We start from the raw sequence: 112,962 nt of genomic DNA on the forward strand, positions 1-112,962 counted from the left end.
AAGTCAGAACCCCGAGGGACATGGTTACTGCAAAGCCCTTCACCGGGCCGGTGCCCATGGCGAAGAGGATGCCGCCGACCAGCAAGGTGGTCAGGTTGGCGTCGAGAATCGCAGTGAATGCCCGACCGAAGCCTTCGTTGATTGCACGCTGCACGGTCATGCCGGCGGCGATCTCTTCACGAATCCGCGAGAAGATCAGTACGTTGGCGTCGACCGCCATACCCATGGTCAACACGATACCGGCGATACCCGGCAAGGTCAGCGTGGCGCCCAGCAGCGACATCAGCGCCAGCAGCAGCACCATGTTCACCGCCAGAGCAACGGTGGCGATCAGGCCGAAGAAACGGTAGATGGCGATGATGAACAGCGAGACGAACAGCATGCCCCACAGCGATGCATCGATACCCTTGGTGATGTTGTCCGCACCCAGGCTCGGGCCGATGGTGCGTTCTTCAGCGAAGTACATCGGAGCAGCCAGACCACCGGCACGCAGCAGCAGCGCCAGTTCGGACGACTCGCCCTGGCCGTTCAGGCCGGTGATACGGAACTGCGCACCCAGCGGCGACTGAATGGTCGCCAGGCTGATGATCTTCTTCTCTTCCTTGAAGGTCTGCACCGCGACGTCTTTCTCGACGCCATCGACCACTTGCTTGGTGTAAGTGGTGACCGGGCGCTGCTCGATGAAGATCACCGCCATGCTGCGACCGACGTTGCTACGGGTTGCGCGGCTCATCAGCTCGCCACCGTGGCCATCCAGACGAATGTTCACTTCAGGCGTGCCGTGCTCGCCGAAACCGGCCTTGGCGTCAGTCACCTGGTCACCGGTGATGATCAGGCCACGCTCGATCTGGGCAGGAGGACGCTTGCCTTCGCGGAACTCGAAGGTTTCGGAAGTGGCTTTCGAGGCACCCGGCTCAGCAGCCAGACGGAACTCGAGGTTGGCCGTCTTGCCGAGGATACGCTTGGCTTCGGCAGTGTCCTGCACGCCCGGCAGCTCAACCACGATACGGTTGGCGCCCTGACGCTGGACGATCGGTTCGGCAACACCCAGCTCGTTGACGCGGTTACGTACCGTGGTCAAGTTCTGCTTGATGGAGTATTCACGGATTTCCGCCAGCTTGGCCGGGGTCATCGCCAGACGCAGCACCGGTTGACCGTTGAGGTCGGCCGGAACAATGTCGAAATCGTTGAAATTCTTGCGGATCAGCGCACGGGCCTGTTCGCGGGAATCAGCATCGCTGAAGCCCAGCTGAATGGCGCCATTGAGTTGCGGCAGGCTGCGATAACGCAGTTTCTCCTTGCGCAAAAGGCTCTTGACGTCGCCTTCGTAGACTTTCAGGCGGGCATCGAGAGCTTTGTCCATGTCCACTTCCAGCAGGAAGTGCACACCACCGGACAAGTCCAGACCCAGCTTCATCGGGTGCGCGGCCACGCTGCGCAACCATTGCGGGGTGGTTTGTGCCAGGTTCAGCGCGACGACGTAGTCATCACCCAATGCCTTGCGGACAACGTCCTTGGCCGGCAGCTGGTCTTCAGCCTTGGTCAGACGGATCAGACCGCCCTTGCCGTTCGCAGCCAGGCTCGAAGCCTTGACGTTGATCCCGGATTCCTTGAGCGCGGTGCTCACGCGATCCAGATCGGCCTGATTGACCTGCAGGGCCGTGCTGGCGCCGCTGATCTGAATGGCCGGGTCATCGGGGTATAGATTCGGAGCGGAATAAATCAGACCGATCGCCAGCACCGCCAGGATCAGAATGTATTTCCACAGAGGATATTTGTTCAGCATCACGCCGCCCGTTATGAACGCGGGGCGCCTTGCGCGCCCCGTCGATTGAGTAGAAGTTGGAACCTTAGATCGCTTTCAGCGTGCCTTTTGGCAGCGTGGCGGCGATGGCGCCCTTCTGGAACTTCATTTCCACGGTGTCGGAAACTTCCAGAACCACGAAGTCATCGGCCACTTTGGTGATCTTGCCGGCAATGCCGCCGGTGGTGACCACTTCGTCGCCCTTCTGCAGGCTGCTCAGCAGGTTCTTCTGCTCTTTGGCGCGCTTGGCCTGTGGACGCCAGATCATCAGGTAGAAGATGACCAGGAAGCCGACCAGGAAAATCCACTCGAAGCCGCCGCCCATAGGCGCTGCAGCCGGTGCAGCCGCGTCAGCCATGGCATTAGAGATAAAAAAGCTCATTTAGCACTCCAGTTGCAAATGTTGAATCTTGGGGTCAGAAAACTCAGTCCAAAGGCGGAACGGGAAGCCCGCGTTTGGCGTAGAAGGCATCGACAAAGGCGGCCAATGTACCCTGTTGAATAGCCTCGCGCAAACCAGCCATCAGCACCTGATAATGGCGCAAATTGTGGATGGTATTGAGCATGCTGCCGAGCATTTCGCCGCACTTGTCCAGATGATGCAGATAAGCGCGGGAGAAGTTCTGGCAGGTATAGCAATCGCAGGTCGGATCCAGCGGCGAATCATCATGGCGATGGAACGCGTTACGGATCTTCAGCACGCCTGTATCAATGAACAGATGCCCGTTGCGGGCATTACGGGTTGGCATCACGCAATCGAACATGTCCACACCGCGGCGCACACCCTCAACCAGATCTTCCGGTTTGCCAACGCCCATAAGGTAACGAGGTTTGTCAGCCGGCATCATGCCCGGCAGGTAGTCCAGCACCTTGATCATTTCATGCTTGGGCTCGCCCACCGACAGACCACCGATGGCCAGGCCGTCGAAACCGATCTTGTCCAGGCCTTCCAGCGAGCGCATGCGCAAGTCCTGGTGCATGCCGCCCTGAACGATGCCGAACAGCGCCGCCGTGTTGTCGCCATGGGCATTCTTCGAACGCTGGGCCCAGCGCAGCGACAGCTCCATGGACACACGGGCCACGTCTTCGTCAGCCGGGTAGGGGGTGCATTCGTCGAAGATCATCACGATGTCCGAGCCCAGATCACGCTGGACCTGCATCGACTCTTCCGGCCCCATAAACACTTTCGAGCCGTCGACCGGGGAGGCGAAGGTCACGCCCTCCTCCTTGATCTTGCGCATGGCGCCGAGGCTGAACACCTGGAAACCGCCGGAGTCGGTCAGGATCGGACCTTTCCACTGCATGAAATCGTGCAGGTCGCCGTGTTCCTTGATCACTTCGGTACCCGGGCGCAGCCACAGGTGGAAGGTGTTGCCCAGAATGATCTCCGCACCCGTGGCGACGATGTCACGCGGCAACATGCCCTTGACCGTGCCGTAGGTGCCCACCGGCATGAAGGCCGGGGTCTCGACGGTGCCACGAGGGAAGGTCAGACGACCACGACGAGCCTTGCCATCGGTGGCAAGCAACTCGAACGACATACGACAGGTGCGACTCATACTGTTTCCTCTGGGCCGCGCGGCGCGGGATTACGGGTGATGAACATCGCATCACCGTAGCTGAAAAAGCGGTATCCGTTATCGACCGCGGCTTTGTAGGCAGCCATGGTTTCCGGATAACCGGCGAATGCCGAAACCAGCATCAACAGCGTGGATTCGGGCAAATGGAAATTGGTGACCAGGGCATCGACCACGTGGAACGGCCGGCCCGGGAAGATAAAGATGTCGGTGTCGCCGCTGAACGGCTTGAGCACGCCATCGCGGGCGGCGCTTTCCAGCGAACGCACGCTGGTGGTGCCGACAGCGATGACTCGACCGCCGCGCTCACGGCAAGCGGCGACTGCATCGACCACGTCCTGACCGACTTCCAGCCACTCGGTGTGCATGTGGTGATCTTCGATCTTCTCGACGCGCACCGGCTGGAACGTGCCGGCGCCGACGTGCAGCGTGACGAACGCAGTCTCGACACCCTTGGCGGCGATCGCTTCCATCAGCGTCTGATCGAAATGCAGCCCGGCGGTCGGCGCCGCCACCGCGCCGAGTTTCTCGGCATACACGGTCTGATAGCGCTCGCGATCCGAACCTTCGTCCGGGCGGTCTATATAAGGAGGCAACGGCATGTGGCCGACGCGATCAAGCAGCGGCAGCACTTCTTCGGCAAACCCCAGCTCGAACAGCGCATCGTGACGCGCCAGCATCTCGGCTTCGCCGCCGCCGTCGATCAGGATCTTCGAACCCGGCTTCGGCGACTTGCTGGAACGCACATGGGCCAGCACGCGGTGGGTATCGAGCACGCGTTCGATGAGGATTTCCAGCTTGCCGCCGGACTCCTTCTGCCCGAACAGGCGCGCCGGAATCACCCGGGTATTGTTGAACACCATCAGATCGCCGGGGCGCAAATGCTCCAGCAGATCAGTGAATTGACGGTGTGCCAGGGCGCCGCTGACCCCATCCAGGGTCAACAGGCGACTACCGCGACGCTCGGCCAAAGGATGGCGGGCAATCAGCGAATCAGGAAGCTCGAAGGTAAAGTCAGCAACGCGCATGATGGGGTTCGTCTAGCAGGGCCGGAAAGTCTAGCGGAAATATCGAAAATTGACCATGAAACGTGATTGACCAACGGTAGGCACCTCTCTATACTTCGCCGCCATTGAGCCCTGATGGCGGAATTGGTAGACGCGGCGGATTCAAAATCCGTTTTCGAAAGGAGTGGGAGTTCGAGTCTCCCTCGGGGCACCAAAATTAAGAAAGGTCTTGCTTAGCAAGGCCTTTTTTTTCGTCTGTCGGAAAGTGCCGCTGGCCCTCCGGCGAGATCTCACACAGGTTCACCCCATGGAAACGTCACTGGAAACCGTCGCCCTGTTCTCCCTGAAACTCGCGTACGAGGAAGAAGGCTTGAGCCCGATTCTGCGAGATGACATGGTCATGGGCGACTATCAGAAAGACGTGTTCGAATTGCTGGTGCGCCGGGGTGATGTCGAGACGATCCAGTTCAAGATGAACGAGTGCCTGGCGCTGGCGATGGATGCGTTGGGTGGCGTCGAGAAACCGTTGGGGCGGGAACTGCACAAGTTGTCGACGGACTTCAGTCAGGCGCAGTCGCTTGAGCAGCTGGATCAGCCGCTCCTCGCGCTCAAGGGTTATTTGAAAGATATCCTTTAACGCCGTGCATTACGATCAGTCGCTTTTTATGAGTCCTCCACCGACGCGCCAATCAACCGGTTGACAAAAAAACGGAAAAGAACGCGTGACCGCTGAACCATTGAGTTCAACGTATTTCACTTGCAGAAAACAGTTTTCCTTCATATGAAGTCTGGCCCTGAGAACCTCATTGATTTCAGGTGGAATAACAGACGGAATTACACTTCCGTTAAAAGCCTTCACTACGTAAGCTTTTCCTGGGTTTATCAACTTACCTTTCAAGTCGTCATCCAGAATATGCCATGTGCTTAACCCTTCTTCGGTTGTGGTTTTTATTTCGACACCCGCAAGGCCAGCCGGCTTGGTCCCAACATTGGCGAGCATAAAAGTAGTGTTATAGGAATCACCCTTTAGAAACGACACCTTGATATCCGCGACTTGAGAATCGAACAAACGCTTAACGGGCTCAGCTGCCCAGATGGAAATCACCGTTAACAAAAGGCTTGAAATGACCACAGGGCCAGCAACCCAGCGTCGCCAGCCTTGCAGTGCACCACAGTGGTGACACTTGGTCGCATCCTTATTCACTACTTCTCTGCACGCCACACACCATTGTTTATCTTTATTCACTAAACACCTAAATTTACCCTCTTGCTCAATTTGCTCATCGCGGCATAACGATACATCCACCGTCTCTGTGGTGGCCAATATGGCAACCTAGGAGGAAAATCCTGCTGGTGCACACTCTTTTGCCACCTTGCCGCTCTCCGCTCAAGTGGTGAAAACGCCGAGAAGAATGGAATCTGTTTTCGCTAACCTTGCCGGGCCGGGTAGCAGCTTGATCGTCACATCGCACAGCAGTGGTGCTCGCCGACGTGTTCGACCTTAATAACCCGAAGAGCCTAGCGAACAGCATCATTGTGCTGATGGAAGCTTCAGAGACAGACCACATTTAGAAAAGGTGGTCTTTACCTTAACGACACGGAAGAACAACGTGCGGAAAAGGCGGTCCGAAAACTCTCAGAAGCGCTTGCAAAAGCAACCCGTGACAAGCTTGCAACTGCAACTGCAACTGCAACTGCAACGCAAGCTTTGGATGATGAAGTGAAGAAGCTTGAAGCAATGATTGCAGAGAGTAACCAGACCTTGAAAGATCTGCGACACCAGCAGCTACGTGCAGCACGGTTCATGTGGGCCGATCGCCTAGACAAGGCAGCTCAGGACTTCGCCGCCATCGCAGCACACCTGCACGCAACGGAAAAGGCGATGGGGCGTTCGAGCTCTCTAACTGACCTCTACGTACCACTGCATGTACCGTTCGGACCGAGGTAAATCAATGTAGATACGGTCACTGCGAAGGCAGGTGCAATCTCCATTGAGCAACTGATCGCCGCTTGATTGCCCGCGTCGCGACTATCAGTCGTGACGCTCCTCCCCCTAAACCGGAACATCACTCGCGGAACACCAAACGTGTTCCGCGTAACTGGTGTTCCGTTTATCGCATTTGGTGTTCCACCTCTGAAAGCCTTTATTTACTTGGCGTCTAGCGTTTCTGGAACACATGGAACACCGCGTTTTCGCTACCTATGGATTAGCCCCTCGCCCCTTTCCACGGCGTGAACCTTCAGCGCGAACGGACGCGACGGATCGCTCCAGATCCGCCGATCTGATGTGTCCGACTCCTCCCAGGCGAAGGAGTCGTACTGTCAGATTTTACGGGTCCTCCCTAAGGGGGGCCCCCTACACGGGTTATCAGACTCGCAGGTTTGCTCTAGCTGAAATTTTTCAAGGGATGTCCGTCTTTCTTACTGGCTGAACCAGTCAACCTGATTCATAGGTTAAAGAACATTCCCCCTGTAGGCAGACCCTTTTCGGTATCCGTTCCCTCATACCTGATACCGTTCTGTCAGCGCGAAAATCATGCTGAGAGCAATAAATCGTGGAAAGATTTTTTGTTCTAGCTAGCACGGATGCCTAGACTCAAGTGTGATTGAGCCGTGGAATAATTTGCTGGCATCGAAGGTCTGTGCATCTCACCCACATCCCCTATTGTTGACTGCGACACTATAGTAGTAGAGTTCTATAACTTCATCGGGAGTGCCAACAGAATGGATATCCAAGTAGACACTATTCGGATCAGTGGTTTTAGGGGACTTCAGAACATTGAAGTTCTACTTCCAAAAGTTGCCGTTTTGATTGGCACGAACAACTCGGGGAAGACGTCAATTATCAAGGCCTTCCAGCTAGCATTAGGCGATTATTCTCGATATGTCGCTGACGAAGACCTTTTTATCGCCAGAGACCAGACTAGAGCCAATTCCATCTTAGTAGATGTAAGAGTCATCGCTATAGATAAAGATGGTGATAGAGCCCAGAAATTCTCTAATGAGTGGGCTGAGCACCTAGGCGATAACATCCAGTCCGAAGCAGACGGAAAGCAATTTCTCGCTATAAGAACTAGGAGTAGCCCTAACGCTATTAAGGGCGGATTTGAGACTTTGAGAAGCACACTGGATCGTTGGCCAAACCTAGCTAACTGGACAACTGAAAAAGTTCGCGAATCAAGACTTGGCAATAAGAAATTCAATATACCATTAATCCCAATTGACGCTCAGCGTGACATCCACCTTGAGCTACGAGACAAATCCTCATTCATCGGCAAGGTATTATCGAATATCAGCTATGACGAAAAGGATATCGCAACTCTAGAGGGAATAATCAAAACAGCAAATGACGAAGCGGTTTCTAAAAGCCCAGAACTTCAAAACTTAAAAAAACATCTTGAAGGATTAAGCCAATCCTTCAGCAGCTCTGGAAGCGCAGAAATCACTCCTCTTCCCAAGAAAATACGGGATCTTTCCAAGCACTTCTCAATTCATTTTGGGGAGTCGGCCTCGAATTCGTTCTCCATGGAATACCATGGAATGGGAACGCGCAGCTGGGCTTCAATGTTGACTGTTAAATCCTTCTTAGACATGACAGCAGAGAAGCATATCAGCGAAGCAGAACCTTTCCTTCCAATACTGGCGGCAGAAGAGCCAGAGGCACACCTTCATCCTAATGCGCAAAAAACCCTTTACTCACAATTAGCAGACTCAAAGCGCCAAGTAATAGTCAGCACTCACTCGCCCTATCTTGCGGCCATGTGTAGCCAAGAGAATCTCAGACACATCAGGCGTGTCGGAGATGATGTTCACGTTGATATGCTGCGAGCAGACCTAGATGATGAAGGCAAAAGAAGGCTCCAAAGGGAAGTTATACATTCACGAGGAGAACTATTATTCTCTAACGCAATTATCTTATGTGAAGGAGAGACGGAAGAGCAGGCGCTTCCAATCTTGTTCAAAAAATATTTCAACTATGACCCGTTTGCTCTTGGCATAACGTTTATAGGGGTCGGTGGATCCGGAAAAAAATACCTACCTTTTTTGACATTCGCTAAAGACTTCTCGATTCCAGCTTTTATTTTTAGCGATGGAGAAGCAGCAGCCATTAAAAGCCTACAAAAACACTATTCAGACATTCACCCTGGAACGGACATCTGCAACAATGACAATATTACAGTACTCGATGGAACTGATTTTGAAGGCTACTTACTGAGCAACGGCTACCATGACTTGATTGAAAAAACCATTTTAGATGCAGATGGAGAAAACTTCATTGACGATTGGATTAAAACCAGAGATGGGGCATTGTTAGGCAGAAAGAAAACCAATCGACCTCCCTGTAAAGAATGTGGACAGCCTATATTTGAAGATCAATTAAGAGACTACAAAGCAGAGGGAGGCCTCACCCGTGCTATCCTTGAAATCTTGGATTCCAATAAAACAAGATATGCTCCGATGATCGCTCAGGCTTTATGTAAACTAGATAACAAAAATTTACCTCCAAAGGTCATCGATTTTTTTGAAAAGATTCAGAAAGGATGGGCCGTGCTATGAATCTCTCCTCGAGTCAATCGCAGATAATACTAGCTCCTCTAGATTGTGCTATTCAGGTGCTTGCCTCAGCAGGCTCAGGAAAGACCAGGGTACTCACGGAGCGCGTTAGGCATATCATAACCTCCACTAGAAAAGATCGAGTGATTGCACTGACCTTCACTAACAAGGCTGCGGAGGAGATGCTGCACCGTCTCTCAGATTTAGATGAATCTGAAGAAAGGTGCTGGATATCCACAATACACTCAGTGGCCCAAAGAGTAGTTAGCCAATATGGTCACACTATTGGTCTTCCAGTTGATCTTCAAATCTTCGAGCGCGACCAGGATAGAAAAGCGATATTTCTTCAATCCTTGCGCGATAGCGGGATTGATATCGACAGCTTTTTAGAAGTTGACGACGCAAACCTTAGAAAAAACAGATCGCAAATCATCCAAAATTATATGGATAGTTTTTCAATCATAAAAAGGGAATTATTAACTGAAGATGAAGTTAAATCTCGATACCCCGAAGAAGGATTCTGGGCGACCTTCAATGGCTACCAGCAAACCTTAATAGAAAGCGGTGGTATAGATTTTGATGATATTCTCGTATATGCCCACCGCATACTCATGGAACAGCCTTGGTGCGCAGAAATCTATAGAACACAATTCAAACACATACTTGTAGACGAAGCTCAAGATCTTAACACTGCTCAATATGAATTCATAAAAGCACTTTGTGGAGAAGGTATCAAAAGCGTCTTCATGGTAGGCGACCCTAATCAAATGATTTACGGATTCAACGGTTCGTCGCATAAATTTCTTTGCGATTTTTTTGTCCGCGACTTCTCCCCAAATTGTTACACACTTACTGAAAACTACAGAAGTTCTCAGGCGGTCGTTGCACTCGCAAATAAATTAAAACCAGGCTCTCAAGTGGTCACAAATTTCGCATTAAAGGGAGACCAAAAAATCGCGGCGCTTGAGGATGAGAACGCTGAAGCAGAATGGATTTGCCAAGGTATAAAAAATATCCTTGCGTTGGGCCAACACTCAGAAATCGAAGGACGAATAACATTAAGAAACATGGTCGTCATTGGCAGAAATCGGTTTGTTTTTTTGACACTTGAAGAGAAGCTGAAAGCCAACTCTATAGCTTATTCCTTAAAGAAAGGTGAGCGTAGCGCGGAGCCTAATTCTACATTCGGAAAAGTTTTAGATTTAGGACTACGCCTAAAGTTAAACCCCAAAGACTGGGTTGACGGAAAAAAGCTTTGTTCAGCGCTCAAAGTAGACCATCCGGCTACTTGGGGTGACGAAGACGTTCTGATTGAACTTTCCAGAAAGGCTCGTTCAGCCGAAATACCTTTTCCAGACCTGCAGGCAGATCTTCTGGAAGAAATCCACAAATTGAAACTTGACGACCCCAGCATTCCAAAACTTCATATTTCTTTCGAGAGAAAGCTAATAGAGCTCGGCAAACAAGACACTCCAGAAAGGGATGAGGAAGTAGAAATATCACTCCTCGAGATAAATGAATTCAGAGAATGTTGGACCGTCTTCAAGAAAAAAGGGCTTGGCGAGTCGTTGCTAGCCTTCAGAAACGCAATGGCCTTAGGGCAACTCGCCGGGGAGTATGACCCTAAGGGTTTGACTTTAAGCACGGTTCACACAATGAAAGGCTTAGAGAAGGATATCGTGTTTTTGATGGGCATGTGCGAAGGAGTGTTTCCGGATTATCGTGCAAAACTACCGCATGAGATTGATGAGGAGCGAAACAGTGCGTTCGTCGCAGTGACGAGATCCAGAAGATGGATATATATAACTTACCCACAGAAAAAGAAAATGCCGTGGGGTGATATAAAGGCTCAGCGAGTTTCCAGATTTGTAACCCAGATGATGAATTAGCCGCACCTAAAACAAGCGGCCCTAATTTAATTAGGGCCGCTTTTTTTCCAAAAACATCAACTTCAACACCCGATATAGTTTCCAACCCTGCAATTGAAACTTACCCCCCCAGCATGATTATCTAAGGCGTATACCCCCTCAAACTTGCAATACTTACTTAGACATGGGGGAAACATATGTCCGTGCAATCCAGCCATCAAACTTAACGCCACCATGACTATATCTTACATAAAGCCATTTCCTATCCGCTGAATCCAAAACCTCTACCGGAGTGTATTTAAGCAAGTCGATTATCACATTTGACTTCATACTAGGCTTCTCACGGAGAGCGACCCCATTGCCGGTAACTAATCGAAAATTACTTGCCAATTCTTGAGGACTTTCACACAGTAGTGACCGAACAGCTTTCCGAGCTTGAGATAATGATGCAACGCCATGGAGACGCTCCTGAATATCGCAAACACTTTCTCTAAAATCATGCCATTGAGCAACCATGACATACATCGAGTTTATGGAATGCAATAACAGTATTAGCAACCCAAGGGCGGGAAGAGTGAGCTTTGTACCTTCCTTAGCGGTTTGAAGTGCACGTATTAATTCTACATCGGCAACAGCACCTGCTTCGACTCCCTGAGATATTCTACCGCTATCTAATTTTCCGAAATCAGACTCACTCGACACATCTACTAAAGAGGTAATAACTTTAGGATCAGCCGAAGACAAAAGCTCAAACACTGGAAATCGTTGGAGCAACTCAACACTTCTCAACACAGACTTTCTAAAGCTATGAGGTTCCAGCAAGTTTTCGATGCTAGCCAGTATTGCTTTGCTGCTTTCTGACGCTCTTGCGAACTGTTCAATACTGGCCAACATCGCCTTGGTGCTTTCTGATGGCCGTGCGTACTGCTCAATATTGGCCAACATTGCCCTAGTGCTGTCTGACGGCCGTGCGTACTGCTCGATATTGGCCAACAGCGCCCTAGTGCTGTCCGACGGTCGTGAGTACTGCTCGATCTCGGCCAACAGCGCACTAGTGCTGTCCGATGGTCGTGCGTACTGCTCGATATTGGCCAACATCGTCCTAGTGCTGTCCGACGGTCGTGAGTATTGCTCGATATTGGCCAACAGCGCCTTAGTGCTGTCCGACGGTCTTGCGTACTGCTCGATATTGGCCAACATTGTCCTAGTGCATTCTGACGGTCGTGCGTACTGCTCGATACTGGCCAATATCGTCCTAGCGCGTTCTGACGGTAGAAGCATTCGATCCAGCTGCGAGGACCTCGCCAATGTCGCGGCTAATGGGTTCGCCAGCCTGTCTATGCGAGACAGCATTGACGTCACCGAATTTGCAGATTCTGTAGCTTTGTCGATAGTTAGCATTGCGTTGATGGCGCCGGATGACTTCATCTCCTGATTGATCACAGGAAACTCTGCCTTCATGGTGTCGAACAAGCTCCTAGCCTTATGCTCGGCTTCAAGCGAGTGTTCATCGCTAGCATCTTCATTTTTCATCGGACGCTCCAAGCTAGGTGTATGACCAGGCTCGGGGGAGCCAATACTCAAAAATGTCTAGTTTCAGTATATTCGAGGGCTAGGTGATAAAGGGAGATGGGGCAGCAACCGACAGTCTGTATCCCTTGATGTAAAATCAAGCTACAGACCACGACTTATATGGAACGCTCCAGTCTCCCTCGGGCACCAAAATTAGAAAAGGTCTTGCTTAGCAAGGCCTTTTTTTTCGTCTGCCGGAAAGTGCCGCTGACCCTCCGGCGAGATCTCACACAGGTTCACTCCATGGAAACGTCACTGGAAACCGTCGCCCTGTTCTCCCTCAAACTCGCGTATGAGGAGGAAGGCCTGAGCCCGATTCTGCGGGATGACATGGTCATGGGCGACTATCAGAAAGACGTGTTCGAACTGCTGGTGCGCCGGGGTGATGTCGAGACGATCCAGTTCAAGATGAACGAGTGCCTGGCGCTGGCGATGGATGCGTTGGGTGGCGTCGAGAAACCGTTGGGGCGGGAGCTGCACAAGTTGTCGACCGACTTCAGTCAGGCGCAGTCGCTGGAGCAGCTGGATCAGCCGCTCCTCGCGCTCAAGGGTTATTTGAAGGACATTCTTTAAGCTACGCAGATGAAGAAAGTGGCGCGCAGCTTCTATTTTGATATCTTGCCGTCCACTCGCCAGAGGCCTGTCAACCGCCTCTGTTATCGCGCACTCGGGAATGAACCAAAATGGATGCGGTGTTGTGCTTGCTGGTGATGGCTGGAACCTGGCTCTGGGTGGTGAAGCAACGGGGTGAGTGGAACCTGTTGCTGGCCAACCTTGCCGGCGCCGGAAGTGGCGTGGTTACCGGCATTGTGTTCACGCTGATTTACGACGCAGTCATCGGTACGTCGATGGCGACACCCAACCTGAATCGCAGTCTGGTGGTGTTCCTCACCAGCGCGGGCGTTCTGGCGGGGGTATGGCTGTGGATTGCCAATCGCCGTCAACCCGAACATCCGGTTGCACGCCAGTTGCTCGGCGCGGTATGTGGCTTGGTCGCCGGCATGGCGACCCTGCTGTTTCTGGCGGTGAATTATTTCCCCCAGACGTGACTGGACGGCGTGACTGTTTTGCGGTCAGCGCCGAGCCTTCAACACCCGAATCTCAGTAGGAAACCCATCCGCCCCCACCAGTTTCTTCCAGCCCACATACTGAAACTCGCCCCGCTCATCGATGTAATCACCCTTCTCCACCGACCTGCCGCCGACAATCGCCACGCGCTTTTCCTCACCACATCCGCCATCCGACGGCCGCACGGTGTAGATCACATACGGCTTCACATATTGCGTGGCACGAAAGTATTGGCCGCAGACTTCATCGACGGTAATCATCATGGTTTTCAGGCGCGCTTCGCCGTCCATGTCTTCGTGAAGTTTGAGGAAGGAGATTTCACCGACATCGCTGTAGCCGAGTGAACGGGCGCGTTGGTATTCGGGGGAGTTCTGGTGGGCGATGCGGCCTTGCTCCGCGGCCTGGTTCATTCTGTCGGCGAACTCGGCTTTGCCACGGGCAATCATCGCATCGGCCTCGGCCGCCACGTTTTCGCATTGAGCGAATTCCCCGGAGGCGAGGTATTGGGGAGGCAGGTTTGGGCGGTGCTCATTCATGCTCCCCTGGCTGTTCTCCAGATCGCCCATCACCTCAAAGGCGCCGGGCACGCGACCGCTCTGGACGTCGGCCATTTTTTCCTGCATGCGCTGACAATTGGCGAGGAAATACTTCCAGCTGTTTTCCGGGTGCTCTTTCCAGGCGGCGAATGCCGGGGTCATGGCGCTGGCGAAAGTGATTGCGCACAGCAGGCGTAGAGCAGGGGCGACTTTTGACATGAGTAGTCCATTACAGGAATCAGGAAAGTGGCGCGAAGCTACTATTTTGCTATCTTGCCGTCCAGTGTCGGCCCGGGAGCCATGGGCCTGACGAAACTGATTCAAAAGGAGGGGTGCGATGGATGCAGCGTTTTGTCTTTTAGCCTGGGTGACCATGTGGGTGTGGGTGGTCAAACATCGTGGCACCTGGAACCTGTTCCTCGCCAACCTGCTGGGCGCTGCCAGCGGCATGCTGGTAGGTCTGGTGGTCTCGGAGTTCTACATCGGTCTGTTCGGGTCGAGCCGTCCGCACGTAACCGGTCTGACGACCACATTGCTGGAAATGATGACGACCGCCGCGGCGCTGGTCGGCGTATGGATGCTGGTCGCCCGACGCTCGCAAGTCGAGCCCCTGATTGCGCGGCAGCTGCTGGCAGGCCTTTGCGGCACAGTGGCCGGCATTACCGCTCTGGCGTTTTTTGCGCTCAAGTGATCTGTATCGACACGGCGTGTGAAGGTTCTTGTGGCGCCAGAAATCTATTTTGATATCTTGCCGCCCATCTTTCAGTGCTCGTTATCGGAACGGCGCTGATATCCGGCTTCAGCAGGTTTAAGGAAAGGATCGAATGGAGTTTCTGCGTTTTCTGGCATTTGTCGCGGCCTGGGGTTTCATGTGGCGCTGGGTAGTGAAAAACCGCGGCAGCTGGAATCTGTTTTACGCCAACCTGGTCGGTGTCGCGGGCGGTTTCATTGTTTCGATGGTGGTGCTGGCGATCACTTTTTCATTGTTCCCGTCGGCGCATCGCTACGACGCCGCGCAGACTGAAAAGGTCGCGGCACAGCGGGAAGCCGAGCCGACCTCGCTGCTGCCGGAAGCCGAGGCGGTTGCAAGCCCTGCTTCACTGAAAGACGCGCCGGTGTTCGCCGCTATCGAGCCGGACAACACACCCTCTCCAGCGGACTCCGCGTTGCTGCCGAATTACGCCAGTCGCGCGCCGAAGACGATGTCGGTGCAAACCGTGATCGACCAGAGTGACGATGAGGGGCGTAAGGCCCTGACAGTGCTGAGCAAAAAATTGCGCGCCGACGCGCAGGGCGACAAGTCGATGCTCGCGTATGTCATGTGCAGCCCGTTCGTGACCAGCACCTTGCGCTTCCCCGCGTCTGCCCGGTTTGCCGACAGCAAAAGCCTGACGCCGCAACGCTTCAAGGATCAGGTCTACACCTTCAGCAACACCGTCACCGCGCGGAACATGAATGGAGACGACGTGACGTACCGCTTCGACTGCTCCGTACAGGAACAGCCGAGAGTCGACGCGACACCTGCCGAATGGCGCCTGTTGGCGCTGAAGCTGGAAAAAACAGGCTCTTAAGCCTGGTTTAAGGGTTCGAGGCGCCGGCTGCGCTATCATCGCCGGCCTGTGCGCCTTGAGCTTTTCCCCCGATGCCTCCGACACCTGATGACCTGAGCCCGTTGCCTGCTGTTCTGGCCGGGCCACTGCTGCGCCGACTGGAACCGACACGCTTAGTGTTTTGGCTGGTCGGCAGCCGCGAGCTGTCGTTGACCTTGCGCCTGCAAGGCGTAGGAGACATTCCACTGGATGCCGGGAAATGCACGGTCATTCCGGTAGGCAACCGGGCATTTGTTCACCTGATCGATGTCCCCCTCGAGACGGCCCTGCCCTGCGACACCCGCATCGACTACGACCTGTTGAACGATGGCCAGCAGCCCATCGCCGACTGGGCGCCACACCTGCTCTACGACAACGCCACCAGCCCGAACTTCGTCCTGCGTTCGCGCATCGACCAGTTGCTCCACGGTTCCTGCCGCAAGCCTCATCATCCGGCCGCCGACGGTCTGCTCTGCGTTGATCGGTTGCTGGCCGCCGAAACCGATCCGCAGCAACGTCCCGCCCTGTTGATGATGAGCGGCGATCAGGTTTACGCCGACGACGTGGCCGGTCCGATGTTGCGGGCGATTCATGCCCTGATCGATCGCCTCGGTCTGTTCGGTGAGCACCTCGAAGGCGCGGTGGTCAGCGACAGCGCCAAACTCTACGAACACCCGGCCAGCTACTACCACCGCGCGGATTTGCTGCCGGCACTGGAAAGCAACGAGACATTGCGCGAGCGCTTTTTCGGGGGGGCGCGCAAGCCGATTTTCACCAGCAGCAGCGCCGACAATCACCTCGTGACGCTTGCCGAAGTCATGGCGATGTATTTACTGGTGTGGTCGCCAACGCCCTGGACAATGGTCAATCCGCAGCCGCCGGCACTGACGCCGGAACGCCTCAAGCGCTATGCCCTCGAACAGACCCGCATCGACGGGTTCAAGGCCGGCCTCGGCCAGGTGGCCCGGGCACTGGCGCATCTGCCGAGCCTGATGATCTTCGATGACCACGACATCACCGACGACTGGAACCTGTCCGCGCAATGGGAGGAAACGGCCTACGGCCACCCGTTCTCCAAGCGCATCATCGGCAACGCGCTGATCGCCTACATGCTGTGTCAGGGCTGGGGCAACAATCCGGAAGCATTCGGCGCAGTGCTGGAGAAAACCCGCGGCCTGAGCGCCAGCGGTGACGACCGCTATCTTGACACTCCCGTGCAGGACGAACTGATTGAGGAACTTCTGCGCTTTCAGCAATGGCATTTCGTAATGCCAACCAGTCCGGCGCTGGTGGTACTCGACACCCGAACCCGACGCTGGCGCAGCGAGATGGCGCTCAAGCAACCGTCGGGCCTGCTGGACTGGGAAGCCTTGAGCGAACTGCAGCAGGAACTGCTCGACCACCCTTCGGCGATCATCGTTTCGCCGGCACCGATCTTCGGTGTGAAGCTGATCGAAACCGTGCAGCGAGTATTCAGCTGGTGCGGTTATCCACTGCTGGTGGACGCAGAAAACTGGATGGCCCATCGCGGCGCAGCCCAGGTGATCCTGAACATTTTCCGACACTCGCGTACACCGGGCAGCTACGTGGTGCTGTCAGGCGACGTGCATTATTCCTTCGTCTACGAAGTCCTGATCCGACACCGCAAGGCCGGCCCGCGCATCTGGCAGATCACCAGCAGCGGCATCAAAAACGAGTTCCCGCCCACCCTGCTGGAATGGTTCGACCGCCTAAATCGCTGGCTCTACTCACCGCGTTCGCCCCTCAACTGGCTCACCAAACGCCGCCGCATGCGCATCGTCCCGTACGTGCCGGAACACGCCGAAGCGGGTGAACGGCTGTGGAATTCGGCGGGGATTGGTCAGGTGTTTTTCAATCAACAGGGGCAGCCGAACGACATCATCCAGCACAACGCGAACGGCGCACCGAAGACCCGGATGCTGGCGCCGGATTTGTCGGATTATCCTGATTAAATAAAAATGGCTGCCGGTAAAACGGCAGCCATTTCAGACGCAACCGGGACAATCAGCTTTCGCCCAACGCCCGAGCCACCCCTCTGACAATCATCCCCACCTCCCGCTCATCAATCGTCAGCGGCGGCAGCAGCCGGATCGTCTTGCCGCGAGTGACGTTGATCAGCAGTCCATGATCCCGCGCGGCAATCAGTGTCAGGTCGCGGATCGGCTGTTTGAGTTCGATGCCGATCATCAGCCCTTGCCCGCGAATCGCCAGCACATTCGGATTGTCCGCCAGCTCTGCACGCAAGCGGGTCAGCAGGCGCTCACCTTGAACCCTGGCATTTTCCAGCAGACCCTGTTCCTCGATGATCTCGAGCACGGTGCAACCTACCCGACACGCCAGTGGATTGCCGCCGAAGGTGCTGCCATGGCTGCCGGGGGTGAACAGATCCGCCGCCCGGCCCCGTGCCAGGCAGGCGCCGATCGGCACGCCGTTGCCCAGGCCCTTGGCGAGGGTCATGACGTCGGGAACGATGCCTTCGTGCTGAAACGCGAACCAGCGGCCGGTACGGCCGATACCGGTCTGGATTTCGTCGAGCATCAGCAGCCAGGCGTGACGGTTGCACAATTCACGCAGGGCCTTGAAGTAGCCGGGCGGTGCCAGTTGCACGCCGCTTTCACCCTGGATCGGCTCGACCAGAATCGCCACGATACGCTGGCCATGCTTGCGCTGCACCTGCTCCAGCGCTTGAAGATCGCCGAACGGCACTTTGACGAAATCCCCGGGCAACTCATTGAAGCCCAGGCGCACCGCCGGGCCATCGCTGGCGGACAAGGTGCCGAGGGTACGGCCATGAAACGCGTTGGCCATCACCACCACCAGCGGCTGTTCGATGCCTTTGCGCCAGCCGTACAGACGCGCCAGTTTCAGCGCAGTTTCGTTGGCCTCGGCACCGGAGTTGTTGAAAAACGCCCGCTCCATCCCCGCCAGCCGCGTCAGCTTCTGCGCCAGCGACTGTTGCCAGTCGATGCTGTAGAGGTTGGAGGTGTGCAGCAGCAATCCCGCCTGCTCGCTGATCGCCGACACGATGCGCGGGTGCGAGTGACCGACATTGGTCACCGCCACGCCTGCCACTGCATCCAGATACTCGCGGCCCGCCTGATCCCAGAGTCGGGTGCCCAGGCCTTTGATGAAGCTCAAGTCCAGCGGTTGATAGGTGTTCATCAGGGCGGCGGTCATGTCGGCAAACTCCAGCGAGGTGAGGTGCTGGCAGTATGGTTATCCACCTGAACTGGATAAACTCGGCAAAACTTCAATCATTTAAAAGCCGGGCTTGATAATGGATCTGTTCCAGTCGATGAGCGTGTACGTCAAGGTTGTGGAGTCCGGCAGCATGACGGCGGCCGCGCTGCAGTGCGAAATGTCCACGACCATGGTGGGCAATCACCTGCGGGCGCTGGAGCAACGGCTCGGCGTGCAACTGTTGCAACGCACCACCCGTCGCCAGCGACTGACCGAGTTCGGCAGCGTCTACTATCAGCGCTGCTTGGAGGTGTTAGGTCTGGTCGCCGACTCCGAACGCCTCGCCGAGCAGACGCTTGATGAACCGCGCGGCATTCTGCGGGTTACTGCGCCGCTGACCTTTGGCGTTGAACGTCTGGCCCCTGCGCTCAGTGAGTTTTCCCTGCAATGTCCGCAGGTCAAACTCGACGTGATCCTGACCAACCGCCGTCCGGATTTGCTGGAAAGCGGTCTCGACGTGGCCTTCCGACTGGGCCACTTCGACCAGTCCAACCTGATCGCCCGCCCGCTGATCGACTACACCCTGACCGTCTGCGCCTCCCCGGAGTACGTGGCCCGACGCGGCATGCCGCTCACGCCTGAGGAACTGCGCCAGCACGACTGCCTGTCGTTCGCCTACCCTGCCGGTGACGACTGGCAATCGGTGGAAAAACAGTGGCGCCTCAGCGGCCCGGAGGGAGAAATCATGGTCGACGTCAAAGGCCCGATGCTGATCAACAGCTCCGCCGGCCTGCATCAGGCCGCGCGCACCGGCATGGGCATCGTGATGCTGCCGGACGCACTGGTGGAACAGGATCTGCGCGACGGCAAACTGGTCGTGGTGATGCCGGACTATCAGCCGCCGAACCGCCCGATGCATCTGCTTTACGCGCCGGATCGCTATCGGTTGCCTAAACTGCGTCGCTTCGTCGAGTTCGCCATGCAGATGTGGGGCAGACCGTAAGCAACGCCGCTACTGTTGGAAATACACCAAGGACGGAATCAACGAATGAACAAAGACATTTCAATACGCGACCTTCTGCCCACGGAAGTGGAGGCAGCAAGGCAGTTTCTGGAGGCGCACGGCTGGGGCCATCGCACCGGCACCGCCGAACATTTCGCACAGCTTGTTCAGAACTCTCAGCGCAGCGCTGTGGCATTGAGCGGCCAGCAAATTGTCGGTTTCGCCCGTGGCATCACCGATGGCTTGTCCAACGGTTACCTGTCGATGGTCGTGGTCGACGGGCAACATCGGCGCGCGGGCATCGGGCGGGCGCTGGTCGAACATGTAATGGGCGACAACACCGACATTACCTGGGTCCTGCGTGCCGGGCGCGAAGGCGCCGAAGCGTTTTTCGCCAGCCTGGGATTTGAAACGTCGGTGATCGCGATGGAGCGTTTGCGGCTGAAATAGCCGACGGTTACTGTGACCCCGGCTATGCTCCACCCTCCTCCTTTTCCAGCATGGATGCTGCGCAATGCTCACGATTCTGCAAAACACTCCGCTACGGGTTTACCTGATTTTTCTGCTGGTGGTTTATTTCGGCATCAAGTCGTTTTCTCCCCGACGCGAGAGTCGTGTCTCGATGCTGATAACGCCCCCGGCGTTTTTGGCATGGTCGCTGTACTCACTGAACCTGACGATCAACCCGGGCGTGTTTTTCAGCACCTGGTTCGCCGCGCTGTTGCTGGGCAGCCTGTCGGCTTGGCTGGTGTTCTCCCGCCGGGGCGTGGTGCTCGACGACTCCGCGACAGGCCTGATCATGCCGGGCACGGCAAAAATCCTGATCATGTACCTGATGTTCTTTTCTGCGAACTACTACTTCAATTATCAGCATGACGTGCATCCGGAGCGTTTCGCGTCCCCGGACCTGCTGTTGCTCAAGTCGATTATTTCGGGGTTCTTGTGCGGCCTGATCAGCACCCGCTCGTTGAAGCTCTACTGGACACTGCGTGCTCTGGCGTCCGGGCGGTTGCCGAGGAATGTCGTCGCCAATGAATAAGGCACAGCGCTCGCGGTGCCAGGTCGCTCAACACAAATCATCCGGATAAATAATCGGCACCACCGGCCCCTTGCTCCGTGACAACGCTGCCGCGCTCCCCTAAATTAGTCGGCCTGAAAAAGCCCCCAGCGCTTTCTCGTCTCATCTCAAGTTAAAAAAGTAGTGAAATTTCAATGTCCGATTTCAACACCGCTGAATCCGTAGTCACTCTGTCGTCCAAAGCGGAATACGAAAACTCCATCAATCTTTCACAACACATCCCACAGGCGAAGATCATCAGCGAGATGGTGCTGGACGCGTTCCAGTCGAGCCGCGAAAGCGATCAGATCCGCGAACTGCGCGCCGCGATCCGTCAGGCCCACGACCGCTTCGATGACGACCAGGCCTATGAGCTGATGGGCGAACTCAAGCGCCTGAAGGACGCCGAAGCCGCCGACATCGCCGCCCTCGAAGATCTGAGCAGCAAATTCCCGATCAGCCGCATCCTGTCCAGCTTCAAGGACGATCCGGCGTTCCAGGAAATCGTCTATGGCCTGGCCCTCAAGGTTCTGAACCAGACCCACCAGGCGATCAGCAACCCGAGCGGCGGCAAGAGCAAGGCCGCACGCGCCAAGAAAGACGTTGAAGTGTTCAGCATCAGCAAGGACGGCATCAGCGTGACCCTGCCAATGCGCACACCGCGCTCGCGCCTGAGCGTGGATCGCGAGGCACTGGAATTCCTCGGCTTCACCTTCGTCGGTGAAGGCGACGATGCAGAAATCGAAGGCGAAACCTTCGTCGACAACGCCGGCACCGAGCACGCAATCAACCGCAAGAACATCATCACCGCCCTGCAACAGCAGACCGCGTTCGACGGTTACAGCATCGCCGCCCAGTAACACCGGCGCTGACGAAAAAGCCCCGCTCTGACATTCAGGCGGGGCTTTTTGTTGTCCGCAGATTGGCGGTTATGCCGATGGGTGCACGGCGGCAATCATGTCGACTTCGATGGCTGCGTTTTTCGGCAACTGATAGACGCCGACGGTGGTACGGGTGTGTCGCCCGACATCGCCCAACACATAACTGAACACATCCGACGCGCCGTTGGCGACTTCGCTGAGGTCGACGAAATCCGGCGTGGACTTCACGTACACCGTGACCCGCAACAACGACCGGACCTTGTCCAGCGAACCGACTGCATCGACGATAAAGGCCAGACAGCGCATCGCGCTGATACTCGCTGCGGCCTGCGCATCCTTGAGCGTCAACTCCTGCCCCACCCGCCCCGGATACTGAATCTTGCCCTCGGTGCGCGGCACCATGCCGCTGATGTAGATCTCATCGCGATGACGGATCAACGGCGCGTAATTGCCACCCACCGTGTTCTCGCCATTGATGTCGTAGTTCAGCTCTTTTGCCAGGGCAATGAATCGCTCGTCGCAGGTCATCCTCTCAGTCATTTCGCCCAGCCTCTAGATCGATGCATGTAGTTGGATCCGAATCTAGGACTTTTGCCTACCGACCGCAACCTGTCGATTTCTAGCTAGTCGTTTCGGGGGAATGGCTGATTACGCCACCCTTTTGGGAGAGAGTCTGTTCGCGACAAAGGACGTCGTTTCTCCATCAACCGAGCAACAAAAAACCCCGCTCATCTCTCGATGAACGGGGTTTCTCGTACAACGTTCGAACCTTACGGCGCGTACGTCAGCAGCAGCTCGGTCGGCACCTTGAAGTCCAGGGACATCATGACGCTCAACGCGGTGATGGTGAAGATCGAGAACACGAACAGCTTGCGTGCCCAGACCGTGTCATCCACCGCCTTGTAGCCGGTCCAGGCCATGTACAGCCAGTACATGCCCATGGCCGCGGCGACGGCGAGGTAGCTCATGCCGGCGTAACCGCTGAAGGTCAGCATCAAGGTCGCCACGAGGAAGGCCAGGATGTAGATCAGGATGTGCTTCTTGGCCACCTGGATCCCGCGCTTCACTGGCAGCACCGGAATCGATGCGGCCAGGTAATCGTTGAAGCGGAAGATCGCGATGGCGTAGGAATGCGGCATCTGCCACAGGCTGAACATCACCAGCAGGGTCAGCGCGGCCATGTCGAAGCTGTTGGTCACGGCCACGTAACCGATCACCGGCGGCATGGCGCCCGACAGACTGCCCACCAGCGTGCCGTGAACCGACTTGCGCTTGAGGTACAGGCTGTAGAAGCCGACGTAGATGATGAAGCCGATCACGGCGAACAGGGCAGCCAACGGGTTGGCCACCTTGTACAGCAACGCAACGCCGGCGACACCCAGGACGGTCGCATAGACCAGGGCCAGTTTCAGGGAGATCAAGCCCTGGACCAGCACCCGGTTCTTGGTGCGTTCCATCTTCAGGTCGATGTCGCGGTCGATGCAGTTGTTGAACACGCAACCGGAGGCCACAACCAGGGAAGTGCCGATCATGGCTGCCAGAAACACGGCCAGATCGACATGCCCTTTCGAGGCCAGGAAGAACCCGCCTGCCACAGAAAGCACGTTACCGAAAATGATCCCCGGTTTGGTGATTTGGATAAAGTGCTTGAGCGACATCGGGTTTACCTCACTTCGCCATCATGTAGGTGTGGATGCTGAACATGATCCACAGCGACAGACCGACCAGCAGGACGATCACGATGGCCGTAAAGACGAACGCAATCACGTTGTTACGTTGAGCGATGGAACGGTCCAGGTGCAGGAAGTAATACAGGTGAACGATCACCTGGATCACGGCGAACAGCAGGACGATTGCCAGCGTCGTCGACTTCGGCAGGGTCGGGAACATCACCAGGCCGAACGGGATGACGGTCAGGATTACCGACAGGATGAAGCCAATGGCGTACGACTTTACGCTGCCGTGGCCAGCATCATGGCTGTCATGGGAGTGTGCATTAGCCATTACAGGGTCCCCATCAGGTAAACAACGGTGAATACGCAGATCCACACCACGTCCAGGAAGTGCCAGAACAGGCTCAGGCAGCTCAGACGGGTCTTGTTGGTCGCCGTCAGGCCGTGCTTGTTGACCTGGTACATCATGATGCCCATCCAGATCAGACCGGCAGACACGTGCAGACCGTGGGTACCGACCAGCGTGAAGAACGCCGACAGGAAGCCCGAACGGCTAGGACCGAAGCCCTCGGAGATCAGCAGGTGGAACTCGTTGATCTCCATGGCGATGAAGCCTGCGCCGAGCAGGAAGGTCATGAACAACCAGCCCAGAACCTGCTGCTTCTTACCTTTGTACAACGCCAGCATGGCGAAGCCGTAGGTGATCGAACTGAACAACAGCAGAGCGGTTTCGCCCAGCACGTATGGCAGTTCGAAGATGTCGTGGCCCGACGGGCCACCGGCGACGTTGTTTACCAGTACCGCGTACACCGCGAAGATCGACGCAAACAGAATGCAGTCGGTCATCAGGTAGAGCCAGAAACCGTATACGGTCATCTCGCCCGAGTCGTGGTGATGGTCATCGTGCCCATGGTCATGACCATGGGCGTGTCCAGCATTGGTCACTAAGTTCGACATTGTTTAAGCCTGTTCCAACTTGGTTTCAACACGGGTTGCGGAAGCAGGGATCTTCCCGGCCGCTACCAGACGCTTGTGCTGCTCGGCTTCGATGCGCTCGATTGTTTCAACCGGCACCATGTAGCCCTGATCGTCACGTGCTGCGTGAATCACGAAGTAGATGACAGTGCCGGCCAGGCTGGCGATCGCCAACCACCAGATGTGCCAGATCATCGCGAAACCGAACACGGTCAGCAGTGCGCCCATCACCACGCCAGTGGCGGTGTTGTTCGGCATGTGGATCGGTTCGTACTTGGCCGGAGCCTTGTACGCAGTACCGTTTTCCTTGGCCTCGGTGAACGGATCGATGCAGTCTGCTTTTGGCAGTACAGCGAAGTTGTAGAACGGAGGTGGCGACGAGGTCGACCATTCCAGGGTATGGGCATTCCACGGGTCACCGTGTTCGCACATGTTTTCCGGCTTGTTGCGGTCACGCACCGACACGTACAGCTGGATCAGCTGGCAGGCGATACCCACAGCAATCATCACCGCACCGAACATGGCAACGTACAGGTACGGTACCCACTCAGGGTTGGTGGTGGCGTTCAGACGACGGGTCATGCCCATGAAGCCCAGAGCGTAGAGCGGCATGAACGCGACGAAGAAGCCCGAGATCCAGAACCAGAACGCTGCTTTACCCCAGCCTTCGTGCAGCTTGAAGCCGAACGCTTTCGGGAAGTAGAAGCCGAAGCCTGCGATGTAGCCGAATACCGCGCCGCCGATGATCACGTTGTGGAAGTGAGCGATCACGAACAGGCTGTTGTGCAGAACGAAGTCAGCACCCGGGATGGCCAGCAGTACGCCGGTCATGCCGCCGATGGCGAAGGTCACCATGAAGCCCAGGGTCCACAGAACCTGGCTGGTGAAGCGCAGACGGCCTTGGTAGATGGTGAACAGCCAGTTGAACAGTTTCACACCCGTCGGGATGGAAATCAGCATCGTCGCCAGACCGAAGAAGGCGTTGACGCTGGCACCCGAACCCATGGTGAAGAAGTGGTGCAGCCAAACCATGAAGCCCAGTACCGAGATCGCGCCCGAGGCGTAGATCATCGAGTGGTGGCCGAACAGTTTCTTGCCGGTGAAGGCCGAGATGACTTCCGAGAAAATGCCGAACGCCGGCAGGATCAGGATGTAAACCTCAGGGTGGCCCCATGCCCAGAACAGGTTGACGTACATCATTGGATTGCCACCAAGTTCATTGGTGAAAATGTGGAAATCCATGTAACGGTCAAGGGTCAGCAGTGCCAGGGTAGCGGTCAGGATCGGGAACGAAGCCACGATCAGAACGTTTGCCCAGGTGCAGGTCCAGGTGAAGATCGGCATGTCCATCAGTTTCATGCCTGGGGTACGCATTTTCAGCACGGTCGCGAGGAAGTTGACCCCCGTTAACGTTGTACCCAGACCCGATAGCTGTAGCGCCCAGATGTAGTAGTCCATCCCCACGCCAGGGCTGTATTGCAGACCCGACAGCGGTGGATAGGCAACCCAGCCGGTCTTGGCGAATTCGCCGACGCCCAGGGACAGGTTGATCAGCACGACGCCGGATACCAGCAGCCAGAAGCTCAGGGAGTTCAGGAACGGGAACGCAACGTCACGCGCGCCGATCTGCAGCGGCACTGCAAGGTTCATCAGGCCGGTGAAGAATGGCATTGCCATGAAGATGATCATGATCACACCGTGAGCGGTGAAGATCTGGTCATAGTGTTCAGGTGGCAGGTAGCCAGGCGAACCCTCGGTGGCCATGGCCAGCTGGGTACGCATCATGATGGCGTCGGCAAAACCGCGCAGCAGCATGACCATGGCGACGATGATGTACATCACGCCGATTTTCTTGTGGTCGACCGACGTCAGCCACTCGGTCCACAGGTAAGTCCACTTCTTGAAGTAGGTGATTGCAGCGAACAACGCCAGACCACCGAGCGCGATCATCGAGATGGTGACCATCACGATCGGCTCGTGGAAAGGGATCGCTTCCCAACTTAATTTACCAAACATCGTTTACTCCTCTGCCCCGGCAGCTGAATGCGAATTCGAGTCCATATCCGTTGCCGCCACTTCTTTCTCTTTCTTCTCGTGCTTCAGCGGCTTGCCCGGTTTCATGCCTTCGTACTTGTCGACGATGGTCTGGAACAGGTTCGGCGTGACCGAGGAGTAGAGCTCGACTGGATTGTTCTGGCTTGGCTTGGCAAGGGCTGCGTATTCAGCGGCTTCAAGCTGTTTAGGTGCCTTTTTGACTTCACTTACCCAGGCGTCGAAATCTTCCTGAGAAGTTGCGATCGCTTTGAATTTCATACCGGTGAAACCAGCGCCGCTGTAGTTGGCGGAGATACCGTCCATTTCAGCGTTGCGGTCAGCGATCAGGTGCAGCTTGGTGGTCATGCCCGCCATCGCGTAGATCTGGCCGCCCAGGCCCGGGATGAAGAACGAGTTCATCACCGCGTCCGAAGTGATCCGGAAGTTAACCGGGGTGTGCGCCGGGAACACGATCTTGTTGACCGTGGCGATGCCTTGTTCCGGATAGATGAACAGCCACTTCCAGTCCAGCGCGACCACTTCGATGGTCACAGGCTTGACGTCGGATTCGATCGGACGATACGGATCCAGCGAGTGGGTCGACTTGTAGGTGATGTAACCCAGGGCAATGATGATCAGGACCGGGATGGTCCAGACTGCCACTTCGATCTTGGTCGAGTGCGACCATTTCGGGGTGTAGACGGCGTTCTTGTTCGAGGCGCGGTACTTCCAGGCGAACAGGAAGGTCATGACGATGACCGGCACAACGACCAACAGCATCAGCAGCGTGGCGGTGATGATCAGGTTGCGCTGTTCCAGGCCGACCTGGCCCGTTGGATTGAGCAAGGTCATGTTGCAGCCTCCCAGCAACAACGTGCCGAGCAGCGGCACTAGGCCTAGTAATCTGGGGTACCTGTTTTTACTCATCTCACGACCTCTAAAGCAGCTTGCGCAATGCAGTTGGGTTTTGATCGCCAACACTTCACCCTGCCAAGGGTTGGCATTTTCTTTGGATTGAATAAGGGCCGCCCGTCGCGCGTCAGACGCTCGACAAAACCTGGGACAGCGGTCAGTTCTTATTCGAATTCGTGGTCAAAGGCCTTGTTACAGACCAATTCCATTTGGTGCGGAAAGTTGGAAGGCACCGACACCTGGGTGTCTCGCAAGCCTCTCGGCTGCTCGACACCCGACTTCCTGCTCGCCTCCTTAATAAAGGCTGAACAGTGCCGGGAATTCAGTGCGGGCGATTGTAGATAGGTAGCGCCCTATACACCATGTCTTATCCCGAAATAATTTTTATCGCTCCGAGCAACAATCCATCACCGTTTTTGCAAAAGTTCCGCATGTTATCGAAATCGATTCTCAACAAAAATACCAAAAAATGTAGGTCTATCGGCCTCAGTTCAGACAGCTCCGAGGGGTTTTTCCCACGGCGCGATCCGCGCAAAGCCCGATATGCCAAGGCTTTTGGCCATCTGCCGGAGTCTGTTAAAACTGCCTGATCCGGCACACGCGTGCAAAAACCGAAAAACGCTGAAACAGACCAATCCTTTTTTGTAACAGCACTCCAATCCGGGCCTGTGAAACGAGCTGCGACACGGCCTGTGTGACAACATGTCGCACACCTGTCGCACCCTTCCTTGCCGTTCGTCACGGTGTTTTCACACAGACCCTGAAATGCAAAACGCCTCGATCTGCGTCACCGCAAATCGAGGCGTTTGGTTTATCGGCGCACGCGCCGAAAAGTTGATTCAGCGCAACGCTTTTCGGTTACGCGAGGTCAGCAGCGGCACCAGGATCACCACCAGCACGAAGGCCACGAGTGCCCATTGCGCCAGCGACAGGCCGAGGATCGGCGGGTACGGCGTCGAGCAGAAACCGTCGACCTGGAAGCCCAGCGGGAAGATCTTTGCCAGCGGCAGGTCATCGACGATCGGTTGCAACACATCGATGCCGCAGCTCACCGCCGGATAGAACTGGGTGTACACGTGATGCCCGGCGACACCGGCGCCGGCGATGGCACAAATCACCACCAGCACCTCGAACACCGTGATGCTGCGTCGGGTGCGCATGGCCGCGCCGATGAACGCGAACAGCGCGATCAGCAGCAACGCATAACGCTGCAGGATGCACAGCGGGCACGGCGCCTCGCCCAGCACGATCTGCATGTACAGCGCGCCGCCGATCAGCGCCAGGCAGATGATGCCCAGCAACACCAGATAGCGCCGCTCACGTCCCAATCGAATCGTTTCCTCGCTCATCGCGTTTCCCTTTCATGTCCATGGTTCAGCTGGCCGGCGGCTGCGCTTGCAGTTGCGCCATCAGGCTGATGTTGTCTTCGATATGCCAATTGGCCGCGATGCGACCGTTGTCGATCTGATAGATATCGGTTGCCCGGAAGTCTACACGCTGGCCCTGCCCTTTGAGAGCCTTGAACGTGCCGGTGAAATGCCCGCGAAAGTGCAGATGCACCACCACGCGATCCCCGGCGACGATCATTTGCTCGATCTCGCAACTCAAGTCCGGCACCGCCGTGCGAAAGAACTTTGACGCCAGCAGCGGCCCGGTCGGCCCCTGCACCCGGCCTTCCGGCGGGGTCTTGTCGACGAACTGCGGCGACAGGGCGGCGGTGGCCAACGCCTCTTCACCCGTGTTCCAGAAACTGCCGTAACGCCGCGCCGCCAGTTCCATCGCATCACGCTGGGCCTTGGGCAGGCTCTGATCGACGATCAGGGTCTGGGGTTCGATCAAGGTGGATTCGGCGAACGCGAACGGACTGGACAACAAGGCAACCGACAGGCCCAAAGTGGCCAGGCTGAAACGACGGGAAGAGGCGAAGTGCGACATGGGGGCGATCCTGATCATGTAAACGAACGAGCGCCTATCATCAGCATCGGGGAATAAACGATAAACCGGTTAAGAAACGATTAACCTTTAAACAGAATTTAAGAATCAAGTTAGCGATGCCCCCATCGCGGGCTTGCCCCGGGCGGCGATCCGACGATGAAGGCAACTCGGTTCCGAATTATTCCAGAGCAGCAGCCGGCCCGAAGAACTCATACCGGCTCTGCTTCTCAGGCACACCCAGCGCCTTCAGGTGACGCTTGATCGCCCCCATGAAGCCTTTCGGCCCGAGGAAGTAGGCGTCCACATCACGCTCCGCCGGCAGCCACTCGCCCAGTTGCTCCTCGCTCAACAACCCGACCTTGTCCGCCGCCGGGCTCACACCATCATCTTCGGCGTAGCAATAGAAGCGCTTGAGCTGCGGATGACGCGCGGCCAGCCCGTCGATCCAGTCACGGAACGCGTGCACGCTGCCGTTGCGCGCACTGTGGATGAAGTACACCGGACGCTCGGTTTCCAGCGCAGCTTCCAGCATCGCCAAAGTCGGAGTGATGCCGACGCCGCCGCTGATCAGCACCAACGGTTTGTCGCTGGCCGTCAGGGTGAACTCCCCCGATGGCGGGAACAGCTGGATGCTGGCGCCGACATGCAGTTGATCGTGCAGGTAATTGGAGGCACGGCCGCCCGGTTCGCGTTTGACGCTGATGCGGTACTGACCTTTGTTGGCCAGTGCCGACAGCGAGTAATTGCGGCGGATTTCTTCGCCGTCGAGGATCAGCTTCATGCCGATGTACTGGCCTGGCTCGGCTGCGAGAATCGGGCCCTTGTCCGCCGGCTCGAAGTAGAACGAAATGATTTCCGCGCTCTCCTCGACCTTGGCCGCGACGATGAACTCCCGCGCCCCGCGCCAGCCGCCGACGGCTTGCTCTTTCTGGTCATAAATGGCGGTTTCGGCGCCGATCAGGATCTCGGCCAACTGACCGTAGGCTGCGCCCCAGGCGTTCATCACTTCCGGCGTGGCGATTTCTTCGCCGAGTACTTCGGAGATGGCGCGCAACAGGCAGGTGCCGACGATCGGGTAGTGTTCCGGCAGGATCTGCAGGGCCACGTGCTTGTTGATGATCTTTGCCACCAGATCGCCCAACTGGTCGAGTTGATCGATGTGGCGGGCGTACATCAACACGCCGTTGGCCAGGGCGCGGGGCTGGTCACCGCTGGCCTGGTGGGCCTGGTTGAACAGCGGGCGGACTTCCGGGTACTCGGAGAGCATCATGCGGTAGAAATGGGTGATCAGCGCTTCGCCGCCGCTTTCCAGCAGAGGCACAGTGGATTTGACGATGGCACGATCCTGGACGCTAAGCATAAGGGTGACTCCTGAGCTTTCTCTAAAAGTGCCTTATCCATTCCAGTATTCGTGCCAACTATTTTTTCTATACAAATCAATAGCTTGAAAATTATGTAGTCAGATCGACACAAGTGCCTCTATAGTCGCTTCGACTACAACGTGTCTCTTTGACTACAAGCTTATGTCCGCCAAATCATTGCTCACCGCCCTGCTCCCACTGGTCTCCGACCTGTCCCGCGAACTGCCCGAAGGCGAGCGCTATCGACGCCTGCTCGAAGCCATGCGCGCCCTGCTGCCCTGCGATGCCGCCGCACTGTTGCGCCTTGACGGTGAATGGCTGGTGCCGCTGGCGGTGGATGGCTTGAGCACCGACACTCTTGGTCGACGCTTCAAGGTCAGCGAACACCCGCGCTTCGAAGTGCTGCTGGCCGGCGAAGGGCCAACGCGTTTCGCCGCCGACAGCGACTTGCCCGATCCTTACGACGGACTGGTCGACGGCCTCGACGATCATCTTGAAGTTCACGACTGCCTCGGCTGTCCGTTGTTCGTCGATGAAAAGCTTTGGGGCCTGATTACTCTCGACGCCCTCGATCCCGAGCGTTTCGAACCGATCGAGCTCGACGCCCTGCAAGCCTTCGCCAGTCTCGCATCGGCCACTGTGAATGCCGCTGAACGCATCGAGCGTCTGGCAATTCGCGCTGAAGACGAACACCAGCGCGCCGAGGTTTATCGTCAGGCCAGCGGTCAGCAAAACCGTGAAATGATCGGCCAGAGCAAGGCCCACAAACGGCTGGTGGAAGAAATCAATCTGGTCGGCGGCAGCGACCTGACCGTGCTGATCACTGGGGAAACCGGGGTCGGCAAGGAACTGGTGGCCCAGGCCATTCACGCAGCCTCCAAGCGCGCCGACAAACCGATCATCAGCCTCAACTGCGCGGCGCTGCCGGACACGTTGGTGGAAAGCGAACTGTTCGGCCACGTGCGCGGCGCCTTCACCGGCGCCACCAGCGACCGGCGCGGCAAGTTCGAACTGGCCAACGGCGGCACACTGTTTCTGGATGAAGTCGGCGAGTTGTCGCTGACCGTCCAGGCCAAGCTGTTGCGGGTTTTGCAGAGCGGCCAGTTACAACGTCTGGGTTCGGACAAGGAACACCAGGTCGATGTGCGCCTGATCGCCGCGACCAACCGCGACCTGGCTGAAGAAGTGCGCAGCGGCCGCTACCGCGCCGACTTCTACCATCGCCTCAGCGTCTACCCGTTGCGGGTGCCGGCGCTGCGTGACCGGGGCCGCGATGTGTTGTTGCTCAGCGGTTATTTCCTGGAACAGAACCGCTCGCGCATGGGCCTCAACAGCCTGCGCCTGAACAGCGACGCCCAGGAGGCGCTGCTGGCTTACACCTGGCCGGGCAACGTGCGGGAACTGGAGCACTTGATCGGACGCAGCGCGCTGAAGGCGCTGGGCAACTGCAAGGTGCGACCGAAGATTCTCAGCCTGAGCGCGATGGACCTCGATCTGCCGCGCGAGGTTGTGGATAACTCGTCGGTGCCTTCCGAAGCGACTGCCGCCCTGCCATTGATCAGCGGTGACCTGCGCACCGCCACCGAGCAGTATCAGCGGCAGTTGATCAGCGCGGCGCTTGAGCGCAATCAGGACAACTGGGCCAGTGCCGCCCGTGAACTGGGGCTGGACCGGGCGAATCTGGCGCGGATGGCCAAGCGGTTGGGGATGAAAGGCTAAAAGCACACCCTCACCCTAGCCCTCTCCCTGAGGGAGAGGGGACTGATTGGGGGATATTGCAGAAATCCGCCGACGTGAACGATCTTTACTGAATCCAGATCGACTCGGTCATTCAGGTCGATGTACAACGCCAGACACCTCGGTCGGCCCCCTCTCCCTCCGGGAGAGGGCTGGGGTGAGGGGCTCTGGATCTCAAAGCCACCCGACAACTAACCTAAAGCCCAACCTTTTGACGCCGATAACCCGGCATCAATAGTTTCTGGCGATTTCCACTCTCGCCCATCACCTTTTTCCACAGAAGGTTTTTATGTCTTCCAACAAAGCCCGCGCAGATTCACTTTCGCTTCTGCTGTTTACCTTGCGCAGCGGCAAGCTGATGGCGATCAACCTGCTGAAGGTCAGTGAAATCATCCCCTGCCCGCCGCTGACCAAGCTGCCGGAGTCGCACCCGCACGTCAAAGGCATCGCCACTTTGCGCGGTGCTTCGCTGTCGGTAATCGACCTGAGCCGCGCCATCGGCGAGCGGCCGCTGGAAGACCCGAACGGCGGCTGCCTGATCGTCACCGACGTCAGCCGTTCGAAACAGGGCCTGCACGTGCAGGCAGTGAGCAAGATCGTGCATTGCCTGACCACCGACATCAAACCGCCGCCGTTCGGCTCCGGCGGTTCACGCGCCTACATCACCGGCGTGACTTCGGTGGACGGCACGCTGGTGCAGGTGCTGGACATCGAAAAAGTCATCCACGGCATCGCCCCGGCGCAGATCGAAATGGCCCCGACCGAGCTGAGCATGGAAGACGCCGAAGTGCTGGGCAACGCGCGGATTCTGGTGGTCGACGACAGTCAGGTGGCGCTGCAGCAATCGGTACACACCCTGCGCAATCTCGGCCTGCAATGCCACACCGCGCGCAGTGCCAAGGAAGCCATCGATTGCCTGCTGGACCTGCAAGGCACGGCGCAGCAGATCAACCTGATCGTCTCCGACATCGAAATGTCCGAGATGGACGGCTACGCCTTCACTCGTACCCTGCGCGAAACCCCGGACTTCGCCCACCTCTACGTGTTGCTGCACACCTCGCTGGACAGCGCGATGAACAGCGAAAAGGCCCGCCTCGCCGGCGCCAACGGCGTGCTGACCAAGTTCTCCTCACCGGAGCTGACCCACTGCCTGATCGAAGCGGCCAAGCATGTCGCTGCTCAGGGTCACTGAGTCTTGTGCGAGACGTTCTGCTTCCTGATGCGGCGCGACCTGAGCCAGGACGTGCCCGCCATCGAATGGCCGAACGGCATCGAACTCACGACCTACAGCGCCGAACACGCATCCGCCGTGCATGAACTGATGCAGATCGGCTACCGCGAAGGCGGTGGCCGGGTGCCGGCGCTGGACGTGTGGCAAAAGCAGTTCGAGAACGATCCGGAATACGATCCGGCACTGTGTTTCATCGCCAGCGATGCCGACGGCGTCATCGGCGTGGCGCAATGCTGGACCAGTTCCTACATCAAGAACCTGGTGGTGCATCCTCGCGCCCAAGGACGTGGATTGGGTCGGGCTTTGCTGCTTCATGCATTCAAGGCGCTTCAGGATCGACGCGAAGGATTTGTCGACCTGAAGGTGCTGGAAGACAACCGGCGAGCGCAGCGCCTGTACGAAATGTCTGGAATGTATGTGGTTCGCCGGGAAATGGTGCCGGACTGACAAACTAAAATCCTGCGGCATGTTCCAACCTTGGCGATCAAACCTCCAAGGATGCCCGAACCATGAAACGCCTCGCCCTCTCCGTGCTTTGCCTCATTGCCCCGTTGGCCCACGCCTCCAGCCCCGATGCCTGGGCGGCCTACGACAAAACCGTGCTCGCCAGCTGCACCAAGGCCAGCGGCCTGAAAAACGCCAAACCGGTCGGCAACGCCGCGCAATTCGATGACCGTGTCGGCTACACGGCGCTGTTGCTGCAAGGCCAGTACCCGCAAAAACACATGAAGGGCCAGCAAGGCACGGAGCTGTGCCTGTACAACAAAAAGTCGAAAACCGCGTTCGTCACCGAATGGGACTCGATCCGCCCGACCGCCAAACCCTGAGCGCATGGCGCACAACTTGCTTCACTCCGGGCCTGTACGGCGGCTTTACGTCGCCGATTCACACCCTGATTGAAGATTGCCCGCTCAATGAATACGACCTTTTCCTGCGTAGGCTGCGGCAAATGCTGCACCGATCACCACGTGCCCCTGACCTTGGCCGAAGCTCGCATGTGGGCGGCCGACGGCGGTCAGGTGATCGTGCTGGTGGAGGCGTTTCTTGCCAACGGCCTGGGCCTGCCGGAACAGCAGCGCGAACATGCGCAACGGCGTTCGGCGGTGGTGCGCAGCGGAATGTCCGACGCCCATGTGGCAATCACTTTCGCCGCCTACAACGTCGGCCCCTGCCGGAATCTTGACGAAAATAAACTGTGCCGCATTTACGAGCGCCGGCCGCTGGTGTGCCGCATCTATCCCGCCGAAATCAATCCGCACATTCCGTTGAATCCTGCGGCCAAGGACTGCCCACCGGAGTCGTGGGAGCAAGGGCCGGATCTTATCGTCGGCGGAGAACTGGTGGATCAGGAACTGGTGACGCTGATCCAGCGCTCCCGTCAGGCGGATCGCGACGACATCCGGATCAAGGATGCGATCTGCGGCTTGCTCGGCATCCGCACCACCGCGCTCAAGGGCGACGGCTTTACCGCTTACTTGCCGGACATGGGCGCGTTTGCCTCGGTGATTGATCAGGTCACGGCGCAGCCATTGAGCGAAGTTTCCAGTGAATGGCTGTTCCATGTCTCCGGCGACGACATCGCCGGGCAAGTACGGGCGGCCGGGGCACAAGTGGTGTCCGAGCCGCCACAGACCTACGCGTTCATTTCACTGCGCGCGGCCTAAGCGCCCTGCCGCCGCCCCCAGAACTCCCGCGCCAGCGAGCGCAAATCCCCCGCCAGCCCCGCCACATCCTGTGAGTTGAGCTGGCTCTGGCGCCCCTCATCCACCGTCAATTCACAGGCCGTGCGAATACTGACGATGTTGCGGTTAATGTCCTCACTCACAGCGCTCTGTTCTTCGACCGCTGCCGCAATCTGCAGACTCATCTCGGTGATCTGCTCGACCCGCCCGCTGATCCCGTCCAGTGCCCGGGCCGCACGCTGCGCCTGTTCGACGCTGTTATCCACATGCTCGCTGCTCTGCTGCATCACCAGCACCGCATCCCGCGCGCCGTTTTGCAGGGTGCTGATCATCCGTTGAATCTCGTTGGTCGACTGCTGAGTGCGCTGAGCCAGACCCCGCACCTCATCGGCCACCACCGCAAACCCGCGCCCCGCATCCCCGGCCCGTGCCGCTTCGATCGCCGCGTTGAGCGCCAGCAGATTGGTTTGTTCGGCGATGCTGCGAATCACCTCCAGCACCCCGGAAATCTCGCTGCTATGACCTTCGAGCTGATGAATCACCTCGGTCGCCCGCCCCAACTCCTCGGCCAGCCGCAACACCGCACTGCGACTCTCGCCCACCAACAGATGACCTTCACGGGTTTCCGTCCCCGCCATATCCGCCGCTACCGACGCCTGCTGCGCATGGCTGGCGACCTCGGCCACACTGGCCGCCATCTGATGAATCGCCGCCGCCACCTGATCGGTTTCCGCCTGCTGCGCCAACGTGCTGGTGTGACTGCTATGCAGATGATCCACCAGTTGCGCCGCATGCCCGGCCAATCGCTGCGAAGCATCACCGATCCGCCCCACCACCGCACCGACCTGGGCTTCGAGCATCTGCAACGCAAACTCGATCTGCCCGAACTGATCCCGCCGCCCGGTATAAATGCCCTGACTCAACGGGTTGTCAGCAATCAGCCGCGCACGCTCGGTCAAACGCTCCAGCGGCCGCAACAACCAACCCACGCCCAACGCACACGCACCACTGCCGGCCACCAGCGCAGCGGCTTCGATACCCATGGACTCCGGCCGCAGCCAGGCTTCAATCCCCAGCACCACCACCAGCACCGAACTGGTCAACGCCATGATCCGCGCCCGCAAACTCAACACCGGCAGCCACTGCCACCGCGCCACCCGCCCCTCGCGCAACTGCGCATACGCCCGCTCCGCCACCGCAATCTGCCGCGTATCCGGCCGCGTGCGCACCGACTGATACTCCACCGCCGCACCGTTCTGCGTGACCGGCGTGACATAGGCACTGACCCAGTAGTGATCACCGTTCTTGCAACGATTCTTCACCAGCCCCATCCACGACCGCCCGCGCTTGAGCGTCTGCCACATATGGGCAAACGCCTGCGCCGGCATGTCCGGATGACGCAGCAAATTGTGCGGCGCACCCAGCAGCTCGTCGCGGCTGTAACCGCTGATCCTGATGAAATCGTCGTTGGCGTAGGTGATCGCGCTGGTCAGATCGGTGGTCGAGAGAATGTTCGCATCCGGCGCAACATCGACATTGCGCCCGGTCACCGGGAGATTGATCTTCATGGAAAGCGCGCTCGTTTTATTGGAAAGAGTCGGCAGGGCTGCTGACTCTAAGCGCACTCACTGGTTAAACGTTGATCTGGCTCAGGAACTGAGCAATTAGCCATCACTGTGACCGAAAATCACAGCGACGGCCGAGGCGGGATGGAATCAGCGCTTGCCCATCGAACGGCGAGTACCCGAAGGCGCCACACCCGGAATCTTGGCGTGACGATCACCGTCTTTGCCCTTGAACTGCGGCTGCTTCGCCGCTTTGGCAGCCGCCAGCTCACCTGGCTTGAACGGGAACTTGAACGCAGGAATGGTCGGCTTGGTATCGCCGGCCTCAGCCAGCTCTGCCGGGACATCGCTCACAGCGTTGTCGATTGGGGAAGTCATGAAAGCTCCGCGAAGCAAAAAGACCGGCCCGGTGGACGAGCCGCGAAAGCGCGCAGTATACCTGCGTGAGCGGAGTTTAAAGAGTCCCAAAAAGGGTACGACCTGTGCCTTTTCGGGACTCTTCGACTAGCGGATCACGTTTGCGGATCAACCCGATCCAGCGCCCGGTTCACCGCCAGCTCCGCCAGCATGATGATCTGCTGGATTCCCAGTGCCGTACTGCGCTGCGGGCCCGAAAGCTCATTGGCGAAATTGCTGGCGATGGTACTGGCCGACGCCAGGGACTCGCAGGCATTGGCCAGCAGGCTTTCGGTGTCGACGTTGGGAGTGACCATATACATCGTGCTCGGGCGCGGTTTGGTGGGGTTGGGGCAGAGGTAGTAGTCGAGGGCGCGTTTGATGGCTTCGCGGTTACGGGCGAGGTCTTCGGCGCGCATGGCCTCTTCGAGTGGGGTGGGTGATTCGAGGGGTGGGTCGGGTATCAGTTTGTCCATGAAAAACTCCTACTTGGCTATGGAGCCATCCCTTGTCGTTTCCACACGACAAGAGGTGGCAGCTGTACGCAGGGTGGAAAACCGATAAGTAGGCAACCGGCCAGACCGAAGTCTGCCTGCGCACAGCCGCCGCGACGCAGTTTGCAGACGAAAGAAGACATCGGCAACGATTACGGGGAGATGCTTTGCAACTACTTGAAATCAGGTTTCCACACCTGTTCGCTGAATTGGCAGCGACAGCCAAAGACTAGAGAGCGCACTTCCGACGGACAACCTGAAAACCTTGTGGGAAGGATCCGGTGTAGTTGTTGAGATTTAAACAACCTCAAAAGCTCCCCTCACCCTAGCCCTCTCCCGGAGGGAGAGGGAACTGACGGTGTTGTTTATACGGAATACACCGACCTGAATCACCGAGCTGAACTCCAGTTTTGAGCAGCACCGCACTACGCTCTTCACCACTCAAAACGATGAGCGTTAGCTCGAGTACCGCTCTTGACGTGCCGGCCCCATCGGAAGGCTGAGTGGAGGGATTTATACGGGGGTGGGAGCGCAGCGACCGTGCGGCGCAGCCGCATGCATCGAGAGGAGGTGCAGCGAAGCAAACCGTAGGCGATGCCCCCGGATGAATCCCGGAACGAAGGAACGCCGAGCCACAGCGAGGCGCCGAACGCAGGGGCCCAGACCTTTGGTTACTTTGGGGCGTTTGCCAAAGTGACCCGCTGTAAGAGCGGAACCGCCAGCCGCAACACCCGCAGAAACGGATATTCACCCCAAACACCCAAAGCATGGCCGGCCCAAAGGCCGCCAAGTCAAAAGCCGAAACTGACAGCGCCGTCAGTTAGCCGTCACCCTCCTGACCCCCAAACAAGTTTATAAAGACAAAACCTGCCCAAACCCCGTCCCCCTGGCGCCCCACAAGCATGCAAACCCAGAAGAAAAAAGCCCTGCTCGCTATCCTGCTGATCGCCCTCGCAGCCGGGGCCCTGTGGTTCACCCTGAAACCCGCCCCGGCCAAACTCGTAGCCCCCACCGCCATCCCGGTGCGGGTCGTCGCCGTCAGCGAAAAAGACGTCCCCCGCTACACCATCGGCATCGGCTCGGTCCTCTCGTTGCACAGCGTCGTGGTGCGCCCACAGATCGACGGCATCCTCACCAAGCTTCTGGTCAAGGAAGGTCAGTTGGTAAAACAAGGCGACCTGCTCGCCACCATCGACGACCGCTCGATCCGCGCCAGCCTCGATCAGGCCCGGGCACAACTGGGCGAAAGCCAGGCGCAACTACAAGTCGCCCTGGTGAACCTCAAGCGCTACAAACTGCTCAGCGTCGACGACGGCGTCTCCAAGCAGACTTACGACCAGCAACAGGCACTGGTCAACCAGCTCAAGGCCACCGCCCAGGGCAATCAGGCCGCGATTGACGCGGCTCAGGTACAACTTTCCTACACCCAGATTCGCTCCCCGGTCACCGGCCGGGTCGGGATTCGCACGGTCGACGAAGGCAACTTCCTGCGCATGACCGACACCCAGGGCCTGTTCACCGTGACCCAGATCGACCCGATCGCCGTAGAGTTTTCCCTGCCCCAGCAAATGCTGCCGACCCTGCAAGGCCTGATCAGCGACCCGCAGCGCGCACAGGTCAAGGCGTACATCGGCGCCGACACCGACGGCGAAACCGGCAATCTGCTGGGCGAAGGTCACCTGACCCTGATCGACAACCAGATCAATGCCAACACCGGCACCATCCGCGCCAAGGCCGAATTCGACAACCCGAACCAGAAGCTCTGGCCCGGCCTGCTGGTGACGGTAAAGATTCAGACAGCGCTAGATAAAGATGCGCTGGTGGTTCCGCCCACCGTCGTACAACGCGGTCTCGATCAGCACTTCGTGTACCGGGTCAACGGCGACAAGGTTGAAGCGGTGCAGGTGCAGATGGTTTATCAAGGCAGCGGCCAGGACATCATCAAAGGCGTGAAGCCCGGCGACGTATTGGTCAGTGATGGCCAGTCGCGGCTCAAGCCCGGTTCGACCGTGCAGGTCATGAGCGAACCGCCGCAGGTAGTGCAAGCGGAGCCCAAGCCATGAAACAGCACAAAGGCGTTTCGACCTGGTGCATCGATCACCCGGTGGCGACGATTCTGCTGACCATCGCGCTGGTGCTGGTCGGGGTGATTGCCTTCCCGCGCCTGCCGATTGCCCCACTGCCGGAAGCGGAATTTCCTACGATTCAAGTCTCAGCACAGTTACCCGGCGCCAGCCCGGACACCATGGCTTCGTCCGTGGCCACGCCGCTGGAGGTGCAGTTCAGCGCCATCCCCGGCATGACCCAGATGACCTCCAGCAGTGCGCTGGGCTCCAGCCTGCTGACCCTGCAATTCACCCTCGACAAGAGCATCGACACCGCCGCCCAGGAAGTGCAGGCCGCGATCAACACCGCCGCCGGCAAACTGCCGAAAGACATGCCGACCCTGCCGACCTGGAAGAAGGTCAACCCGGCCGACAGCCCGGTGCTGATCCTCAGCGTCAGCTCCACGCAAATGCCCGGCACCGAGCTCAGCGACCTTGTGGAAACCCTGCTCGCGCGTCAGATCAGTCAGATCGACGGCGTGGGCCAGATCAACATCACCGGTCAGCAACGTCCGGCAATCCGCGTTCAGGCTTCGGCGGACAAACTGGCGGCCATCGGCCTGACCCTCGCCGATATTCGTGTGGCGATCCAGCAGACCAGCCTCAACCTCGCCAAAGGTGCGCTGTACGGCGATTCGAGCATTTCCACGCTGTCGACCAACGACCAGTTGTTCCACCCCGAGGAATACAGCCAGCTCATCGTTTCCTACAAGGACGGCGCCCCGGTTCACCTCAAGGATGTGGCGAAAGTCGTCAACGGTTCGGAGGATGCCTACGTGCAAGCCTGGGCCGGCGATCGACCGGGCGTGAACCTGGTGATCTCCCGCCAGCCCGGCGCCAACATCGTCGAAACCGTAGACCGGATTCAGGCCGCCCTGCCCGGCCTCGAAGCCATGCTGCCGGCCTCGGTGCAGGTCAAAACCCTGATCGACCGCACCCAGACCATCCGCGCCTCGCTGCATGAAGTGGAAATCACCTTACTGATCGCGATCCTGCTGGTGGTGGCGGTGATGGCGCTGTTCCTGCGCCAGCTGTCGGCGACGATGATTGTCTCGGCGGTGCTCGGCGTGTCGCTGACTGCCAGTTTCGCCTTAATGTATTTACTCGGCTTCAGTCTGAACAACCTGACCCTCGTCGCCATCGTGGTGGCGGTGGGCTTCGTGGTCGACGATGCGATCGTGGTGGTGGAAAACATCCACCGTCACCTCGAGGCCGGCGACAGCATGCGCGACGCCGCGATCAAGGGCGCCGGCGAGATCGGCTTCACCGTGGTGTCGATCAGTTTCTCGCTGGTGGCGGCGTTCATTCCGCTGCTGTTCATGGGCGGCGTGGTCGGGCGTTTGTTCAAGGAATTCGCCCTGACGGCCACTTCGACCATCATGATTTCCGTGGTGGTCTCGCTGACGTTGGCGCCAACGCTGGCAGCGCTGTTCATGCGCAAACCGGTGCATCACGCCCATGACAAACCGGGCTTCAGCGAACGCCTGCTCGGCTGGTACGAAAAAGGCCTGCGCCGCGCCCTCGCCCACCAGAAACTGATGATCGGCGTGTTCGGCATTTCCGTTGCGCTGGCGATTGGCGGCTACGTGTTTATCCCCAAGGGGTTCTTCCCGGTTCAGGACACCGGTTTCGTCCTCGGCACCACCGAAGCCGCCGCCGATATCTCCTACAGCGACATGGTGAAAAAACACCTGGCAATGGCCGAAATCGTCGCCGCCGACCCGGCTGTCCAGGCGTTTTCCCACTCGGTGGGCGTGTCCGGCAGCAACCAGACCATCGCCAACGGCCGCTTCTGGATCGCCCTGAAAAAACGCGGTGACCGCGATGTTTCAGCCAGCCAGTTCATCGACCGTATTCGTCCGCAACTGATGAAAGTCCCCGGCATCGTGCTTTACCTGCGCGCCGGCCAGGACATCAACCTCAGTTCCGGCCCGAGCCGTGCGCAGTATCAATACGTGCTCAAGAGCAACGACGGGCCGACCCTCGCCACCTGGACCCAGAAACTCACCGAAAAGCTACGCAGCATCCCGGCGTTCCGTGACATTTCCAACGACCTGCAACTGGGCGGCAGCATCACCCACATCAGCATCGACCGCAGCGCCGCCGCGCGTTTCGGCCTGACGGCGAGTGATGTCGACGAGGCGCTGTACGACGCCTTCGGCCAGCGGCAGATCAACGAGTTCCAGACCCAGGTCAACCAGTACAACGTGATTCTGGAGCTGGACACCAAGCAGCGCGGCAAGGCCGAAAGCCTCAACTATTTCTACCTGCGCTCACCGCTGAGCGGAGAGATGGTGCCGCTGTCGGCGCTGGCCCGATTCGACGCGCCGACCATCGGTCCGCTGTCCATCGCCCACGACGGCATGTTCCCGGCTGCCAACCTGTCGTTCAACCTGGCGCCCGGCGTGGCACTGGGCGACGCGGTGATCCTGCTCAATCAGGCCAAGGCCGAGATCGGCATGCCGACCGCGATCAGCGGCAACTTCCAGGGTGCGGCGCAGGCGTTTCAGAGCTCGCTGAAAAGTCAGCCGTGGCTGATTCTCGCGGCACTGGTGGCGGTGTACATCATTCTCGGCGTGCTCTACGAGAGCTTCGTCCATCCGCTGACGATCATTTCGACCTTGCCGGCGGCGGGTCTGGGTGCGGTGATCATGCTGTGGATCTGCGGCCAGGACTTTTCGATCATGGCGTTGATCGGGTTGGTGCTGCTGATTGGTATCGTGAAGAAGAACGGCATCCTGATGATCGACTTCGCCCTTGAAGCGCAGCGTCATCGCGGGCTGTCGCCGCAGGATGCGATTTTCGAGGCGTGTATCACGCGGTTCCGGCCGATCATCATGACCACCCTCGCCGCCCTGCTCGGCGCACTGCCGCTGATGCTCGGTTACGGCACCGGTGCCGAACTGCGCCAACCATTGGGGATAGCGGTTGTGGGCGGCCTGCTGGTCAGCCAGATGCTGACGCTGTTCACCACGCCGGTCATATACTTGTGGCTTGAGCGGCTGTTCCACAAGCCCAAACCTGCGCCCATCGCGGCGCTGGCAACGACAGACTGAGGCGGGTCATGCGCGTTCTGATTATCGAAGACGAAGAGAAAACCGCGGACTACCTGCACCGCGGCCTGACGGAACAGGGTTACACCGTGGATCGGGCCCGCGACGGCGTCGAGGGTCTGCACCTGGCACTGGAAAGCGACTACGCGGTGATCGTCCTCGACGTGATGCTGCCGGGCCTCGATGGCTTCGGCGTACTGCGCGCATTGCGTGCGCGCAAGCAGACGCCGGTGATCATGCTCACCGCCCGCGAGCGGGTCGAAGACCGGATCCGCGGCCTGCGCGACGGCGCCGACGATTACCTCGGCAAACCTTTTTCCTTCCTCGAACTGGTGGCGCGCCTGCAAGCGCTGACCCGGCGCAGTGGCGGTCATGAACCGGTCCAAGTGAGCATCGCCGACCTGTGGATCGATCTGATCAGCCGCAAGGCCACCCGCGCCGGCACCCGGCTGGATCTGACCGCGAAGGAATTTTCGCTGCTCAGCGTGCTGGCCCGGCGTCAGGGCGAAATCCTCTCGAAAACCGCGATTGCGGAAATGGTCTGGGACATCAATTTCGACAGCGACGCTAACGTGGTCGAAGTCGCGATCAAACGCCTGCGAGCCAAGCTCGACGGGCCGTTCGACGAGAAACTGCTGCACACGATCCGCGGCATGGGTTATGTGCTGGAGAGCCGTGGTGTCCAGTAATTCCATCGCCCTGCGCCTGAGCGGAATGTTCACGCTGGTGGCGCTGCTGGTGTTCCTGTTGATCGGCGGCGCGCTGTATCAACAAGTGGACAAAGGCCTGGGTCTGTTGCCGGAAGCGGAACTCGATGCGCGTTACAGCGTGCTTGAGTCCGCGCTCAACCGCTATGGCACCCCCGAGCATTGGGTGAAGATCAACGCCAAGCTCAAGCTGCTGGGCGAAGAGGACAAGCGCATCCGTTTCTGGGTGGTCAGCGGCAATCCGGGCTACGAGTTCGGCGAGCCGGATGCCTTGATCCGCTCATTCGCCCAAGGCCCCTTGGGCATGCGCGACCTGCAACTGCCCGACCATCCTTATCCGCTCAAAGTGCTGCTCACCGAACTGCCGGCCAAGGATCAGCGCCCGCCGCTACGCTTCATGATCGGCATCGATACCGAGACCTTTCACCAGACCCAGCATCAGTTGCTGATCGCGCTGGTCAGCCTGGCGGTGATCGGCGTGCTGCTGGCATCGGCATTGGGATATTGGGTGGCGCGGATCGGCCTCAAACCACTGATCAAACTGTCCCACGAAGCCCAGCGTCTGGCGCCGCCGTTGCGGGCCGGGCGCCTGCGTCTGTCGCCGTTGCCGCCGGAGCTGGAGCAGTTCGTCGACTCGTTCAACTCGACGCTGGAGCGGGTTGAACAGGCCTATTCGCGGCTCGAATCCTTCAACGCCGACGTCGCCCATGAGCTGCGCTCGCCGCTGACCAACCTGATCGGCCAGACCCAGGTCGCCCTCACTCGCGGGCGCTCCGCCGAGCATTATTTCGAAGTGCTGCAATCCAACCTCGAAGAGCTGGAACGCCTGCGCTCGATCATCAACGACATGCTGTTCCTGGCCAGCGCCGACCAGGGCAGCAAGGCCACCAAACTGACGTCCACCTCGCTGGCCGATGAAGTGGCAACCACCCTCGAATACCTCGACTTCATCCTCGAAGACGCGCAAGTCCAGGTTCGGGTAAGCGGTGATGCGCAAGTGCAGATCGAGATCGCTCATCTGCGCCGGGCCTTGATCAATCTGCTGAGCAACGCGGTACAACACACCGCGCCCGGTCAGGTGATCGAAGTGCAGATCGCGGTCGAGGAACATCAGGTCAGCATCGGCGTGGCCAACCCCGGTTCGCCGATTGCCAGCGAACATTTGCCACGCTTGTTCGAGCGTTTCTACCGGGTCGATGCGTCGCGCAGCAACAGCGGCAACAACCACGGACTGGGGCTGGCGATCGTCAAGGCGATTGCGCTGATGCATGGCGGCGATGTGTTCGTGCGCAGTGATCGCGGGATGAATACTTTCGGAATCCACCTCCCGGTCTGAAAAGCCCCCTCACCCTAACCCTCTCCCGGAGGGAGAGGGAACTGACCGAGTTGTTCTCTCGAGTTACGCCGACCTGAAAAATCCAGTCGAACTCAGGCTTTGAAAAGCATGAAGATCGGCTCCCTTTCCCCCTCGCCCCCTTGGGGGAGAGGGCTGGGCGGGCGGCGTTCCGATGAGGGGGTGACTTTTGCTTTTGCTGTAACAGTCATTTATGAAAATCACGCTGTTTCCCAACGCCCGGCAACCTTATCTTTGCCCGCACCAAACAGCACTTGCCAAGCAAGAAGGTTTTCAAGATGTCCAACAGTATGGGTATTGCCAGCGCTTTCGTTTTGTCCTCATTGATCCTGTCGCCGATGGCGATGGCTGAAGAATCGCAGTCGTTCGTAGCGCAAAACGCCGCTCGCGCTCACGCATTCGAACAGCATCAGGCAGAAGTGATGGCCAAGGCTCAAGACGCCACGCAAGCCCCTCAGGCCGCAACTTCCCAGACTCAGGCTTCAGAGAAAGACAGCTGAGTCGCGCACCTCGCATCGTTTCCCTCGACGCGGTTGTTTGGCTCTTCCCGTTCAACCGTCGTCCTTGCAGGCCGCTGATTTTCAGCGGCCTTTTTTCGTTGTGGTCTGTAAGCTGTCCGGTTCGTCTTTAACAATTAGAAACATCCCGCACCTCAGACATTGAAGTGTCAGTTGACCCCAAGGAGCTTTACCGCACGTGCGTTACCCAGTTCGCTTCACCCCGCTGTTCATTGCAATTGCCGCAACGATTGCCCCCGCCGCCCACGCTGCCGAAGCCGAGAAACAGGGTTTCGTCGAAGGCGCGAGTCTCAACCTCAACGCCCGCAACTACTACATGAACCGCAACCGCCTGCAGCAGACGGATGACAACATCGAGTGGGGCCAGGGTTTCCTCGGCAAATTCGAGTCGGGCTACACCGAAGGCACGGTTGGTTTCGGCATCGATGCCCACGCCATGCTCGGTCTCAAACTTGATGGCGGTGGCGGCACCGACAACTCCAGCATCCTGCCGGTCAGTGACGGCAGCGGCAAAGCGCCGGGCTCGTTCTCCACGGCGGGCGGCACTCTGAAAATGCGTGCGTTCGATACCGAGCTGAAGGCCGGCGATCTGTTCCTCGCCAACCCGGTGATCGCCGGTGGCGAGACGCGCATGCTGCCGCAGACCTTTCGCGGCCTCAGCCTGACCAACCACAGCTTCGATGGCTGGATGATCGAAGGCGGCCAGGCCAGCTTCACCAAGCCCTACAACCAGAGCGGCCACAAACGCATCGGCACCTCTTACGGCACCCTCGCCGACGGCGACAAGAGCCAGCACCTGAACTGGGCCGGCGTGGCTTGGAGCGGCGTCGAAGGCCTGACCAGCAGCCTGTACGCGTCCGAGCTGAAGGACATCTGGAACCAGTACTACTACGACCTCGACTACACCTGGGCGCTGAATGATCGGGTGACCCTCAACCCGGGCCTGCACTTCTATCACACCCAAGACACCGGCGACGCGCTGCTGGGCAATATCGACAACAACACCTACAGCCTGCATTTCACCGTCGGTATCGGCAACCACAGCGTTACCGCTGCATACCAGCGGGTCAACGGCAACACGCCGTTCGATTACATCAGCCAGGGTGACAGCGTTTACCTCGACAACTCGCAGCAATACTCGGACTTCAACGGCCCGAACGAGCGCTCGTGGAAACTCAAGTACGCCTACGATTTCGCCGGCGTCGGCCTGCCGGGCCTGACCTCGGCGCTGTCTTACTCGCGCGGCACGCTGGACCTGACCAAGGTCGATCCGGGCAGCAAAGGTTACGCCTTGTGGTACAGCGCCGAAGGCCGCAACGCCAAGCATTGGGAGCGGGACATCGATCTTAAATACGTGGTGCAGAGCGGCCAGGCCAAAGACCTCGCGGTGCATCTGCAATGGGCGACCAACCGTGGCGGCAACGGTTACGGCGCGCTGGATACGGACACAGATGAATACCGTGTGATCATCGACTACCCGATCAACGTCTTCTAAGATCGGCGCTACAGTAAAAGGCCAGCCTGATGCGCTGGCCTTTTTCTTGCCTGTGGCAGCGAAGCGGGTACGACTACGCTTACAAGAATCCCTTACCGAAACCGAACCATGATCGCGAGCCGCACCCCTACCGTTCCCGGCACGACCGGACGCTCCGAGCTGCTGCTGATCCTCGGCAGTCTGCTGAGCGTGATCGCGATTGTGTGCATCGTGACGTTTCTGCTGATCCGCGAACACGCCAACGCGCAGGAATCAGCCACCCGCGGCGCCACCACCATCGCCCAGCTGATCGACGCCGACGTGCTGCGCACCGTCGAGCTGTATGACCTGACGCTGCAAGGGCTGATCGCTGCCGCCCAGCGTGACGACCTGAAAGATGTGTCACCGCAGATTCGCCATCTGGCGTTGTTCGATCGCTCTACTACCGCGCGCTTCAAGGGCGACATCCTGTTGCTCGACAAGCATGGCGAGGTGATCGCCGATTCCTCGCGGGTCGATCCGCTGCCAGGCAATTTCGCCGACCGCGACTACTTCCTCGCCCACGCCTTCAACCGCGACACCGGCATGTTCATCAGCCGTCCGTTCAAACCCCGCTGCGACTGCGATGACGCGAACCAGTGGCGGATCAGTTTCAGCCGGCGCATCTCTTCGGACACCGGCGAGTTTCTGGGCGTGGCCGTGGCGTCGATGAAACTCGATTACTTCGATCAGCTGTTCAACAGTCTCGACATCGGCATCGACAGCACCCTCAACATCATCAACAACGACGGCATCCTGCTGGCGCAGAAGCCTTATCTGCAGAGCGATTCGATCGGCAAGAGCTTTGCTGCCCGGCCCAATGTGGTGCGGATTCTGCGCGACAGCAACGGCAATGGCAGTTTCAACGGCATTTCGAGCATGGATTATCAGCAACGGCTGTACACCTATTCGCGGGTCGGCAATCTGCCGCTGACGGTGATCGTTGCCCTGTCCAGCGAGGAAGTGTTCGGCGCGTGGCGACGCACGGCGATCCTGATCAGCGGCGCCACCGGCGTGCTGTGTGCCGGCCTGCTGTGGCTGACCTGGCTGCTGGCCCGGGAGCTGCGACTGCGGCAACGGGCCGAACACGAACTGGCGCAACTGGCGGCGACCGATGCCCTGACCGGGGTCGCCAACCGGCGGATGCTCGACCAGTCGCTGCGCCACGAGTGGTTCCGCGCCCAACGCTCGGGCCAACCCCTGTCATTGCTGATGATCGATGCGGACCACTTCAAGGCATTCAATGACCGCCACGGGCATCAGGCCGGGGATCAGGCGTTGCGTGAACTGGCGAGAGTGATCACCGCCAATGTGCGGCGTCCGGCGGATCTGGTGGCGCGGTATGGCGGTGAGGAGTTTTCGGTGATCCTCGCGGAAACCGACAGCGTCGGGGCGCAGCAGATCGCCGAGCACATTCGTGCAGCGGTGGAGCAATTGCCGAGCCTGAATAAAGACCAGTCACCGATGACCGTGAGCGTCGGTATCAGTACCTGGACGGCGACGAGCGAAATCAGTCTGGAGCAGCTGTTGTTCGCGGCGGACAAGGCGTTGTATCAGGCCAAGGAAGGTGGGCGAAACCGGGTCGTCGTGGCCTGAAAACAGGCATAAAAAAAGGCCACCCAAAGGTGGCCTTCAAAAAACTAGAGAGGTTTTTTACTTACACCGCCGCAACCGGGCGCATGTAAGAGATTGGTGCAGTGCTGGCGTCTTCGAACGTCACGACTTCCCAGGCATCTTTCTGCTCAATCAACTTGCGCAGCAGCTGGTTGTTCAGTGCGTGGCCGGACTTGAAGCCCTTGAACTCACCAATCAGGCTGTTGCCCAGCAGATACAGGTCGCCAATCGCATCGAGGATCTTGTGCTTCACGAATTCGTCTTCATAGCGAAGGCCGTCTTCGTTCAGTACGCCATCGGCATCGACCACGATCGCGTTTTCCACGCTGCCGCCGAGTGCGAGGTTGTGCTTGCGCAGGTACTCGATGTCACTCATGAAACCGAAAGTACGGGCGCGGCTGACTTCTTTTACGAACGAAGTGCTGGAAAAATCCACGCTTGCACTTTGGGTGCGGTCCCGGAAAACCGGGTGATCGAAATCGATCTCGAAGCTCACCTTGAACCCTTCGAAAGGGACGAAAGTGGCGCGCTTGTCGCCGTCTTCCACTGTCACTTCACGCAGGATGCGGATGAATTTCTTGGCGGCGTCCTGTTCTTCCAGGCCAGCCGATTGAATCAGGAATACGAAAGGTCCTGCGCTGCCATCCATGATCGGGACTTCAGACGCGGAGAGCTCGACGTAGGCGTTATCGATGCCCAGGCCAGCCATGGCCGAGAGCAAGTGCTCCACCGTGTCTACCTTCACGTCACCGTTGACCAGCGTCGTCGACATGGTTGTCTCGCCGACGTTGGCCGCACGAGCCGGTATCTCGACAACCGGATCGAGATCGGCACGACGAAAGACGATCCCGGTGTCGACAGGTGCAGGCTTGAGGGTCAGGTAAACCTTCTCCCCGGAGTGCAGACCTACACCGGTGGCACGGATAATATTTTTCAGTGTGCGTTGTTTAATCATGGCATGGGCCGCTTCAGCGCAAATTGCGAACTGGTATCAACAAAGGCTGGCGATGATAGCAGACCGAGCCTTTGCTGAACACCAATCACCTGAATACCCCTGATACATTTCATCAATCGGCCTGACGACGCAGGAAAGCCGGGATGTCCAGGTAGTCCAGGTCATCTTGCGGATTCATCTTCGCGGCAGTCGCAGCACCGGCCTGAGCCTGGTTGCGCATGACGGTCGGACGGTCCAGGTCACGGTAGTTCACCGCAGGCTGTTCCTGACGAGCGGGTGCCGGTTGCTGCACTTGAGCAGCCGCCATCGAGGTGTGAACGGTGTTGTCGATGACCTTCACAGGCTTCTCGATTTTCGCGCCCAGACCAGTGGCAACCACGGTCACGTGCAGTTCGTCGCGCATGTCCGGATCGATAACGGTACCGACCTTGACCATCGCGTGCTCGGAAGCGAAGGCTTCGATGATCGAACCCACGTCGGAGTACTCACCCAGGGACAGGTCAGGACCGGCAGTGATGTTCACCAGGATGCCGCGTGCGCCTTGCAGGTTCACGTCTTCCAGCAGCGGGTTGCGGATCGCCGCTTCGGTCGCTTCACGTGCACGGTTCGGACCGCTGGCGCAGCCAGTGCCCATCATCGCCATGCCCATTTCGCTCATCACGGTGCGTACGTCGGCGAAGTCGACGTTGATCATGCCCGGACGCTTGATGATGTCGGAGATACCGCGAACGGCACCGGCCAGTACATCGTCAGCCTTGGCGAAAGCCGACAGCAGGCTTGCGTCCTTGCCGAGGATGGTCAGCAGTTTTTCGTTCGGAATGGTGATCAGCGAGTCGACGCTTTCCGAGAGCATGCGGATGCCTTCATCGGCGATCTGCATACGCTTGCGGCCTTCGAACGGGAACGGACGGGTCACGACCGCAACGGTCAGGATGCCCATTTCCTTGGCCACTTCGGCGATGATCGGCGCCGCACCGGTACCGGTACCGCCGCCCATGCCGGTGGTGATGAACACCATGTTGGTGCCGGCCAGCACTTCAGCGATGCGCTCGCGATCTTCCAGCGCAGCCTGACGGCCGACTTCCGGGTTGGCGCCGGCGCCCAGGCCTTTGGTCACACCGGTGCCCAGTTGCAGAATGGTGCGCGCGCCGATGTTTTTCAGCGCTTGAGCATCGGTGTTGGCGCAGATGAATTCCACGCCTTCGATGTTGCTCTTGACCATGTGATTGACAGCGTTGCCGCCGCCACCGCCAACACCGATAACTTTGATTACCGGGCTTGCGGGGATGTTGTCTACGAGTTCGAACATTTTCCCTCTCCTTACATTCTCTAGTTTTTTCGCCTACTGCTGTTTGTTGCGGTGCTGCGGTAAAGCGTTAGAAGTTGCCTTGAACCCACTTCTTCAAACGGTCCAGCAACGGCGCCTGCGGCTCATCGTTGCTGTAGCTGTCGCGGCTGCCGATGCCCGAGAACGAGATCCCGTCGGACTGCTTCTGCAGGCCGTACATCAACAAGCCAACGCCAGTGGAATAAATCGGGTTGCGTACCACGTCATCCAGGCCTTTCACGCCATGCGGCACGCCCAGGCGGACCGGCATGTGGAAAATTTCTTCGGCAAGTTCCGTGGCGCCTTCCATCTTCGAGGTACCACCGGTGAGCACGATGCCGGCCGGGATCAGGTCTTCGTAGCCGCTGCGACGCAGCTCGGCCTGGATCAGGGTGAACAGTTCGTCGTAACGCGGCTCGACCACTTCGGCCAGGGCCTGACGGGACAGTTCGCGCGGCGGACGGTCGCCGACGCTCGGCACCTTGATGGTCTCGCCGGCACCGGCCAGTTTGGCCAGCGCGCAGGCGTAGCGGATCTTGATCTCTTCGGCGTACTGGGTCGGGGTGCGCAACGCCATGGCGATGTCGTTGGTCACCTGGTCACCGGCAATCGGGATCACGGCCGTGTGGCGGATCGCGCCTTCGGTGAAGATCGCGATGTCGGTGGTGCCGCCGCCGATGTCGACCAGGCACACGCCCAGCTCTTTTTCGTCGTCGGTCAGGACCGAGTAGGCCGAGGCCAGTTGCTCGAGAATGATGTCGTCGATTTCCAGACCGCAGCGACGCACGCATTTTTCAATGTTCTGTGCGGCGTTTACGGCGCAGGTGACCACGTGAACCTTGGCTTCCAGACGTACGCCGGACATGCCCAGCGGCTCGCGCACGCCTTCCTGGTTATCGATCACGTAATCCTGCGGCAGGGTGTGCAGCACACGCTGGTCGGCCGGGATCGCCACCGCCTGGGCGGCGTCGAGTACGCGCTCCAGGTCAGCCGAGCTGACTTCGCGATCACGAATCGCCACGATGCCGTGGGAGTTCAGGCTGCGAATGTGATTGCCCGCCACGCCGACGAACGCCGAGTGAATGCGGCAGCCCGCCATCAGTTGAGCTTCTTCGATCGCGCGCTGGATCGACTGCACGGTGGACTCGATGTTGACCACCACGCCTTTTTTCAGGCCGCGGGACGGATGAGTGCCGATCCCGACGATTTCCAGCGAGCCGTCGTCCGCAACCTCGCCGACCAGCGCCACCACCTTGGAGGTGCCGATATCGAGACCGACGATCATTTTGCCGCTTTGCACGTTTGCCATGGGTCCTGCCTCTTCTTAATTCTTTGCGACAGCGGGTTGGGCTGTCGTCGGCGCTACTGGTTCCCGCCAGCCAACAGCGAGGCCGTTGGCGTAGCGCAGATCGATGCGCGCAATGTTCGTAATCTGTTCTTTGAGCGTCTTGTCATAGATGGCAATGAAGCGGCGCATCTTTTCCACCAGGTTGCCGCGTCCCAGCAGCAGCTCGATCCCGGGGCCGGAACTGCCGGCACCGGTGGTCAGGAACCAGCTGCCGCGTTCACGCAGCTCGAGCCGCGCAATCGAGAAGCCCAATGGCCGGAGCATCTGGCTCAGCACCTGGTATTGCTGCATCACTTGCTGCTGGGCCCGCTGCGGACCGAACAGCTGCGGCAGGTGTTCGTAGTTCGCCAGTTCCTTGGGCGTGAACGCCTGGCCCTGGTTGTTGAGCAACGACTCGTCGCCCCAACGGGCCACCGGCAGTTGCTCTTCGAGGCGGATCACCACCTGGTCCGGCCACACCCGACGTACTTCGGCGTGGGCGATCCACGGCATCTGCTCCAGCTCGGTGCGCATGCTCGCCAGATCGATGGTGAAGAAGCTCGACGCCACGTAAGGGGCGATCCGCTGCTGCACCGCTTGCTGGCTGATGTAACTCAGGTCGCCCTGCACCGCGATCTTGGTGATCGGCCGGTCGGCGTACGGCAGCAGACGCTGTGCGCCTTCGTAAGTGCCGAACCCCAGGGCCACCAGCAGCACCGGCCAGAACAGACCTTTCAAAAAGCCGAAGTTGGCTTTTGGCAGGCGCGCGGACATCGGCTCTTTGGCCACCATTCGGCTGGCACCCCGCGGCACCGGCTTGCGGCCGGGTGCGGGTGGCTGATGTCTGAGATGAGCGCCTTGCATGGTCTTAACCTCGCGCCTCTTTCTTGCCGTCGGCATCGACACTGGCGGCCAGAATGGCCAGAACCAGTTGCTGGAAATCCAGACCGGCCGCTTTCGCCGCCATCGGTACCAGGCTGTGATCGGTCATGCCGGGAGCGGTGTTGACTTCCAGGAACCAGAATTTGCCGTCGGCGTCCTGCATCACGTCCGCCCTGCCCCAACCGGCAATACCCAGCGCCTCGCAGGCTTGCGCCGTGAGGTCCATGAGTTCTTTTTCCTTGGCTGCATCGAGCCCGCACGGAATCCGATACTGGGTATCGTTGGCGATGTACTTGGCGTCGTAGTCGTAGAACGTGTGTGGCGTACCCAGGGCGATGGGAGGCAACACCTGGTCACGCAGGGTGGCGATGGTGAACTCCGGACCGTGGATCCATTGCTCGACCAACACTTGCGAATCGTAGGTACTGGCCGCTTTCCATGCGTCGATCAACTCGGACGCAGAACTCACTTTGGCCATCCCGATACTTGAACCTTCATGCGCCGGTTTGACGATCAAAGGGAAGCCCAGTTCCGTCGCTGCCGAAATACAATCGGCCTCGCTGCGCAGCACGGCGTGACGCGGCGTCGGAATCCCCAGCGTGTGCCAGACCTGCTTGGTGCGCAGCTTGTCCATCGCCAGCGCCGAAGCCAGGATGCCGCTGCCGGTGTACGGAATGCCGGCCACTTCGAGCAGGCCCTGCATGCTGCCGTCTTCACCGCCGCGACCGTGGAGGATGATGAACGCGCGGTCGATCTTTTCGCTCAGCAGGCGCTGCAGAATATCGGCGCCGACGTCGATGCCGAACGCGTCCACACCCGCGCTTTGCAGCGCAGTGAGCACGGCGTTGCCGGACTTCAGCGAGACTTCACGCTCGGCACTCAGGCCACCGAACAGCACGGCCACACGGCCGAAGTCCTTCGGGGCGATGGTGGAGAACAGGTTGGCGTAGGCAGCAGTCATTTCAACTTCCCCTCGACCGATGCCGCCACGGCACCGGCGAACAACTCGCTTTTCAACAGTTTCGGTGCGAGGCCGCCGATATCACCGGCGCCCTGGCACAACAGAATGTCGCCGGCGCGCAGCAGCGGCTTGACCAGCGGCGCCAGATCGACGCCGCGCTCGATGTAGATCGGATCGAGCTGACCGCGCTGACGGATGCTGTTGCACAGCTTGCGGCTGTCGGCACCCGGGATCGGCTCTTCGCCGGCCGGATAAACTTCCATCAGCAACAGCACGTTGGCATCGGCCAGTACATTGACGAAATCGTCGTACAGGTCGCGGGTGCGGCTGTAGCGGTGCGGCTGGTAGACCATCACCAGGCGGCGCTCAGGCCAGCCACCGCGCACGGCTTTGATCACGGCTGCGACTTCGGTCGGGTGGTGACCGTAATCGTCGACCAGCATCACGCTGCCGCCGTCCACCGGCAGTTCGCCGTAAACCTGGAAGCGCCGACCGACACCCTGGAACCCGGACAGACCCTGGACGATGGCTTCATCGCTGACGCCTTCGTCGGTAGCGATGCAGATGGTCGCCAGGGAGTTGAGCACGTTGTGGTTGCCCGGCATGTTCACGGACACATCCAGCGGCTCGCGATCAGGGCGCAGCACCGTGAAGAAGGTCTGCATGCCTTGCTGGCGAACATTGATCGCGCGCACGTCGGCGTCTTCGCTGAAGCCATAGGTGACGACCGGGCGTTTGACCTGCGGCAGGATTTCACGCACTACCGGATCGTCCAGGCACATCACCGCCAGACCGTAGAACGGCAGGTTGTGCAGGAACTCGACGAAGGTTTTTTTCAGCTTGTTGAAGTCACCGTCGTAAGTCGCCATGTGGTCGGCGTCGATGTTGGTGACCACGGCCACCAGCGGTTGCAGGTGCAGGAAGCTTGCGTCGCTTTCATCGGCTTCGGCGATCAGGTAACGGCTGGTGCCGAGCTGGGCATTGGTGCCCGCGGCATTCAGACGGCCACCGATGACGAAAGTCGGATCCAGGCCACCGGCCGCGAACACCGAAGCGATCAGGCTGGTAGTGGTAGTCTTGCCATGAGTACCGGCGACGGCGATGCCGTGACGGTAGCGCATCAGTTCGGCGAGCATTTCGGCACGCGGCACCACCGGGATGCGGCGTTCCAGCGCAGTCGCCACTTCCGGGTTGGAAGTATTGACGGCGCTCGACACCACCAGCACATCGGCGGCTGCGGCGTTCTCGGCACGGTGGCCAATGAAGATCTGCGCACCGAAGGATTCCAGGCGCTCGGTCACCGGCGAAGCTTTCAGGTCGGAACCGGACACTTCATAGCCCAGGTTCAGCAGCACTTCGGCGATGCCGCACATGCCCACGCCGCCGATCCCGACGAAGTGGATGCGACGGATGCGGCGCATTTCCGGTTGCGGCATGGCTTTCTGATTCTCAACCATGGGCCACCTCCAGACAGGTATCGACCACGCTACGGGTGGCTTCGGGTTTCGCCAGACGGCGGGCCGCTTGGGCCATTTGTTCGAGTCGTTGCGGTTGCATCAAGACCTCTGTCAGGCGCGCGGCAAGGTCCGCGGCACCAGTCGTTCTTTGCGGCATCAGGAAGGCAGCGCCTTCGCGGGCCAAATAATCGGCGTTGCGGGTCTGGTGATCGTCGATCGCGTGGGGCAAGGGCACCAGCATCGAGGGCAGACCGGCGGCGGCCAGTTCACTGATGGTCAATGCGCCGGCGCGGCACACCACCAGGTCAGCCCAGCCATAGGCCTGGGCCATGTCTTTGATGAACGGCTGCACCTGCGCATCCACGCCGGCGGCGCGGTAGCGCTCTGCAGTCACTTCATCGTGGTTTCTGCCAGCCTGATGGAACACTTCCGGACGCAAGTCGGCAGCGACTTGTGCCAGGGCTTCAGGCAGCAACTTGTTCAACGGCTCTGCGCCCAGGCTTCCGCCCAGGATCAGCAAACGCGCCTTGCGTCCGGCCAGGGCCGGGCGCGGTGTTTCGAGGAACAGCTCGCTGCGCACCGGGTTACCGGTGGTACGGCGGCTGTCCGACAGGGTAAAGGTGTCGGGGAAGGCTTCACACACCCGGGCGGCGAACGGCACCAGCAACCGATTGGCGGTGCCGGCCACGGCGTTCTGCTCATGAACGATCACCGGCACGCCGGCCAGTTTGGCGGCAAGACCACCGGGACCGGTCACATAGCCGCCGAATCCGACCACGCACACCGGACGCAAGCGGCGAATGATCGCCCGCGCCTGCCACACCGATTTCAGCAGCATGAACGGCGCCTTGAGCAGCGACAGCTTGCCCTTGCCGCGCAGGCCAGTGGCGTTGATACGGTGCAGTTCAAGACCCGCCGCCGGCACCAGATCGTTTTCGATCCCGCGCGGCGTGCCGAGCCAGTGCACGGTATAGCCGCGCGCCTGGAATTCGCGGGCACAGGCCAGCGCCGGGAACACGTGGCCACCGGTGCCGCCGGCCATGATCAATACGTTAGCGCCCATGGTTCGGCTCCTCGGCGAAGTCGCTCTCATGGAATTCCATCTCTTCACTGCCCAGGTGGGTCCGGCTCTCCCACTCGATTCTCAACAACAGGCCAAGGCAGGCGCAGCAGATCACCAGGGAACTGCCGCCGTAACTGAGAAACGGCAAGGTCAGGCCCTTGGTCGGCAACAGGCCGACGTTCACGCCGATGTTGATCAGGAACTGGCCGATCCACAGGAACGACAGGCCGTAGGCAACATAAGCGGCAAAAAACTGTTTGGCTTTCTCGGCCCACAGACCGATGTACATGCCGCGAATACACACGAACACGAACAGTGCCACGGTGCACAGCGAGCCCACGGCGCCAAGCTCTTCGGCCAGAACCGAGAACACGAAGTCGGTGTGGGCTTCCGGCAGGTAGAACTGCTTCTGCACGCTGTTGCCCAGGCCAACGCCCAGCCATTCACCGCGACCGAACGCGATCAAGGCTTGCGACAATTGATAACCGGCGCCGAACTGGTCGGCCCACGGGTCGGCGAAGTTGGTCAGACGCGCCATCCGGTACGGCTGCATCTGAATCAGCAACACCACCGCACCGACGGCCAGCACCACCATCAGCGAGAACCGGAACAGCCCGACCCCGCCGAGGAACAGCATCGCCGCCGCGGCGCCCATCATCACGACGGTGGCACCGAAGTCCGGCTCCATCAGCAACAGGCCCGCCATTGGCAGCAGCACGATGAACGGCTTGAAGAAGCCCATCCAGCTCTCGCGCACTTCTTTCTGACGACGCACCAGATAACCGGCGAGGTAGATCACCACGAACACCTTGGCGATCTCGGACGGCTGAACGTTGAAGAAGCTGAAACCGATCCAGCGCATCGAGCCGTTCACCTCACGGCCGATCCCCGGGATGATCACCATCACCAGCAGACCGAACGCACCGATCAGCATCAGCCAGCCCAGCCGCTGCCAGGTGGCGATCGGGATCATCATGGTGACGACGCACGCGCCCAGGCCCAGCACCACGTAGATCAGGTGACGGGTCATGTAATAAAGAGCGCTGCCCGACTGCGCCGCGCCGACTTCTGTCGATGCCGAAGCGATCATGATCAGGCCCAGACCGAGCAACGCCAGGCAACCGGCGAGCATCGGGAAGTCGAGGTCGATCCCGCGTCCGGTGATCAGCGGCGACGGGTATGGCTTGATGATGTTTCTCAAGCTCATGCCAGATCCTCCACGGCGCGGACGAACTGGTGACCACGGTCTTCGTAGTTCTTGAACATGTCGAAACTGGCGCAGGCCGGCGACAGCAGCACGACGTCACCCGGTTGGGCGGCGGCGCGGCATTGGGCCACCGCATCGACCAGCGTGGTCGCGCGAATCAGCGGCACGGCATCGCCGATCGCTTCGCCGATCTTGTCGGAATCGCGGCCCATCAGGATCACGGCGCGGCAATGGGCCGCCACCGGATCGCGCAGGTCCTTGAAGTCGGCGCCCTTGCCGTCGCCACCGGCGATCAGCACGACCTTGCCGTCGATGTCCGCACCCAGGCCTTCGATGGCAGCCAGTGCAGCGCCAACGTTGGTGGCCTTGGAATCGTTGTAGTAACCGACGCCGTCCAGATCACGTACCCACTGGCAGCGGTGTTCGAGACCGGCGAAGGTGCGCAGCGCCGCCAGCATGGCGTCGAACGGCAGCCCGACCGCGTGGCCGAGCGCCAGCGCCGCCAGGGCGTTGGACTGGTTGTGGGCGCCACGAATCTTCAATTCGCGCACCGGCATCAGGTTCTGGAATTCGAAGGCCAGGTATTTCTCGCCATTCTCTTCACGCAGGCCGAATGCCTTGAAATCGGGTTTGGTCAGGCCGAAGGTCCAGCACGGCTGGCCCTCGCCCATCAGCGGCCGGGTCAAGGCGTCTTGACGGTTGACCACGAACTGCTTCGCACCACGGAAGATCCGGTGCTTGGCCAGGTGATAGGCCGGCAGACCGCTGTAGCGGTCCATGTGGTCTTCGCTGATGTTGAGCACGGTCGCCACTTCGGCGTTGAGCTGGTCGGTGGTTTCCAGCTGGAAGCTCGACAGCTCCATCACGTACAGCTCGACGTCATCGCTGAGCAGATCCAGCGCCGGCGTACCGAGGTTGCCGCCCACGGCCACGCGCTTGCCGGCCGCAGCCGCCATCTCGCCGACCAGGGTGGTGACGGTGCTTTTCGCGTTGGAACCGCTGATGGCCACGATCGGCGCCTTCGCGTTACGCGCGAACAGCTCGATGTCGCCGGACAGCTTCACGCCACGGGCCGCGGCGGCTTGCAGGGCCGGGGTCGCCAGCGCCAGGCCGGGGCTCACGTAGAGCTCATCGGCACGGCACAGGAATTCGACGTCCAGCTCGCCACAACGCACTTCCACGTGCGGATAGTCACGCTGGAGCGTGGCCAGTTCCGGTGGATTTTCCCGCGTATCGGCCACGGCAAACGCCACGCCCCGGTTCGCCAGGAAGCGAACCAGGGACATGCCGCTCTTGCCGAGGCCGACAACGATGCGGAAGTGGTCAGAAGCGATCAGAGACACTCGTTCTACCTCAGCTTCAGGGTGGCAAGGCCGATCAGCACGAGAATCACGGTGATGATCCAGAAACGGACGATCACGCGCGGCTCGGGCCAGCCCTTGAGTTCAAAGTGGTGGTGAATCGGCGCCATACGGAACACACGGCGACCGGTCAGCTTAAAGGACGCAACCTGAATGACGACTGACAGGGTTTCCATCACGAACACCCCGCCCATGATGAACAGGACTATTTCCTGACGGACGATCACCGCGATGGTGCCCAGGGCTGCGCCCAGCGCCAGTGCGCCGACGTCACCCATGAAGACTTGCGCCGGGTAGGTGTTGAACCACAGGAAGCCCAGGCCGGCACCGATCAGCGCGCCGCAGAACACGATCAGTTCGCCTGCGCCCGGTACGTACGGGATCAGCAGGTATTCAGCGAATTTCACGTTACCCGACAGGTAGCAGAAAATGCCCAGGCCACCGCCGACCATCACTGTCGGCATGATCGCCAGGCCATCGAGGCCGTCGGTGAGGTTGACCGCGTTGCTCGAACCGACGATCACAAAGTAGGTCAGCACGATGAAGCCTGCGCCCAGCGGAATGCTGTAGTCCTTGAGCATTGGCAGGATCAGGGTGGTTTCCACCGGAGTGGCAGCAGTCATATAAAGGAAGATCGCCGCACCGAGGCCGAATACCGACTGCCAGAAATATTTCCAGCGGCTCGGCAGACCACGAGAGTTCTTCTCGATAACCTTGCGGTAGTCGTCGACCCAGCCGATGGCGCCGAACAGCAGGGTCACCAGCAGCACGACCCACACGTAGCGGTTGCTCAGGTCAGCCCACAGCAGGGTGCTGACGCCGATGGACGACAGAATCAGCGCGCCACCCATGGTCGGCGTACCGGATTTGGACAGGTGCGATTGCGGGCCGTCGTTACGAACCGATTGGCCGATCTGACGGTTCTGCAGGGTGCGGATCATCCACGGGCCGTAGCACAGCGACAAGACCAGCGCGGTCAGCACACCGAGGATCCCGCGCAGGGTCAGGTACTGGAAGACCGCGAAGCCTTTGTAGAACTGTTGCAGATACTCCGCTAGCAGCAGCAGCATTAATGTTTCTCCAGACTGGACCCGCACAGGGCCGCAACGATGTTTTCCATCGCTGCGCTGCGCGAACCCTTGATCAAAATGGTGGTGTTTTTGTCCTGCTCGGCGTCGAGGGCCTGGATCAGTTCGGCTTGGGTGCCGAAGTGATGCGCCTCGTTACCGAATGCGTTCACGGCGTGGACCATGTTCGGCCCGACGGCGTATAGCGCGGAAACCTTGCCTCGGGCGTATTCGCCCACGTCGCGGTGCCCCTGCTCCGCCCAGTCGCCCAACTCGCCGATATCCCCGAGCACCAGGACGGTGCGGCCGGAAAAGCCGGCGAGTATATCAACGGCCGCGCACATCGAGGTGGGGTTCGCGTTGTAAGTGTCATCGATCACGCGCATGCCGTTTTTAGCCAGTTGCGCGACGGTGCGACCCTTGACCGGTTGTACCGCGCCAAGCCCGGTGGCGATGCCGAACAGCGACACGCCCAGTGCGTGAGCGGCAGCGGCGGCGGCCAGGGCGTTGGCGACGTTGTGGGTGCCGAGCAGGTTCAGCTGAACCCGTTCCACACCTTCAGGACTGTGCAGGTTGAACGCCGGGCAGCCGCGGGCATCGGTGGCCAGGTCGCTGGCGTAAAAATCCGCCTGAGTGTTGCTCAAGGCAAACGTCAGCACCTTGCGGGCGCCGGCGCGGGTCTTCCAGATACCAAACGCCTTGTCATCAAGGTTCAGCACGGCGACGCCGTCGGCCGCCAGCCCTTCGATGATTTCGCCTTTGGCTTCAACGATTTTCTCCGGCCCGCCGAACTCACCGACATGGGCGGTCCCGGCGTTGTTGAGGATCGCCACGTGCGGCTTGGTCAGCCCTACGGTGTAAGCGATTTCACCCAGGCGCGAGGCGCCCAGTTCGATCACTGCCGCGCTGTGTTCCGGGGCGAGTTCGAGCAGGGTCAGCGGTACACCGAGGTCGTTGTTCAGGTTGCCACGGGTCGCGTGCACCGAGCCGCGCGTGCGCAGGATGCTCGCGAGCATTTCCTTGACCGTGGTCTTGCCGCTGGAACCGGTAACGGCCGCGACCGGTTTGGTGAATGCGGCACGGTTCAGCGCACCCAACTGGCCGAGGGCCTGGCGGGTGTCCTTGACCAGCAATTGCGGCAGCGTGCTGTCGGCGACTTCGCGCTCGACCAATGCCGCAACGGCGCCTTTGGCGGCGACTTCATTCAGATAGTCATGACCGTCGAAACGCGGGCCGGTCAGGGCAATAAACAGTTGGCCAGCCTTGATCGCGCGGCTGTCGATGCTCACGCCGTCAAAACTGGCGTCGGCACTGACCAGACGGGCGTCAAGCGCGTTGGTCAGTTCGCTGAGTTTCAGGGCCTTAAGCATGGGCCACCTCCCACGCGGTCAGGGCGTGATCAGCCTCGACCAGATCGGAAAACGCATGGCGCTCGCCGTTGATTTCCTGATAGTCCTCGTGACCTTTGCCGGCCAGGACAATCACGTCGTCGGCCGAAGCGCCGGCAATCAGTTGCGCGATGGCCTGGCCACGGCCAGCCACGAACGTCACGTTATCCACAGCCGTGAAGCCGGCGCGGATGTCATCGAAAATCACCGCCGGGTCTTCGGTGCGCGGATTGTCGTCGGTCACCAGCACGCGGTCGGCCAGACGCTCGACCACTTCGGCCATCAGCGGACGTTTGCCGCGATCGCGATCACCGCCGCAGCCGAACAGGCACAGCAGTTGGCCTTTTACGTGCGGGCGCAACGCGGTCAGCACTTTTTCCAGCGCGTCCGGGGTGTGGGCGTAATCGACCACCACCAGCGGCTGGGTGCCACCGCCGAGACGCTGCATGCGTCCGGCCGGGCCTTCGAGTTTCGGCAACACCTTGAGAATTTCGTCGAGCGCGTAGTCGAGACCGAGCAGCGCACCGACGGCGGCCAGCACGTTGCTCAGGTTGAAACGACCGAGCAGCGTGCTGCGCAGATGGTGTTCGCCCTGCGGCGTGACCAGCGTGGCGCGCACGCCGTGGTCGTCGAACTGCGCTTCACGCACATAGAGGTAGGCGCTGCTGTCGAGGAGGCTGTAAGTGATCAGCCGCGATTCGCGCTTTTCAACGGCCAGTTGCCGGCCGAAATCGTCGTCGAGGTTGACCACGCGGCACTTCAGGTCATTCCAGGCGAACAGCCGGGCCTTGGCCTCGGCGTACGCTTCCATGGTGCCGTGGTAATCCAGGTGATCGCGGGACAGGTTGGTCATCACCGCCACGTCGAACGCCAGCGCGGTGACCCGGCCCTGATCCAGACCGTGGGACGAGACTTCCATGGCCACGGCCTTGGCGCCGGCCTTTTTCAGGTCGCCCAAGGTCGCTTGCATGGCAATCGGATTCGGCGTGGTGTGCAGGCCGCTTTGCAGCGCGCCATGAAAACCGGAACCCAAAGTGCCGACGATGCCGCAATGCTGGCCGAGCAGGTCCAGCGCCTGCGCCACCAGTTGAGTCACGCTGGTCTTGCCGTTGGTGCCAGTGACGCCGATCAGGTTCAGGTGATGACTCGGCTCACCGTAAAAACGCCCGGCGATGTCCGACAGCTGCGCTGCCAGGCCCTTGACCGGAATCAGCGGCACTTCGGTGATCGGCAGCACGGTGGCGCCTTCCACTTCATAAGCCACGGCAGCAGCACCGCGCTGCAAGGCGTCGGCGATGTGCGCACGCCCGTCGAACTTGCCGCCCGGCACGGCGAGGAACAGGTCACCCGCGCGAACGTTACGGCTGTCGAGCGCCAGTTCACGGATCAACAGATCGTGGCCGGCGTGGGGGAAAATCTTGTTCAGACTCAGAGACATCAGCCGCGCCCTCCATTGGCTTTCAGCGGAACGGCCGGGGTGGCGTTGGCCTGTTGTGTGGTCGGCAGGTTGTCCGGGGTGACGTTCATCAGGCGCAGAGTGCCCGACATCACACGGCTGAACACCGGCGCCGAGACCAGACCACCGAAGTAACCGGCCTTGGTCGGTTCATCGATCACCACGACGATTGCATAACGTGGATCGCTCATCGGGCCGAAACCGGCGAACAGCGAGCGGTAAGAGTTTTCGGCGTAGCCCTTGGTGCCGACCGACGTTTTACGCGCGGTACCGGACTTGCCACCCACGTGATACGCCGGCACCTGCGCACGGAACACGCCGCGCGGGGCTTCGATCACCTGTTGCAGCATGCCTTGCATGGTTTTCGCGACGGCTTCCGGCAGCACCTGGGTGGTCTGCGGCGCCTTGTCGGTTTTGATCAGAGTCAGCGGTGCGAGACGACCGTTGTTGGCCAGCGCCGAGAACGCGTGCACCAGCTGAATTGCCGTCACCGAAATACCGTAGCCGTACGACAGCGTTGCGGTCTCGGCCTTGCGCCACTCGCGGTAGTTCGGCAGGTTGCCGACACGTTCGCCCGGGAAGCCGAGGCCGGTGTCCTGGCCGAGGCCGACTTTCTGTGCGAGGCGGAAAATGGTTTCGCCGCCGATATCGAACGCGACCTTACTCATGCCGACGTTACTGGAATTGATCAGAATGCCGGTCAGGTCGAGCACCGGACCTTCGGTCTTCGATACGTCCTTGATGGTGTACTTGCCGATCTGCAGGGAGCCCGGATACACCTCGACGGTGTCGCTCGGTTTCCAGCGGCCGGTTTCGATCGCGGCGCTCATCGAGATCGCTTTCATGGTCGAACCGGGTTCGAACACGTCGATCATCGCGCGATTACGCATCATCGCCGGCTGCAGGTTGCGACGGTTGTTCGGGTTGTAGGTCGGCTGGTTGACCATGGCGAGGATTTCGCCGGTCTTCACGTCCATGATCACCAGACTGCCGGCCTTGGCGCCGTTCTCGATGATCGCGTTGCGCAGCTCGCGGTTGGCCAGGTATTGCAGACGCAGGTCAATCGACAACGCCAAGGGCTTGCCGGCCTTGGCGTTTTTGGTGACCTGGACATCCTTGATCAGCCGTCCGCGCCGATCCTTGATGACTTGCCGCTTGCCGGGCACGCCGGCCAGCCATTCATCGTAGGCCAGTTCGACGCCTTCACGACCGTGGTCATCGATGTCGGTGAACCCGACCATGTGCGCCGTCACTTCACCGGCCGGATAGAACCGGCGGAATTCTTCGATGCCGTAGACGCCCGGCACTTTCAGGTCGAGCACGGCCTGGCCCTGCTCGGGGGTCAACCCGCGCACCAGATAAATGAATTCTTTGTTGGCCTGGGCTTCGAGACGTTCGGCCAGGGCTTTCGGATCCTGCCCCAGCGCGGCAGCGAGCGCAGGCCACTTCTCTTTGGCGGTCTGCATTTCCTTGGCGTTCGCCCACAGCGTGGTTACCGGGGTACTCACGGCCAGAGGCTCACCGTTACGGTCGGTAATCAGACCACGGTGAGCCGGAATCGGAATGTGCCGAAGACTGCGCGCATCGCCCTGACCTTTGAGGAAGTCACGGTCAACCACTTGCAGGTCGATGATGCGCCAGCAGATCGCCGCGACCATCACGCCGAGCAGTGCCACCATCAAACGGAAGCGCCACGGGAAGAGAGCCCCCTCGAGTTTCATCATGGCGCCACCATCTTCACGTCAGCTGCGCCTGGGATGTGCATCTTCAGTTGTTCAGTGGCCAGCACTTCGATCCGGCTGTGGGCGGTCCAGGTGCTTTGCTCCAGGATCAGGCGCCCCCACTCGGCCTGCGCCTTGTCGCGCACGCTCAGTTCGTTGTACAGGGTGTTGAGCAACTGCCGGTTCCAGTGGGCGCTGTAAGACACGCCGATGGCCGACACGAGCACGCCGATGAACAGCAGCAGCATGAAAAAGCTGCCGCCGGGCAGTGGCTTGGCGAAAAGCTTGCTCACCGCAGCTTCTCCGCGACGCGCATGACGGCGCTACGGGAACGTGGGTTGGCTTTGAGTTCGGCGTCGGAGGCCGTCTGCGCTTTGCCATGGACTTTGATTTTCGGTTCGAACGCAACGTGGCGAACCGGCAGGTTGCGCGGCAGGTTGTCGGCTTCGCCTTTCACCAGCTTGCGCATGAACAGTTTGACGATACGGTCTTCCAGCGAGTGGAAGCTGATCACGACCAGACGACCGCCCACTTCCAGGCATTCGAGCGCGGCTTCAAGACCCGCTTCCAGATCGCCCAGTTCGTTGTTGACGTGAATTCGCAGGCCCTGGAAAGCGCGGGTTGCCGGGTTCTTGCCCTTTTCCCACGCAGGGTTGGCGACTTTCAGGACTTCGGCCAGATCGGCGGTGCGTTCGAACGGCGTGATGTCACGACGCTCGGCCACGGCACGGGCCATGCGGCCGGAGAAACGTTCTTCGCCGTATTCCTTGAAAACACGGGCGATTTCTTCCACTGGCGCGGTATTGACGAACTCGGCTGCGCTGATGCCACGGGACGGATCCATGCGCATGTCCAGCGGGCCATCGTTGAGGAAGCTGAAGCCACGCTCGGCATCATCGAGCTGCGGCGAAGACACGCCCAGATCCAGCAGAATGCCGCTGACCTTGCCGGCCAGACCCTGTTCGGCAACGACCGACCCAAGCTCGGCAAAGCTGCGCTGCACAACGACAAAGCGGCCGTCTTCGGCCGCCAGCGTTTGCCCGGTGGCAATCGCTTGAGGATCCTTGTCGAATCCGATGAGCCGACCATCCGGCCCGAGCTTGCTCAGGATCAACCGGCTGTGCCCGCCGCGCCCGAACGTGCCGTCCAGATAGCAGCCATCAGGACGTACGGCGAGAGCCTCGACGGCTTCGTCAAGCAGTACGGTGATGTGGTTAAAGCCGCTATCAATAGTCACAGGATCAGATCACGCAGTTCGTCAGGCATGGCGCCCGGTTGTTGTATGGCAGCCAGGTCAGCGGCAGAAACCGCATTCCAGGCATCTTCGTCCCACAGTTGGAACTTGTTCAGTTGGCCCACCAGCATCGCGCGCTTGTCGAGCTTCGCGTATTCGCGCAGGCGCGGCGGCACCAGGAAACGACCACTGCCGTCGAGCTCGAGGTCAACGGCATTACCAATCAATAAACGTTGCAGACGACGGTTCTCTTCGCGAAGCGAAGGGAGCGCGCGCAACTTGGTTTCAATAATTTCCCACTCATCGAGCGGGTAGACACACAAACATGGATCAACGGCATCAATGGTCACGATCAACTGGCCGGAACTGCGCGAATCGAGCTCGTCACGGTACCGGCTCGGCATGGCGAGACGGCCCTTTGCGTCGAGACTGATAGCGTTAGCTCCGCGAAACACGTCTGCGTTTCTCCAATTTTTATCGTTTTGAGCTCAAAAAACCCACTTCATGCCACTTTCCGCCACTTGCGCACACTATAGGAATGCGCCCACCACACCGTCAAGGCGCGGATTAAAGGAAAACCCTTACAGAACGGAGATTTAGGAGCATAAAAGGAGGAGCAACGAGAATCTGGCGGATGCTTTTATCCAATAACTTGAAGCAGCACTGAAAGCTGCGCTCGAAAGTTAAAGTAATTTGTTAAGAGTAAGATTTTTTCGGTATTACAAAAGCGCTTCTGCTGTTGATTGAAGCACGGTGGGAAATGGCTATTACTGCGTTTGCCGCTGCCGGTTTCAGCGCAGGCCTGCTGATAATAAACAGCCCTGTCGCCTTTAATTCAAGCAGGGAAAAGAAAAAGGTGGAGAGTCGATCTGTAAGCCGGGTTCTGTCTTGAACAGTCATTCGTCTACGATGGCCATCACTGGACATCTTTAGCAACCTACCCGGTCCCAGCGCGGGCCACGCCTTGGGACCCTATTTGGTCTTGCTCCAAGTGGGGTTTACCTAGCCACGAACTGTTGCCAGACGTGCGGTGCGCTCTTACCGCACCTTTTCACCCTTACCGGCGCCGAAGCGCTTAGGCGGTTATTTTCTGTGGCACTTTCCGTAGGCTCACGCCTCCCAGGCATTACCTGGCACTTCGCCCTATGGAGCCCGGACTTTCCTCCCCCCCCTAATTTTCATAGAGGGCAGCGACTGTCCGATCGACTCTCCGCCGCGCAGGTTAACGGCAGAGCGGCCGAAGAACAAGCGCTAATAGCCCGCAAACCGGTCTGCGCGACGGGTTACGCGTTTTTTTGCCGGTCCAGCGCCACCTGATACAGCACGTTTTTGCGCTCACCGGTGATTTGCGCCGCCAGAGCCGCCGCACGCTTGAGCGGCATCTCTTCCAGCAACAGGTTGAGGATGCGCATCGCCTCGCTGCTGACGGCATCTTCAGACTCCGGCGCGGTCCAGCCCGCCACCACCACGACGCATTCGCCACGCTGCTGATTGCTGTCGGCCTCGACGAATGCCCGCAACTCGCTCAGCGGCAAGCCCTTGAGCGTTTCAAAGGTCTTGGTGATTTCACGAGCGAGCAACGCAGGGCGATCAGCGCCGAACACCGCTTCCATATCCTGCAGACATTCCAGAATGCGATGCGGCGCCTCGTAGAAAATCAGCGTGCGCGGCTCTTCTTTAATGGCTTCCAGGCGTGCTTTGCGCCCCACAGCCTTGGCCGGCAGAAAACCTTCGAAGATAAAGCGGTCGGATGGCAGACCGGCAGCCGACAACGCCGCGATCAACGCGCACGCACCTGGCACCGGCACCACATTGATCCCGGCCGCACGCGCCTGACGCACCAGGTGATAACCGGGATCGGAGATCAGCGGCGTACCGGCATCAGAAATCAGTGCGACGTTGTCGCCCGCCAACAGACGGGTAATGAAGCGACTGCCCTCATCCCGCTCGTTGTGTTCATGACAGGCTGCCAGCGGCGTGGAGATGCCAAAGTGCTGCATCAGGCGCTGGGAATGGCGCGTATCTTCGGCGGCGATCAGCGCCACCTCGCGCAGGATCTTCAACGCCCGGGCGCTGATGTCATCCAGGTTGCCGATGGGCGTCGCCACCACATAAAGCGAGCCCGCAGCGGAATTCAAAGGACCTGGAGCAGTCAAAGCGCACACCTCATGATCGGTAAAAGCCGCCATTGTAGCGCGTCGTGCGCCGGTCGACGCGTCCGGGTCGGACACGGTTTGTCGCACCATTGTGAGGCTGCGCACTCTTTGTATCAGCTAAATTGACGGTTTCACGCCAGTAACATCGCGCCCCGGCCAGTGCTTGGGTACAATTCGACGCTAATTTGATCGAGTATCAGGAACACTTACATGATCGCTTGCCTGCGGCTGTTCACTGCCCTCTGCCTCGCTGCCTTGCTGGCGGCTTGCGCCAGCTCCCCTTCCTCCAGCCTTGGCGAACTTCCACGGACCCCGGATGCCACCATCGAGCAACTGCTCGAACAGGCTGCCCAGGCCAAATCGCCGGACAAGGCCGCTCTGCTGCGCCTGAGTGCGGCAGACATGGCATACCGCCAGGGCAATGCCGGACAGTCCGCGCAAATCCTGCAGCAAGTGCCGATGGAGCAACTCCAGCCGGGCCAGCAGGCATTTGCCAGCACGCTGTCTGCTGAGCTGGCCATGACTCGCAACCAGCCGAAAGCCGCGCTGACTGCCTTGAGCCATCCAAGCCTGCAACGCCTGAGCGAAATGTCGGTACCGCTGCAAGTTCGCGCCGGCACGGTTCACGCCCGCGCCCTTGAAGCCGACGGCCAGACCCTGGCGGCCGCCCGCGAGCGCATCTTCATCGCGCCGATGCTGGAAGGTGAAGCCGCCAGCAAGAACCACGAAGCGATCTGGACCCTGATTGCATCGCTGCCGGCCGATCAACTGCAAGCGAACACCACCGATGACCTCGGCGGCTGGATGAGCCTGGCTCTGGCCGTGAAAACCGCCGGCACTCTGGAACAGCAGCAAGCCGCCATCGACAACTGGCGCAATCAGCATCCAAAGCACCCAGCCGCGATCAACCTGCCGCTGCCCCTGACCAAACTCAAGGAACTGGCCAGCCAGCCCCTGAGCAAGATCGCCCTGCTCCTGCCACAGGACGGCCAACTGGCCTCGGTCGGCAAGGCCCTGCGTGACGGCTTCATGGCCGCGCACTATCAGGCTCAGCAAGCCGGCCAGAAACCACCGGCCATCGAGTTCTACGACAGCTCGAAACTGACCAACCTCGACGAGTTCTACCGCAAGGCCCAGGCCGATGGCGTGCAACTGGTCGTCGGCCCGTTGGAGAAACCGCTGGTCAAACAGTTGAGCACTCGCCCGCAACTGCCGATCACCACCCTCGCCCTGAACTACAGCGAAGGCGATCAAGGTCCGGCGCAGCTGTTCCAGTTCGGTCTGGCCGCTGAAGACGAAGCCCGCGAAGTCTCACGCCGCGCCCGTGCCGACGGTCTGCATCGCGCCGCCATCATGGTGCCGAAAGGCGAATGGGGCGACCGCGTCCTGCGCGCCTTCAGCCAGGACTGGCAAGCAAACGGCGGCAGCATCGTTGCCACCGAACGCGTCGACCAGCCAGTGCAACTGGCCCAGCAGATCGCCGACATGTTCCAGCTGCGTCAGAGCGAAGCCCGCGCCAAGAGCCTGCAGAATGCTGCCGGCACCAACGTAGCCGCCCAGCCTTCGCGTCGCCAGGACATCGAATTCATCTTCCTTGCCGCCACCCCGCAGCAGGCGCAGCAGATCAAGCCGACCCTGAACTTTCAGTACGCCGGTGACGTGCCGGTCTATGCGACCTCCCACGTGTTCAGCGCCAGCGGTGACGTGAACCAGTACAACGACATGAACGGCGTGCGCTTCTGCGAAACCCCGTGGCTGCTGGAAACCAGCGATCCGCTGCGTCAGCAGGTCACCGCGCAATGGCCACAAGCTGCCGGTAGCCTCGGTCGCTTGTATGCGATGGGCGTCGATGCCTATCGTCTGGCGCCACGTCTGGATCAACTGAAAGCATTGCCGGACAGCCGCATCGAAGGCCAGTCGGGCAGCCTGGGAATGACCCAGTCCCAACGCGTCGTCCGTCAGTTGCCATGGGCACAGTTCGTCAGCGGTCAAATCCAGCGCCTGCCGGACACTCCACGCTGATGCCCGACAGGTCACACCTGCAAAGCGGCAAGGATGCCGAGCGTCAGGCGCTCGAGCATTTGCAACACCAGGGTCTGCGCCTGCTGGCGCAGAACTGGTTATGTAAACGCGGTGAGCTTGATCTGGTCATGCTTGATGGCGATACAGTAGTATTCGTCGAAGTCCGTTACCGAAAGAACACTCAATGGGGTGGCGCACTCGACAGCATCGATGGGCGCAAACGGCAGAAACTGATTTTCGCCGCACAGTATTTTCTTCAGCGCGAGTCGCGTTGGGCCAATTCCCCCTGCCGCTTCGACGTGGTGGCCATCGACAGCCACCAGGGTCAGCTGAACTGGTTGCAGAATGCGTTCGACAGTTGACCGCCTGCTCCGACCCGGACACTTTCACTCAACACTTTTGCTCTTTGCTTTGCGGGCTGCACATTCACGTGCCGGACAGCCGCGCTAATTAAGGTCACACAGATGGACATGCAATCCCGAATTCGCCAGCTTTTCCAGGCCAGCATCGACACCAAGCAACAGGCGATGGACGTACTTGCACCGCACATCGAGCAAGCCAGCCAGGTGATGGTCAACGCACTGCTCAATGAGGGGAAAATGCTCTCGTGCGGCAACGGCGGCTCGGCCGGCGATGCCCAGCACTTCTCCTCGGAGCTGCTCAACCGTTTCGAGCGTGAGCGCCCTAGCCTGCCGGCGATCGCGCTGACCACCGACAGCTCGACCATCACCTCGATCGCCAACGACTACAGCTACAACGAAGTGTTCTCCAAGCAGATCCGCGCACTCGGCCAGCCGGGTGACGTATTGCTGGCGATTTCGACCAGCGGCAACTCGGCGAACATTATTCAGGCGATCCAGGCCGCACATGATCGCGAAATGATTGTCGTAGCATTGACCGGACGCGATGGCGGCGGCATGGCTTCGCTGCTGCTGCCCGAAGACGTCGAGATTCGCGTACCGGCCAACGTCACCGCACGTATTCAGGAAGTCCACTTGCTGGCGATCCATTGCCTTTGCGATCTGATCGACAGCCAACTGTTCGGGAGTGAAGAATGACCCCTAATCGCCTTGGCCTTCTGGCCTTGACCCTGTGCCTCGGCATCAGCGGCTGCACCTCGGTGGTGAATGCCAGCCGTGAAGCGCCGATCGAAGACGACCGCGGCACCCGCACTTTCGGCAGCAAGATCGATGACTCGCTGATCGAAACCAAAGTCGGCGTCAACGTGGCCAAGGCCGATCCGGCCCTGGACAACGACTCGCACATCGTCGTCACCAGCTTCAACGGCGTCGTTTTGCTGGCTGGCCAGACCCCGCGCGCAGACCTCAAGGAAAAGGCCGAACGGGCCGCCGCCAACGTTCAGCGCGTGAAAAAGGTCCATAACGAACTGCAAGTGTTGCAGCCCTCCTCCCTGCTGGCCCGCCAGAACGATGCCTGGCTGACCACCAAGATCAAGACCCAGATGCTCACCGACGCCAGCATTCCCGGCTCGCGGATCAAGGTCGTGACCGAGAACGGCATCGTCTATCTGCTGGGCCTGCTGACCAAACAGGAAGCCGCCCAGGCGACCAATCTGGTGCAGGGCGTTTCCGGTGTGCAGAAGATTGTGAAGCTGTTCGAATACATCGACTGACCGCAAAACGCAGGCACAAAAAAGGCGATCCAACCGGATCGCCTTTTTTATTACTTCACCACTTTCAGGCTTGGCCGGCCGCTTGGGCGCGGTGGCTCGCTGTCCGGTGGCGGAACATCGTCATCCTGATCGATCTCGTCTTCGTCATCCATCGGCGACTCCAGATCGAACACCATGCCTTGACCGTTCTCCCGGGCATAGATCCCCAGGATTGCAGCAATCGGCACGTACAGACTGTGCGGGACGCCACCGAAGCGACCTTCGAAGGTCACAACGTCGTTGTCCATGTGCAAGTGCCGCACGGCACTCGGCGAAATGTTCAGGACAATCTGCCCGTCACTGGCAAAGCCCTGTGGCACCTGCACCGCCGGGTACTCGGAATTGACCAGCATGTGCGGGGTGCAATCGTTATCCACAATCCACTCGTAGAGCGCGCGGACCAGATAAGGTCGACTGGAGTTCATAGCGGCTCCTTAAGCCTTAGCGCATGTCGCGTTCGACACCAGACAGACTCGCCTGGAAAGCCTCACGCGCAAACTGACGCTCCATATAATCAAGCAGCGGCTTGGCCGGCCGCGGCAGTTCTATACCCAGAATCGGCAAACGCCAGAGTATTGGCAATAGGCAGCAATCCACCAGACTTTGTTCCTCACTGAGGAAAAACGGCTTGTCGGCAAACAGCGGCGACACGCCCGTCAGGCTTTCGCGCAATTCCTTGCGCGCCACGGCACGGGCCGCTTCCTTGGTGCGCGAATCCAGAATCAGATCCACCAGACCACACCAGTCACGCTGAATGCGGTGAATCAGCAGACGGCTGTTGGCACGCGCCACCGGGTACACGGGCATCAATGGCGGATGCGGGTAACGCTCATCCAGGTATTCCATCACCACGGTCGACTCCCACAACGCCAGGTCACGATCGACCAGCGTGGGCAGACTGCCGTAAGGGTTCACTTCAATCAGTTTAGGCGGCTGACGACCAGCCTCCACAAAAATGATTTCGGCGCTGACACCCTTCTCTGCAAGCACGATGCGCACTCGGTGGGAATAGTGGTCGGCGGGGTCGGAGTAACAGGCCAACCGATTGGTCACGCCCATGGCGATCCTCCTCGCTTGTTGAAATAGTCGGAGCCGGAAAAACGCGCGCGCCCAGAGGGCGCCTCCCGCAACGACTGGCGAACCAGGCGTTGCGTTTTCAGAGGCGCCCTTGGGCGCGCGCGATTAACAGCAATTGCTTGAAGCGTATCAGTGCACGTCTTTCCAGTATTCACGCTTGAGCAGGTAGGCGAACACAAAGAAGAACGCCAGGTACAGCAAGACGTAAGTACCGATGCGCTGATGTTGCAGCTTAACCGGGTTAGCCGAGTAAGCCAGGAAGGTTACCAGATTCTTGACCTTCTCATCGAACTGCTCTTCGTTGAGGGTTCCGGTTTTCGGCACGATGGTCAGTTGATCGCACGCTTCATGAGTCAGAGGCGTACCGGTCAGCGGGTCATATTGCTTCTTGCCGTCTTCGACGATCTGTACCTGTTTGCAACCCACGACCTGACGACCTTGCAGGCCGACCAGCACGTTAGGCATGCCGACATTCGGGAAGACCTTGTTGTTCACGCCCCATGGACGTGCAGGATCTTCGTAGAACGACTTGAGGTAACCGTAGAGCCAGTCAGTGCCGCGAACACGAGCCACCAGCGTCAGGTCCGGCGGCGCTGCGCCGAACCAGGTCTTGGCGTCGGCCGGCTGCATGCCGATGTTCATGTGATCGCCGATCTTGGCGCCGGTGAACACCAGTTTCTCCAGCATCAGTTCGTGCGGAACGCCGAGGTCATCGGCCACACGCTCGTAACGCTGAAACTTGGCACTGTGGCAACCCATGCAATAGTTGGCGAAAGTACGCGCACCATCCTGCAGGGCAGCCTTGTCGGAAACGTCGATGTCGACCTTTTCCAGTTCCGGACCACCGTGTTCGGCCGCGAAAGACAGCACTGGCAGAGCAGCAAAAATCAGAGCAAAAAATAACTTTTTCATCAGCCAGTCACCCTTTCCGGAACCGGTTTGGTCTTCTCGAGCCTGGTGTAGAACGGCATCAGAATGAAGTAGGCGAAGTACAGGAAGGTGCAGACCTGCGACAGCAGCGTACGGCCTGGCGTCGGGGCCAGAACACCCAGAATGCCGAGGATCACGAACGAAATGCAGAACACCACCAGCCAGATCTTGCTCATCCAGCCTTTGTAGCGCATCGACTTGACCGGGCTGCGGTCGAGCCACGGCAGGACGAACAGCACCGCAATCGCCGCCCCCATGGCGATAACACCCATGAGCTTGTCAGGGACCGCACGCAAGATTGCGTAGAACGGTGTGAAGTACCAGACCGGAGCAATGTGCTCAGGGGTCTTGAACGGGTTGGCTTGCTCGAAGTTAGGCTTTTCGAGGAAGTAACCGCCCATTTCCGGGAAGAAGAACACAATGAAGCAGAAGATGAACAGGAACACCACGACGCCGACGATATCTTTTACGGTGTAGTACGGGTGGAAGGCGATACCGTCCAGCGGGATACCGTTTTCGTCTTTGTGTTTCTTGATGTCCACGCCGTCCGGGTTGTTCGAACCGACTTCGTGCAGCGCCAGGATGTGCAGCACCACCAGACCGAGAATCACGATCGGCAGGGCAACCACGTGCAGGGCGAAGAAGCGGTTCAGGGTGATCCCGGAAATCAGGTAGTCACCGCGGATCCACTGGGTCAGGTCGTTGCCGATGACCGGGATCGCGCCGAACAGCGAAATGATCACCTGGGCACCCCAGTAGGACATCTGGCCCCACGGCAGCAGGTAACCCATGAAGGCTTCGGCCATCAGCGCCAGGTAGATCAGCATCCCGAAGACCCACACCAGCTCGCGCGGTTTCTGGTACGAACCGTAGAGCAGGCCACGGAACATGTGCAGATAGACCACGATGAAGAACGCCGAAGCGCCGGTGGAGTGCAGCAGGCGCAGGATCGAACCGTACTCAACGTCGCGCATGATGTATTCGACGGAGGCGAACGCTTCTTCCGCCGACGGGGTGTAGCTCATCGTCAGCCAGACACCGGTGACGATCTGGTTGACCAGAACGAGCAGCGCCAGCGAGCCGAAGAAGTAGAAGAAGTTGAAGTTTTTTGGAGCGTAATACTTGCTGAGATGGTCTTCCCACATCTTGGTGGCGGGGAAGCGCGCATCAACCCAATCCATGAACTTGCTCATCACGCTTTCTCCGTATCGACGCCAATGACAATCAGGTCATCGGTCTCATAGGAATGCGGGGGTACTGGCAGGTTCAAAGGCGCAGGTTGCGACTTGTAGACGCGGCCAGCCAGATCGTAGTGGGAACCGTGGCAAGGGCAGAAATAGCCGCCTACCCAGTCTTTGCCCAGATCTGCGGGTGCCACTTCGGGACGGAAGGTCGGTGAGCAACCCAGGTGAGTGCAGATCCCGATCAGCAGGAGGATTTCCGGCTTGATCGAACGCACTTCAGGGTCGACATAAGTGGGTTGCGTGGAGTTTTTGGAGGTCGGATCGGAGAGCTGGCCCTCGATCTTCTTGAGATTCCCCAGGATTTCCTCGGTACGGCGGACAATGAACACCGGCTGGCCGCGCCATTCAGCAATCATCTGCTGTCCTGGCTCGATTTTGCTGACATTCACTTTCACCGGTGCTCCGGCAGCCTTCGCCTTGGCACTGGGAAACCATGACCCCACGAACGGGACCGCAGCCCCCACCGCTCCTGCAGCACCCACCACGGATGTGGCTGCTACCAAGAAGCGACGCCGGCCTGCATTCACGCCGTCATTGCTCATTCAGTCCTCTCCCATCAGCTTTGTGGCCTGTTAAATCAGGCGTCTACTAAATTGAAACTATGTACTTATAAAAATTTTGCCGAATGGTAATGAAAACCCCCAATTCTGACAAGGTAATTACCCGGAGGGCTGGCCCTCAAGCCTTGTAGTATAGGGGGTCTACGAATGTGGCAAGTTGTCACAGCGCAATTATTCAAGAAATCGCACGCATAAAAAAAACGCCCGGTTCCGTGAGGAATCGGGCGTTCTTTTTGAACGTGGAAGCGAAATTAACGCTTCGAGTACTGCGGACGCTTACGCGCTTTACGCAGACCAACTTTCTTACGTTCAACTTCACGGGCGTCGCGGGTAACGAAGCCAGCTTTGCGCAGAGCGCTACGCAGGGTTTCGTCGTAGTCCATCAGAGCGCGAGTGATGCCGTGGCGGATTGCGCCAGCTTGACCACTTACACCACCACCGATGACGGTGACGTAGATGTCGAACTTCTCGACAGTCTCAGTCAGTTCCAGCGGCTGACGAACTACCATGCGGGCAGTTTCGCGACCGAAGAACGTGTCCAGGGAGCGGTTGTTGATGGAGATGTTACCAGTACCCGGACGCAGGAAAACGCGTGCGGTTGCGGTCTTGCGACGGCCAGTGCCGTAATTTTGAGTCGCCGACATAATGAACTATTCCGTTAAATCTTCAGTTCTTGGGGCTGCTGAGCAGTATGAGGGTGTGCAGCGCCCGCATAGACTTTCAGCTTACGGTACATGTCGCGACCCAGTGGGTTTTTAGGCAGCATGCCTTTAACCGCGGTCTCGATCACGCGCTCAGGGGCCTTGGCGATCAGCTTTTCAAAGTTGATCGACTTGATGCCGCCCGGGAAACCGGAGTGGGAGTAGTACATTTTGTCAGTGGTTTTAGCACCGGTAACACGGATCTGCTCGGCGTTGATTACGACGATGTAGTCGCCGGTGTCAACGTGAGGAGTGTACTCAGGCTTGTGCTTGCCACGCAGACGGCTCGCGATTTCGGTGGCCAGACGACCCAGGGTCTGACCAGCAGCGTCGACGACAAACCAGTCGCGCTTTACTGTTTCCGGTTTAGCAGTAAAAGTTTTCATTCTTTATAGCCTCAGGGGCCGCCTGTAAATAAGACGGCGGATCTTACTGAATAGTGCGTACTTTGACAAGTCAAAGGCAGCCGGATACAGACGCTTTCGGGGGCTCGGGTCGGCGCGTCCGTTCAACGGCAAGATTCTTCGGCGGCGGGGCATCACTTCCACTGCAGAAAGAGGTCGGCAATTATGCAGATTGCGAAAAAAATTTCAACCTGCTTTTATGCTTGTTTTGCCCAAGGAGCACCCGATGGACTATCGCCAGCTAGGCCGTACCGACCTGAACGTGAGTGCAATCTGCCTCGGCACCATGACCTGGGGCGAGCAAAACACTGAAGCTGAAGCCTTCGCCCAGATCGAACGGGCAAAAGAGGCCGGGATCAATTTCCTCGACACTGCCGAAATGTACCCGGTGCCGCCAAAAGCCGACACCTACGCCACCACCGAGCGCTACATCGGCAATTACTTCAAGAGCCGTGGCGACCGCGCCGACTGGATTCTCGCCAGCAAGATCGCCGGCCCCGGCAACACCATCGACTACATCCGCGACAAGAACCTGCGCCACAACCGCCAGCACATCACCGAGGCCGTGGACGCCAGCCTCAAGCGCCTGCAGACCGACTACATCGATCTGTATCAATTGCACTGGCCGGAGCGCAGCACCAACTTTTTCGGACAGCTGGGCTACAAGCACCAGACCGAAGCCAACCTGACGCCGCTCGAAGACACCCTTGAAGCACTCGATGAGCAAGTGAAGGCCGGCAAGATCCGCCACATCGGTCTGTCCAACGAGACCCCGTGGGGCACCATGCGCTTTCTCGCCCTGGCCGAAGCCCGTGGCTGGCCGCGCGCCGTGTCAATTCAGAACCCGTACAACCTGCTCAACCGCAGTTTCGAGATCGGCCTGGCGGAAATCGCCATCCGTGAACAGTGCGGCCTGCTCGCCTATTCGCCGCTGGCGTTCGGTTTCCTGTCGGGCAAGTACGAAGGTGGGGCGCGTCCGCCGAAAGGCCGCCTGAGCCTCTACAGCCGCTTCAGCCGCTATTTCAACCCGCAATCGGAGGCGGCCTGCAGCCGTTACGTGGCGCTGGCCCGTGAACACGGCCTGGATCCGGCACAAATGGCCCTGGCCTTTGTGAATCAGCAACCGTTCGTCACCAGCAACATCATCGGGGCGACGACGCTGGAGCAACTGGACAGCAACATCGCCAGCTACGAGATGAAACTGTCGAGGGAAGTGCTGGAAGGGATCGAAGCGATTCACAAGGACCATCCGAACCCGGCGCCGTGATCCAGGACGATGATCGTTCCCACGCTCAGCGTGGGAACGCATACCGCGATGCTCCGCCTCACTCCCAAAGCGGACGCAGAGCGTCCATGGCGGCATTCCCACGCAGAGCGTGGGAACGATCACACGCTCGGATCAAAGCGACCGCGCAATGATCTCCTTCATGATTTCATTGGTACCGGCATAGATCCGCTGCACCCGCGCGTCCGCCCAGGCCCGGGCCACCGGGTATTCCCACATGAAACCGTAGCCGCCATGCAACTGCACGCACTCGTCGAGCACCTTGCATTGCAGGTCGGTGCCCCAGTACTTGGCCATCGCCGCCGTCGGCACGTCGAGCTTGCCTTGCAGATGCAACTCCAGGCAGCGGTCGACGAACACCCGGCCGATCTGAATCTCGGTGGCCATTTCCGCCAGTTTGAAGCGGGTGTTCTGGAAGTCGGCAATCGACTTGCCGAACGCCTTGCGCTCGCGGGTGTAATCCAGCGTCCATTGCAGCGCCGCCTCGGCTGAAGCCAGACCGCCAATCGCCACGGTCAGACGCTCCTGCGGCAGTTCCTGCATCAGATAGGCAAACCCTGCCCCGGCCTGACCCAGCAGGTTTTCTTTCGGCACTCGCACGTCCTGGAAGAACAATTCCGAGGTGTCCTGCGCCTTCATTCCGACCTTCTCCAGGCGCTTGCCCTTGTCGAAGCCCGGCGTGTTCGCCTCCACCAGAAACAGGCTGGTGCCCTTGGCGCCGGCCTTGGGATCGGTCTTGGCGACGACGATCACCAGATCCGCTAGGAAGCCATTGGTGATAAAGGTTTTCGAGCCGTTGATCACATATTCGTCGCCATCCAGCACCGCCGTGGTCTTGACCCCTTGCAGGTCGGAACCGGCACCCGGTTCAGTCATGGCGATCGCGGTGACCATCTCGCCGGACACCAGTTTTGGCAGGTACTTCTGCTTCAGCGCCTCGCTGCCGTAATGCAGGATGTACGGCGCAACAATGTCCGAATGCAGCGAGAAACCGATGCCGGTCAGACCCAGCCGCCCCACTTCCTCGATGACAACCGCGCTGTAAAGAAAATCTGCGCCCAACCCGCCGTATTCCTCCGGCAGGTGCGAACAGAGCATCCCCGCCTCCCCCGCCTTGTTCCACAGTTTGCGGTCGATGTAGCCTTGTTTTTCCCATTGCCCATGGAACGGCACGGCCTCTTTTTCGAGGAATGTTCGTACGCTGTCGCGGAACAATTCGTGCTCGGAGCTGAACAAGGTTCTGGGAATCATGCGGCACCTTTTCTTTATTGTTGGAGGGATCAGACCTTCAGAGACTAAGCCTCGCTTCCGATACAGGACACTGGACACATCCGACAAAAAATAAGACGATCCAGCCGTCTGGTGACCACTTTCCCTTATAAAAACAAAAGTTGAATTATGCCCAAGCAAGTCTCCACGCCCTTGCGGCGCGTCAGCATCCTGGCGATCGACCGGGTTTTCGCTTCCACCCTCATGCAAGCCAAGGATTTCTTCCATCTGGCCAGCCTGCGTTACGGCAAACAACTGGGCCACGGCCTGACTCCGGCGTTCGAAACCCGCCTGGTCAGTCCCGACGGCAAACCGGTGAACAGCTTCAGTGACGTGGTCATGCCGGTGGACGGTGGCCTTGAAAACGCCGACGTCATCATCCTCCCGGCGTTCTGGGACGATTTCGATACGCTGTGCCAACGTTATCCACAAATCTTGCCGTGGCTGCGCGAACAGCACGCCCGAGGCGCCGTGCTCTGCGGCGAGGCCACCGGGGTGTTCTGGCTGGCCGAGGCCGGGCTGCTCAACGGCAAGGAAGCGACCACCTACTGGCGCTTCTTCAATGCCTTCGCCGAGCGCTTCCCGCAGGTCTATCTCAATCAGGACAAGCACCTGACCGACGCCGACAACCTGTATTGCGCCGGCGGCACCACCTCAGCCTGCGATCTCTACATTTATCTGATCGAGCGCTTCTGCGGCGCCAATGTGGCCCAGGCTGTGGCCCGCGACATTCTCTATGAAGTGCAGCGCAGCTACGCCCCGGGACGCATTGGTTTCGGCGGTCAGAAGTTGCACCAGGACGTGATTATCCTGCAGATCCAGCACTGGCTCGAAGAGCATTTCGCCGACAAGTTCCGCTTCGAAGACGTGGCGCGCGAGCACGGCATGAGCATCCGCAACTTCATGCGCCGCTTCCAGACCGCCACCGGCGACAAGCCGCTGCACTATCTGCAACGGCTGCGCATCGAGACCGCCAAGGGCTTGCTCTCCGGCAGTCGCAAGAGCATCAAGACCATCAGCTACGAAGTCGGCTACGACGATGCGAGCTTCTTCGCACGGCTGTTCCGCCAGCACACCGAACTGTCGCCGAACCAGTACCGGCAGCAGTTCCAGCAAGCTGCCTGACGATTCGACCAGACACAAAAAAGGGCCTGCATCTGCAGGCCCTTTTTGTTTGCCGAATCCGCTTAAGGCTTGTGTGCCCGGGACAGGAATTCGTGGGATTGCATCTCCAGCAGACGGCTGAGGGTACGCTGGAACTCGAACGTCAGGCGTCCGCCGGTGTACAGGTCTTTCAACTCGACTTCGGCAGAAATGATCAGTTTGACGTTACGGTCGTAGAACTCGTCGACCATGTTGATAAAGCGACGGGCGATGTCGTCGGTGGTGACGCTCATCTGCTCCACGCCACTGAGCAGCACGGCGTGGAAGATCTTGCCCAGTTCGATGTAGTCGTTCTGGCTGCGTGGGCCGTCGCACAGCTCGCGGAAGTCGAACCAGGCCACGTCGTCGCAAGTGCGCAGGGCACGGATTTCGCGATTCTCGATGATCAGCACATCGTTTTCCACTGCCGCCGTACATTCCGGGGTCAGTGCCTTGAAGCTCTTGCGCAGGCTTTCGTGAGCAGCTTCGTCGAGCGGGAAGTGGAACAGTTCCGCTTGTTCGAGGTGGCGCAGACGGTAGTCGACGCCACTGTCGACGTTGACGATCTCGGTGTTCTGCTTGATCAGCGCGATGGCTGGCAGGAAGCGCGCGCGTTGCAGACCGTCCTTGTACAGGCCGTCCGGCACGATGTTCGAGGTGGCGACCAGGGTCACGCCGTTCTTGAACAGCTCTTCCATCAGCGTGCCGAGAATCATGGCGTCGGTGATGTCGGAGACGAAGAACTCATCGAAGCAGATGACCCGCGATTCCGTCGCGAAGCGCTTGGCGATGATGGTCAGCGGGTTTTTCTCGCCGCCGAGGGTTTTCATTTCTTCGTGCACGCGCTTCATGAAGCGGTGGAAGTGAGTGCGGGTCTTTTCCTTGAATGGCAGTGCTTCGAAGAAGGTGTCCACCAGGTAAGTCTTGCCGCGACCCACGCCGCCCCAGAAGTACAGGCCCTTGACCGGCGTCTGATCCTTTTTGCCAAACAGCTTGCCCAGCAAACCCGGCTTGTTCTGCTCGGCCGCGATCAGATCGTCGTACAGGCGTTGCAGATGACGCACGGCAGTTTCCTGCGCCGCATCATGGAAGAAGTCCGGGCGTTTCAGATCAGCTTGATATCGTTCTAGGGGCGTCATAATTCGTTAGCAAGGCAACAAAAACGGGCCGTCACTGTAGCGATGGCCCGTGGGAATGGCAATCGGCCCTTGGTCGGGCCGGCCCGTTGATTATTCCTGAACCGGTGTCAGAGCGACCCGCAAGGCCTCGACGGCCGCATCCCGCGCAGCCACGTCGGCGAACGCCGGGCTGTCGCCAACGCACTCGCCTTCCAGCCAGACGCTGAAGCTAAGCTCTTCGCTGCGCACATCCAGCGCCTGACCCGATTGCAGCTGCTTGGTCACCTGACCGGCGGTTTTACCGTCGGCGAAGTTGCGCGACAGCAGCAATTGCTCGCCGTCGGCCGCCAGCAGACGGAAACGGAAGCTGCCGTCGTCTTCACGGAAGCTGACGAAACGTGCGGCTTTCGCGGCTTTCTTCTTGGTGGTCGCGGCCACCTGAACCTGATTGACGAAGGAGCGCAGGCCGACCGCTTCACGCAGCTCGTTGAGGAACGGCGTCGCCACCGCACGGGCCTTTTTGGCGCCGTGTTGCAGGATGTCTTCCAGATCTGCCGGACGCTCGATCAACTGGTGATAACGCTCGCGGGACTCGCCCAACTCGTTGTCCAGCAGCTGGAACAGACGGTTCTTCGCCTCGCCCCAACCCAGACCGCCCAGCAGTTCGCTGCGGAATTCGTCGGCCTGCGCCGGCGTGGAGAAGGCCTGGAACAGAGTGAACAGGTGCGAGTTGTCCGGATCTTTCGCTTCGCCCGGCGCGCGGGAGTCGGTAACGATGCGCGAGATCGCGTCCTTCATTTCCTTGGCGCTGGAGAACAGCGGAATGGTGTTGTCGTAGCTCTTGGACATCTTGCGACCGTCCAGGCCCGGCAACGTGGCCACGCTTTCCTCGATCAGCGCTTCGGGCATGGTGAAGAACTCCTTGCCCTGGCCGAACAGGTGGTTGAAGCGCTGGCCGATGTCACGGGCCATTTCCACGTGCTGGATCTGGTCGCGGCCGACCGGCACCTTGTGCGCGTTGAACATCAGAATGTCCGCCGCCATCAGCACCGGATAGCTGTACAAGCCCATGGTGATACCGGCATCCGGGTCTTCGCCGGTCTCGACGTTCTTGTCCACCGAAGCCTTGTAGGCGTGGGCGCGGTTGAGCAGGCCTTTGGCGGCAACGCAGGTCAGCAGCCAGGTCAGCTCGGGGATTTCAGGGATGTCGGACTGACGGTAGAAGGTCACGCGATCCACATCCAGGCCACCGGCCAGCCAGGTCGCGGCGATTTCCAGACGCGAGCGCTGGATGCGCAGCGGGTCATCGCACTTGATCAGGGCGTGATAGTCGGCCAGGAAGTAGAACGAGTCGGCATTGCTGTCGCGGCTGGCGAGGATCGCCGGGCGGATGGCGCCGGCGTAGTTGCCCAGGTGCGGGGTGCCGGTGGTGGTGATGCCGGTGAGGATGCGGGTACGGTTCGTCATGGGTAATCGCTTGTCAGACTGCAATCAATTCGAGAGACGCGGCAGGATCAGATCCTTGAGATCGGTCAGCTTGCCATGAAAAAAGTGTCCGCATTCTGCCACTTTCAGCAGCTCATGGGGGCGCGGGAGTTTGTCAGACCAGTCGTAGACCAGCTGCGGATCGATCACTTCATCGGTTTCCGGCTGGATCACGGTCAGCTCACCCTGCTGCGGCAATTGATCCTGATTGCCCAGACGCATCACCGCCGGCGCGACCATGAACAGATGCTTGAGCGCGATGCTCCGGGATTCGAGACGACCGCCGAGACTTGCTGCAACAAATCCACCGAACGAGAAACCGAACAGGGTCAGCGGCAGATCCGGATGTTTTTCCAGCAGCCATGCGGCAGCGGCTTGGGCGTCATCGACTTCACCGGTGCCCATGTCATGGGAACCTTCGCTGGCACCGACGCCGCGATAGTTGAAGCGCAAGGTGATCAGGCCGGCGTCGCGCGCGGTGCGCTGCAGGGTCGAGACGACCTTGTTGAGCATGGTGCCGCCCTGCACCGGGTTCGGGTGGCAGATCAGCGCGATGCCGCGTGGCTGCTCATTGTCCAGATACAAAGACTCAAGTTGCCCCACCGGGCCATCAATCACTACAGGGGTTTCACGCATCAGCAAGGAAGGAACTCCGTGACCTCGGATCGGGTCGACTCGTCTAGCAAATTGTCTGTGCCAGTCTATTGCGAGTGAATCGCGGTATACAGCGCAGGTTCGAGCCGTTAACGTAAAGCAAAGCCGTTTATAGAGGAAGGACTCGTGGAACACTCGCTCTTAGTTTGGTTGTTACCGACTCTTGCCCTGGTTGTGGGTGTCGCCATTGGTTTCCTGATCGCTCGCGTTGCGCCGAACGCCGCGCCCAGCCGCACGCAGCGTCAACTGGATGATATTCAGGAACGTTTCGACAGTTATCAGAACGAAGTGGTGACCCACTTCAACAGCACCGCCAATCTGGTCAAGAAGCTGACCCAGAGCTATCAGGAAGTGCAGGATCACCTCGCCGAGGGTGCCAACCGCCTGGCCCTGGACGAGCAGACCCGTCAACGCTTGCTGGCCTCGCTGCACGCCGACGCGGCACAGGCCCCACGGGAACGCCTGACGCCACCACGGGATCAGGAACCGCCGCGTGACTACGCGCCGAAGACCCCGAACTCGCCGGGCATGCTCGACGAGCATTACGGCCTGAAGAAGTAATCAGCCTTCACGCCAACAAAAAGCCCCCGGACAATCACTTGTCCGGGGGCTTTTTTGTACCTGACGGTTACGGGTACTGCTGAACCGTGCCCGGCTGCTGCTGACCACCGTACTGCTGGCCCGGAATCGCCTTGAGGTTAACCTCGACGCGGCGGTTCTGCGCCCGGCCGTTGACGTCACCATTGCTGGCAATCGGATTATCCGGGCCGGCACCGCGGGCGCTCAGGTTGGCACCGCTGACGCCTTGCGAAGTCAGGTAGGTCGCCACGCTCTGCGCACGACGCTGGGACAGGTCCATGTTGTGCTGACGGCTGCCGGTGCTGTCGGTGTAGCCGACGATTTCGATCTGGTTCTGGTTGAACTCTTTGAGCGAGTTGGCCAGGTTGTTCAGCGGCTGATAGAAGCTGGAGGCGATGTTCGCCGAGTCGGTGGCGAAGGTGATGTTGCCCGGCATGATCAGCTTGATCTGGTCGCCCTGACGCTGCACTTCAACCCCGGTGTTGGCCATGCTGGCGCGCAGTTTTTTCTCCTGCTGGTCGGCGTAGTAGCCGTAACCGGCGGCCGAGGCACCGACGACGGCTGCGCCGATCAGCGCACCCTTGCCGCGGTTGTTGTGGTCGATGGCGGCACCGGCCAGCGCGCCGGCCAGCGCACCGAGGCCACCGTACTTGGCGGTTTTGCTCATGCCCTGGGAGCCACCGTCGGCCTGACCCTGATTGTCATACGGGTTGGGCGAGGCGCAGCCGGACAAGACGGCCACGGCAGTAGCGACAATAATCAAACGACGCGTGGTGAACATGGAGTGCTCCTACATTTTGCATTCTGTGGTGCAGCGGCCATTGGCAACTGGCCCGTGCGGGCGTTGGATCATGACAATGCACAAAAATTCCGCCGGGCACCCGTGACAAAATGTTTAGGCACGCACAAACGGGTTCTCGCGCATCTCATCCCCCAGACGCGTATCCGGACCATGCCCGGCTACAACGGTAGCGTCTTCATCCAGGGTGTATAGCCGTTGCTTGATCGATCGCACGATGGTCGCCTGATCGCCGCCCCACAAATCCGTGCGCCCTACTCCGCGACGAAACAGCGTGTCGCCGGCAATCAACAGCTTAGCCTCGGAAAACCAGAAGCTCATGGAACCTGGCGTATGCCCCGGCGTGTGCAGCGCCACGCCACAGCCGCAGGCCAGCTCCTCATCATCGCTCAACCAGCGATCGGGAGACGGTACCGGGGTGTAAGGCACGCCGAACATCTGGCACTGCATCTCGAGGTTGTCCCACAGGAACTGATCCTCTTTGTGCAGATGCAAGGTGGCGCCGGTCTTCTCTTTCATCTGTCCGGAAGCCAGGAAGTGGTCGAGGTGCGCGTGAGTGTGAATGATGCTGACCACTTTCAGACCGAGGGCATCGAGCCGGGCCATGATCAGGTCAGGGTTGCCGCCCGGATCGACGACAATGGCTTTTTTGGTGATCGGATCGCCGATGATCGTGCAGTTGCACTGGAGCGGGCCGACGGGGAAAGTTTCGCGAATGAGCGCGGGATTTGCAGCGGTCATGGGAGATCCTGAACAGACATTGAAGACAGTGCGCAGAGGCTGATTTCCGCCATTTTACGTTGTTGGCTCGCAGGATGCCGACACAGCGCAAAACAGCAGATTCAGTTCAACACCCCCAACTCTTTCGCCCGCGCCACCGCTTGCGTGCGCCGTTCCACACCCAGCTTGCTGTTGATGTGACTGGCGTGCGTTTTCACGGTGTGCAGCGAGATGAACAGCTGATCACTGATTTCCTGATTCGAGCAGCCCTGAGCGATCAACCTCAGGACGGCGAGCTCACGACTGCTGAGCGATTCGGTCGTCGTGGATTCCGCTGCAGGACGAGCCGGCGCCTGGGGGAAATGTTCCAGCAATTGCTGACCGGCAGCTGTCGGTGCAGTCAGTGACAGTTGCCCGCGCAACCAGTCAGCATGCTCTTTGACCAGCACATCGAAAGGTTGCAGGACGCCGCCGGACGCCGCTTCCAATGCCTGACTCAATGCCTTGCGCGCTTCAGGCTCACGATTGTTTGCCAACAGCAACACCACTTTTTGCGTCAGCGCCATCACGCTGAGCAGTTGCCGTCCGGTTTGCTGGCCGTTCTCCAGCAGCACGTTCAATCGCCCTTCGGCGAGCATCGGTTGCCCCTGTATGACGTCCAGCAACGCCTGTTGCAGCTCGACGTGCAAGGGCAGTTGCGGATGAAATTCCGGCGGTGCCGCCGCGTATTCACCGGTGTAGGTCTGGCCCAGTCGCGCCAGCCAGGCTTCGGCCAGATCGATACGCCCCTGAGCCAGCCACAGCTCACATTTGACCAGGGTGATCATCGCCAGGTAGTAGATCGGCGGGACATCCCATATGTGCATCAGCCTTTCGGCTTCGGCCAGTTCGGCGAAGGCCTTGGCGAAATCGCCGCTGCTGCCGTCGAGCCGGGCGATCACGCAGTGGCCGATCAGCACGCTGATGTCACGACAGGCCCTTGCTTCAGTCAGGCCCGCCTGCAATCGCGCCCTTGCCGCCTGAGGCTGCAATCGCATGGCCAGCAGAAAACCCTCATACAGCGTCAGTCGCGCACGCACGGCGTACAAACGCTGCGCGGACAATCCGCGCAAGCGCTCCAACCCTTGGCGCACTTCATCGAGCGCGCGCAGGATTTCGCCGCGGGCCTGCAGGACGCGGGCACGATCATAATGCGCCAGCGCCTCGAACAAGGGATTGCCGACCCGCTGCGCCAGCTCAAGCGACTCGCGGTTCAGGCCCCGTGCACGCCACAGATCGCCGTCGGCAATCGCGAGATTGGAGAGGGTCGACAGGCACATCAGACGCTGGCCGTAACGCTTGGCCGGCAGGCTTTCCAGTGCTTCGCTGCAATACTCGATGGTCTGCTCGCGATGGCCCCGCCCGCGGGCGATGATGCCCTTGAGGGCCAGCCATTGGGCCAGCATGGATTTCTGGGCGGTGGCCGAAGGTGCCGGCAGAAAACGACTCAGATGACTGGCGAGCTCTTCGGCCGCATCAAGCTGACAGGCCAGCCCCAGCGCCCAGCTGTACAACACGATCAGGCGCGGGGTGCTGATCAGCAGGCTGTCGGGCAGGTCCATTTTCCAGCGCAGCAGCATGCCGACGTTTTGCTCGGCCAGCAGTTGTTCCTCGGACAGGTTTTGTACCAGATTGGCCGCGACGTCCAGATGCCCTGCGCGCAGCGCCTGCTCGACAGCTTCATCCAGAAGGCCCTGGGCATTGAACCAGCGGCAGGCGCGCAGATGCAGCGTCGCGGCCGGCACCAGTGCCCGGGCGATAGGCCGGCTGCGCAACAGGTCGGAAAACAGGTGGTGATAACGATACCAGTGCCCATGCTCGTCCAGCGGCACGAGGAACACCTGATGCGCCAGCAGGAAACGCAGGATTTCCGCACTGTCGTGGGCTTCGCGCACCGCGTCGCACAGCTCGCTGCAAAAGCGTTCCTGCGGCGCGGTGTCATAAAGAAACGCCTGGACCTCGGCGGGCAGGCAATCGATGACTTCTTCCAGCAGATATTCGCGGATCAGCCCTTCCCCGCCGTTCAACGCTTGTGGCGAGGCTGATTCGGTGCCGACTTCAGCGATCGCCAGCAGCCAGAAACGCAGCCCGGCCACCCAGCCTTCGCTGCGCTGGATCAGGTTTTCCAGCGCTTCACCGCGCAGGGAACTGCTGTGACGATCAAGCAGTGCCAAGGCTTCGTCGTGGGTCAGGCGCAGGTCCTGTTCGTGCAGTTCCAGCAACTGGCGCGACAGGCGCAGACGTGCCAGGTGCCAGTCCGGGCGCTGCCGACTGGTGACCATGACCACCAGGCCGTCCGGTAAATGATTGAAGAAAAATTGCAGGCAACGGTCGAGCACCGGCCCTTGAGCGAGGTGGTAGTCATCCAGTACCAACAGCAGCGGAGCCGTCGGTTGCAGATGCAGCGCCAGTTCATCCAGCAGGCCGTCGAGCCATTCTTCGAACGCAAACGGCTGATGACGTTGACGCATTTTCAGCAGTCCCAGTGCCCGGCTGCCCAATTGCGGAAAATAGTCCTGCAGACCTTCGAGCAGTCGCTCGAGAAACCGCCCCGGATCGTTGTCCCGCGGACTCAGACCCAGCCACAGGCTTTGCCAGTGCGCCGGCAGACTCTGACAGAACTCCACCGCCAGCGAGCTCTTGCCGAACCCGGCCGGGGCGCTGACCAGCAACAAACGCCCTCCGAGCCCGGCGCTCAGGCGCTCGCACAAACGGGGTCGCAGCACGTAGCCGTCGGGTAGCGGCGGACGGAAAAAACGTCCGTCCAGTGCCGCGACGGCAACGCTTGCAGGGCCCGGAAGTGGGGACAGATCAGTCATGGCCGGCTCTTGTTCGTATGGCTGTTGGCGGCGTAGCAGATGCCCGCAGACTAGCCTTAAACGGAGCGGTTATGAAGGTCGTTGCTACAAATGGCTACAAAAAGGCTACGGAAAAAGCGACAGGCAAAAAAACGCCCCGAACCGGTCGGGGCGTTTTAACGAGGATGCGGCCTCGGTTTACAGGAGCTTAGCGAATACCGTCCTGGCGCAGGGCTTGGGGCGTGAAGTCTGCGGTGGTTGCAGTGAAGCCGAAGTCATACGCCGATTTCTCTTCGTTCTTCATGCCCAGAGCCAGGTAGCGGCCGGACTGCAGGTCGTAGAGGGTTTCCAGGGTGTACCAAGGCACCTGCACGTTGTAGTAGTCCTGGGAGTGAGCTTCCGCCACGCGCCACAGTTGGTTGCGACCGTCGTAGTGATCGATCACGGCCGCTTGCCAGGTGTCTTCGTCAATGAAGAAGTCACGCTTGGCGTAGATGTGACGCTGACCTTCCTTCAGGGTCGCGGTCACGTGCCAGACGCGACGCAGTTCATAGCGCGCCAGATCCTGGTTGATGTGCCCGGCCTTGATGATGTCGGCATACTTGAGCTTTGGATCGTCGAGCTTGTAGCTGTCGGAGGCGATGTACATCTCTTGCTTGCCGACCAGTTTCCAGTCGTAGCGATCCGGTGCGCCGTTGAACATGTCCAGGTTGTCGGAAGTACGCAGACCATCCGCCGCGGTACCCGGGCCGTCATAGGACACTTGCGGTGCGCGGCGCACACGACGCTGACCGGCGTTGTAGACCCACGCCGAACGCGGTTCCTTCACCTGATCGAGGGTTTCGTGCACCAGCAGTACACCACCGGCCAGACGTGCCGGCGCGGTCACTTTCTGCTTGAAGTAGAACAGGATGTTGCCCGGGTTCGCCGGATCGTAATCTTTCATCTTGTCGCGGAACACGAACTGGTCCTGGAAATACACCAGGCTGAACGAGCCGTTCGGTTGCGGCGTGGCCTGGGTCACCAGACGGGTCACGCTGCCGCCGCGATAGCGGGTGATGTGGTTCCAGATGACTTCCACACCGGTTTTCGGAATCGGGAACGGCACGGCGGTATCGAAGTTTTCCAGGCCGTTGCCGCCCGACACCAGCGTCGTGGTGGTGGCGTTCTTCTTGATGGCGGCGAATACCGCATCCGGCACGGTGGCACCGCGATGGGATGGGTAGACCGGCATCTTGAAGGTATCAGGGTAACGCTGGAACATCGCGTACTGACCCGGCGCGAGCTTGGCCTTGTACTGATCGACGTTCTGTTTGGTAATGGTGAACAGCGGTTTTTCACTGGCGTACGGGTCGGACAGGAAGCCTTTGCTGTCGACAGTGCCGGCGTTCTTTGGCATCGGTTTCCAGGCCGGGATCGAGCCGTCGGCGTTACCGGCCATTTCGGCGCCCATCGGGGTCAGGCTCTTGCCCAGTTTGTCCGCTTCGGCGGCAGGCACTGCCGCCATGACGCCGGTCGCCAGCAGCGACAGGCCCAGAACACCGGCGTGGAACAGACTCTTTGTTATTTTCATAAATTCGTTCGTCCTGAATGCAGTGCTTAGAAGTTCACGCCGAGGCTGAGCGCCACGAAGTCGCGGTCATCCACGGTGGTGTACTTGCCGTCGAAGAAGTTGGTGTAAGCCAGGCTCGCGGTATAGGTGTTCTGGTACTCGGCATCGACGCCCAGGCTCACCGCCTTGCGACCTTCTTCAAAGTTGCCGCCAGGGCCTGGCGAGTAGCCGCTGACGTCATGGGACCAGGCCACGTTCGGCTTGAGGTTCACGCCGGCGAATACGTCGTTGTATTCCCAGATGGCGCGACCGCGATAACCCCAGGACACCGACGTGGTGAAACCGTCATTGTTGCAATTGCGGCTACGGTTGTTCTGCGGGGAGCCGGGCCCGGCGCCATTGATGGTGCCGTTGTTGAGGATGTTGACGCAGGTGTTGGTGCCGCCGGTGGCTGGCAATTCGCCCGGGCCGAAGACCGGGTCGCGGCCATAGCGCTTGTCGGATCGGCTCTCCAGACCGCCCACGTAAGTCGCGCCCACTTCACCCACCAGCGTCAGACGGCTCGCGCCCATGACCTGATCGAAGAAGTGCGTGAAGGTGGTCTGCAGTTGAGTGATTTCCTTGCGCTCGTAACCGTGCAGATCCTGACCCGGCACGCCGTCGAGCAGCGATGCGTTCGCAAACGTGCCGCCCAAGGGACGCACACCGGCGAACAGGATGTCGGTAGAGTTCAGTTGTACCGGCGCATTCGGACGGTAGCTGATTTCACCGCTCCAGGCGGTGCCGGTAGGCAGGGTGGTGGAGAAGCTCAGACCGTACAGGCGGATGTCTTCTGGATACTCGACGAAGTAGTTCGAGTTGCCTGCAACCACCAGCGGCCCCAGGGCCCGGAATGCTGCCGGCAATGCCGCCACGCCGTTGTAGACCGATTGCGGTGCACCCGTGGCGCTGAAGATCGGCGCACGGCTGTGATAGTTCATGAAGTAGGCACCGAACTCGGTGTCCAGTGGCTCGAACATGTATTTGAGGGACGCGCCCCACTGACCGCTGTCTCGGGCATCCCGATCAGGACCGCGACGTACCAGCACGCCTTCCTCGTTGACGTCGACGCCGTTGGCAGCCAATGGCCCCAGGGCAATGGCCGGGATTTGCGAACGCTTGTTCAGCACGCGCAGGTTGTCGGTGCAGCCGTCGGCAATGATGTCCGGCTGGGAGAAGAAGGTGCCGCAGTTGTCGACGACAGTCTGGTCCCACTCGAGCTGATAGAAGGCTTCGGCGGACAGGTTTTCGGTCAGGCTCTGGGACACGTAGAACATGTTGACCGGGATCAGGCCTTCCTTGATCTCGGCGCCCGGACGACGGAACGCGGACACGTCGATCGGGTTGATCGAGTTGATGCCGCCGCCGATGAAGGTACTTTCACCCCAGCTCACCACCTGCTTGCCCAGACGCACGGAGCCCGGCTGATCGGCGATCGAATAGTTGTGGTAGACGAAGGCGTCGAGGATCTGACCGCCGGCGGACTTGGCGCCTTCCTTGCGATTGCTGTCGCTGATGTCCTTGAACTCGCGGCTCTCGTCCTTCAGTTCGAAGTCGTACCAGTACTTGCCACGGACAAACACGCCGGTGTCGCCGTATTTCAGTTCGAGGTCATGGATGCCCTTGAAGATCTTCGAGAAGGTTTCGCCGCTCTTGAAGTTGGCATGGCCGTCGTCGGAAGTCTGGGACAGACCGTGACCGCCGTTGTTGACGCCGATGAGGTTCTTGTTCGGGCTCTGGGTGGACCAGCTGGCACCGATCGACAGGGAGGAGTCGAACTGGCCTTCGATTTCACCGACGTTGAAACTGACGCCGAATGCGGGCCCGGCGAGCGAAGAAGCAAGACTGACGGCCAGAGGCAGCTTTGCCCGGCGCCAGAACTGGTTTACTGAGGTCATCGACGCTACTCCATGTGCATTATTGTTATGGCAGTGAGTACTTTTAAAAACGCCTGAAGGACCGGGCGCCAGAGGCTTCCCGAGATCGCTTCAATGTTGCATCGCCCCGTTTGTGCGTTTGCCCCGTTCTTAAAAATCCTTGAGCGGACTATAGCCAGCAGGTGGTACTGCTTGATCCCTCTAAAGTGTGATTTGCAGCTGCCGGCCACTCTGGAACAGTCCTTTCGCCAGTCCGACACATGTCGGCACGGCAAGGATGGCTGAAAATTCGAATTTCACAAGCCAAGCGCTTGCTTGGTGGGTCTGGCGCGCCGTTTTCGGCGCGCCAGAGGAGGCTCAGAGCGTCGAGAGGAAGGTGCTGTTGTTGGCCTGCCATTCGGTGATGTCGAGGCGGATGCGCTTCTTGTCGAGCTTGCCGACACTGGTCTTGGGAATTTCAGTAACAAGCGCGATCTGGCTCGGGATCGCCCACTTGCTCAAGTGCCCCAATTCAACGAATGGCTTGAGGTGTTCCTTGAGCTCGCGCGCCCCGATAGCGTGCCCTTCACGCACCACCAGCAAGGCAAACGGACGCTCGCCCCACTGCGGATCGGCGATGCCCACCACTGCTACTTCACGTACCGCGACGTGACGGCTGATCAGGTCTTCGAGGTCCAGCGAGGAGATCCACTCGCCGCCGGTCTTGATCACGTCCTTGATCCGGTCGCGAATGTCGATCACGCCCATGCTGTCCAGCGTGGCGACGTCGCCGGTGTGCAGCCAGCCGCCGGCCCACAGCTCGGCGCCCTTCTGCGGTTCGTTGAAATAACCCTCGGTCAGCCACGGTGCACGCAACACCAGTTCGCCCTGGGTCTCGCCGTCCGCCGGGAGGAAATTGCCCTCGGTGTCGACAATCGCCGCTTCGACCAATGGCCCCGGCACGCCGGCCTTGATGCGGTAGGTGGTGCGCTCGTCTTCGGTGCCTGCCATCAATTCATCGTTGAGGTGCGCGCACGAGACCAGCGGCCCGGTTTCCGACATGCCATAGGCGGCCGTCAGTTGAATGCCCTTGCTCTTGGCCGTTTCGTACAGCGTACGATTGAGCGCACTGCCGCCGATGACGATTTTCCAGCCGCCAAAATCGGTGCCTTGCGCGCCCTTGGCGTTGAGCACCATCTGCAGGATGGTCGGCACACAATGGGAGAATGTGACCTTTTCCTTGCGCCACAACTCGACCAGAAACTCCGGGTCGTAACGCCCCGGATAAACCTGCTTGAGCCCGAGCATGGTCGCCACATACGGCAGACCCCACGCATGCACGTGGAACATCGGGGTGATCGGCATGTACACGTCGTTGGTGCCCAGCAGCCGCACGCTGTCGATGGCGCCCATGATGGTCGACACGCCCATGGTGTGCAGTACCAGTTGCCGATGGGTGAAGTACACGCCCTTCGGATTGCCGGTGGTGCCCGTGGTGTAAAACGTAGTGGCGACCGAGTTTTCGTCGAAATCCTGGAAGTCGTACTGCGGACTCGCGGCCGCCAGCAGTTGCTCGTACTCCCCCACCAGATTCGGCAAATCCGCGGTTTTTTCCGGCAGATCAGTCAGCAGCAGGGTTTTCTCCACCGTGGTCAGGTGTGGCGCGATGGCCTGGTACAGCCCGACAAACTCGCTGTTGACCAGCACGAAGCGGTCCTCGGCGTGGTTCATGGTGTAGAGGATCTGTTCCGGCGACAGGCGCACGTTGATGGTGTGGATCACCGCGCCGATCATCGGAATCGCAAACATGCACTCGAGGTAGCGATGGCTGTCCCAGTCCATCACCGCCACGGTGTCACCGGCCTTCACGCCGGCCGCCGTCAGTACGTTGGCCAGCCGCGCGACCCGCTCGATCAGGGTCGGGTAGCTGTAGCGCAGCTGGTCACGGTAGATGATCTCGCGGGTTTTCTCGTAACGGGCGCCCGACATCAGCAGCCGTTTGATCAGCAGTGGATACTGGTACGCCCCTTCGGCGGGCGGAATAACGCGAGTCTGCAACATAAGAATCCCTTTTCTGACTGCACGGTGTTGGCTTTGGAGTTTCGTACTCTAGAACCGTTATACGTCAGCCAAATCAGCCAAAGGAATGATTTGCAGAGCCGTACAAATGCTAGCTTTGCGCCAGCATTTGCCGAAACAGATGACAGCCCAGAAGGATCAATGCATCTCGGTGAACGCGAGTTTCACGCCGATGGCGATCAGCACCGCGCCCATGGTGCGGTCGAACCAGTGGCCCATGCGGGCGAAACCGGCGCGCACGCGCTGCTGGCTGAACAGCATGGCCACCAGGCAGAACCAGGTGGCGGTCGCGACGGCGAGATAAATGCCGTAACCGGCCTGGACTGTCAGCGGGGTGTGCGGGTTGATCACCACGGTGAACAGCGACAGGAAGAACAGCGTGGCTTTCGGGTTCAGACCGTTGGTCACGAAGCCTGAGGTGAAGGCGCCCCGGGCGGTGCGCTCGCCAGCTTCTTTGTGCAGGTCGTCGGTCACGGTTTTCGCCGGTTGCGCACGCAAAGCCTTGAAGCCGATGTAAAGCAGGTACGCGGCGGCCGCCCATTTCAAGGCGTTAAACAATACGATCGATTGGGAAACGATCAGCCCGATTCCCAGCAGCGAATAACCCACGTGCAGGAAAATCGCCGTGCCCACGCCCAACGCGGTCCAGGTCCCCGCGCGTCGCCCGTGGGTCACGCTTTCGCGCACCACCACGGCGAAATCAGGACCGGGGCTGGCGACGGCCAACAGGTGGATCAGGGCAACGGTCAAGAATTCGGTCCAGTACATGGGGGCTCCTTTCGGCCAAGCGTAACGAGTTGTTTCATCTGGTAGGCTCGGCAGATTACGCCTTCCCTTCAAAGCACAACAGGTACAGTTGATGACGAACGCCCACCGCGCCGTATTCCTCGATCACCCGTCGCTGGATCTTGGCGATCTCGATCTGAGCCCTTTGCGTGACTGCTTCAGCGATCTGCAACTGTTCGCCCAGACGTTGCCTGCGCAGGTGAGCGAACGCCTGCAAGGTGCGACCGTGGCAATCAGCAACAAGATCCTCATCGACGCCGACGCCATGGCCGCCAACCCACAGTTGAAGCTGATCCTGATCACCGCCACCGGCACCAACAACGTCGATCTGGCCGCCGCTCGCGCCCACGGCATCACGGTGTGCAACTGCCAGGGTTACGGCACGCCGTCGGTGGCGCAACACACGATCATGCTGTTGCTCAACCTCGCCACACGCCTGGCCGATTATCAAAAAGCCGTCGGCGAAGGCCGCTGGCAACAGGCGAAACAGTTCTGCCTGCTGGATTACCCGATCGTCGAACTGGAAGGCAAAACCCTGGGTTTGCTCGGTCACGGCGAACTCGGCGGCGCGGTCGCGCGTCTGGCCGAAGCCTTCGGCATGCGCGTGTTGCTGGGGCAGATTCCGGGGCGCCCGGCCCGTCCGGATCGTCTGCCGCTGGAAGAACTGTTGCCGCAGATCGACGCCCTCACCCTGCACTGCCCGCTCAACGAACACACCCGGCATTTCATCGGCGCCCGCGAACTCGCCTCGATGAAACCCGGCGCGTTCGTGGTCAACACCGCCCGGGGCGGGCTGATCGACGAACAGGCCCTGGCCGACGCCTTGCGCAGCGGTCATCTGGGCGGCGCGGCCACCGATGTACTGAGCGTCGAACCACCGACCAACGGCAATCCGCTGCTGGCTGCCGACATCCCGCGCCTGATCGTCACCCCGCACAACGCCTGGGGCAGCCGCGAAGCGCGGCAGCGTATCGTCGGCCAACTGGTGGAAAACACCCAGGCGTTCTACAGCGGTAAGGCGCTGCGGGTCGTCAGTTGATAAACTGCGGCACTTTTTTTCACAGGAGCAGTTATGGATCCGCGCAGTGAAGTACTGCTTCGTCAGGCCGAGTTATTCCAGGGTTCGGTGTTGCTGGCCGGTTTGCCTGCCGATGATCTGCTGGGGCGCCTGCCCGATGCGTTTGGCTGGTGTTGGCACGCCGGCGACCAGGCCGCGCTCGATGCGCGTTTCGAAGGCCGCAGCCACTTTGGCGTGAACGTCCCGGAACGCGAATTCACCAACGCCGTGGTGTTCCTGCCCAAGGCCAAGGATCTGACCGATTACATCCTCAACGCCGTGGCTTCGCGCCTGGCCGGGCGTGAGGTGTATCTGGTCGGGGAAAAACGCAGCGGTATCGAAGGCGCCTCCAAACAGCTCAACCCGTTCGGCAAACCACGCAAGCTCGACAGCGCGCGCCATTGCCAGCTGTGGCAAGTGACCGTGGCCAACGCCCCGCAAGCCAAACCGCTGGAAAGCCTGGCGCAGACCTACGAACTGCCGCTGGCCGAAGGCCCGTTGAAAGTCATCAGCCTGCCGGGCGTGTTCAGCCACGGCCGACTGGATCGCGGCAGCGCCCTGCTGCTGGAGCACCTGGACAAACTGCCAAGCGGTCATCTGCTGGACTTCGGTTGCGGCGCCGGCGTACTCGGTGCGGCGGTCAAGCGTCGTTACCCGCACAATCAGGTCACGTTGCTCGACGTTGATGCCTTCGCCGCCGCCAGCAGCCGGCTGACCCTGACGGCCAACGGTCTGGAAGCCGAGGTACTGACCGGTGACGGCATCGACGCCGCGCCGATGGGTTTGAACGCGATTCTGAGCAACCCGCCGTTCCACGTCGGCGTGCACACCGATTATTTCGCCACCGAAAACTTGCTGCGAAAAGCGGCCAAGCATCTGAAAAACGGCGGCGAACTTCGCCTGGTTGCCAACAGTTTCCTGAAGTATCAACCGTTGATCGAAGAGCATCTCGGGGTCTGCGCGATCAAGGCCGAAGGCAATGGTTTCCGGATTTACCGGGCCAAGCGCGGCTGAAAATTAGCACTTGCCGAATGGATTCCGCCTAGGCAGAATCCGCTCCGTCCTAGGGGAGTAGTCTCCCACGAGCGCCAAGCTCGTCCGGCATACGTCAACATACTTGATCCTCAGATCATGGCGTATGCGACCCAAGCGTCCGCAGCAGACGGATCGCAGGGTTTGACAAGACCTATGACACGCACACCTTACCCGGGGCGGGAAGGCTGTACGTGTCATAGCCGTGTCGACCCGCCCCTTAGGAAATCCTGATGCTGGACTCGTTACTCGTTCCCACCGCAATCGTTGCCTTGGCCGAAATCGGCGACAAGACGCAACTGCTCGCGCTGATTCTCGCCGCTCGCTTCCGCAAACCCTGGCCGATCATTGCCGGTATCGTCGCTGCGACCCTGGCCAACCACGCGGCAGCCGGTGCGGTCGGCGCCTGGTTCGGCAGCTTCTTCTCCGATTCCGTCCTGCACTGGATTCTCGCCGCGAGCTTCGCCGCTACCGCCCTGTGGACGCTGGTACCGGACAAGATGGACGACGATGAAGCCAGCACCGCCCGCAAGTTCGGGCCATTCCTGACCACGCTGATTGCGTTCTTCCTCGCGGAAATCGGCGACAAGACTCAGATCGCCACCGTGATGCTGGCCGCGCAATACCCGGAGCTGTGGCTGGTGATTATCGGTACGACGGCGGGGATGCTGATTGCCAACGTGCCGGTGGTACTGGCGGGTAATTTTGCGGCGGAGAAACTGCCGTTGACCCTGATCCGTCGATTGGCCGCCTCGGCGTTCCTGATCCTGGCGATCGTCGCGGTGTACAAGGCGATGCAGAGCAGCGGCTGGGTTTGATCCGGCAGATCGCTCCCGCACCGAGTGCGGGAGCGATCATGGTTTCAGGACTTGGGCGCTTTCTCGTAAAGCGGCATGACCTTCGGAATCGCCGCCTGCAACGCAGCCGTGCGGCTGCTGGAAGACGGGTGAGTGCTCATGAACTCCGGCGGTGCGCCTTCAGAGGCCTTGCTCATCTTGTCCCACAAAGTGATGGCGGCGTTCGGGTTGTACCCGGCACGCGCGGCGAGTTCCAGACCGATCAGGTCGGCCTCGTTTTCGTTGGCGCGGCTGTTGGGCAGCGTCATGCCGTAGTTGGCCACAGTGTCGGCCAGCGCCAGGCTGTCCTGACCCAGGCCGAGCAACGCACCGGCACCCTGCTTGGCCATTTCGATGCCATAGGCCTTGGACATGGCTTCACGACCATGCTCGCGCAGGGCGTGGGCGATTTCATGGCCCATGACCGCGGCGATTTCATCGTCGGTGAGCTTCAGACTGTCGATCAGCCCGGTGTAGAAAATGATCTTGCCGCCAGGACCGCAGTTGGCGTTGAGCTCGTCACTCTTGATCAGGTTCACTTCCCATTTCCACTGCGCCGAATCCGGACGGAAATTCGGTGCTTGGGCGATCAGCCGGTTGGCGATGGCCTGAATGCGTTTGGCATCGTTGCTGGTCTTGTCCAGCACGCCTTTGCTGGACGCCTCGCCCACGGTCTTCTGGTAGGACTGGGCATACATCTGGTCGACCTCTTGCGAGGACAGCATGCTGAACATGTACTGCTTGCGCTCCACGCCCACGGCACCGCCGCTGGTGGTGTTGACCGACTGACAACCGGCCAGCAACAGCGCTGCACTCAGTGCACTTACAACCAATGTCTTGTTCATTCAAAAGCTCCCTGAAAACCTGCCGCGTATCCTAGGCGGGTAATTGTATCGACGCCAGATACAACGGACGTGTTGCATCTACTTTCAGAAAACTCCCGCCAGACCTGTAGGAAAAAATTCACATCCGCCACCAGGCCCGCTGCAACTGCGTCGCGCACTGATCCATTTGCGACATTGCGCTGCAATTACTCCCCCTTTACCTCATGGCGCAATAGTGGCTGCCGATACAGCAGCGCAGACGTCCTCTCGCGTGCGGAGCTCCCATGAAGTTCAAGTCGATCCAGTTTTCCGTAGCCGCCCTGGCCGGCGCCATCGTACTCAGCGTAGTCGCCGCGCTGGTGCTGTACGCGCTGTTCTCCGGTGCCCGCACCCAGGAAATGGTCCAGCAACGGACCCAGGCCCAGTTCGAGCAAGTCATCGAACAGCGCCTGACCTCGCTGGCACAAACCCAGGTCAGCCAGATCCAGCGCGAACTGGAAGCGCCGCTTCTGATTGCCGGTGGGCTGGTGCGCGTCAACGCCCTGCTCGGCACGCCGGGCGCCGATGGCCAGCCGCGACTGACCGTCAGCCGTGAGCAACTGATCAGCCTGATCAAGGAAAACGTCGAGAAGAACCCGAAGATTCTCGGCACCTACATCGGTTGGGAAAAGAACGCACTCGACCACAACGATTCGGCCTACGTCGGCACCAGCGTGGTCGGTATCGACGCCGCCAACGGGCGTTTCCTGCCGTGGTGGTTCCGCAACGACGATGGCACCCTCGGTCTGGACAAACTGGTGGACGTCGACGACCAGAAAGTCCTGTCCACCGGCGTGCGCGCCAGCGAGTACTACCTGTGCTCGAAGGAAACCAAAAAATCCTGCGTGATCGATCCGGCCCCGTACAAGGTCGGCGACAAGATCGTCATGCTCGCCTCCTTTATTGAACCGATCATGCTCAACGGCGCGTTCCAGGGCATCGTCGGCGCCGACCTGTCGGTGAACTTCATCCAGGAAATGCTCCTGGGCGCCAACCAGAAACTGTACAGCGGCGCCGGACAGATGGCCCTGATCGGCGGCAACGGCCGGATCGTCGCCTACACCAAGGACCCGAGCAAATTCGGCGAGAAGGTCAGCGACATCCTCGACGCCCAACAGATTGCCAACATGGCCAATCTCAAGCGCGGCGAAGTGACGTACACCGTCAATAAAGAGCAAGGCCGGATCGAGTTGTACCTGCCGTTCGGCATCGGCCAGACCGACGCGCGCTGGACGCTGATGCTGCAACTGCCGCTCGACGCGGTGATGGCCGACCTGCAAAAGCTGCAAGGTGACCTCGACGCCCAGCGCAAATCCGACACCTTCGGCATGGCCATGGTCGGTCTGATCATTGCCGGTCTCGGCTTGCTGGTGATCTGGCTGGTGGGCCACGGCATCGCCCGTCCGCTGAAGCAAATGGTGACCATGCTCGATGACATCGCCCAGGGCGAAGGTGATCTGACCCGTCGTTTGACCAGTGATCGCAATGACGAACTCGGTTCAATCGCCAAAGGCTTCAATACCTTCCTCGCCAAATTGCAGGGGATGATCACGCAGGTAGTGTCGTCGGTACAGAGCGTCAGCGATTCCTCGGAGCACACGGCCGACATCGCGATCCGGACCAATATCGGCATACAGAAACAGATGGCCGAGATCGATCAGGTCGCCACCGCCGTGCAGGAAATGACCGCCACCGCGCAGGACGTGGCGCGCAACGCGACCCAAGCGGCACAAGCCGCCAGCCACGCCGATCAGGCCGCCAGTCAGGGCATGCAGATCGTGCGCGACACGTCGAATTCGATCGGCGTGCTGGCCGTAGAAATCGGCAAGGCCGTGGACGTGGTGCAGACCCTGGCCAAGGACAGCGAAAACATCAACGCGATCCTGATCGCCATTCGCGGAATCGCCGAGCAGACCAACCTGCTGGCCCTCAACGCGGCGATCGAAGCGGCCCGCGCCGGTGAACAAGGACGCGGTTTTGCGGTGGTGGCCGATGAAGTGCGCAACCTGGCGCAGAAAACCCAGAAGGCCACCGAAGAAATCCAGAGCATGATCCAGCAACTGCAACAGGGCACCCGCGATGTGGTGCGGGTCATGGAAGACAGCCAGAATCGTACCGACGAAAGCGTGCAGCACGCGGCCAAGGCAGCCGAGGCGCTGGAGACCATTACTCAGGCGGTATCGGTGATCAACGACATGAACACCCAGATCGCCAGCGCCGCCGAAGAACAGAGCGCGGTGGCCGACGATATCAACCGCAACGTGATCAATATCGGTCAGGTGGCGAATGAGGTGGCGGGTGGTGCGGATGAGTCGAGTTCGGCGAGTGCCGATCTGACCAAACTGGCGGAGCAGCAGCGGCGGTTGATCAACCAGTTCAAGGTTTAAGAGCCACCCCCCTCACCCCAGCCCTCTCGCGGAGGGAGAGGGAGCCGACCGAGCAGTCTTCCGTCATACATCGACCTGGTAATTAGTGTCGATTATGGATTCAGCAAAGAACTTTCAAGTCGGTGTATTACTGCAATATCTCTCGGTCAGTCCCCTCTCCCTCCGGGAGAGGATTAGGGTGAGGGGGGCTCTTGATCTGCTGCTAGGCCGGAGTCAGGCACTCCGGCCCGTTGAGCTTCGGATCATTGACCAGATTCGCCAGCACCCGCTCGCGCAAGGCGGCGGGTTCGCTGGCGAGCAAACCCTGCAGAACATGCAATGGCGTTTCAGGATCAAGCCACGCCGCCTGCCCCGCCTCATCAAGAATCAACGGCCGGCGCTGACTGGCCGCTGACTGAGTGATCACCGCCGTGCTCAGCCACACCTGTTCCTGCACCGGATACGCTTCCCAGATCGCCGCAAAAAACAACGACGCCCCTTCCCCCGGCGTCAGCCAGTACGGCCGTTTGCGCACGTTGCCGCGCCATTCGTAGAAACCGTTGGCCGGCAGCAGGCAACGACGCAAGCGCAGGGCTTCACGGAACATCGGCTGTTCGGCGACAGTTTCGGCCCTGGCATGGGCCGGGGTGCGCGACATGTCGGTCAGCCATGGCGGTGTCAGCCCCCAACGGGCACGGGCCAGCGTGCGCTGGCCGTCGGGTTCGGCGCGCAGCATCAACACCGAATCGTTGGGGGAAATGTTCCACTGCGCCTGCTGATCGGCGGGAAAACCTGGCAGGCTCGCGAAATCGCGGTTCCAGCGAAACAGGGCATAACGTCCACACATGGGGCAGCACGACTCACAAATAAAACGAACGCCAGCCTAACAGACCAGCGTCCCGGGATAGCTGTCCGGTTCATCGCCGGGCAGCGGCAGCGCGGCATTGTACGCACTGATCAGCTCGCGGGCGTATTCGGCCTGGTCGTTATCGACCGACAGGCCCAACAGTCCGAAGATCGGCAACTCCCCCGTGCCGCCCAGCAGATCGCGCCCGACCAGATGCGCTTCGATGCCCTCGCTGGCGAGCATGCCCTTGAGCATCTCGCCTTCCATCAGGTTTTCCGGCTCGTAGATTCGCTGCATGGCCGCGCCTCACTCGTTTTCGCTGAAGACTTCCAGAAACCAGTCCTCTCCATGGACCTGCAATACAAAGGTGATCGGCCGACAGCACACCTGACAGTCTTCAATATAGGTCTGGTCGCCAGCGGAGAGATCCACGGTCGTCTCGACCTCTTCACCACAATACGGACATTCATATACTGCGCTTTCCAGCATCGCGGTCTCCCGGGTGACTTGTGCGTATAATCGCCGGTCTATTTGCAGGGCTATTTTTGTCTGGCTACTTTTTCAGACCGTGCCCCGTTGGTTTTCGATCAAAACCTTTACTTACCCTAGCCGTTTCAACAAGAGAGCATGATGGGCGAATTCGATGCCATCCGACCTTACGACGACAGCGAAGTACCTGCGGTACTGGCGCGACTGCTCGGCGACAAGGCGTTTCTAGATATCCTCACCCACTTCCGCTTCCCGCGTTTTGCCGGTGCCTTCGGCTGGATGCTCAAACCACTTATAGCCCATCGGCTGCGTCGTGAGTTTGCCGACGTGACCTCCGTGGCCACTTTGCAGGACAAGGTCGAGTTCTACGTCGACCACACCATCGAGCGCGCCACCGACGGCGTGACCTACACCGGTGTCGAGCAGTTCAAGTCCGGCAGCGCTTATCTGTTCATCGCCAACCACCGCGACATCGTGATGGACCCGGCCTTCGTCAACTACGCCGTGTACCACGCCGGCCTGCCGACCCCGCGCATCGCGATTGGCGACAACCTGCTGCAAAAGCCGTTCGTCAGCGACCTGATGCGCTTGAACAAGAGCTTCATCGTGCATCGCTCGATCACCGGGCGCCGCGAGAAAATGGCCGCTTACCAACTGCTGTCGGCCTACATCAACCACTCGATCCGCAATGACTGCGCCTCGATCTGGATCGCCCAGGCCGAAGGCCGCGCGAAGGACGGCGACGACCGTACCGAGTCGGCGATCCTCAAGATGTTCCACATGAGCCGCAAGGACGAGCCGTTCGGCGAAGTCATTCAGTCGCTGAACCTGAGCCCGGTGTCGATCAGCTACGAATACGACCCATGCGACCAGGCCAAGGCCCGCGAGCTGTACATCCGCGCCACCACCGGCACCTACAGCAAGGCGCCGGGCGAGGATGACGTGAGCATTGCCAAGGGCATCACCGGCTACAAGGGCCGGGTGCACGTGAACTTCGCCGCGCCGATCACCGAGCTGTTCGAGGACACCAAGCAATTGGCGGTCGAAATGGACAAGCAGATTCTCGGCGGCTACCGGTTGTTCCCGGTGCATTACCTGGCATACGCGCAGTGGGCTGATGCCGATCCGCAGTTGAACGTACCGAAGGCTGCCGAAGTGTTCGGTGCCGAGGAACTGGCCAAGGCCCAGGAAGAATGGCAAAGCCGTCTGGACGCTTGCCCGCAAGAGCATCGTCCGTATCTGGTGCTGCAATATGCGACGCCGGTGCGCAATCAGTACCGGGTCAAGGCTGGACTGCCGCTGTAAGCGGTGTCGGCTGGATACAAGAACGGCGCCTTCGGGCGCCGTTTTTCGTTCAGAAGCGGGTACTGATCCAGGACACCAGCAACGCCAGGCCCAGGCAGGCAAAACCGAAGCGGTAGAAGAAGCGGTTCATGCGCAGGGTCGCCCAATCCAGCACCGGTTCCTGATCCGGCTGACTCTGACGCTGGGCCGCGATACTGGCCATCGCCCGTTGTTCACGGCGGCGGGTCGCGTGCAGCAGCCAACTGCCGGGGAAGGCCAGCAAAAGGGCCAGCAGGTTGATCAGTTTGGCGGGATGGGCGGTAAACAGCGTCATCAAGTGCAGCGACATCACAGACCTCAATCTAAACCGGTATGGCGAACGCCAGACCGACGACCGCGGCGCGGATTCTACCGAAACCCTCCCCGACTGCCCTAGCCTTTGCGACAAATAACCCCTCAATCGACCGATGGCTGTCCTGTGTCACGGCATCGTCATTTGTTTCAGTCACCCTGCGCGCCTCGAAACCGACACGGAACGCGACATGCTTCACGCTGAAAACCAGGATCGCCTGTACCTCATCTCCCCGTCCGACGAACAGCAGACCCTCGTCGGCAGCCTGGCCTTCAATGTTCAGGACCGTCACTGGCTGGTGTATTGCGCCCTCGGCGGGCACCAGCATGCGGACTTGCCCGAGACTGATTTGCTGACTGGTGTCAGCGTCCTCGACTTCTATTCGCAAGCTGCCTGAACGAAAAAGCCCGGAACCATCACTGGCCCCGGGCTTTTTCACATCAACCGAACACTTACTCGGCGAGGACCTGACCCACGGTCGGGTCCTTGAACAGACGGGTCAGCGCATCGCTCAGCACGTCGCTGACCAGTTTGGTGTTGGTTTCCTGGTTCGGCGCCATGCCGAAACGCTGGTCCAGCGAGGCACCGTAACGGCCGCTGTAGCGACGGTTGGCGTTCTGCACGTCGGAGCGGAAGGTCGCACCGATGGTGGCTTCAGTCACGTACATGCCTTCCTTCGGCGACTGGTATTTCAGTTCGGCCAGGGTCACGGTCAGTTGCGGTGCATTGGGCGCGTTGTTGGTCGGGGTGAACCCGAGCAGACGCACGGCGGCTTCAGCCTGGGCCTGCAGCTTCGGCAGGATCTGCTCGCGCTGCACGGTGATGGCGCTGGTTTCCGGGTACAGGCCGCCACGGGTGCCGAGAGTTGGCGACGGACGACCGTCGACCACGCGGACCACGACAGGCTGACCATGGCCGACCGGTGCCAGCTGAGTGGTCAGCTTCGGTTCCGGGCTCAGTTGTTGCGGGCTGTGGGCGCAGCCAACCAGGGTCAAACTGGTCACAGTGATCAAACCGAACAACAGGCGTTGCAACATGCTCTTCTCTCCAGAATCAGGCACAGACAGGCCGGCAGTATAGCGGTGGGCCACTGTGGGTCACCAGCACTGAAATGTCAGACAAAACCCGCCGCCAGCGGTTCCTGTCACACATTCTTCACTCCCCATACACGTTCGCGTCACGGCCTTTTGACAATCTTGCTCACAGATCCCCAAAAGGAGCACTGCCATGCGCTATCTGATCTCGTTGTTCGCCCCACGCCCGCTGCACCGCAGCTTCGCCCTGCTCGACCGCAACGGCCATTGCCAGGCCTTCAAGCAATGCAGCCTGCAACCGATGGGTGGCGGCTGGGTCGAAATCGAGGAAATCCGCCTCAACTGGTTGCACCAGCCACTTCCCGCCAGCGCCCGGGTCGAACAGCAGCGCCCACGCGCACGTGCTCAGGCGATGTTGAGCATCTGACCGGATGCCTAATAAAAGTCATTAAACTCGACCAACTCCCCGCATTTCTTCGATACAATCTCCCCCCGATTATAAGGACGTCTCCTGATCGGGCCCCGCAACAGCGTCAATGCGCTTGCATTGGCATCCAAATCGCCCACAGAGAGCCGCCCACACAGATCGAGTGAAGCTGGCGTGCTTGCTGTTTCCCTGGCAAATCCCGCTTTTCGCGAATCTGCAGAGCTGTCATGACGCTCGGCCACTGAGTTGTTTGCCCCCTCGGGCACGGTGCCAGCCCCGGACAGCCCTTTTTGAGGTTCACGTCTTCAAAAGAGCGTGAAAAAAACGGGTTTTCACAACTTCACAAGAGTGTGGCGAGCAAATGAATAGTTTTGCGTCTGAACATGCACCATTAGCGTCTGAAACAGCCCAACGACACAGGAACGGGAACGCCTCGAATACCGGAGCCTGAAGCCTGTCCGCTACGGATTTGGTTGCACAAACGGATGTCTCGACCATAAGTCGAATTGCCAGCCCCGTGCCGAAATGAGTTCATAGGACTCTTGAAGCCAGGCCGCACGCATCCGTCGAAGTTGCGAAAAATTGCGAAGATTCGGACATGGCACACCTGACCAAGGATACCCGGGGCTCAACTGACCTGCCCTGGACGCCTGGCAGCCATGCCGACAATTTGGTGCTGCAGATTTTGGAGACGCGTTAAATGGCGCATAACGAAGCAGTCGACGTAGTTCTGGTTGGGGCCGGCATCATGAGTGCCACCCTCGCAGTACTGCTCAAAGAGCTCGACCCGGCGATCAAGCTGGAAGTCGTCGAGCTGATGGATTCCGGTGCCGCGGAGAGTTCCAACCCCTGGAACAACGCCGGTACCGGCCACGCCGGCCTGTGCGAGCTGAACTACACGCCACAGGCTGCCGACGGCACCGTCGACATCAAGAAAGCCGTGCACATCAACACCCAGTTCGAGGTGTCGAAGCAGTTCTGGTCGTACCTGACCAAGAAAGGCACGTTCGGCTCGTGCAAATCCTTCATCAGCCCGGTGCCGCACCTGAGTTACGTCGAGGGTGAGAAAGGCGTGTCGTTCCTCAAGGAACGTTTCAATACGCTGCGCAAGCACCACGCCTTCGCCGACATGGAATACACCGAAGACAAGGCGAAGATGACCGAGTGGATGCCGCTGATGATGCCGGGTCGTCCGAAAGACCAGGTGCTCGCCGCCACCCGCGTGATCAACGGCACCGACGTCAACTTCGGCGCCCTGACCAATCAGTTGCTCAAGCACCTGACCAGCGCACCCGATGCCCAGGTCAAGTACTGCAAGCGCGTGACCGGCCTCAAGCGTAACGGCAACGGCTGGACCGTCAGCATCAAGGACGTCAACAGCGGCAGCAGCCGTGAAGTCGACGCCAAGTTCGTATTCCTCGGCGCCGGTGGCGCGGCCCTGCCGCTGCTGCAAGCCTCGGGCATCGAAGAGAGCAAAGGCTTCGGCGGCTTCCCGATCAGCGGCCAGTGGCTGCGTTGCGACAACCCGGAAGTGGTCAAGCATCACCAGGCCAAGGTTTACAGCCAGGCCGCCGTGGGTTCGCCACCGATGTCCGTGCCGCACCTCGACACCCGCGTGGTCGACGGCAAGAAATCCCTGCTGTTCGGGCCATACGCCGGCTTCACCACCAAGTTCCTCAAGCATGGCTCCTTCATGGACCTGCCGCTGTCGGTTCGCGCCGGCAACATCGGGCCGATGCTGGCCGTGGCGAAAAACAACATGGACCTGACCAAGTACCTGGTCAGCGAAGTGATGCAGTCGATGGAACAGCGCCTGGAATCCCTGCGCCGTTTCTACCCCGAGGCGAAAGCCGAAGACTGGCGCCTCGAAGTGGCCGGCCAACGGGTGCAGATCATCAAGAAAGACCCGAAAAAAGGCGGCATCCTGCAATTCGGTACCGAACTGGTGGCCGCGAAGGACGGCTCCCTCGCCGCCCTGCTCGGCGCTTCGCCAGGCGCTTCGGTGACCGTTTCGATCATGCTCGAACTGATCGAGAAGTGCTTCCCGGCCAAGGCCAAGGGTGAATGGGCTGCCAAACTGGCGGAAATCTTCCCGGCCCGTGAAAAGGTCCTGGAAACCGACGCTGCGTTGTATCGCAAGATCAACACGCAGAACAACGTCGCGCTGGAACTGGTTGAAGCCAGCAACGAGACCGAAAGCTACGCCTGATTCGGCTCCATGAAAAACGCCCCGCACTCGGTGAGTGCGGGGCGTTTTTTTATGCCTGTGGAAAACTTCGGGCGATCAGCCGCGTGCTTTCTCGATCAGCTCGATGTATTCCGGGGCGTTGCGCTGATCGCGGATCTGGTCGACGAAGGTCTTGCCGTGCTCGTCCTTGCCGTCCACGTCATAACCGGCTGCAACGAAGAACGTCAGAAAACGCTCGAAATCGTCGATGCGCAGGCCACGGTAAGCCTTGACCAGTTTGTGCAGCGACGGCGAGGTGGCGTCGACCGGCTCAAAATCGAGGAACAGCTTGATCTGCTCATCGCCGATCTCGTCACCAATCACTTGCTTCTTATCTTTACGCATTGCCGACTCCAGCTCGCAGACATTTCACGGGGCGGGCAGTTTACCCCTGCGCAGGCACAAGGCTCAACGCGAGCGCGTGCTGCCGGTGTGCAAATCGGCCCAGATGTGGCCATTGGCATAGGTCAGGAACTGGCAATACACGGTGTCGTTGCGCAACAGATCGATCACCACCCGGTACTGGGCCAGCGGGTAGAAGAGCGTCAGGGTCTTGCTCTTGTCGTCATAAATCGGTTTTTTCAGGCTTTTGCTTTCGCCATCGAAGTTGACCAGCACCTGATTGATCGTCGCGCCCTTGTTCAGGGATTTGCCCTTGAGGCGGATCATCAATGGCGAGGTCACCGGGATCGGCTGTTGGTTGGACTGGCGCTGGGCCCCCACGACCACGGAATAATCGGTGACCTGCAACAGTTGCTGCTGCTCGGGTTCGGCATCGCGCAGGGTCAGGTCGTCCGGCGGCAGGAATTGACTGTGCATCGGGGCGGCGGCCAGGGGCAGGCTGAGGGTCAGCAACAGGGCGGCGCAGCTGCGGATCAAGAGGCTCATGACAGGCTCCGGGGGGCGGGGCCGAGCACTCTAGCACGGGTTTTACAGGGTTCTGTAAAGCAAAAGGCGCAAGCTTCACCTACGGACGCTTGCGCCTTTTCATTGCGGATTCGCTCAGTCGAATTGCGCGTGCATCCAGGCCTGATACTCCGCAACCCCGGCCTCGCCTTCGCGTGGGGCCCAGTGCGCAAGCTCGCCCTCTCCAACCGGACGATAGGGCCCAGCCTTGCACTCGAACATCAGACTGTCGGCTTCCAGAACGACCAGACCGTGGAATACCCCGACTGGCAGATCCACCCCAAGGCACTCGCCACCGGCCTGCAATACCTGCTTTTTCACCACCGCACCGGTTTCGTCAAAGATCAGCAAACCGAGCTTTCCTTTGAGTACCAGCAAGGTTTCCGCCTTGTTGTCACCCAAATGACGGTGTGGCGGAATGTAGGTGCAAGGTTGCAGCCCTACCGCCATGCGGTGGCAGGCCTCCTCCATCTGATGGAAGTTGTGGTGCTGACGCCCGCGAGGACTGGCCGCGGCTTTCTCGGCCAACTCGGCAAACAGCGTTTGATCAAGAAAGCCCGGCGTGTTCATTGATTACATTCCCTTGACGGCAAAAATTCCGTTGGCGTTGCGCCAGTAACCTTTGTAGTCCATGCCGTAGCCGAAGATGTAACGGTCGATGCACGGCAGACCGACGAAGTCGGCTTTGAGGTCAGGACGAGCCTTGCGGTCGTGGTCCTTGTCGATCAGCACAGCGGTGTGCACTTTACGTGCGCCGGCGTGACGGCAGAAGTCGATGATCGCGCCCAGGGTGTGACCTTCGTCGAGGATGTCGTCGATGATCAGCACGTCGCGGTCGATGAACGAGACTTCCGGCTTGGCTTTCCAGAACAGATCGCCGCCGCTGGTTTCGTTGCGATAGCGGGTGGCGTGCAGGTAGGACGCTTCCAGCGGGAACTGCAGATGGGTCAGCAGTTTGCCGGAGAAGATCAGGCCGCCGTTCATCACGCAGAACACCACCGGGTTGCTGTCAGCCAGTTGTTCGTTGATTTGTGCACCGACGCGGGCAATGGCAGCCTCGACTTCAGCTTCGGTGTACAGGCAGTCAGCCTCTCGCATGATTTGACGGATATGCTCGAGATCAGCGGACATGGCGCTCTCCAGGGGGGACGGATTTCGGAAAAGCGGGCAAAGGTACGCATCAACCGGGGCCGAATCAAGCATTTGTGGACTAACGTACTGTATGTCCTATAGGACATCACCCTCGGATAGATTAATCTAGGCCGGTTTTTTTGCCCGCCGCCGGAGCCTTTCCCCATGTCCATCCAAGAGATCCGCCATCCGCTGATCCGTCACAAACTTGGCCTTATGCGCCGTGCAGACATCAGCACCAAGAATTTCCGCGAACTCGCGCAGGAAGTCGGTGCCCTGTTGACCTATGAAGCGACCAAAGACCTGCCGCTGGAAACCTACGATATCGAAGGTTGGTGCGGCACCGTGTCGGTCGAGAAAATCGCCGGCAAGAAGATTACCGTCGTGCCGATCCTGCGTGCCGGCATCGGCATGCTCGAAGGCGTGCTGAGCCTGATCCCGGGTGCCAAGGTCAGCGCCGTCGGCGTTGCCCGTAACGAAGAAACCCTGCAGGCCCACACCTATCTGGAAAAACTGGTTCCGGAAATCGACGAACGCCTGGCCATGATCATCGACCCGATGCTCGCCACCGGCAGCTCCATGGTTGCGACCATCGACCTGCTGAAGAAGGCCGGTTGCAAGGACATCCGCGCGATGGTGCTGGTTGCCGCGCCGGAAGGCATTGCCGCTGTCGAGAAAGCTCACCCGGACGTGATCATCTACACCGCGTCCATCGATCAGAAACTCAACGAGCACGGTTACATCATTCCTGGGCTTGGCGATGCCGGTGACAAGATCTTCGGCACCAAGCAGAAGGACGCGTAAGCATGCAGCAAGAGTTCAACGATCCGCTCTGGCGCACGGTGCTGTCCGGCGCACAGATGCTGTTCGTGGCTTTCGGCGCCCTGGTGCTGATGCCACTGATCACGGGCCTGGACCCGAACGTGGCACTGTTTACCGCGGGTCTGGGCACGATTCTGTTCCAGATCGTCACCGGGCGTCAGGTGCCGGTGTTCCTGGCATCGAGCTTCGCCTTCATCACCCCGATCATTCTCGCCAAGGGCCAGTTCGGCCTCGCCGCGACCATGGGCGGCGTGATGGCGGCCGGTTTCGTCTACACCTTCCTCGGCCTGGCCGTGAAGATCAAAGGCACCGGTTTCATTGACCGTCTGCTGCCGCCAGTCGTAATTGGCCCGGTGATCATCTCCATCGGCCTGGCCATGGCGCCGATTGCCGCGAACATGGCGATGGGCAAGGCCGGCGACGGTTCGGAGTTGATCCATTACCAGACCGCAATGATGATCTCGATGCCGGCGCTGCTGACCACGTTGATCGTGGCGGTGTTCGGCAAAGGCATCTTCCGCCTGGTGCCGATCATTTCCGGCGTGCTCGTGGGTTTCGCCATGTCCTTCTATTTCGGTGTCGTCGACACCGCTAAGATTGCGGCGGCCCCATGGTTTGCGCTTCCTCATTTCACCGCGCCGGAGTTCAACTGGCAGGCGATCCTGTTCATCGTCCCGGTAGCATTGGCCCCGGCGATCGAGCACATCGGCGGCGTGATTGCGGTCGGCAGCGTGACCGGTCGCGACTACCTGAAGAAACCAGGCCTGCATCGCACCCTGCTCGGTGACGGCATCGCCACCACCGCAGCCGGCCTGTTCGGCGGTCCACCCAACACGACCTACGCGGAAGTCACCGGCGCGGTGATGCTGACCAAGAACTACAACCCGAAAATCATGACCTGGGCGGCGATCTTCGCCATCACTCTGGCGTTCATCGGCAAGTTCGGCGCCCTGCTGCAAAGCATTCCGGTGCCGGTGATGGGCGGGATTCTGTGCCTGTTGTTCGGTTCGATCGCGGCGGTGGGGATGAACACCCTGATCCGTCACAAGATCGACCTGGGCGAGGCGCGCAACCTGGTGATCGTGTCGGTGACCCTGGTGTTCGGGATTGGCGGTGTGCTGGTCGGCACCGGCACCGGCCCGGACGACTTCGGCCTCAAAGGCATCGCGCTGTGCGCGGTGGTGGCGATTGCGCTGAACCTGATCCTGCCGGGCAATGACAGCTGGAAGCACAAGAAGGCGGATGAGCCGCTGATCTAAGCCTTGGCTTCAAGATCGTTCCCACGCGGATCACCCCACACTGATCGTTCCCACGCTCTGCGTGGGAATGCCTCTGGGGACGCTCCGCGTCCAGTGACGCGGAGCGTGGGAACGATCAATCATCGACGATCATCAAAGGGCCAGTGGCGCCCGTTCACACAGCGTTGCCAACGCCTTCGCCCATTGCGGGTCGTCATTCAGGCACGGCACCAGCACCAACTCCTCTCCCCCCGCTTCGCAGAACTGTTCCTTGCCGCGATCGCCGATCTCTTCCAGGGTCTCGATGCAATCGGCAACAAACGCCGGGCACATCACCAGAATCTTCTTCACGCCGTTTTTGGCCAGCTCATCCAGCCGCGCTTCGGTGTAGGGTTCGATCCACTTCGCCCGGCCCAGCCGCGACTGAAACGACACCGACCACTTGCCGTCCGGTAGCCCCATGCGCTCAGCGAACAGCGCCGCTGTGCGCAGGCATTGGGCGCGATAACAGGTGGCCATTACGGCCGCCGAGGCGTTCTTGCAGCAATCTTCATTTTTGAAGCAATGATTGCCGGTCGGGTCGAGCTTGGTCAGATGCCGTTCCGGCAAACCGTGGAAGCTCAGCAACAGGTGATCGTAATCCTGCTGCAAGTGCGGCTTGGCGCTCGCCACCAGCGCGTCGAGGTATTCCGGCTGATCGTAGAACGGTTGCAACACCGACAGCTGCACATCGAGCTTTTTCTCACGCACCACACGCTTGGCTTCTTCAATCACCGTGGTGGTGGTGCTGTCGGCGAACTGTGGATAAAGCGGCGCGAGGGTAATGCGTTTATGCCCCGCCGCAACCAGTTTCAGCAGGCTTGTCTCGATCGACGGCTCGCCGTAACGCATGGCCAGCTCAACCGGACCGTGAGTCCACTGCGCCTTCATCTGCTGTTGCAGGCGACGACTGAGCACCACCAGCGGCGAACCTTCGTCCCACCAGATCGAAGCGTAGGCATGGGCCGACTGCTCCGGGCGCTTGATCAGGATCAGCGACACCAGCAGCCGCCGCACCGGCCACGGCAGGTCGATCACGTACGGGTCCATCAGGAATTGATTG

Annotated in this window: 107 protein-coding genes, 1 tRNA gene, 1 other RNA gene, 1 pseudogene and 1 riboswitch (2 of these 111 only partly in view); of the genes and pseudogenes, 43 read left to right on the forward strand and 67 right to left on the reverse strand. The window is 59.7% G+C overall.

Going from position 1 to position 112,962, the window contains the following annotated elements; translation table 11 throughout:
• The 4 genes from secD to queA form a co-directional block, all read right to left on the reverse strand.
• On the reverse strand, nt 1-1,786 hold the 5' portion of the coding sequence (gene secD / locus GQX66_RS07340) for a protein translocase subunit SecD (protein WP_007956695.1). 83 nt of this gene lie to the left of the window's left edge; only the first 1,786 of its 1,869 coding nucleotides appear in the window; its start codon is at nt 1,784-1,786; its stop codon lies off the left edge, out of view.
• Nucleotides 1,787-1,850: 64 nt separating this feature from the next.
• Nucleotides 1,851-2,186 (reverse strand): preprotein translocase subunit YajC, encoded by a 336-nt coding sequence (gene yajC / locus GQX66_RS07345; RefSeq protein WP_007956696.1) that lies wholly within the window; start codon nt 2,184-2,186, stop codon nt 1,851-1,853.
• A gap of 43 nt (nt 2,187-2,229) precedes the next feature.
• Nucleotides 2,230-3,345, reverse strand: coding sequence for a tRNA guanosine(34) transglycosylase Tgt (gene tgt, locus GQX66_RS07350; protein WP_161794909.1), 1,116 nt, complete (start codon nt 3,343-3,345; stop codon nt 2,230-2,232).
• Between the two features lie 14 nt (nt 3,346-3,359).
• Entirely contained in the window at nt 3,360-4,409 is a 1,050-nt protein-coding gene (gene queA, locus GQX66_RS07355; protein WP_240867804.1) for a tRNA preQ1(34) S-adenosylmethionine ribosyltransferase-isomerase QueA, read from the reverse strand.
• Nucleotides 4,410-4,517: 108 nt separating this feature from the next.
• Between queA and GQX66_RS07360 the strand changes: the two genes are divergently transcribed.
• Both GQX66_RS07360 and GQX66_RS07365 read left to right on the forward strand, forming a co-directional pair.
• Nucleotides 4,518-4,602 (forward strand) — tRNA-Leu (locus GQX66_RS07360).
• A gap of 93 nt (nt 4,603-4,695) precedes the next feature.
• The gene (locus GQX66_RS07365) at nt 4,696-5,025 is read left to right on the forward strand and encodes a hypothetical protein (protein ID WP_007956700.1); all 330 of its coding nucleotides are present in this window, start codon (nt 4,696-4,698) and stop codon (nt 5,023-5,025) included.
• 15 nt (nt 5,026-5,040) lie between these two features.
• On the opposite strand, the gene GQX66_RS07370 is transcribed toward GQX66_RS07365, so the two are convergent.
• On the reverse strand, nt 5,041-5,712 hold the full coding sequence (locus GQX66_RS07370) for a hypothetical protein (protein ID WP_240867807.1): 672 nt from the start codon (nt 5,710-5,712) through the stop codon (nt 5,041-5,043).
• A gap of 1,400 nt (nt 5,713-7,112) precedes the next feature.
• Here GQX66_RS07370 and GQX66_RS07375 point away from each other — a divergent pair.
• Entirely contained in the window at nt 7,113-8,945 is a 1,833-nt protein-coding gene (locus tag GQX66_RS07375) for an AAA family ATPase (RefSeq protein ID WP_240867811.1), read from the forward strand.
• Nucleotides 8,942-10,831 (forward strand): ATP-dependent helicase, encoded by a 1,890-nt coding sequence (locus GQX66_RS07380; protein ID WP_240867814.1) that lies wholly within the window; start codon nt 8,942-8,944, stop codon nt 10,829-10,831. The genes GQX66_RS07375 and GQX66_RS07380 overlap by 4 nt, the downstream gene beginning before the upstream one ends.
• Before the next feature lie 153 nt (nt 10,832-10,984).
• Here GQX66_RS07380 and GQX66_RS07385 read toward each other — a convergent pair whose 3' ends face one another.
• Nucleotides 10,985-12,343 carry an SH3 domain-containing protein gene (locus GQX66_RS07385; RefSeq protein WP_240867817.1) on the reverse strand — a complete coding sequence of 453 codons (1,359 nt, stop codon included), beginning with the start codon at nt 12,341-12,343 and terminating at the stop codon, nt 10,985-10,987.
• Nucleotides 12,344-12,625: 282 nt separating this feature from the next.
• Between GQX66_RS07385 and GQX66_RS07390 the strand changes: the two genes are divergently transcribed.
• Both GQX66_RS07390 and GQX66_RS07395 read left to right on the forward strand, forming a co-directional pair.
• The gene (locus GQX66_RS07390; RefSeq protein ID WP_007956700.1) at nt 12,626-12,955 is read left to right on the forward strand and encodes a hypothetical protein; all 330 of its coding nucleotides are present in this window, start codon (nt 12,626-12,628) and stop codon (nt 12,953-12,955) included.
• Nucleotides 12,956-13,065: 110 nt separating this feature from the next.
• Nucleotides 13,066-13,431 carry a hypothetical protein gene (locus tag GQX66_RS07395; RefSeq protein WP_240867822.1) on the forward strand — a complete coding sequence of 122 codons (366 nt, stop codon included), beginning with the start codon at nt 13,066-13,068 and terminating at the stop codon, nt 13,429-13,431.
• Between the two features lie 24 nt (nt 13,432-13,455).
• On the opposite strand, the gene GQX66_RS07400 is transcribed toward GQX66_RS07395, so the two are convergent.
• Nucleotides 13,456-14,205, reverse strand: coding sequence for a hypothetical protein (locus GQX66_RS07400; protein WP_240867825.1), 750 nt, complete (start codon nt 14,203-14,205; stop codon nt 13,456-13,458).
• A gap of 118 nt (nt 14,206-14,323) precedes the next feature.
• On the opposite strand from GQX66_RS07400, the gene GQX66_RS07405 reads away from it, so the two are divergent.
• The 3 genes from GQX66_RS07405 to GQX66_RS07415 all read left to right on the forward strand — a co-directional run bounded on the left by GQX66_RS07405 (nt 14,324) and on the right by GQX66_RS07415 (nt 17,548).
• The gene (locus GQX66_RS07405) at nt 14,324-14,677 is read left to right on the forward strand and encodes a hypothetical protein (protein ID WP_085745329.1); all 354 of its coding nucleotides are present in this window, start codon (nt 14,324-14,326) and stop codon (nt 14,675-14,677) included.
• Nucleotides 14,678-14,810: 133 nt separating this feature from the next.
• Entirely contained in the window at nt 14,811-15,557 is a 747-nt protein-coding gene (locus tag GQX66_RS07410; protein WP_240867828.1) for a hypothetical protein, read from the forward strand.
• Between the two features lie 71 nt (nt 15,558-15,628).
• Entirely contained in the window at nt 15,629-17,548 is a 1,920-nt protein-coding gene (locus GQX66_RS07415) for an alkaline phosphatase family protein (protein WP_240867832.1), read from the forward strand.
• Nucleotides 17,549-17,600: 52 nt separating this feature from the next.
• Here the strand turns inward: GQX66_RS07415 and GQX66_RS07420 are convergent, their stop codons facing one another.
• Nucleotides 17,601-18,773 carry an aspartate aminotransferase family protein gene (locus GQX66_RS07420; protein WP_240867839.1) on the reverse strand — a complete coding sequence of 391 codons (1,173 nt, stop codon included), beginning with the start codon at nt 18,771-18,773 and terminating at the stop codon, nt 17,601-17,603.
• A 100-nt stretch (nt 18,774-18,873) separates the two neighbouring features.
• Here GQX66_RS07420 and GQX66_RS07425 point away from each other — a divergent pair, with 100 nt between their 5' ends.
• The 4 genes from GQX66_RS07425 to GQX66_RS07440 all read left to right on the forward strand — a co-directional run bounded on the left by GQX66_RS07425 (nt 18,874) and on the right by GQX66_RS07440 (nt 21,696).
• The gene (locus GQX66_RS07425) at nt 18,874-19,779 is read left to right on the forward strand and encodes a LysR family transcriptional regulator (RefSeq protein ID WP_102716896.1); all 906 of its coding nucleotides are present in this window, start codon (nt 18,874-18,876) and stop codon (nt 19,777-19,779) included.
• 45 nt (nt 19,780-19,824) lie between these two features.
• Nucleotides 19,825-20,229, forward strand: coding sequence for a GNAT family N-acetyltransferase (locus GQX66_RS07430; RefSeq protein WP_102688211.1), 405 nt, complete (start codon nt 19,825-19,827; stop codon nt 20,227-20,229).
• 64 nt (nt 20,230-20,293) lie between these two features.
• A complete protein-coding gene (locus GQX66_RS07435) occupies nt 20,294-20,818 on the forward strand; it encodes a hypothetical protein (protein WP_240867842.1) in 525 nt (174 codons plus the stop codon).
• A gap of 173 nt (nt 20,819-20,991) precedes the next feature.
• Nucleotides 20,992-21,696, forward strand: coding sequence for a hypothetical protein (locus GQX66_RS07440; protein WP_102688213.1), 705 nt, complete (start codon nt 20,992-20,994; stop codon nt 21,694-21,696).
• Between the two features lie 69 nt (nt 21,697-21,765).
• Here the strand turns inward: GQX66_RS07440 and GQX66_RS07445 are convergent, their stop codons facing one another.
• From GQX66_RS07445 to cyoA, 6 genes are all read right to left on the reverse strand, one after another.
• A complete protein-coding gene (locus GQX66_RS07445) occupies nt 21,766-22,257 on the reverse strand; it encodes a RidA family protein (protein WP_011335841.1) in 492 nt (163 codons plus the stop codon).
• A 230-nt stretch (nt 22,258-22,487) separates the two neighbouring features.
• Entirely contained in the window at nt 22,488-23,375 is an 888-nt protein-coding gene (gene cyoE, locus GQX66_RS07450; protein WP_007956716.1) for a heme o synthase, read from the reverse strand.
• Nucleotides 23,376-23,385: 10 nt separating this feature from the next.
• A complete protein-coding gene (cyoD, locus tag GQX66_RS07455) occupies nt 23,386-23,721 on the reverse strand; it encodes a cytochrome o ubiquinol oxidase subunit IV (protein ID WP_007956718.1) in 336 nt (111 codons plus the stop codon).
• A complete protein-coding gene (locus GQX66_RS07460) occupies nt 23,721-24,347 on the reverse strand; it encodes a cytochrome o ubiquinol oxidase subunit III (RefSeq protein ID WP_007956720.1) in 627 nt (208 codons plus the stop codon). Before GQX66_RS07460 ends, cyoD begins: the two co-directional genes overlap by 1 nt.
• A gap of 3 nt (nt 24,348-24,350) precedes the next feature.
• Nucleotides 24,351-26,381: a cytochrome o ubiquinol oxidase subunit I gene (cyoB, locus tag GQX66_RS07465; RefSeq protein WP_007956721.1), complete on the reverse strand. Its 2,031-nt coding sequence runs from the start codon at nt 26,379-26,381 to the stop codon at nt 24,351-24,353.
• Nucleotides 26,382-26,384: 3 nt separating this feature from the next.
• Nucleotides 26,385-27,326, reverse strand: coding sequence for a ubiquinol oxidase subunit II (gene cyoA, locus GQX66_RS07470; RefSeq protein WP_011335843.1), 942 nt, complete (start codon nt 27,324-27,326; stop codon nt 26,385-26,387).
• A gap of 27 nt (nt 27,327-27,353) precedes the next feature.
• Between cyoA and GQX66_RS28560 the strand changes: the two are divergent.
• Nucleotides 27,354-27,619 (forward strand): annotated as a pseudogene (locus tag GQX66_RS28560) (hypothetical protein).
• A 531-nt stretch (nt 27,620-28,150) separates the two neighbouring features.
• Here GQX66_RS28560 and GQX66_RS07475 read toward each other — a convergent pair.
• The 3 genes from GQX66_RS07475 to hmpA form a co-directional block, all read right to left on the reverse strand.
• Nucleotides 28,151-28,660: a disulfide bond formation protein B gene (locus GQX66_RS07475; protein WP_007956723.1), complete on the reverse strand. Its 510-nt coding sequence runs from the start codon at nt 28,658-28,660 to the stop codon at nt 28,151-28,153.
• A gap of 25 nt (nt 28,661-28,685) precedes the next feature.
• Nucleotides 28,686-29,246 (reverse strand): ester cyclase, encoded by a 561-nt coding sequence (locus GQX66_RS07480; RefSeq protein WP_240867845.1) that lies wholly within the window; start codon nt 29,244-29,246, stop codon nt 28,686-28,688.
• A 178-nt stretch (nt 29,247-29,424) separates the two neighbouring features.
• Nucleotides 29,425-30,606 (reverse strand): NO-inducible flavohemoprotein, encoded by a 1,182-nt coding sequence (gene hmpA, locus GQX66_RS07485; RefSeq protein WP_129973665.1) that lies wholly within the window; start codon nt 30,604-30,606, stop codon nt 29,425-29,427.
• Between the two features lie 163 nt (nt 30,607-30,769).
• Between hmpA and norR the strand changes: the two genes are divergently transcribed.
• The 5 genes from norR to GQX66_RS07510 all read left to right on the forward strand — a co-directional run bounded on the left by norR (nt 30,770) and on the right by GQX66_RS07510 (nt 35,239).
• Nucleotides 30,770-32,326, forward strand: a complete 1,557-nt coding sequence (norR, locus tag GQX66_RS07490) for a nitric oxide reductase transcriptional regulator NorR (RefSeq protein WP_102716899.1) — start codon at nt 30,770-30,772, stop codon at nt 32,324-32,326.
• 307 nt (nt 32,327-32,633) lie between these two features.
• Nucleotides 32,634-33,536, forward strand: coding sequence for a chemotaxis protein (locus GQX66_RS07495; protein WP_011335848.1), 903 nt, complete (start codon nt 32,634-32,636; stop codon nt 33,534-33,536).
• A 27-nt stretch (nt 33,537-33,563) separates the two neighbouring features.
• Entirely contained in the window at nt 33,564-34,022 is a 459-nt protein-coding gene (locus tag GQX66_RS07500) for a GNAT family N-acetyltransferase (protein WP_240867973.1), read from the forward strand.
• Between the two features lie 62 nt (nt 34,023-34,084).
• Nucleotides 34,085-34,402: a hypothetical protein gene (locus GQX66_RS07505; RefSeq protein ID WP_007956738.1), complete on the forward strand. Its 318-nt coding sequence runs from the start codon at nt 34,085-34,087 to the stop codon at nt 34,400-34,402.
• A gap of 87 nt (nt 34,403-34,489) precedes the next feature.
• Nucleotides 34,490-35,239, forward strand: coding sequence for a YkgJ family cysteine cluster protein (locus GQX66_RS07510; protein WP_085745342.1), 750 nt, complete (start codon nt 34,490-34,492; stop codon nt 35,237-35,239).
• Here GQX66_RS07510 and GQX66_RS07515 read toward each other — a convergent pair.
• The 3 genes from GQX66_RS07515 to GQX66_RS07525 form a co-directional block, all read right to left on the reverse strand.
• Entirely contained in the window at nt 35,236-36,825 is a 1,590-nt protein-coding gene (locus tag GQX66_RS07515; RefSeq protein WP_240867848.1) for a PAS domain-containing methyl-accepting chemotaxis protein, read from the reverse strand. The two genes, GQX66_RS07510 and GQX66_RS07515, sit on opposite strands and share 4 nt — an antisense overlap.
• Before the next feature lie 147 nt (nt 36,826-36,972).
• Entirely contained in the window at nt 36,973-37,200 is a 228-nt protein-coding gene (locus GQX66_RS07520; protein WP_085649354.1) for a hypothetical protein, read from the reverse strand.
• Between the two features lie 134 nt (nt 37,201-37,334).
• Nucleotides 37,335-37,694 (reverse strand): DUF6124 family protein, encoded by a 360-nt coding sequence (locus GQX66_RS07525; protein ID WP_011335854.1) that lies wholly within the window; start codon nt 37,692-37,694, stop codon nt 37,335-37,337.
• 920 nt (nt 37,695-38,614) lie between these two features.
• Here GQX66_RS07525 and GQX66_RS07530 point away from each other — a divergent pair.
• From GQX66_RS07530 to GQX66_RS07560, 7 genes are all read left to right on the forward strand, one after another.
• Entirely contained in the window at nt 38,615-39,775 is a 1,161-nt protein-coding gene (locus tag GQX66_RS07530) for an efflux RND transporter periplasmic adaptor subunit (RefSeq protein WP_240867850.1), read from the forward strand.
• Nucleotides 39,772-42,873 carry a multidrug efflux RND transporter permease subunit gene (locus tag GQX66_RS07535; RefSeq protein ID WP_085606911.1) on the forward strand — a complete coding sequence of 1,034 codons (3,102 nt, stop codon included), beginning with the start codon at nt 39,772-39,774 and terminating at the stop codon, nt 42,871-42,873. The genes GQX66_RS07530 and GQX66_RS07535 overlap by 4 nt, the downstream gene beginning before the upstream one ends.
• Nucleotides 42,874-42,881: 8 nt before the next feature.
• Nucleotides 42,882-43,559: a heavy metal response regulator transcription factor gene (locus GQX66_RS07540; protein WP_011335857.1), complete on the forward strand. Its 678-nt coding sequence runs from the start codon at nt 42,882-42,884 to the stop codon at nt 43,557-43,559.
• Complete coding sequence (locus tag GQX66_RS07545) at nt 43,549-44,913, forward strand: heavy metal sensor histidine kinase (protein WP_129973043.1); 1,365 nt, start codon at nt 43,549-43,551, stop codon at nt 44,911-44,913. Before GQX66_RS07540 ends, GQX66_RS07545 begins: the two co-directional genes overlap by 11 nt.
• 296 nt (nt 44,914-45,209) lie before the next feature.
• Nucleotides 45,210-45,431 carry a hypothetical protein gene (locus GQX66_RS07550; RefSeq protein WP_127799824.1) on the forward strand — a complete coding sequence of 74 codons (222 nt, stop codon included), beginning with the start codon at nt 45,210-45,212 and terminating at the stop codon, nt 45,429-45,431.
• A gap of 196 nt (nt 45,432-45,627) precedes the next feature.
• Nucleotides 45,628-46,944, forward strand: a complete 1,317-nt coding sequence (locus GQX66_RS07555) for an OprD family porin (RefSeq protein ID WP_129973044.1) — start codon at nt 45,628-45,630, stop codon at nt 46,942-46,944.
• Nucleotides 46,945-47,052: 108 nt separating this feature from the next.
• On the forward strand, nt 47,053-48,558 hold the full coding sequence (locus GQX66_RS07560) for a sensor domain-containing diguanylate cyclase (protein WP_240867865.1): 1,506 nt from the start codon (nt 47,053-47,055) through the stop codon (nt 48,556-48,558).
• 61 nt (nt 48,559-48,619) lie between these two features.
• Here GQX66_RS07560 and lpxC read toward each other — a convergent pair whose 3' ends face one another.
• From lpxC to rsmI, 18 genes are all read right to left on the reverse strand, one after another.
• A complete protein-coding gene (gene lpxC, locus GQX66_RS07565; protein ID WP_007956752.1) occupies nt 48,620-49,531 on the reverse strand; it encodes a UDP-3-O-acyl-N-acetylglucosamine deacetylase in 912 nt (303 codons plus the stop codon).
• A gap of 112 nt (nt 49,532-49,643) precedes the next feature.
• Nucleotides 49,644-50,840: a cell division protein FtsZ gene (gene ftsZ, locus GQX66_RS07570; protein ID WP_007956754.1), complete on the reverse strand. Its 1,197-nt coding sequence runs from the start codon at nt 50,838-50,840 to the stop codon at nt 49,644-49,646.
• A gap of 67 nt (nt 50,841-50,907) precedes the next feature.
• Nucleotides 50,908-52,167, reverse strand: a complete 1,260-nt coding sequence (gene ftsA, locus GQX66_RS07575) for a cell division protein FtsA (protein WP_007956755.1) — start codon at nt 52,165-52,167, stop codon at nt 50,908-50,910.
• 15 nt (nt 52,168-52,182) lie between these two features.
• A complete protein-coding gene (locus GQX66_RS07580) occupies nt 52,183-53,049 on the reverse strand; it encodes a cell division protein FtsQ/DivIB (RefSeq protein ID WP_039766241.1) in 867 nt (288 codons plus the stop codon).
• Nucleotides 53,050-53,053: 4 nt separating this feature from the next.
• A complete protein-coding gene (locus tag GQX66_RS07585; protein ID WP_007956758.1) occupies nt 53,054-54,028 on the reverse strand; it encodes a D-alanine--D-alanine ligase in 975 nt (324 codons plus the stop codon).
• Complete coding sequence (murC, locus tag GQX66_RS07590; protein WP_240867868.1) at nt 54,025-55,485, reverse strand: UDP-N-acetylmuramate--L-alanine ligase; 1,461 nt, start codon at nt 55,483-55,485, stop codon at nt 54,025-54,027. The genes GQX66_RS07585 and murC overlap by 4 nt, the downstream gene beginning before the upstream one ends.
• Nucleotides 55,478-56,548 (reverse strand): undecaprenyldiphospho-muramoylpentapeptide beta-N-acetylglucosaminyltransferase, encoded by a 1,071-nt coding sequence (gene murG, locus GQX66_RS07595; protein ID WP_011335863.1) that lies wholly within the window; start codon nt 56,546-56,548, stop codon nt 55,478-55,480. Before murG ends, murC begins: the two co-directional genes overlap by 8 nt.
• The gene (ftsW, locus tag GQX66_RS07600) at nt 56,538-57,749 is read right to left on the reverse strand and encodes a putative lipid II flippase FtsW (RefSeq protein ID WP_170929383.1); all 1,212 of its coding nucleotides are present in this window, start codon (nt 57,747-57,749) and stop codon (nt 56,538-56,540) included. Before ftsW ends, murG begins: the two co-directional genes overlap by 11 nt.
• A 2-nt stretch (nt 57,750-57,751) precedes the next feature.
• A complete protein-coding gene (gene murD / locus GQX66_RS07605) occupies nt 57,752-59,098 on the reverse strand; it encodes a UDP-N-acetylmuramoyl-L-alanine--D-glutamate ligase (RefSeq protein WP_039766248.1) in 1,347 nt (448 codons plus the stop codon).
• Nucleotides 59,099-59,103: 5 nt separating this feature from the next.
• Nucleotides 59,104-60,186, reverse strand: a complete 1,083-nt coding sequence (gene mraY / locus GQX66_RS07610; RefSeq protein ID WP_015096766.1) for a phospho-N-acetylmuramoyl-pentapeptide-transferase — start codon at nt 60,184-60,186, stop codon at nt 59,104-59,106.
• Nucleotides 60,186-61,553, reverse strand: coding sequence for a UDP-N-acetylmuramoyl-tripeptide--D-alanyl-D-alanine ligase (gene murF / locus GQX66_RS07615; RefSeq protein ID WP_134020506.1), 1,368 nt, complete (start codon nt 61,551-61,553; stop codon nt 60,186-60,188). The genes mraY and murF overlap by 1 nt, the downstream gene beginning before the upstream one ends.
• Nucleotides 61,546-63,009, reverse strand: coding sequence for a UDP-N-acetylmuramoyl-L-alanyl-D-glutamate--2,6-diaminopimelate ligase (locus GQX66_RS07620; protein WP_085745353.1), 1,464 nt, complete (start codon nt 63,007-63,009; stop codon nt 61,546-61,548). Before GQX66_RS07620 ends, murF begins: the two co-directional genes overlap by 8 nt.
• Nucleotides 63,009-64,748, reverse strand: a complete 1,740-nt coding sequence (locus GQX66_RS07625; protein WP_170929382.1) for a penicillin-binding protein 2 — start codon at nt 64,746-64,748, stop codon at nt 63,009-63,011. Before GQX66_RS07625 ends, GQX66_RS07620 begins: the two co-directional genes overlap by 1 nt.
• Nucleotides 64,748-65,041 (reverse strand): cell division protein FtsL, encoded by a 294-nt coding sequence (gene ftsL / locus GQX66_RS07630; RefSeq protein WP_007956777.1) that lies wholly within the window; start codon nt 65,039-65,041, stop codon nt 64,748-64,750. The genes GQX66_RS07625 and ftsL overlap by 1 nt, the downstream gene beginning before the upstream one ends.
• Nucleotides 65,038-65,979, reverse strand: coding sequence for a 16S rRNA (cytosine(1402)-N(4))-methyltransferase RsmH (rsmH, locus tag GQX66_RS07635; RefSeq protein ID WP_102687561.1), 942 nt, complete (start codon nt 65,977-65,979; stop codon nt 65,038-65,040). Before rsmH ends, ftsL begins: the two co-directional genes overlap by 4 nt.
• A 2-nt stretch (nt 65,980-65,981) precedes the next feature.
• The gene (gene mraZ / locus GQX66_RS07640) at nt 65,982-66,437 is read right to left on the reverse strand and encodes a division/cell wall cluster transcriptional repressor MraZ (protein WP_007917012.1); all 456 of its coding nucleotides are present in this window, start codon (nt 66,435-66,437) and stop codon (nt 65,982-65,984) included.
• Nucleotides 66,438-66,838: 401 nt separating this feature from the next.
• An RNA gene (rnpB, locus tag GQX66_RS07645) (RNase P RNA component class A) lies at nt 66,839-67,192 on the reverse strand.
• Between the two features lie 73 nt (nt 67,193-67,265).
• A complete protein-coding gene (gene rsmI / locus GQX66_RS07650; RefSeq protein WP_240867977.1) occupies nt 67,266-68,171 on the reverse strand; it encodes a 16S rRNA (cytidine(1402)-2'-O)-methyltransferase in 906 nt (301 codons plus the stop codon).
• A gap of 177 nt (nt 68,172-68,348) precedes the next feature.
• On the opposite strand from rsmI, the gene GQX66_RS07655 reads away from it, so the two are divergent.
• The 4 genes from GQX66_RS07655 to GQX66_RS07670 all read left to right on the forward strand — a co-directional run bounded on the left by GQX66_RS07655 (nt 68,349) and on the right by GQX66_RS07670 (nt 71,793).
• Nucleotides 68,349-70,160 carry a penicillin-binding protein activator gene (locus GQX66_RS07655; RefSeq protein WP_064599306.1) on the forward strand — a complete coding sequence of 604 codons (1,812 nt, stop codon included), beginning with the start codon at nt 68,349-68,351 and terminating at the stop codon, nt 70,158-70,160.
• Complete coding sequence (locus GQX66_RS07660; protein ID WP_007956783.1) at nt 70,160-70,522, forward strand: YraN family protein; 363 nt, start codon at nt 70,160-70,162, stop codon at nt 70,520-70,522. The genes GQX66_RS07655 and GQX66_RS07660 overlap by 1 nt, the downstream gene beginning before the upstream one ends.
• Before the next feature lie 102 nt (nt 70,523-70,624).
• Entirely contained in the window at nt 70,625-71,218 is a 594-nt protein-coding gene (locus GQX66_RS07665) for a phosphoheptose isomerase (protein ID WP_007928463.1), read from the forward strand.
• Nucleotides 71,215-71,793, forward strand: a complete 579-nt coding sequence (locus tag GQX66_RS07670; RefSeq protein WP_240867872.1) for a BON domain-containing protein — start codon at nt 71,215-71,217, stop codon at nt 71,791-71,793. Before GQX66_RS07665 ends, GQX66_RS07670 begins: the two co-directional genes overlap by 4 nt.
• Nucleotides 71,794-71,843: 50 nt before the next feature.
• Here GQX66_RS07670 and GQX66_RS07675 read toward each other — a convergent pair whose 3' ends face one another.
• From GQX66_RS07675 to rplM, 7 genes are all read right to left on the reverse strand, one after another.
• Nucleotides 71,844-72,257, reverse strand: coding sequence for a ClpXP protease specificity-enhancing factor (locus GQX66_RS07675; protein WP_236191701.1), 414 nt, complete (start codon nt 72,255-72,257; stop codon nt 71,844-71,846).
• Nucleotides 72,258-72,273: 16 nt separating this feature from the next.
• Complete coding sequence (locus tag GQX66_RS07680) at nt 72,274-72,891, reverse strand: glutathione S-transferase N-terminal domain-containing protein (RefSeq protein WP_011335872.1); 618 nt, start codon at nt 72,889-72,891, stop codon at nt 72,274-72,276.
• Between the two features lie 147 nt (nt 72,892-73,038).
• A complete protein-coding gene (locus GQX66_RS07685) occupies nt 73,039-73,821 on the reverse strand; it encodes a cytochrome c1 (protein WP_007956790.1) in 783 nt (260 codons plus the stop codon).
• A complete protein-coding gene (locus GQX66_RS07690) occupies nt 73,821-75,032 on the reverse strand; it encodes a cytochrome bc complex cytochrome b subunit (protein WP_007956792.1) in 1,212 nt (403 codons plus the stop codon). The genes GQX66_RS07685 and GQX66_RS07690 overlap by 1 nt, the downstream gene beginning before the upstream one ends.
• Nucleotides 75,032-75,625, reverse strand: coding sequence for a ubiquinol-cytochrome c reductase iron-sulfur subunit (petA, locus tag GQX66_RS07695; RefSeq protein WP_007917031.1), 594 nt, complete (start codon nt 75,623-75,625; stop codon nt 75,032-75,034). Before petA ends, GQX66_RS07690 begins: the two co-directional genes overlap by 1 nt.
• 269 nt (nt 75,626-75,894) lie before the next feature.
• Nucleotides 75,895-76,287, reverse strand: coding sequence for a 30S ribosomal protein S9 (gene rpsI, locus GQX66_RS07700; RefSeq protein WP_007956794.1), 393 nt, complete (start codon nt 76,285-76,287; stop codon nt 75,895-75,897).
• 14 nt (nt 76,288-76,301) lie between these two features.
• A complete protein-coding gene (gene rplM / locus GQX66_RS07705) occupies nt 76,302-76,730 on the reverse strand; it encodes a 50S ribosomal protein L13 (RefSeq protein WP_003228062.1) in 429 nt (142 codons plus the stop codon).
• 244 nt (nt 76,731-76,974) lie between these two features.
• Between rplM and GQX66_RS07710 the strand changes: the two genes are divergently transcribed.
• Complete coding sequence (locus tag GQX66_RS07710; RefSeq protein WP_240867886.1) at nt 76,975-78,015, forward strand: NADP(H)-dependent aldo-keto reductase; 1,041 nt, start codon at nt 76,975-76,977, stop codon at nt 78,013-78,015.
• 132 nt (nt 78,016-78,147) lie between these two features.
• Here the strand turns inward: GQX66_RS07710 and GQX66_RS07715 are convergent, their stop codons facing one another.
• A complete protein-coding gene (locus tag GQX66_RS07715; protein WP_007956797.1) occupies nt 78,148-79,284 on the reverse strand; it encodes an acyl-CoA dehydrogenase family protein in 1,137 nt (378 codons plus the stop codon).
• Between the two features lie 246 nt (nt 79,285-79,530).
• Between GQX66_RS07715 and GQX66_RS07720 the strand changes: the two genes are divergently transcribed.
• Nucleotides 79,531-80,427: a GlxA family transcriptional regulator gene (locus GQX66_RS07720; protein WP_170929381.1), complete on the forward strand. Its 897-nt coding sequence runs from the start codon at nt 79,531-79,533 to the stop codon at nt 80,425-80,427.
• A gap of 62 nt (nt 80,428-80,489) precedes the next feature.
• Here the strand turns inward: GQX66_RS07720 and zapE are convergent, their stop codons facing one another.
• The 3 genes from zapE to GQX66_RS07735 all read right to left on the reverse strand — a co-directional run bounded on the left by zapE (nt 80,490) and on the right by GQX66_RS07735 (nt 83,684).
• On the reverse strand, nt 80,490-81,584 hold the full coding sequence (gene zapE, locus GQX66_RS07725) for a cell division protein ZapE (RefSeq protein WP_039766273.1): 1,095 nt from the start codon (nt 81,582-81,584) through the stop codon (nt 80,490-80,492).
• A 90-nt stretch (nt 81,585-81,674) separates the two neighbouring features.
• Nucleotides 81,675-83,030 (reverse strand): tryptophan--tRNA ligase, encoded by a 1,356-nt coding sequence (locus GQX66_RS07730; protein WP_102687546.1) that lies wholly within the window; start codon nt 83,028-83,030, stop codon nt 81,675-81,677.
• Nucleotides 83,031-83,054: 24 nt separating this feature from the next.
• On the reverse strand, nt 83,055-83,684 hold the full coding sequence (locus GQX66_RS07735) for an alpha/beta fold hydrolase (protein WP_240867980.1): 630 nt from the start codon (nt 83,682-83,684) through the stop codon (nt 83,055-83,057).
• Nucleotides 83,685-83,828: 144 nt separating this feature from the next.
• On the opposite strand from GQX66_RS07735, the gene GQX66_RS07740 reads away from it, so the two are divergent.
• On the forward strand, nt 83,829-84,263 hold the full coding sequence (locus GQX66_RS07740) for a DUF1043 family protein (RefSeq protein WP_007956803.1): 435 nt from the start codon (nt 83,829-83,831) through the stop codon (nt 84,261-84,263).
• 67 nt (nt 84,264-84,330) lie between these two features.
• Here GQX66_RS07740 and GQX66_RS07745 read toward each other — a convergent pair whose 3' ends face one another.
• The 7 genes from GQX66_RS07745 to GQX66_RS07775 form a co-directional block, all read right to left on the reverse strand.
• Complete coding sequence (locus tag GQX66_RS07745) at nt 84,331-85,062, reverse strand: OmpA family lipoprotein (RefSeq protein ID WP_007956806.1); 732 nt, start codon at nt 85,060-85,062, stop codon at nt 84,331-84,333.
• Between the two features lie 114 nt (nt 85,063-85,176).
• Entirely contained in the window at nt 85,177-85,821 is a 645-nt protein-coding gene (locus GQX66_RS07750; protein ID WP_085745362.1) for an MBL fold metallo-hydrolase, read from the reverse strand.
• 101 nt (nt 85,822-85,922) lie between these two features.
• Nucleotides 85,923-88,658: a LuxR C-terminal-related transcriptional regulator gene (locus GQX66_RS07755; RefSeq protein ID WP_240867896.1), complete on the reverse strand. Its 2,736-nt coding sequence runs from the start codon at nt 88,656-88,658 to the stop codon at nt 85,923-85,925.
• Nucleotides 88,659-88,845: 187 nt separating this feature from the next.
• Nucleotides 88,846-90,210 carry a DUF1329 domain-containing protein gene (locus GQX66_RS07760; protein WP_085745364.1) on the reverse strand — a complete coding sequence of 455 codons (1,365 nt, stop codon included), beginning with the start codon at nt 90,208-90,210 and terminating at the stop codon, nt 88,846-88,848.
• Between the two features lie 26 nt (nt 90,211-90,236).
• The gene (locus tag GQX66_RS07765) at nt 90,237-92,126 is read right to left on the reverse strand and encodes a DUF1302 domain-containing protein (RefSeq protein WP_085745365.1); all 1,890 of its coding nucleotides are present in this window, start codon (nt 92,124-92,126) and stop codon (nt 90,237-90,239) included.
• A gap of 336 nt (nt 92,127-92,462) precedes the next feature.
• Entirely contained in the window at nt 92,463-94,145 is a 1,683-nt protein-coding gene (locus GQX66_RS07770) for a fatty acid--CoA ligase (protein ID WP_085606947.1), read from the reverse strand.
• A gap of 156 nt (nt 94,146-94,301) precedes the next feature.
• On the reverse strand, nt 94,302-94,931 hold the full coding sequence (locus GQX66_RS07775) for a LysE family transporter (protein ID WP_007956831.1): 630 nt from the start codon (nt 94,929-94,931) through the stop codon (nt 94,302-94,304).
• 91 nt (nt 94,932-95,022) lie between these two features.
• Between GQX66_RS07775 and GQX66_RS07780 the strand changes: the two genes are divergently transcribed.
• From GQX66_RS07780 to GQX66_RS07790, 3 genes are all read left to right on the forward strand, one after another.
• The gene (locus GQX66_RS07780; RefSeq protein ID WP_102687544.1) at nt 95,023-95,988 is read left to right on the forward strand and encodes a 2-hydroxyacid dehydrogenase; all 966 of its coding nucleotides are present in this window, start codon (nt 95,023-95,025) and stop codon (nt 95,986-95,988) included.
• 33 nt (nt 95,989-96,021) lie between these two features.
• Nucleotides 96,022-97,020: a class I SAM-dependent methyltransferase gene (locus GQX66_RS07785; protein ID WP_240867899.1), complete on the forward strand. Its 999-nt coding sequence runs from the start codon at nt 96,022-96,024 to the stop codon at nt 97,018-97,020.
• Between the two features lie 40 nt (nt 97,021-97,060).
• A riboswitch (yybP-ykoY riboswitch) is annotated at nt 97,061-97,183 on the forward strand.
• Between the two features lie 88 nt (nt 97,184-97,271).
• A complete protein-coding gene (locus tag GQX66_RS07790) occupies nt 97,272-97,856 on the forward strand; it encodes a TMEM165/GDT1 family protein (protein WP_007956837.1) in 585 nt (194 codons plus the stop codon).
• A 44-nt stretch (nt 97,857-97,900) separates the two neighbouring features.
• On the opposite strand, the gene GQX66_RS07795 is transcribed toward GQX66_RS07790, so the two are convergent.
• Complete coding sequence (locus GQX66_RS07795; protein WP_134020522.1) at nt 97,901-98,719, reverse strand: M48 family metallopeptidase; 819 nt, start codon at nt 98,717-98,719, stop codon at nt 97,901-97,903.
• A 263-nt stretch (nt 98,720-98,982) separates the two neighbouring features.
• On the opposite strand from GQX66_RS07795, the gene GQX66_RS07800 reads away from it, so the two are divergent.
• Nucleotides 98,983-101,124 (forward strand): methyl-accepting chemotaxis protein, encoded by a 2,142-nt coding sequence (locus tag GQX66_RS07800; RefSeq protein WP_085745369.1) that lies wholly within the window; start codon nt 98,983-98,985, stop codon nt 101,122-101,124.
• Between the two features lie 202 nt (nt 101,125-101,326).
• Here GQX66_RS07800 and GQX66_RS07805 read toward each other — a convergent pair whose 3' ends face one another.
• The 3 genes from GQX66_RS07805 to GQX66_RS07815 are packed head-to-tail and all read right to left on the reverse strand — an operon-like array spanning nt 101,327 to nt 102,439.
• The gene (locus GQX66_RS07805) at nt 101,327-101,950 is read right to left on the reverse strand and encodes an SOS response-associated peptidase (protein ID WP_085745370.1); all 624 of its coding nucleotides are present in this window, start codon (nt 101,948-101,950) and stop codon (nt 101,327-101,329) included.
• A 36-nt stretch (nt 101,951-101,986) separates the two neighbouring features.
• Nucleotides 101,987-102,247 carry a DUF2007 domain-containing protein gene (locus tag GQX66_RS07810; protein WP_011335895.1) on the reverse strand — a complete coding sequence of 87 codons (261 nt, stop codon included), beginning with the start codon at nt 102,245-102,247 and terminating at the stop codon, nt 101,987-101,989.
• Nucleotides 102,248-102,256: 9 nt separating this feature from the next.
• Nucleotides 102,257-102,439, reverse strand: a complete 183-nt coding sequence (locus tag GQX66_RS07815; protein ID WP_011335896.1) for a CPXCG motif-containing cysteine-rich protein — start codon at nt 102,437-102,439, stop codon at nt 102,257-102,259.
• Nucleotides 102,440-102,580: 141 nt separating this feature from the next.
• Between GQX66_RS07815 and GQX66_RS07820 the strand changes: the two genes are divergently transcribed.
• Nucleotides 102,581-103,744 carry a 1-acyl-sn-glycerol-3-phosphate acyltransferase gene (locus tag GQX66_RS07820; RefSeq protein ID WP_173892773.1) on the forward strand — a complete coding sequence of 388 codons (1,164 nt, stop codon included), beginning with the start codon at nt 102,581-102,583 and terminating at the stop codon, nt 103,742-103,744.
• Between the two features lie 49 nt (nt 103,745-103,793).
• On the opposite strand, the gene GQX66_RS07825 is transcribed toward GQX66_RS07820, so the two are convergent.
• Complete coding sequence (locus tag GQX66_RS07825; protein WP_011335898.1) at nt 103,794-104,072, reverse strand: hypothetical protein; 279 nt, start codon at nt 104,070-104,072, stop codon at nt 103,794-103,796.
• Nucleotides 104,073-104,265: 193 nt separating this feature from the next.
• On the opposite strand from GQX66_RS07825, the gene GQX66_RS07830 reads away from it, so the two are divergent.
• Nucleotides 104,266-104,472, forward strand: coding sequence for a hypothetical protein (locus tag GQX66_RS07830; RefSeq protein ID WP_039766399.1), 207 nt, complete (start codon nt 104,266-104,268; stop codon nt 104,470-104,472).
• 55 nt (nt 104,473-104,527) lie between these two features.
• Here the strand turns inward: GQX66_RS07830 and GQX66_RS07835 are convergent, their stop codons facing one another.
• Nucleotides 104,528-105,112, reverse strand: coding sequence for a YajG family lipoprotein (locus GQX66_RS07835; protein ID WP_007951676.1), 585 nt, complete (start codon nt 105,110-105,112; stop codon nt 104,528-104,530).
• A 190-nt stretch (nt 105,113-105,302) separates the two neighbouring features.
• Here GQX66_RS07835 and GQX66_RS07840 point away from each other — a divergent pair, with 190 nt between their 5' ends.
• A complete protein-coding gene (locus GQX66_RS07840; protein WP_134020530.1) occupies nt 105,303-105,536 on the forward strand; it encodes a hypothetical protein in 234 nt (77 codons plus the stop codon).
• A 700-nt stretch (nt 105,537-106,236) separates the two neighbouring features.
• A complete protein-coding gene (gene mqo, locus GQX66_RS07845) occupies nt 106,237-107,745 on the forward strand; it encodes a malate dehydrogenase (quinone) (RefSeq protein WP_102687540.1) in 1,509 nt (502 codons plus the stop codon).
• A gap of 75 nt (nt 107,746-107,820) precedes the next feature.
• Here the strand turns inward: mqo and GQX66_RS07850 are convergent, their stop codons facing one another.
• The 4 genes from GQX66_RS07850 to GQX66_RS07865 form a co-directional block, all read right to left on the reverse strand.
• Nucleotides 107,821-108,108 (reverse strand): PA4642 family protein, encoded by a 288-nt coding sequence (locus GQX66_RS07850; RefSeq protein ID WP_007951679.1) that lies wholly within the window; start codon nt 108,106-108,108, stop codon nt 107,821-107,823.
• A gap of 63 nt (nt 108,109-108,171) precedes the next feature.
• Entirely contained in the window at nt 108,172-108,651 is a 480-nt protein-coding gene (locus GQX66_RS07855; protein ID WP_085745374.1) for a hypothetical protein, read from the reverse strand.
• Nucleotides 108,652-108,765: 114 nt separating this feature from the next.
• Nucleotides 108,766-109,239, reverse strand: coding sequence for a WbuC family cupin fold metalloprotein (locus GQX66_RS07860; RefSeq protein ID WP_102716913.1), 474 nt, complete (start codon nt 109,237-109,239; stop codon nt 108,766-108,768).
• 3 nt (nt 109,240-109,242) lie between these two features.
• Nucleotides 109,243-109,800 carry a hypoxanthine-guanine phosphoribosyltransferase gene (locus GQX66_RS07865; RefSeq protein ID WP_007951681.1) on the reverse strand — a complete coding sequence of 186 codons (558 nt, stop codon included), beginning with the start codon at nt 109,798-109,800 and terminating at the stop codon, nt 109,243-109,245.
• Nucleotides 109,801-109,965: 165 nt separating this feature from the next.
• On the opposite strand from GQX66_RS07865, the gene upp reads away from it, so the two are divergent.
• Nucleotides 109,966-110,604: a uracil phosphoribosyltransferase gene (gene upp, locus GQX66_RS07870; RefSeq protein ID WP_007951682.1), complete on the forward strand. Its 639-nt coding sequence runs from the start codon at nt 109,966-109,968 to the stop codon at nt 110,602-110,604.
• 2 nt (nt 110,605-110,606) lie between these two features.
• Complete coding sequence (locus tag GQX66_RS07875; protein WP_007951684.1) at nt 110,607-111,881, forward strand: uracil-xanthine permease family protein; 1,275 nt, start codon at nt 110,607-110,609, stop codon at nt 111,879-111,881.
• Nucleotides 111,882-112,013: 132 nt separating this feature from the next.
• Here the strand turns inward: GQX66_RS07875 and hemH are convergent, their stop codons facing one another.
• Nucleotides 112,014-112,962, reverse strand: partial view of a ferrochelatase gene (gene hemH / locus GQX66_RS07880; RefSeq protein WP_240867920.1) — the 3' portion only. It continues 77 nt past the right edge of the window; the window shows 949 of its 1,026 coding nt (coding positions 78-1,026); its start codon lies beyond the right edge, outside the window; it ends in the stop codon at nt 112,014-112,016.

The organism is Pseudomonas sp. B707 (assembly GCF_022496685.1).
Taxonomy (GTDB): domain Bacteria; phylum Pseudomonadota; class Gammaproteobacteria; order Pseudomonadales; family Pseudomonadaceae; genus Aquipseudomonas; species Aquipseudomonas paraglycinae.

Excerpts from the sequence above, each read along its gene's own strand:
- hmpA (WP_129973665.1), bottom strand. The coding sequence starts at position 30,606 with ATGCTTAGCGTCCAGGATCGTGCCATCGTCAAATCCACTGTGCCTCTG.
- ftsA (WP_007956755.1), bottom strand. The coding sequence starts at position 52,167 with ATGGCAAACGTGCAAAGCGGCAAAATGATCGTCGGTCTCGATATCGGC.
- cyoA (WP_011335843.1), bottom strand. The coding sequence starts at position 27,326 with ATGAGTAAAAACAGGTACCCCAGATTACTAGGCCTAGTGCCGCTGCTC.
- ftsZ (WP_007956754.1), bottom strand. The coding sequence starts at position 50,840 with ATGTTCGAACTCGTAGACAACATCCCCGCAAGCCCGGTAATCAAAGTT.
- lpxC (WP_007956752.1), bottom strand. The coding sequence starts at position 49,531 with ATGATTAAACAACGCACACTGAAAAATATTATCCGTGCCACCGGTGTA.
- GQX66_RS07855 (WP_085745374.1), bottom strand. The coding sequence starts at position 108,651 with ATGAGCCTCTTGATCCGCAGCTGCGCCGCCCTGTTGCTGACCCTCAGC.
- GQX66_RS07840 (WP_134020530.1), top strand. The coding sequence starts at position 105,303 with ATGCGCTATCTGATCTCGTTGTTCGCCCCACGCCCGCTGCACCGCAGC.
- murG (WP_011335863.1), bottom strand. The coding sequence starts at position 56,548 with ATGGGCGCTAACGTATTGATCATGGCCGGCGGCACCGGTGGCCACGTG.
- GQX66_RS07505 (WP_007956738.1), top strand. The coding sequence starts at position 34,085 with ATGAAACGCCTCGCCCTCTCCGTGCTTTGCCTCATTGCCCCGTTGGCC.
- GQX66_RS07415 (WP_240867832.1), top strand. The coding sequence starts at position 15,629 with ATGCCTCCGACACCTGATGACCTGAGCCCGTTGCCTGCTGTTCTGGCC.
- GQX66_RS07665 (WP_007928463.1), top strand. The coding sequence starts at position 70,625 with ATGGACATGCAATCCCGAATTCGCCAGCTTTTCCAGGCCAGCATCGAC.
- tgt (WP_161794909.1), bottom strand. The coding sequence starts at position 3,345 with ATGTCGTTCGAGTTGCTTGCCACCGATGGCAAGGCTCGTCGTGGTCGT.
- GQX66_RS07425 (WP_102716896.1), top strand. The coding sequence starts at position 18,874 with ATGGATCTGTTCCAGTCGATGAGCGTGTACGTCAAGGTTGTGGAGTCC.
- GQX66_RS07460 (WP_007956720.1), bottom strand. The coding sequence starts at position 24,347 with ATGTCGAACTTAGTGACCAATGCTGGACACGCCCATGGTCATGACCAT.
- GQX66_RS07765 (WP_085745365.1), bottom strand. The coding sequence starts at position 92,126 with ATGACCTCAGTAAACCAGTTCTGGCGCCGGGCAAAGCTGCCTCTGGCC.
- GQX66_RS07655 (WP_064599306.1), top strand. The coding sequence starts at position 68,349 with ATGATCGCTTGCCTGCGGCTGTTCACTGCCCTCTGCCTCGCTGCCTTG.
- GQX66_RS07385 (WP_240867817.1), bottom strand. The coding sequence starts at position 12,343 with ATGAAAAATGAAGATGCTAGCGATGAACACTCGCTTGAAGCCGAGCAT.
- GQX66_RS07750 (WP_085745362.1), bottom strand. The coding sequence starts at position 85,821 with ATGACCGCTGCAAATCCCGCGCTCATTCGCGAAACTTTCCCCGTCGGC.
- GQX66_RS07540 (WP_011335857.1), top strand. The coding sequence starts at position 42,882 with ATGCGCGTTCTGATTATCGAAGACGAAGAGAAAACCGCGGACTACCTG.
- murC (WP_240867868.1), bottom strand. The coding sequence starts at position 55,485 with ATGGTTGAGAATCAGAAAGCCATGCCGCAACCGGAAATGCGCCGCATC.
- GQX66_RS07440 (WP_102688213.1), top strand. The coding sequence starts at position 20,992 with ATGTCCGATTTCAACACCGCTGAATCCGTAGTCACTCTGTCGTCCAAA.
- cyoD (WP_007956718.1), bottom strand. The coding sequence starts at position 23,721 with ATGGCTAATGCACACTCCCATGACAGCCATGATGCTGGCCACGGCAGC.
- GQX66_RS07400 (WP_240867825.1), bottom strand. The coding sequence starts at position 14,205 with ATGTCAAAAGTCGCCCCTGCTCTACGCCTGCTGTGCGCAATCACTTTC.
- GQX66_RS07680 (WP_011335872.1), bottom strand. The coding sequence starts at position 72,891 with ATGGGCGTGACCAATCGGTTGGCCTGTTACTCCGACCCCGCCGACCAC.
- GQX66_RS07365 (WP_007956700.1), top strand. The coding sequence starts at position 4,696 with ATGGAAACGTCACTGGAAACCGTCGCCCTGTTCTCCCTGAAACTCGCG.
- GQX66_RS07445 (WP_011335841.1), bottom strand. The coding sequence starts at position 22,257 with ATGACTGAGAGGATGACCTGCGACGAGCGATTCATTGCCCTGGCAAAA.
- GQX66_RS07375 (WP_240867811.1), top strand. The coding sequence starts at position 7,113 with ATGGATATCCAAGTAGACACTATTCGGATCAGTGGTTTTAGGGGACTT.
- mraY (WP_015096766.1), bottom strand. The coding sequence starts at position 60,186 with ATGCTGCTGCTGCTAGCGGAGTATCTGCAACAGTTCTACAAAGGCTTC.
- GQX66_RS07495 (WP_011335848.1), top strand. The coding sequence starts at position 32,634 with ATGTCTTCCAACAAAGCCCGCGCAGATTCACTTTCGCTTCTGCTGTTT.
- GQX66_RS07390 (WP_007956700.1), top strand. The coding sequence starts at position 12,626 with ATGGAAACGTCACTGGAAACCGTCGCCCTGTTCTCCCTCAAACTCGCG.
- GQX66_RS07510 (WP_085745342.1), top strand. The coding sequence starts at position 34,490 with ATGAATACGACCTTTTCCTGCGTAGGCTGCGGCAAATGCTGCACCGAT.
- GQX66_RS07875 (WP_007951684.1), top strand. The coding sequence starts at position 110,607 with ATGCAGCAAGAGTTCAACGATCCGCTCTGGCGCACGGTGCTGTCCGGC.
- GQX66_RS07550 (WP_127799824.1), top strand. The coding sequence starts at position 45,210 with ATGTCCAACAGTATGGGTATTGCCAGCGCTTTCGTTTTGTCCTCATTG.
- GQX66_RS07810 (WP_011335895.1), bottom strand. The coding sequence starts at position 102,247 with ATGCAGCGAATCTACGAGCCGGAAAACCTGATGGAAGGCGAGATGCTC.
- GQX66_RS07775 (WP_007956831.1), bottom strand. The coding sequence starts at position 94,931 with ATGTACTGGACCGAATTCTTGACCGTTGCCCTGATCCACCTGTTGGCC.
- GQX66_RS07745 (WP_007956806.1), bottom strand. The coding sequence starts at position 85,062 with ATGTTCACCACGCGTCGTTTGATTATTGTCGCTACTGCCGTGGCCGTC.
- cyoB (WP_007956721.1), bottom strand. The coding sequence starts at position 26,381 with ATGTTTGGTAAATTAAGTTGGGAAGCGATCCCTTTCCACGAGCCGATC.
- GQX66_RS07755 (WP_240867896.1), bottom strand. The coding sequence starts at position 88,658 with ATGACTGATCTGTCCCCACTTCCGGGCCCTGCAAGCGTTGCCGTCGCG.
- murF (WP_134020506.1), bottom strand. The coding sequence starts at position 61,553 with ATGCTTAAGGCCCTGAAACTCAGCGAACTGACCAACGCGCTTGACGCC.
- GQX66_RS07710 (WP_240867886.1), top strand. The coding sequence starts at position 76,975 with ATGGACTATCGCCAGCTAGGCCGTACCGACCTGAACGTGAGTGCAATC.
- GQX66_RS07825 (WP_011335898.1), bottom strand. The coding sequence starts at position 104,072 with ATGTCGCTGCACTTGATGACGCTGTTTACCGCCCATCCCGCCAAACTG.
- GQX66_RS07835 (WP_007951676.1), bottom strand. The coding sequence starts at position 105,112 with ATGTTGCAACGCCTGTTGTTCGGTTTGATCACTGTGACCAGTTTGACC.
- rpsI (WP_007956794.1), bottom strand. The coding sequence starts at position 76,287 with ATGTCGGCGACTCAAAATTACGGCACTGGCCGTCGCAAGACCGCAACC.
- GQX66_RS07780 (WP_102687544.1), top strand. The coding sequence starts at position 95,023 with ATGACGAACGCCCACCGCGCCGTATTCCTCGATCACCCGTCGCTGGAT.
- GQX66_RS07830 (WP_039766399.1), top strand. The coding sequence starts at position 104,266 with ATGCTTCACGCTGAAAACCAGGATCGCCTGTACCTCATCTCCCCGTCC.
- GQX66_RS07715 (WP_007956797.1), bottom strand. The coding sequence starts at position 79,284 with ATGATTCCCAGAACCTTGTTCAGCTCCGAGCACGAATTGTTCCGCGAC.
- GQX66_RS07675 (WP_236191701.1), bottom strand. The coding sequence starts at position 72,257 with ATGAACTCCAGTCGACCTTATCTGGTCCGCGCGCTCTACGAGTGGATT.
- GQX66_RS07860 (WP_102716913.1), bottom strand. The coding sequence starts at position 109,239 with ATGAACACGCCGGGCTTTCTTGATCAAACGCTGTTTGCCGAGTTGGCC.
- mqo (WP_102687540.1), top strand. The coding sequence starts at position 106,237 with ATGGCGCATAACGAAGCAGTCGACGTAGTTCTGGTTGGGGCCGGCATC.
- upp (WP_007951682.1), top strand. The coding sequence starts at position 109,966 with ATGTCCATCCAAGAGATCCGCCATCCGCTGATCCGTCACAAACTTGGC.
- GQX66_RS07685 (WP_007956790.1), bottom strand. The coding sequence starts at position 73,821 with ATGAAAAAGTTATTTTTTGCTCTGATTTTTGCTGCTCTGCCAGTGCTG.
- GQX66_RS07430 (WP_102688211.1), top strand. The coding sequence starts at position 19,825 with ATGAACAAAGACATTTCAATACGCGACCTTCTGCCCACGGAAGTGGAG.
- GQX66_RS07670 (WP_240867872.1), top strand. The coding sequence starts at position 71,215 with ATGACCCCTAATCGCCTTGGCCTTCTGGCCTTGACCCTGTGCCTCGGC.
- GQX66_RS07790 (WP_007956837.1), top strand. The coding sequence starts at position 97,272 with ATGCTGGACTCGTTACTCGTTCCCACCGCAATCGTTGCCTTGGCCGAA.
- GQX66_RS07735 (WP_240867980.1), bottom strand. The coding sequence starts at position 83,684 with ATGCGTGAAACCCCTGTAGTGATTGATGGCCCGGTGGGGCAACTTGAG.
- GQX66_RS07515 (WP_240867848.1), bottom strand. The coding sequence starts at position 36,825 with ATGAAGATCAATCTCCCGGTGACCGGGCGCAATGTCGATGTTGCGCCG.
- GQX66_RS07380 (WP_240867814.1), top strand. The coding sequence starts at position 8,942 with ATGAATCTCTCCTCGAGTCAATCGCAGATAATACTAGCTCCTCTAGAT.
- yajC (WP_007956696.1), bottom strand. The coding sequence starts at position 2,186 with ATGAGCTTTTTTATCTCTAATGCCATGGCTGACGCGGCTGCACCGGCT.
- zapE (WP_039766273.1), bottom strand. The coding sequence starts at position 81,584 with ATGACGCCCCTAGAACGATATCAAGCTGATCTGAAACGCCCGGACTTC.
- GQX66_RS07420 (WP_240867839.1), bottom strand. The coding sequence starts at position 18,773 with ATGACCGCCGCCCTGATGAACACCTATCAACCGCTGGACTTGAGCTTC.
- GQX66_RS07805 (WP_085745370.1), bottom strand. The coding sequence starts at position 101,950 with ATGTGTGGACGTTATGCCCTGTTTCGCTGGAACCGCGATTTCGCGAGC.
- rplM (WP_003228062.1), bottom strand. The coding sequence starts at position 76,730 with ATGAAAACTTTTACTGCTAAACCGGAAACAGTAAAGCGCGACTGGTTT.
- GQX66_RS07800 (WP_085745369.1), top strand. The coding sequence starts at position 98,983 with ATGAAGTTCAAGTCGATCCAGTTTTCCGTAGCCGCCCTGGCCGGCGCC.
- GQX66_RS07785 (WP_240867899.1), top strand. The coding sequence starts at position 96,022 with ATGGATCCGCGCAGTGAAGTACTGCTTCGTCAGGCCGAGTTATTCCAG.
- GQX66_RS07620 (WP_085745353.1), bottom strand. The coding sequence starts at position 63,009 with ATGTCTCTGAGTCTGAACAAGATTTTCCCCCACGCCGGCCACGATCTG.
- GQX66_RS07585 (WP_007956758.1), bottom strand. The coding sequence starts at position 54,028 with ATGACTGCTGCCTACGCCAACCTGTTCTCCACCATCGCCCCGAAGGAC.
- GQX66_RS07820 (WP_173892773.1), top strand. The coding sequence starts at position 102,581 with ATGGGCGAATTCGATGCCATCCGACCTTACGACGACAGCGAAGTACCT.
- GQX66_RS07395 (WP_240867822.1), top strand. The coding sequence starts at position 13,066 with ATGGATGCGGTGTTGTGCTTGCTGGTGATGGCTGGAACCTGGCTCTGG.
- cyoE (WP_007956716.1), bottom strand. The coding sequence starts at position 23,375 with ATGTCGCTCAAGCACTTTATCCAAATCACCAAACCGGGGATCATTTTC.
- GQX66_RS07690 (WP_007956792.1), bottom strand. The coding sequence starts at position 75,032 with ATGAGCAAGTTCATGGATTGGGTTGATGCGCGCTTCCCCGCCACCAAG.
- GQX66_RS07475 (WP_007956723.1), bottom strand. The coding sequence starts at position 28,660 with ATGAGCGAGGAAACGATTCGATTGGGACGTGAGCGGCGCTATCTGGTG.
- GQX66_RS07580 (WP_039766241.1), bottom strand. The coding sequence starts at position 53,049 with ATGCAAGGCGCTCATCTCAGACATCAGCCACCCGCACCCGGCCGCAAG.
- GQX66_RS07500 (WP_240867973.1), top strand. The coding sequence starts at position 33,564 with ATGCGGCGCGACCTGAGCCAGGACGTGCCCGCCATCGAATGGCCGAAC.
- GQX66_RS07625 (WP_170929382.1), bottom strand. The coding sequence starts at position 64,748 with ATGAAACTCGAGGGGGCTCTCTTCCCGTGGCGCTTCCGTTTGATGGTG.
- GQX66_RS07480 (WP_240867845.1), bottom strand. The coding sequence starts at position 29,246 with ATGTCGCACTTCGCCTCTTCCCGTCGTTTCAGCCTGGCCACTTTGGGC.
- GQX66_RS07865 (WP_007951681.1), bottom strand. The coding sequence starts at position 109,800 with ATGTCCGCTGATCTCGAGCATATCCGTCAAATCATGCGAGAGGCTGAC.
- GQX66_RS07815 (WP_011335896.1), bottom strand. The coding sequence starts at position 102,439 with ATGCTGGAAAGCGCAGTATATGAATGTCCGTATTGTGGTGAAGAGGTC.
- queA (WP_240867804.1), bottom strand. The coding sequence starts at position 4,409 with ATGCGCGTTGCTGACTTTACCTTCGAGCTTCCTGATTCGCTGATTGCC.
- GQX66_RS07520 (WP_085649354.1), bottom strand. The coding sequence starts at position 37,200 with ATGACTTCCCCAATCGACAACGCTGTGAGCGATGTCCCGGCAGAGCTG.
- GQX66_RS07660 (WP_007956783.1), top strand. The coding sequence starts at position 70,160 with ATGCCCGACAGGTCACACCTGCAAAGCGGCAAGGATGCCGAGCGTCAG.
- petA (WP_007917031.1), bottom strand. The coding sequence starts at position 75,625 with ATGAGCAATGACGGCGTGAATGCAGGCCGGCGTCGCTTCTTGGTAGCA.
- GQX66_RS07530 (WP_240867850.1), top strand. The coding sequence starts at position 38,615 with ATGCAAACCCAGAAGAAAAAAGCCCTGCTCGCTATCCTGCTGATCGCC.
- GQX66_RS07850 (WP_007951679.1), bottom strand. The coding sequence starts at position 108,108 with ATGCGTAAAGATAAGAAGCAAGTGATTGGTGACGAGATCGGCGATGAG.
- GQX66_RS07730 (WP_102687546.1), bottom strand. The coding sequence starts at position 83,030 with ATGACGAACCGTACCCGCATCCTCACCGGCATCACCACCACCGGCACC.
- rsmI (WP_240867977.1), bottom strand. The coding sequence starts at position 68,171 with ATGGCGGCTTTTACCGATCATGAGGTGTGCGCTTTGACTGCTCCAGGT.
- GQX66_RS07760 (WP_085745364.1), bottom strand. The coding sequence starts at position 90,210 with ATGAAAATAACAAAGAGTCTGTTCCACGCCGGTGTTCTGGGCCTGTCG.
- norR (WP_102716899.1), top strand. The coding sequence starts at position 30,770 with ATGTCCGCCAAATCATTGCTCACCGCCCTGCTCCCACTGGTCTCCGAC.
- GQX66_RS07525 (WP_011335854.1), bottom strand. The coding sequence starts at position 37,694 with ATGGACAAACTGATACCCGACCCACCCCTCGAATCACCCACCCCACTC.
- GQX66_RS07770 (WP_085606947.1), bottom strand. The coding sequence starts at position 94,145 with ATGTTGCAGACTCGCGTTATTCCGCCCGCCGAAGGGGCGTACCAGTAT.
- GQX66_RS07560 (WP_240867865.1), top strand. The coding sequence starts at position 47,053 with ATGATCGCGAGCCGCACCCCTACCGTTCCCGGCACGACCGGACGCTCC.
- GQX66_RS07410 (WP_240867828.1), top strand. The coding sequence starts at position 14,811 with ATGGAGTTTCTGCGTTTTCTGGCATTTGTCGCGGCCTGGGGTTTCATG.
- GQX66_RS07435 (WP_240867842.1), top strand. The coding sequence starts at position 20,294 with ATGCTCACGATTCTGCAAAACACTCCGCTACGGGTTTACCTGATTTTT.
- GQX66_RS07405 (WP_085745329.1), top strand. The coding sequence starts at position 14,324 with ATGGATGCAGCGTTTTGTCTTTTAGCCTGGGTGACCATGTGGGTGTGG.
- GQX66_RS07535 (WP_085606911.1), top strand. The coding sequence starts at position 39,772 with ATGAAACAGCACAAAGGCGTTTCGACCTGGTGCATCGATCACCCGGTG.
- GQX66_RS07795 (WP_134020522.1), bottom strand. The coding sequence starts at position 98,719 with ATGAACAAGACATTGGTTGTAAGTGCACTGAGTGCAGCGCTGTTGCTG.